At 69.8% G+C, this 112,863-nt stretch carries 103 protein-coding genes and 5 tRNA genes (1 of these 108 only partly in view); 59 read left to right on the plus strand and 49 right to left on the minus strand.

From position 1 onward, the window contains the following. Window positions 1–117: 117 nt before the first annotated feature. From EXE47_RS02475 to rnz, 3 genes are all read right to left on the minus strand, one after another. Window positions 118–750 (minus strand): RPA family protein, encoded by a 633-nt coding sequence (locus tag EXE47_RS02475; RefSeq protein WP_049932248.1) that lies wholly within the window; start codon window positions 748–750, stop codon window positions 118–120. Window position 751: 1 nt separating this feature from the next. Next, entirely contained in the window at window positions 752–1,678 is a 927-nt protein-coding gene (locus EXE47_RS02480; protein ID WP_049932247.1) for a replication factor A, read from the minus strand. Window positions 1,679–1,982: 304 nt separating this feature from the next. Then, window positions 1,983–2,915, minus strand: coding sequence for a ribonuclease Z (gene rnz / locus EXE47_RS02485; RefSeq protein WP_089308667.1), 933 nt, complete (start codon window positions 2,913–2,915; stop codon window positions 1,983–1,985). 117 nt (window positions 2,916–3,032) lie between these two features. Here rnz and EXE47_RS02490 point away from each other — a divergent pair, with 117 nt between their 5' ends. Then, complete coding sequence (locus tag EXE47_RS02490) at window positions 3,033–3,311, plus strand: hypothetical protein (RefSeq protein ID WP_049932243.1); 279 nt, start codon at window positions 3,033–3,035, stop codon at window positions 3,309–3,311. 196 nt (window positions 3,312–3,507) lie between these two features. Then, a complete protein-coding gene (locus EXE47_RS02495; RefSeq protein ID WP_089308668.1) occupies window positions 3,508–5,454 on the plus strand; it encodes an ABC transporter ATP-binding protein in 1,947 nt (648 codons plus the stop codon). 46 nt (window positions 5,455–5,500) lie between these two features. On the opposite strand, the gene EXE47_RS02500 is transcribed toward EXE47_RS02495, so the two are convergent. Beyond that, entirely contained in the window at window positions 5,501–5,812 is a 312-nt protein-coding gene (locus EXE47_RS02500) for a hypothetical protein (protein ID WP_137707979.1), read from the minus strand. Between the two features lie 176 nt (window positions 5,813–5,988). Here EXE47_RS02500 and EXE47_RS02505 point away from each other — a divergent pair, with 176 nt between their 5' ends. After that, window positions 5,989–6,768, plus strand: coding sequence for a creatininase family protein (locus EXE47_RS02505; RefSeq protein ID WP_086215299.1), 780 nt, complete (start codon window positions 5,989–5,991; stop codon window positions 6,766–6,768). A 20-nt stretch (window positions 6,769–6,788) separates the two neighbouring features. Here EXE47_RS02505 and EXE47_RS02510 read toward each other — a convergent pair whose 3' ends face one another. The 3 genes from EXE47_RS02510 to EXE47_RS02520 form a co-directional block, all read right to left on the minus strand. Continuing rightward, entirely contained in the window at window positions 6,789–7,187 is a 399-nt protein-coding gene (locus EXE47_RS02510; protein ID WP_089308671.1) for a DUF5790 family protein, read from the minus strand. A 124-nt stretch (window positions 7,188–7,311) separates the two neighbouring features. Next, window positions 7,312–7,539: a hypothetical protein gene (locus tag EXE47_RS02515; protein WP_089308672.1), complete on the minus strand. Its 228-nt coding sequence runs from the start codon at window positions 7,537–7,539 to the stop codon at window positions 7,312–7,314. Between the two features lie 64 nt (window positions 7,540–7,603). Continuing rightward, window positions 7,604–8,419 (minus strand): aldo/keto reductase, encoded by an 816-nt coding sequence (locus EXE47_RS02520; protein ID WP_089308673.1) that lies wholly within the window; start codon window positions 8,417–8,419, stop codon window positions 7,604–7,606. Window positions 8,420–8,617: 198 nt separating this feature from the next. Between EXE47_RS02520 and EXE47_RS02525 the strand changes: the two genes are divergently transcribed. After that, complete coding sequence (locus tag EXE47_RS02525; RefSeq protein WP_089308674.1) at window positions 8,618–10,294, plus strand: methyl-accepting chemotaxis protein; 1,677 nt, start codon at window positions 8,618–8,620, stop codon at window positions 10,292–10,294. Between the two features lies 1 nt (window position 10,295). Continuing rightward, window positions 10,296–11,045 (plus strand): bacteriorhodopsin, encoded by a 750-nt coding sequence (locus EXE47_RS02530; RefSeq protein ID WP_086215295.1) that lies wholly within the window; start codon window positions 10,296–10,298, stop codon window positions 11,043–11,045. Window positions 11,046–11,067: 22 nt separating this feature from the next. On the opposite strand, the gene EXE47_RS02535 is transcribed toward EXE47_RS02530, so the two are convergent. Both EXE47_RS02535 and EXE47_RS18630 read right to left on the minus strand, forming a co-directional pair. Then, the gene (locus EXE47_RS02535) at window positions 11,068–12,126 is read right to left on the minus strand and encodes an Lrp/AsnC family transcriptional regulator (RefSeq protein ID WP_137707980.1); all 1,059 of its coding nucleotides are present in this window, start codon (window positions 12,124–12,126) and stop codon (window positions 11,068–11,070) included. A 141-nt stretch (window positions 12,127–12,267) separates the two neighbouring features. Next, window positions 12,268–12,426 (minus strand): hypothetical protein, encoded by a 159-nt coding sequence (locus tag EXE47_RS18630; RefSeq protein WP_167373093.1) that lies wholly within the window; start codon window positions 12,424–12,426, stop codon window positions 12,268–12,270. 301 nt (window positions 12,427–12,727) lie between these two features. On the opposite strand from EXE47_RS18630, the gene EXE47_RS02540 reads away from it, so the two are divergent. Next, window positions 12,728–13,819 (plus strand): anthranilate phosphoribosyltransferase, encoded by a 1,092-nt coding sequence (locus EXE47_RS02540; protein WP_089308676.1) that lies wholly within the window; start codon window positions 12,728–12,730, stop codon window positions 13,817–13,819. A 17-nt stretch (window positions 13,820–13,836) separates the two neighbouring features. Here the strand turns inward: EXE47_RS02540 and EXE47_RS02545 are convergent, their stop codons facing one another. From EXE47_RS02545 to EXE47_RS02555, 3 genes are all read right to left on the minus strand, one after another. Further along, complete coding sequence (locus EXE47_RS02545) at window positions 13,837–14,676, minus strand: NAD+ synthase (protein WP_049932225.1); 840 nt, start codon at window positions 14,674–14,676, stop codon at window positions 13,837–13,839. 104 nt (window positions 14,677–14,780) lie between these two features. Next, window positions 14,781–15,428, minus strand: a complete 648-nt coding sequence (locus tag EXE47_RS02550; RefSeq protein ID WP_089308677.1) for an NUDIX hydrolase — start codon at window positions 15,426–15,428, stop codon at window positions 14,781–14,783. Then, the gene (locus EXE47_RS02555) at window positions 15,425–15,808 is read right to left on the minus strand and encodes a hypothetical protein (RefSeq protein WP_049932220.1); all 384 of its coding nucleotides are present in this window, start codon (window positions 15,806–15,808) and stop codon (window positions 15,425–15,427) included. Before EXE47_RS02555 ends, EXE47_RS02550 begins: the two co-directional genes overlap by 4 nt. A 165-nt stretch (window positions 15,809–15,973) precedes the next feature. On the opposite strand from EXE47_RS02555, the gene EXE47_RS02560 reads away from it, so the two are divergent. The 3 genes from EXE47_RS02560 (at window position 15,974) to EXE47_RS02570 (ending at window position 18,859) form a co-directional block, all read left to right on the plus strand. Beyond that, window positions 15,974–16,930 (plus strand): DUF5787 family protein, encoded by a 957-nt coding sequence (locus EXE47_RS02560; RefSeq protein WP_049932219.1) that lies wholly within the window; start codon window positions 15,974–15,976, stop codon window positions 16,928–16,930. Window positions 16,931–16,964: 34 nt separating this feature from the next. Continuing rightward, on the plus strand, window positions 16,965–17,372 hold the full coding sequence (locus EXE47_RS02565; protein ID WP_049932217.1) for a cyclic nucleotide-binding/CBS domain-containing protein: 408 nt from the start codon (window positions 16,965–16,967) through the stop codon (window positions 17,370–17,372). Between the two features lie 122 nt (window positions 17,373–17,494). Beyond that, on the plus strand, window positions 17,495–18,859 hold the full coding sequence (locus tag EXE47_RS02570) for an LLM class flavin-dependent oxidoreductase (RefSeq protein ID WP_089308678.1): 1,365 nt from the start codon (window positions 17,495–17,497) through the stop codon (window positions 18,857–18,859). 391 nt (window positions 18,860–19,250) lie between these two features. Here the strand turns inward: EXE47_RS02570 and EXE47_RS02575 are convergent, their stop codons facing one another. Further along, the gene (locus tag EXE47_RS02575) at window positions 19,251–19,724 is read right to left on the minus strand and encodes a deoxyuridine 5'-triphosphate nucleotidohydrolase (RefSeq protein ID WP_089308679.1); all 474 of its coding nucleotides are present in this window, start codon (window positions 19,722–19,724) and stop codon (window positions 19,251–19,253) included. Between the two features lie 275 nt (window positions 19,725–19,999). Here EXE47_RS02575 and EXE47_RS02580 point away from each other — a divergent pair, with 275 nt between their 5' ends. After that, window positions 20,000–21,985: an aconitate hydratase gene (locus EXE47_RS02580; RefSeq protein WP_049932208.1), complete on the plus strand. Its 1,986-nt coding sequence runs from the start codon at window positions 20,000–20,002 to the stop codon at window positions 21,983–21,985. A gap of 134 nt (window positions 21,986–22,119) precedes the next feature. Here the strand turns inward: EXE47_RS02580 and EXE47_RS02585 are convergent, their stop codons facing one another. The 8 genes from EXE47_RS02585 to EXE47_RS02620 all read right to left on the minus strand — a co-directional run bounded on the left by EXE47_RS02585 (window position 22,120) and on the right by EXE47_RS02620 (window position 31,643). Further along, complete coding sequence (locus EXE47_RS02585; protein WP_049932207.1) at window positions 22,120–22,773, minus strand: 30S ribosomal protein S7; 654 nt, start codon at window positions 22,771–22,773, stop codon at window positions 22,120–22,122. Continuing rightward, complete coding sequence (locus EXE47_RS02590) at window positions 22,770–23,198, minus strand: 30S ribosomal protein S12 (RefSeq protein ID WP_006111505.1); 429 nt, start codon at window positions 23,196–23,198, stop codon at window positions 22,770–22,772. The genes EXE47_RS02585 and EXE47_RS02590 overlap by 4 nt, the downstream gene beginning before the upstream one ends. Before the next feature lie 260 nt (window positions 23,199–23,458). Continuing rightward, on the minus strand, window positions 23,459–23,878 hold the full coding sequence (locus tag EXE47_RS02595; protein ID WP_049932204.1) for a NusA-like transcription termination signal-binding factor: 420 nt from the start codon (window positions 23,876–23,878) through the stop codon (window positions 23,459–23,461). After that, window positions 23,878–25,092 carry a DNA-directed RNA polymerase subunit A'' gene (rpoA2, locus tag EXE47_RS02600; protein ID WP_049932202.1) on the minus strand — a complete coding sequence of 405 codons (1,215 nt, stop codon included), beginning with the start codon at window positions 25,090–25,092 and terminating at the stop codon, window positions 23,878–23,880. The genes EXE47_RS02595 and rpoA2 overlap by 1 nt, the downstream gene beginning before the upstream one ends. Continuing rightward, complete coding sequence (locus tag EXE47_RS02605; protein ID WP_049932201.1) at window positions 25,085–28,012, minus strand: DNA-directed RNA polymerase subunit A'; 2,928 nt, start codon at window positions 28,010–28,012, stop codon at window positions 25,085–25,087. Before EXE47_RS02605 ends, rpoA2 begins: the two co-directional genes overlap by 8 nt. A 6-nt stretch (window positions 28,013–28,018) precedes the next feature. After that, on the minus strand, window positions 28,019–29,848 hold the full coding sequence (rpoB, locus tag EXE47_RS02610; protein WP_004599095.1) for a DNA-directed RNA polymerase subunit B: 1,830 nt from the start codon (window positions 29,846–29,848) through the stop codon (window positions 28,019–28,021). Between the two features lie 2 nt (window positions 29,849–29,850). Beyond that, a complete protein-coding gene (locus EXE47_RS02615) occupies window positions 29,851–31,416 on the minus strand; it encodes a DNA-directed RNA polymerase subunit B'' (protein WP_006111499.1) in 1,566 nt (521 codons plus the stop codon). Continuing rightward, entirely contained in the window at window positions 31,413–31,643 is a 231-nt protein-coding gene (locus EXE47_RS02620) for a DNA-directed RNA polymerase subunit H (RefSeq protein WP_004599097.1), read from the minus strand. The genes EXE47_RS02615 and EXE47_RS02620 overlap by 4 nt, the downstream gene beginning before the upstream one ends. Before the next feature lie 239 nt (window positions 31,644–31,882). Here EXE47_RS02620 and EXE47_RS02625 point away from each other — a divergent pair. Continuing rightward, a tRNA-Asp gene (locus EXE47_RS02625) sits at window positions 31,883–31,955 on the plus strand. Between the two features lie 30 nt (window positions 31,956–31,985). Next, window positions 31,986–32,058 (plus strand) — tRNA-Asp (locus EXE47_RS02630). Between the two features lie 212 nt (window positions 32,059–32,270). On the opposite strand, the gene EXE47_RS02635 is transcribed toward EXE47_RS02630, so the two are convergent. From EXE47_RS02635 to EXE47_RS02645, 3 genes are all read right to left on the minus strand, one after another. After that, the gene (locus EXE47_RS02635) at window positions 32,271–33,275 is read right to left on the minus strand and encodes a histone deacetylase (RefSeq protein ID WP_049932199.1); all 1,005 of its coding nucleotides are present in this window, start codon (window positions 33,273–33,275) and stop codon (window positions 32,271–32,273) included. Then, window positions 33,276–33,707 carry a histone family protein gene (locus EXE47_RS02640; RefSeq protein ID WP_049932198.1) on the minus strand — a complete coding sequence of 144 codons (432 nt, stop codon included), beginning with the start codon at window positions 33,705–33,707 and terminating at the stop codon, window positions 33,276–33,278. Window positions 33,708–33,796: 89 nt separating this feature from the next. Continuing rightward, window positions 33,797–35,287, minus strand: a complete 1,491-nt coding sequence (locus EXE47_RS02645) for a single-stranded DNA binding protein (protein WP_179231124.1) — start codon at window positions 35,285–35,287, stop codon at window positions 33,797–33,799. A gap of 246 nt (window positions 35,288–35,533) precedes the next feature. Between EXE47_RS02645 and EXE47_RS02650 the strand changes: the two genes are divergently transcribed. Next, window positions 35,534–35,606: transfer RNA gene (locus EXE47_RS02650), tRNA-Arg, on the plus strand. A 336-nt stretch (window positions 35,607–35,942) separates the two neighbouring features. Here EXE47_RS02650 and EXE47_RS02655 read toward each other — a convergent pair. Continuing rightward, a complete protein-coding gene (locus tag EXE47_RS02655; RefSeq protein WP_089308680.1) occupies window positions 35,943–37,778 on the minus strand; it encodes a sodium:proton antiporter in 1,836 nt (611 codons plus the stop codon). A 152-nt stretch (window positions 37,779–37,930) separates the two neighbouring features. On the opposite strand from EXE47_RS02655, the gene EXE47_RS18385 reads away from it, so the two are divergent. From EXE47_RS18385 to EXE47_RS02665, 3 genes are all read left to right on the plus strand, one after another. Beyond that, window positions 37,931–38,074: a hypothetical protein gene (locus tag EXE47_RS18385; RefSeq protein ID WP_158293586.1), complete on the plus strand. Its 144-nt coding sequence runs from the start codon at window positions 37,931–37,933 to the stop codon at window positions 38,072–38,074. Between the two features lie 194 nt (window positions 38,075–38,268). Then, window positions 38,269–38,517 (plus strand): hypothetical protein, encoded by a 249-nt coding sequence (locus tag EXE47_RS02660; protein ID WP_241897935.1) that lies wholly within the window; start codon window positions 38,269–38,271, stop codon window positions 38,515–38,517. 133 nt (window positions 38,518–38,650) lie between these two features. Next, complete coding sequence (locus EXE47_RS02665; protein WP_089308681.1) at window positions 38,651–39,331, plus strand: hypothetical protein; 681 nt, start codon at window positions 38,651–38,653, stop codon at window positions 39,329–39,331. 38 nt (window positions 39,332–39,369) lie between these two features. On the opposite strand, the gene azf is transcribed toward EXE47_RS02665, so the two are convergent. The 4 genes from azf to EXE47_RS02685 form a co-directional block, all read right to left on the minus strand. Then, window positions 39,370–40,263: an NAD-dependent glucose-6-phosphate dehydrogenase Azf gene (gene azf / locus EXE47_RS02670; protein ID WP_049932190.1), complete on the minus strand. Its 894-nt coding sequence runs from the start codon at window positions 40,261–40,263 to the stop codon at window positions 39,370–39,372. 119 nt (window positions 40,264–40,382) lie between these two features. Then, window positions 40,383–40,733, minus strand: coding sequence for a cell division protein SepF (sepF, locus tag EXE47_RS02675; protein ID WP_049932189.1), 351 nt, complete (start codon window positions 40,731–40,733; stop codon window positions 40,383–40,385). A 69-nt stretch (window positions 40,734–40,802) separates the two neighbouring features. Further along, a complete protein-coding gene (mutS, locus tag EXE47_RS02680; RefSeq protein WP_089308682.1) occupies window positions 40,803–43,613 on the minus strand; it encodes a DNA mismatch repair protein MutS in 2,811 nt (936 codons plus the stop codon). An 84-nt stretch (window positions 43,614–43,697) separates the two neighbouring features. Beyond that, entirely contained in the window at window positions 43,698–44,252 is a 555-nt protein-coding gene (locus tag EXE47_RS02685) for a hypothetical protein (protein ID WP_049932185.1), read from the minus strand. Between the two features lie 268 nt (window positions 44,253–44,520). Here EXE47_RS02685 and EXE47_RS02690 point away from each other — a divergent pair, with 268 nt between their 5' ends. After that, window positions 44,521–45,417 (plus strand): hypothetical protein, encoded by an 897-nt coding sequence (locus EXE47_RS02690; RefSeq protein ID WP_089308683.1) that lies wholly within the window; start codon window positions 44,521–44,523, stop codon window positions 45,415–45,417. Between the two features lie 86 nt (window positions 45,418–45,503). Here the strand turns inward: EXE47_RS02690 and EXE47_RS02695 are convergent, their stop codons facing one another. Then, entirely contained in the window at window positions 45,504–46,034 is a 531-nt protein-coding gene (locus tag EXE47_RS02695; RefSeq protein WP_049932183.1) for a hypothetical protein, read from the minus strand. Window positions 46,035–46,429: 395 nt separating this feature from the next. Here EXE47_RS02695 and EXE47_RS02700 point away from each other — a divergent pair, with 395 nt between their 5' ends. The 8 genes from EXE47_RS02700 (at window position 46,430) to EXE47_RS02735 (ending at window position 56,589) form a co-directional block, all read left to right on the plus strand. Next, entirely contained in the window at window positions 46,430–47,944 is a 1,515-nt protein-coding gene (locus EXE47_RS02700; protein WP_094495616.1) for a VWA domain-containing protein, read from the plus strand. Window positions 47,945–48,065: 121 nt separating this feature from the next. Beyond that, entirely contained in the window at window positions 48,066–49,391 is a 1,326-nt protein-coding gene (locus EXE47_RS02705; protein WP_094519582.1) for a choice-of-anchor W domain-containing protein, read from the plus strand. A 138-nt stretch (window positions 49,392–49,529) separates the two neighbouring features. Beyond that, window positions 49,530–51,236, plus strand: a complete 1,707-nt coding sequence (locus EXE47_RS02710; protein ID WP_137707981.1) for a SipW-dependent-type signal peptide-containing protein — start codon at window positions 49,530–49,532, stop codon at window positions 51,234–51,236. Window positions 51,237–51,436: 200 nt separating this feature from the next. After that, the gene (locus EXE47_RS02715; protein WP_089308688.1) at window positions 51,437–52,210 is read left to right on the plus strand and encodes a hypothetical protein; all 774 of its coding nucleotides are present in this window, start codon (window positions 51,437–51,439) and stop codon (window positions 52,208–52,210) included. Then, complete coding sequence (locus tag EXE47_RS02720) at window positions 52,207–53,316, plus strand: hypothetical protein (protein ID WP_137707982.1); 1,110 nt, start codon at window positions 52,207–52,209, stop codon at window positions 53,314–53,316. Before EXE47_RS02715 ends, EXE47_RS02720 begins: the two co-directional genes overlap by 4 nt. Then, a complete protein-coding gene (locus tag EXE47_RS02725; RefSeq protein WP_137707983.1) occupies window positions 53,316–54,431 on the plus strand; it encodes a signal peptidase I in 1,116 nt (371 codons plus the stop codon). The genes EXE47_RS02720 and EXE47_RS02725 overlap by 1 nt, the downstream gene beginning before the upstream one ends. After that, window positions 54,431–55,522: a hypothetical protein gene (locus tag EXE47_RS02730; protein WP_137707984.1), complete on the plus strand. Its 1,092-nt coding sequence runs from the start codon at window positions 54,431–54,433 to the stop codon at window positions 55,520–55,522. The genes EXE47_RS02725 and EXE47_RS02730 overlap by 1 nt, the downstream gene beginning before the upstream one ends. Window positions 55,523–55,791: 269 nt before the next feature. Further along, window positions 55,792–56,589 carry a ZIP family metal transporter gene (locus EXE47_RS02735; RefSeq protein ID WP_086216603.1) on the plus strand — a complete coding sequence of 266 codons (798 nt, stop codon included), beginning with the start codon at window positions 55,792–55,794 and terminating at the stop codon, window positions 56,587–56,589. A gap of 19 nt (window positions 56,590–56,608) precedes the next feature. Here the strand turns inward: EXE47_RS02735 and thiD are convergent, their stop codons facing one another. From thiD to EXE47_RS02760, 5 genes are all read right to left on the minus strand, one after another. Next, window positions 56,609–57,466, minus strand: coding sequence for a bifunctional hydroxymethylpyrimidine kinase/phosphomethylpyrimidine kinase (thiD, locus tag EXE47_RS02740; protein WP_049932170.1), 858 nt, complete (start codon window positions 57,464–57,466; stop codon window positions 56,609–56,611). Window positions 57,467–57,577: 111 nt separating this feature from the next. Next, complete coding sequence (locus tag EXE47_RS02745) at window positions 57,578–58,207, minus strand: DsbA family protein (RefSeq protein ID WP_137707985.1); 630 nt, start codon at window positions 58,205–58,207, stop codon at window positions 57,578–57,580. A 56-nt stretch (window positions 58,208–58,263) separates the two neighbouring features. Continuing rightward, entirely contained in the window at window positions 58,264–59,130 is an 867-nt protein-coding gene (locus EXE47_RS02750; protein WP_089308692.1) for a phosphatase PAP2 family protein, read from the minus strand. Further along, window positions 59,127–61,022, minus strand: coding sequence for an ABC transporter substrate-binding protein (locus EXE47_RS02755; protein ID WP_137707986.1), 1,896 nt, complete (start codon window positions 61,020–61,022; stop codon window positions 59,127–59,129). Before EXE47_RS02755 ends, EXE47_RS02750 begins: the two co-directional genes overlap by 4 nt. A 361-nt stretch (window positions 61,023–61,383) precedes the next feature. Then, window positions 61,384–61,686, minus strand: a complete 303-nt coding sequence (locus EXE47_RS02760; RefSeq protein WP_049932161.1) for a hypothetical protein — start codon at window positions 61,684–61,686, stop codon at window positions 61,384–61,386. 128 nt (window positions 61,687–61,814) lie between these two features. Between EXE47_RS02760 and EXE47_RS02765 the strand changes: the two genes are divergently transcribed. Together EXE47_RS02765 and EXE47_RS02770 are read left to right on the plus strand one after the other, a co-directional pair. Continuing rightward, a complete protein-coding gene (locus tag EXE47_RS02765; protein WP_049932159.1) occupies window positions 61,815–62,246 on the plus strand; it encodes an HIT domain-containing protein in 432 nt (143 codons plus the stop codon). An 81-nt stretch (window positions 62,247–62,327) separates the two neighbouring features. Then, window positions 62,328–63,122, plus strand: coding sequence for a cell division inhibitor (locus EXE47_RS02770; RefSeq protein WP_089308694.1), 795 nt, complete (start codon window positions 62,328–62,330; stop codon window positions 63,120–63,122). A gap of 27 nt (window positions 63,123–63,149) precedes the next feature. Here the strand turns inward: EXE47_RS02770 and EXE47_RS02775 are convergent, their stop codons facing one another. Next, window positions 63,150–63,671, minus strand: coding sequence for a hypothetical protein (locus EXE47_RS02775; RefSeq protein WP_089308695.1), 522 nt, complete (start codon window positions 63,669–63,671; stop codon window positions 63,150–63,152). A 163-nt stretch (window positions 63,672–63,834) separates the two neighbouring features. Here EXE47_RS02775 and EXE47_RS02780 point away from each other — a divergent pair, with 163 nt between their 5' ends. Then, window positions 63,835–64,845: a transcription initiation factor IIB family protein gene (locus tag EXE47_RS02780; protein WP_089308696.1), complete on the plus strand. Its 1,011-nt coding sequence runs from the start codon at window positions 63,835–63,837 to the stop codon at window positions 64,843–64,845. Between the two features lie 294 nt (window positions 64,846–65,139). Here the strand turns inward: EXE47_RS02780 and EXE47_RS02785 are convergent, their stop codons facing one another. Next, entirely contained in the window at window positions 65,140–65,988 is an 849-nt protein-coding gene (locus tag EXE47_RS02785) for a DUF6293 family protein (protein WP_049932841.1), read from the minus strand. A 162-nt stretch (window positions 65,989–66,150) separates the two neighbouring features. On the opposite strand from EXE47_RS02785, the gene EXE47_RS02790 reads away from it, so the two are divergent. From EXE47_RS02790 to EXE47_RS02815, 6 genes are all read left to right on the plus strand, one after another. Continuing rightward, window positions 66,151–67,806, plus strand: coding sequence for a GTPBP1 family GTP-binding protein (locus EXE47_RS02790; protein ID WP_089308697.1), 1,656 nt, complete (start codon window positions 66,151–66,153; stop codon window positions 67,804–67,806). Between the two features lie 247 nt (window positions 67,807–68,053). After that, a complete protein-coding gene (locus EXE47_RS02795) occupies window positions 68,054–69,697 on the plus strand; it encodes an ABC transporter substrate-binding protein (protein WP_049932843.1) in 1,644 nt (547 codons plus the stop codon). 204 nt (window positions 69,698–69,901) lie between these two features. Further along, on the plus strand, window positions 69,902–70,897 hold the full coding sequence (locus tag EXE47_RS02800; RefSeq protein ID WP_222104443.1) for an ABC transporter permease: 996 nt from the start codon (window positions 69,902–69,904) through the stop codon (window positions 70,895–70,897). Further along, window positions 70,897–71,883 (plus strand): ABC transporter permease, encoded by a 987-nt coding sequence (locus EXE47_RS02805; protein WP_049932845.1) that lies wholly within the window; start codon window positions 70,897–70,899, stop codon window positions 71,881–71,883. The genes EXE47_RS02800 and EXE47_RS02805 overlap by 1 nt, the downstream gene beginning before the upstream one ends. Before the next feature lies 1 nt (window position 71,884). Further along, window positions 71,885–73,006 (plus strand): ABC transporter ATP-binding protein, encoded by a 1,122-nt coding sequence (locus tag EXE47_RS02810; protein ID WP_089308698.1) that lies wholly within the window; start codon window positions 71,885–71,887, stop codon window positions 73,004–73,006. Next, window positions 73,003–74,367 carry an ABC transporter ATP-binding protein gene (locus EXE47_RS02815; RefSeq protein WP_049932847.1) on the plus strand — a complete coding sequence of 455 codons (1,365 nt, stop codon included), beginning with the start codon at window positions 73,003–73,005 and terminating at the stop codon, window positions 74,365–74,367. The genes EXE47_RS02810 and EXE47_RS02815 overlap by 4 nt, the downstream gene beginning before the upstream one ends. A 73-nt stretch (window positions 74,368–74,440) precedes the next feature. On the opposite strand, the gene EXE47_RS02820 is transcribed toward EXE47_RS02815, so the two are convergent. Together EXE47_RS02820 and EXE47_RS02825 are read right to left on the minus strand one after the other, a co-directional pair. Then, window positions 74,441–74,941 (minus strand): hypothetical protein, encoded by a 501-nt coding sequence (locus EXE47_RS02820; RefSeq protein WP_089308699.1) that lies wholly within the window; start codon window positions 74,939–74,941, stop codon window positions 74,441–74,443. A gap of 184 nt (window positions 74,942–75,125) precedes the next feature. Continuing rightward, on the minus strand, window positions 75,126–75,470 hold the full coding sequence (locus EXE47_RS02825) for a dihydroneopterin aldolase family protein (protein ID WP_049932849.1): 345 nt from the start codon (window positions 75,468–75,470) through the stop codon (window positions 75,126–75,128). A gap of 89 nt (window positions 75,471–75,559) precedes the next feature. On the opposite strand from EXE47_RS02825, the gene EXE47_RS02830 reads away from it, so the two are divergent. From EXE47_RS02830 to EXE47_RS02860, 8 genes are all read left to right on the plus strand, one after another. Continuing rightward, the gene (locus tag EXE47_RS02830) at window positions 75,560–76,876 is read left to right on the plus strand and encodes an amidohydrolase (protein ID WP_089308700.1); all 1,317 of its coding nucleotides are present in this window, start codon (window positions 75,560–75,562) and stop codon (window positions 76,874–76,876) included. A gap of 458 nt (window positions 76,877–77,334) precedes the next feature. Further along, complete coding sequence (locus tag EXE47_RS18390) at window positions 77,335–78,777, plus strand: DNA primase (protein WP_089308720.1); 1,443 nt, start codon at window positions 77,335–77,337, stop codon at window positions 78,775–78,777. Window positions 78,778–78,895: 118 nt separating this feature from the next. Then, on the plus strand, window positions 78,896–80,185 hold the full coding sequence (locus tag EXE47_RS02840; RefSeq protein ID WP_089308701.1) for an adenosylhomocysteinase: 1,290 nt from the start codon (window positions 78,896–78,898) through the stop codon (window positions 80,183–80,185). Between the two features lie 70 nt (window positions 80,186–80,255). Continuing rightward, entirely contained in the window at window positions 80,256–80,405 is a 150-nt protein-coding gene (locus EXE47_RS18635) for a hypothetical protein (protein ID WP_167373095.1), read from the plus strand. 89 nt (window positions 80,406–80,494) lie between these two features. Then, entirely contained in the window at window positions 80,495–81,253 is a 759-nt protein-coding gene (nucS, locus tag EXE47_RS02845; protein WP_089308702.1) for an endonuclease NucS, read from the plus strand. 128 nt (window positions 81,254–81,381) lie between these two features. Further along, window positions 81,382–81,912, plus strand: a complete 531-nt coding sequence (locus tag EXE47_RS02850) for a 50S ribosomal protein L16 (protein ID WP_004599151.1) — start codon at window positions 81,382–81,384, stop codon at window positions 81,910–81,912. 141 nt (window positions 81,913–82,053) lie between these two features. Continuing rightward, window positions 82,054–84,108, plus strand: a complete 2,055-nt coding sequence (locus EXE47_RS02855; protein WP_089308703.1) for a DEAD/DEAH box helicase — start codon at window positions 82,054–82,056, stop codon at window positions 84,106–84,108. A gap of 49 nt (window positions 84,109–84,157) precedes the next feature. After that, window positions 84,158–84,228: transfer RNA gene (locus EXE47_RS02860), tRNA-Pro, on the plus strand. A gap of 503 nt (window positions 84,229–84,731) precedes the next feature. On the opposite strand, the gene EXE47_RS02865 is transcribed toward EXE47_RS02860, so the two are convergent. Both EXE47_RS02865 and EXE47_RS02870 read right to left on the minus strand, forming a co-directional pair. Beyond that, the gene (locus tag EXE47_RS02865; protein WP_394338099.1) at window positions 84,732–85,880 is read right to left on the minus strand and encodes a DNA cytosine methyltransferase; all 1,149 of its coding nucleotides are present in this window, start codon (window positions 85,878–85,880) and stop codon (window positions 84,732–84,734) included. 129 nt (window positions 85,881–86,009) lie between these two features. Then, the gene (locus EXE47_RS02870; RefSeq protein WP_049932855.1) at window positions 86,010–86,618 is read right to left on the minus strand and encodes a carbonic anhydrase; all 609 of its coding nucleotides are present in this window, start codon (window positions 86,616–86,618) and stop codon (window positions 86,010–86,012) included. 218 nt (window positions 86,619–86,836) lie between these two features. On the opposite strand from EXE47_RS02870, the gene EXE47_RS02875 reads away from it, so the two are divergent. Further along, window positions 86,837–86,910, plus strand: a tRNA-Phe gene (locus EXE47_RS02875). A 41-nt stretch (window positions 86,911–86,951) separates the two neighbouring features. On the opposite strand, the gene EXE47_RS18640 is transcribed toward EXE47_RS02875, so the two are convergent. Beyond that, entirely contained in the window at window positions 86,952–87,122 is a 171-nt protein-coding gene (locus tag EXE47_RS18640) for a hypothetical protein (RefSeq protein ID WP_167373096.1), read from the minus strand. Window positions 87,123–87,182: 60 nt separating this feature from the next. Between EXE47_RS18640 and EXE47_RS02880 the strand changes: the two genes are divergently transcribed. Together EXE47_RS02880 and EXE47_RS02885 are read left to right on the plus strand one after the other, a co-directional pair. Continuing rightward, the gene (locus tag EXE47_RS02880) at window positions 87,183–87,920 is read left to right on the plus strand and encodes an HAD family hydrolase (protein ID WP_049932881.1); all 738 of its coding nucleotides are present in this window, start codon (window positions 87,183–87,185) and stop codon (window positions 87,918–87,920) included. Continuing rightward, window positions 87,917–88,912 carry a phosphotransferase family protein gene (locus EXE47_RS02885; protein ID WP_089308705.1) on the plus strand — a complete coding sequence of 332 codons (996 nt, stop codon included), beginning with the start codon at window positions 87,917–87,919 and terminating at the stop codon, window positions 88,910–88,912. Before EXE47_RS02880 ends, EXE47_RS02885 begins: the two co-directional genes overlap by 4 nt. 23 nt (window positions 88,913–88,935) lie before the next feature. On the opposite strand, the gene EXE47_RS02890 is transcribed toward EXE47_RS02885, so the two are convergent. Beyond that, on the minus strand, window positions 88,936–89,493 hold the full coding sequence (locus EXE47_RS02890) for a hypothetical protein (protein WP_241898000.1): 558 nt from the start codon (window positions 89,491–89,493) through the stop codon (window positions 88,936–88,938). A gap of 212 nt (window positions 89,494–89,705) precedes the next feature. Here EXE47_RS02890 and EXE47_RS02895 point away from each other — a divergent pair, with 212 nt between their 5' ends. After that, a complete protein-coding gene (locus EXE47_RS02895; RefSeq protein WP_004599158.1) occupies window positions 89,706–89,900 on the plus strand; it encodes a cold-shock protein in 195 nt (64 codons plus the stop codon). A 185-nt stretch (window positions 89,901–90,085) separates the two neighbouring features. Here the strand turns inward: EXE47_RS02895 and EXE47_RS02900 are convergent, their stop codons facing one another. Next, a complete protein-coding gene (locus EXE47_RS02900) occupies window positions 90,086–90,400 on the minus strand; it encodes a 2Fe-2S iron-sulfur cluster-binding protein (RefSeq protein ID WP_049932858.1) in 315 nt (104 codons plus the stop codon). Between the two features lie 161 nt (window positions 90,401–90,561). Here EXE47_RS02900 and EXE47_RS02905 point away from each other — a divergent pair, with 161 nt between their 5' ends. The 4 genes from EXE47_RS02905 to EXE47_RS02920 all read left to right on the plus strand — a co-directional run bounded on the left by EXE47_RS02905 (window position 90,562) and on the right by EXE47_RS02920 (window position 93,928). After that, a complete protein-coding gene (locus EXE47_RS02905) occupies window positions 90,562–91,674 on the plus strand; it encodes a hypothetical protein (protein ID WP_089308707.1) in 1,113 nt (370 codons plus the stop codon). Between the two features lie 86 nt (window positions 91,675–91,760). After that, window positions 91,761–92,144 (plus strand): DUF5611 family protein, encoded by a 384-nt coding sequence (locus EXE47_RS02910; protein ID WP_049932860.1) that lies wholly within the window; start codon window positions 91,761–91,763, stop codon window positions 92,142–92,144. A gap of 257 nt (window positions 92,145–92,401) precedes the next feature. Further along, window positions 92,402–92,860, plus strand: a complete 459-nt coding sequence (locus tag EXE47_RS02915; RefSeq protein ID WP_049932861.1) for a universal stress protein — start codon at window positions 92,402–92,404, stop codon at window positions 92,858–92,860. 90 nt (window positions 92,861–92,950) lie between these two features. Beyond that, window positions 92,951–93,928 carry an ROK family protein gene (locus EXE47_RS02920; protein ID WP_049932862.1) on the plus strand — a complete coding sequence of 326 codons (978 nt, stop codon included), beginning with the start codon at window positions 92,951–92,953 and terminating at the stop codon, window positions 93,926–93,928. A gap of 27 nt (window positions 93,929–93,955) precedes the next feature. On the opposite strand, the gene EXE47_RS02925 is transcribed toward EXE47_RS02920, so the two are convergent. Beyond that, the gene (locus EXE47_RS02925; protein ID WP_089308708.1) at window positions 93,956–94,966 is read right to left on the minus strand and encodes a PrsW family intramembrane metalloprotease; all 1,011 of its coding nucleotides are present in this window, start codon (window positions 94,964–94,966) and stop codon (window positions 93,956–93,958) included. A gap of 139 nt (window positions 94,967–95,105) precedes the next feature. On the opposite strand from EXE47_RS02925, the gene EXE47_RS02930 reads away from it, so the two are divergent. The 3 genes from EXE47_RS02930 to EXE47_RS02940 all read left to right on the plus strand — a co-directional run bounded on the left by EXE47_RS02930 (window position 95,106) and on the right by EXE47_RS02940 (window position 101,038). Next, a complete protein-coding gene (locus tag EXE47_RS02930) occupies window positions 95,106–95,498 on the plus strand; it encodes a hypothetical protein (RefSeq protein ID WP_089308709.1) in 393 nt (130 codons plus the stop codon). A 2-nt stretch (window positions 95,499–95,500) separates the two neighbouring features. Further along, a complete protein-coding gene (locus tag EXE47_RS02935; protein WP_089308710.1) occupies window positions 95,501–97,018 on the plus strand; it encodes a DUF402 domain-containing protein in 1,518 nt (505 codons plus the stop codon). Between the two features lie 183 nt (window positions 97,019–97,201). Then, the gene (locus EXE47_RS02940; RefSeq protein WP_089308721.1) at window positions 97,202–101,038 is read left to right on the plus strand and encodes a glycoside hydrolase family 97 catalytic domain-containing protein; all 3,837 of its coding nucleotides are present in this window, start codon (window positions 97,202–97,204) and stop codon (window positions 101,036–101,038) included. Between the two features lie 48 nt (window positions 101,039–101,086). Here EXE47_RS02940 and EXE47_RS02945 read toward each other — a convergent pair whose 3' ends face one another. The 3 genes from EXE47_RS02945 to EXE47_RS02955 form a co-directional block, all read right to left on the minus strand. Continuing rightward, a complete protein-coding gene (locus tag EXE47_RS02945; protein ID WP_049932866.1) occupies window positions 101,087–101,422 on the minus strand; it encodes a NifU family protein in 336 nt (111 codons plus the stop codon). Window positions 101,423–101,533: 111 nt separating this feature from the next. Beyond that, complete coding sequence (locus EXE47_RS02950) at window positions 101,534–101,872, minus strand: hypothetical protein (protein WP_049932867.1); 339 nt, start codon at window positions 101,870–101,872, stop codon at window positions 101,534–101,536. Window positions 101,873–101,977: 105 nt separating this feature from the next. Next, complete coding sequence (locus EXE47_RS02955) at window positions 101,978–102,592, minus strand: 2Fe-2S iron-sulfur cluster-binding protein (RefSeq protein WP_049932868.1); 615 nt, start codon at window positions 102,590–102,592, stop codon at window positions 101,978–101,980. A 145-nt stretch (window positions 102,593–102,737) separates the two neighbouring features. Between EXE47_RS02955 and EXE47_RS02960 the strand changes: the two genes are divergently transcribed. Both EXE47_RS02960 and EXE47_RS02965 read left to right on the plus strand, forming a co-directional pair. Next, window positions 102,738–103,220, plus strand: coding sequence for an RNA-binding protein (locus tag EXE47_RS02960; protein ID WP_049932869.1), 483 nt, complete (start codon window positions 102,738–102,740; stop codon window positions 103,218–103,220). Window positions 103,221–103,308: 88 nt separating this feature from the next. Continuing rightward, the gene (locus tag EXE47_RS02965; RefSeq protein WP_089308711.1) at window positions 103,309–104,169 is read left to right on the plus strand and encodes an endonuclease/exonuclease/phosphatase family protein; all 861 of its coding nucleotides are present in this window, start codon (window positions 103,309–103,311) and stop codon (window positions 104,167–104,169) included. An 8-nt stretch (window positions 104,170–104,177) separates the two neighbouring features. On the opposite strand, the gene EXE47_RS02970 is transcribed toward EXE47_RS02965, so the two are convergent. Beyond that, the gene (locus EXE47_RS02970) at window positions 104,178–104,951 is read right to left on the minus strand and encodes a DUF1028 domain-containing protein (RefSeq protein ID WP_089308712.1); all 774 of its coding nucleotides are present in this window, start codon (window positions 104,949–104,951) and stop codon (window positions 104,178–104,180) included. Window positions 104,952–105,406: 455 nt separating this feature from the next. On the opposite strand from EXE47_RS02970, the gene EXE47_RS02975 reads away from it, so the two are divergent. The 4 genes in view from EXE47_RS02975 to EXE47_RS02990 are tightly spaced (at most 1 nt apart) and all read left to right on the plus strand, a layout consistent with a single transcriptional unit that may run on beyond the window. Then, the gene (locus tag EXE47_RS02975; protein WP_049932872.1) at window positions 105,407–107,482 is read left to right on the plus strand and encodes a PrkA family serine protein kinase; all 2,076 of its coding nucleotides are present in this window, start codon (window positions 105,407–105,409) and stop codon (window positions 107,480–107,482) included. Between the two features lies 1 nt (window position 107,483). Beyond that, the gene (locus EXE47_RS02980) at window positions 107,484–109,886 is read left to right on the plus strand and encodes a kinase anchor protein (RefSeq protein ID WP_089308713.1); all 2,403 of its coding nucleotides are present in this window, start codon (window positions 107,484–107,486) and stop codon (window positions 109,884–109,886) included. Continuing rightward, the gene (locus tag EXE47_RS02985) at window positions 109,877–111,262 is read left to right on the plus strand and encodes a DUF444 family protein (RefSeq protein ID WP_089308714.1); all 1,386 of its coding nucleotides are present in this window, start codon (window positions 109,877–109,879) and stop codon (window positions 111,260–111,262) included. The genes EXE47_RS02980 and EXE47_RS02985 overlap by 10 nt, the downstream gene beginning before the upstream one ends. Then, a protein-coding gene (locus tag EXE47_RS02990) for a SpoVR family protein (RefSeq protein WP_137707987.1) crosses the window boundary here: on the plus strand, window positions 111,259–112,863 show its 5' portion. 465 nt of this gene lie beyond the right edge of the window; the window shows 1,605 of its 2,070 coding nt (coding positions 1–1,605); the start codon lies at window positions 111,259–111,261; the stop codon falls past the right edge of the window. The genes EXE47_RS02985 and EXE47_RS02990 overlap by 4 nt, the downstream gene beginning before the upstream one ends.

Raw genomic sequence — 112,863 nt, forward strand, 5'->3', positions numbered from 1 at the left:
AACGTGGGCGCGCGGATCACTTAATGGTTTGTCAGACAGTCGCAAGAAACGGCGAAAAGTGAGTCGTTACGGGGTGACGCGCCCGATCGGTTCGTCGAGGCGGTCGGCCGTCGCCGGTCAGGGCTCGGGCGTCCCGGCCGGGTCCGGCTCGTCGCCGGCGTCGCCGGCGAGCTCGTCGCCGCTCTCGTCGAGGTCCTCTAACGCCGACAGCGCGGCGGCCTTGTACGTCTCGGGGTCGAGGTCGTACTCCTCGCGGGCCATTCGCGCGTACTCGTTGCCCTCGTCGTCGAACGCGGCGACGCGCTCGACGGTACGGCGGGCGGTCTCCGCGACCCAGCGGTCGCGGGTGGCGGCGTCGACCTCGGTGATCGACTCGGGGCGGACGGACACTCGGACCGTGCCGTCGTCGGTCTCGTAGGTCCGGGGTTTCCCCACGACTGCGACGTAGGCCGGGGGCTCCAGGTCCCGGAGTTTGGAAGCGGCCTCGGGCTGGTACTGGCCGGCGTACACGAAGAACGTGCCCGTCGGGTCGACGATGCGACCGCGCCAGTACTCGCTGTCCTCGCCGACGTCCTCCTTCTCGGTGAGGGTGCCGACGAAGAACACGCGGTTCGAGGACTCGCCCGTCGGCAGCAGCGCGTAGACGGGGGCCCGCTCGTCGTCGGACTCGGTGAACGTGTAGCCGGCGTCGTTGAACTCGCTCGCGAACACGCGCCGGGCGACCTCTCGGGTGGGGGCTGACTGGCTCATTTCAAATCGACCTCGCTTCGATCAGCGCGCTTTCAACGTCGACGGTGCCGGGGTCCTCCATCTCGTCGACCAGGACGTACCGCCCGAAGGTCGGGCCGGTGACGCGGTAGTAGCGCCCGAGCACGTCCTCGCCCATCTCCTCGGCGACGACGGTAGTGTCGAGCGCGTCCATCGCCATGTCCTTGGCCTCCTCGAGGGTCATGCCGGTGAGATCCTCGGTGGCCTCGCGGTCGAAGATGACCTCGGTGACGGTCTCGCCGTCGTCGAGGACGCCCTTGATCCGCAGGTCGAACTCGCCCTCGACCTGACCGTGCTCGGAGCAGCGCCCGTTCTGGAGGACGCGCGTACAGTCCTCCTCGGGGCAGCGCTTGATCAGCCCGGAGCCGGACTGGATGTCGACCAGCGCGCCCTCGACGGTGTCGGCGTTGTCGCCGACCTCGATCGCTTCGTCGATCTCGGTGATACCGGTCGTCCGGTTGAGCTTCACCGAGTAGCTCCCCTCGTACTCGTCGGTGACGACGTTCGAGAGCTCGTACGCCTGTCCCTCCGTCAGCTCGGGGAGGTCGGAGGTCTCGAAGGCGACGAACTTGATCGTGCCCGACTCGTCGCCGAGGAGCCCGACCTGCGAGATGGAGTCGCTGCGGGGCTCCCACAGGTCGACCAGCTCGACGCGCAGGTCCACCCACTGCTCGTCCTCGTCGATGTCGTTGACGAGGACCTCCTCGCTGCCGCCGCGGCCGAGCTCGTCGCGCTCCATCCCGGCGTCTTCGAGGTAGCTGTTAGTGACGCTCCGGCTCGCCTCGTCGAGCGGCACGCGGTACTCGTCGACGAGCGTCGTCAGGCGCTCCTCGACGTCGTCGGGGTCGACGTCCGTGTGGTCCGAGAACTGTTCCGCTATCGCTTCCGCTTCCTGTCGCAGTTCGCTCATGGGGTGTCTCCGCCTCCGGTCTTGTTTCACTGGGAGGCGTACGGCCGTTGGTTCCTCACCGTATTAAAACGCCCGTGACCGCGGTGAAAGTGAACGTATCCGTCGAGAGCGCGCTTCTCTCCGGAGTTCTCCGGATCGGCGCCGGACCGACCGCGGATCAGATGCTCGGAAGACACCGGAGCGGCGGCGGCCGCGTCAGACGCGCGTCAGCCGTGCGCGGGCGCCGTTTCGAGTGGAACCGTCCCACGGGTTGCGGTAGCACGGAGGGGGACGAGCCGAACGGAGGAACGGGTGTTCGGGACCCTCACTCGTCGGCGTCGGGGAACGGCACCTCGATCAGGTCGCCGTCGTCGGGGAGCAGGCACTCGCCGTCGAACGCCTCGCGGGCGTCGCGGCGGATCGGGCGCGGGTCGGCGGCGTAGCGCGAGGAGATGTGGACCAAGGCGAGCCGCTTCGCGTCCGCGCGGTCGGCGATCGACCCCGCCTCGCCGCCGGTCGAGTGGGCCGTGTCGCGGGCGCGGTCGGCCATGTCGTCGGCGAAGGTGGCGTCGTGGATGAGCAGGTCGGCGTCCGCGGCCGCTTCGACCGTCGACTCGCGCGGGCGCGTGTCCGCGGTGTAGACAAGCTTCCGGCCCGGACGCGGCGGGCCGACGACCTGCTCCGGCTCAACGACCGTGCCGTCCTCGGCCTCGACCGGCTCGCCCCCGTGGAGGCGGCCGAACTTCGGCCCGACGGGGACGCCGAGCTCCTCCGCCTTCGGGCGGTCGAACCGGCCGGGGCGGTCGTCCTCCGCTAGGACGTACCCCTGCGAGACGGTGCGGTGTTCCGTCTCGAACGCGCGGATCTCGTACTCGTCGGTCTCGTGGGCGACCTCGCCGGGAGCGACCGGCTCGATCCGGATCGGGAAGGCGGGGTCGTGGCCGGCCGCGTGGACCAGGTCGCGGAGGTGCCCGCCGGTCCCCGGCGGGCAGTGGATCGTCAGCGGGTCGGTGCGGTCGTTGAACCCGAGCGTCTGGACGAGGCCGGGGATGCCGAGGACGTGGTCGCCGTGGAGGTGCGAGACGAACACGCGGTCGACGGCGAACCCGGTGCCGCTGCGCATCATCTCGCGCTGCGTGCCCTCGCCGCAGTCGAAGAGGAAGCGGTCGCCCTCGCGGTTGACGAAGACGGCGCTGGCCGCGCGCTCGACGGTGGGAACGGCGCCGCCCGTCCCGAGGAACGTGACGCGAAGAGACATGGCGACTCATCGGGTCGGCGGTTGTAAACCGGTGTCGATGCGGGGGAGGAGGGCGCCGGATCGGGCGGGCGGCCGATCGGTCGACACCCACATGAGTCCGGCCGCCCGAGAGCGACCATGCGAGAGCCGATCGCCGCCTTGGTCAGACAGGAGGGGTGGCGCGCGGAGGGCGCGGCCGCCCGCGTCCACTACGAGGGGGGCCGGGACCGGTACGCGGTGGAGTTTTACGCCGAGACGGGCCACGTCCTCTACTGGTCCGTCCCGACCGACGAAGACGAGGAGGGAACGGCGACGCCGGTCCCGCGGGACGGGGTGCCGGACCCGCTCCGGCGACGTGTGCGCGACGACCTCGACGAGGCCGGGATCGACACCGCCGTCGAGCGGCGCGAGCTCTGAGCCCGGCGCGCGGTCGGCGTGACCGAGGTCGCCGCGCGCGCCGGACTGACCGTCGGGTCGACCGCTGCGCCGACGCCGGTGACCGCGGTGGTTCCGGGAGAGATCACCCGATCGAACGGGTGTTACCGGCGTTTTCTGCCGACGTATTTCGGTTCGAAGGAAACCTATTTGCCCGCCTACCTGATACGAACTCGTGATGAGTGGCGTCGAATGGGAGGACGACGATCCCTTCGAGGAGCAGCGGGACAAGATAGAGAATCCGATGAAGCGGCTGTTCGTCGAGTACGGCCGCGACTACGTCCCGCAGGTGACCGTTGGGGTGTTCGCGAGCGTCTTCGCGCGGCTGCTCGACCTGCTCCCGCCGCTGATGCTCGGGATCGCCATCGACGCCGTGTTCTACGAGGACGCCCTGTTCAGCGAGCAGATCCCGCTCGTCGTCCTCCCCGACGCGTGGCTGCCGACGGGACAGACCGCGCAGTTCTGGTTCACCATCGCCGTCATCGGGGGCGCGTTCGGGATCGGGGCCGGGTTCCACTGGATCCGGAACTGGGGGTTCAACGCCTTCGCCCAGAACATCCAGCACGACGTCCGGACGGACACCTACGACAAGATGCAGCGGCTCAACATGGAGTTCTTCTCCGACAAGCAGACCGGGGAGATGATGTCGATCCTCTCGAACGACGTGAACCGGCTCGAACGGTTCCTCAACGACGGGATGAACTCCCTGTTCCGCCTGTCGGTGATGGTCGTCGGCATCGGCGTCCTCCTCTTCTGGATCAACTGGCAGCTCGCCTTAGTCGCGCTGCTGCCGGTGCCGATCATCGGCGGGTTCACCTACCTGTTCATCAGGATCATCCAGCCGAAGTACGCCGAGGTCCGCTCGTCGGTCGGGAAGATGAACTCCCGGCTGGAGAACAACCTCGGCGGCATCCAGGTGATCAAGTCGTCGAACACGGAGCCGTACGAGTCCGACCGCGTCGACGACGTGTCGATGGACTACTTCGACGCCAACTGGGACGCGATCACGACCCGGATCAAGTTCTTCCCGGGGCTCCGCGTGCTCGCCGGGGTCGGCTTCGTGGTGACGTTCATCATCGGCGGCCTCTGGGTGTTCCAGGAGACGCCGCCGGGACCGTTCACCGGCGAGCTCTCGGTGGGGATGTTCGTCGTCTTCATCCTCTACACCCAGCGGTTCATCTGGCCGATGGCGCAGTTCGGGCAGATCATCAACATGTACCAGCGCGCCCGCGCCTCCTCCGCGCGGATCTTCGGGCTGATGGACGAGCCGTCGCGGCTCGCCGAGGACCCGGGCGCGGAGGACCTGACGGTCGGCGACGGCGACGTGGTGTACGGCGACGTCTCCTTCGGCTACGACGACGAGACGATCGTCGAGGACGTCGACTTCGCCGTCGAGGGCGGCGAGACGCTCGCGCTGGTCGGCCCGACCGGCGCGGGGAAGTCGACCGTGCTCAAGCTGCTCCTCCGGATGTACGACGTCGACGAGGGGTCGATCGAGATCGACGGACAGGACGTCCGCGACGTGACGCTCAAGTCGCTCCGTCGCTCGATCGGCTACGTCGGGCAGTCCTCGTACCTGTTCTACGGGACGGTCCGCGAGAACATCACCTACGGTACCTTCGACGCCACCGACGAGGAGGTCCGCGAGGCCGCCGAGGCCGCCGAGGCGCACGAGTTCATCCAGAACCTCCCCGACGGCTACGACACCATGGTCGGCGAGCGCGGCGTGAAGCTCTCCGGCGGGCAGCGCCAGCGCGTCACCATCGCGCGGGCGGTGCTCAAGGACCCGGACATCCTCATCCTCGACGAGGCGACCTCGGACGTCGACACGGAGACGGAGATGCTGATCCAGCGCTCGCTCGACCGGCTCACCGAGGAGCGGACGACGTTCGCGATCGCCCACCGGCTCTCGACGATCAAGGACGCAGACACGATCCTCGTGTTGGAGGGCGGGCAGATCGCCGAGCGGGGGACGCACGACGAGCTGCTCGACAACGACGGGCTGTACGCGCACCTCTGGGGCGTTCAGGCGGGCGAGATCGACGAGCTCCCGCAGGAGTTCATCGACCGCGCGCAGGAGCGCACGGCGCGGATAGTCGAAGAGGCCGATACCGACGACGACTGATCGGGGCCGCGCGCCGAGCGGAACGGGGCGGGGCTCGACCGAAGAGTCACCGCGGAAGCCGCGTCCACTCGTCGGCGGCCGCCTCCGGGGACGCGTCGGCGTGCCCGAGCGCATCGAGAACGGCCTCGCGGACCTCCGACGGATCCCGAAACTGCGTCTCCTCGCGCCCTTCGAGCAGCCCGTCGAGCCGCGCCGTCCTCGCCGGCGTCTCCAACGTCGCGGCGCCGCACTGCTCTATCAGCTCCGCCGCGGTCACCGGATAGCGGTGTTCGCGGAGCGCCCGCTTCAGCGGGCCGAACGTCACGGCCGGAGCCGAGTCGTGTGCCCCCGTATTGTGATCCGCGTTGTCACCGCTCATGGAGCCGCGATCCGCGGGAAGCGTCATAATACCCCGGGAGCGGCCGCGGGGCGAGCGCCCATGTCTCGCGAGCGGTCGACCGCCCCTGCGCCGCGGCGACCACCAGACGCCGGCGGTGGCCACTCGGCATCGGCGATGACCGCCGGCTATACGACGCCGGCCACCGAGGCGTCGGTATGCGCCTCAGCGAGGTCACGTGGACCGACGTTCGCGACGCCGACGTCGACGTCGCGTTCCTCCCGGTCGGCAGCACGGAACAGCATGGGCCGCACGCCCCGCTCGGCACCGACGCGCTGAACGCCGTCGCGGTCGCGGAGGCGAGCGCGGACGCCTACGAGGAGACGGGAACGGACGACGAGGGGTCGGGCGGCGAGCCGGGAGCGGACCGCGGGGAGGTCGCGGTCGCGCCGCCGATCCCGGTCGGCGTCGCGGAGGAGCACCGCGCCTTCGACGGGACGATGTGGGTTTCCCCGGAGACGTTCCGGGCGTACGTCCGGGAGTCCGCGGAGTCGCTGGTCTCGCACGGGGTCGACCGCGTCGTGTTCGTCAACGGGCACGGGGGGAACGTCGAGGCGCTGGCGGAGGTCGCCCGCCGCTTCTCGCGCGACGACGCCCACGCGGGGTACGGGGTGGCGTTCACGTGGTTCGAGTCGGTCGGCGACCACGCGAGCGACATGGGTCACGCTGGCCCGCTGGAGACGGCGCTGCTGCGCGCGACGAATCCGGACTTGGTCCGCGAGGAGCGGGTCGACGATGCGAGCGCGGGCGCCGCCGACCGGTGGGGCGAGTGGGTGTCTGGGGTGAACCTCGCGCACGACTCTGCCGAGTTCACCGACAACGGCGTCGTCGGCGACCCGCGGGAGGGCGACGCCGAGCGGGGCGCGGTCCTGCTCGACCGCGCGAGCGCGGCGCTCGCGGCGCTGGCGGAAGCGGTCGCTGACCGGAAGTCGACGTAGGGCGCGGCCGGAGCGGAGGGTTACTCCTCGTCCGCCGCGTCCTGAAGCGCCCCGCGGATCGCGGGGACGGTGCCGGTGAGGGAGGCGACCTCGTCGGCGGCGCTCTCGATGTCGCCGACGAGCGATTCGAGCTCCTCGATCTCCGCTTTCAGGTCGGCGGCGTCCTCGAAGGCGTCGGCGCGCTCGCCGAGGACGTACGCCTTCTTCGCCGAGCGGACGCTGTCGACGGCGTCGCCGGCGTCGAGCGCGGATTTCAGTCCGTTGAGCGCGCCGAGGACGTTGTCCGCGTCCGTCTCCCACACCGCGTCCGGGTCCGGGAGTTCCTCGCGCGCCGCGGCGAGGTGCTCTTCGACCTCCGCGCGGGTCTCCGCGGCCGCCTCGCCGAACAGGTCGTCGTCATCGAACGTGGACTGGCCCATACCGGACCTGTCTCGCCCGCGCCTTTTAAAAACGCGCCCGAAAGCGGAAGTGAAACCGACGGAGAGGACGGGTCGAGTGCCGGATCGGGCGGGTCTCGCGTTCAGTTTCGGTCGGCCGGCGGGCTCAGATGCGAACGAGCAGCTCGACGGCGATCAGCGTCACGAGGAGGACGAGAAGGCCAGCGAGGACCGCGAGCGTCCGGAGCTGATCGAGCACCGCGTCCGTCCCGGGCGTCGCCGCGAGGAGGGCGGGACGGTCGCGGAGACCGGACTCGCCGTCCGCGTCCGAGTCGCCGCTCGGGGAGCCGCCGGCGGGAGGGCCGGCGTCGGTCCGCGAGTTCGGGTCCGGCACGGGCGGGGGTTCGATCCGAATCCTCGTTAAACCGACTATGAGGCCACAATACCGGTATTGAGCGTTACGGAGATCGGTCTCGGTTCCACGACGCCTCCTCGAAGTCGACGATCCGCTCGCGGCGGTCGAGCGCGTTGATCCGGGCGAGTTCCTCGTCCGTCAGGTCGATCTCGCGGGCCGCCCAGTTGTCCTCGACGTGGCCGAAGTCGGCCGCCTTCGGGATCGGCGCGACGCGCTCCTTCGAGAGCAGCCACGCGAGGCTCACCTGGGCCGGGGTCGCGTCGTGGGCCGCGGCTATCTCTCGGAGGGCGTCGACCTCGGCGACGCGGTTGCGCGCGATCGGCGAGTAGGCGACGAGCCAGTGGTCGTGTTCGACGGCGTACTCGCGGAGCCGCTCCTGTTGAAGCAGGGGGTGACACTCCACCTGGTGGGCGAACACGTCGTGGTCGAGGCGGTCGAGCGCCTCGTCGAGTTCGTCGGGCTCGAAGTTCGAGAGCCCGATCCGATCTATCACCCCGTCGTCGACGAGGTCGTCGAGCGCGGGCAGCGTCTCCGCGGGCTCGTAGGTGTTGATCGGCCAGTGGACGTACAGCAGGTCGATCGAGTCGACACCGAGCCGGTCGCGGCTGGCGCGGGCGGTCTCGACCGCGTCGTCGTACGAGAGGTTGTCCGTCGAGAGCTTCGTCGCGACGAACAGGTCCTCGCGGTCGCGGTCGCTCCGGTCGATCCCGTCGCCGACCGAGGCCTCGTTGTCGTACCCCTGGGCGGTGTCGACGTGGCGGTAGCCGGTCTCGATCGCGTGGGCGACGCCGGCCGCGCACTCCTCGCCGGCGGCCAGCTTGTACGTCCCGTATCCGAGTCTGTCGAAGGCGGTCACCATGCGCGTCCGTGCGGGCGGCGACGCCCTCAACGTACCGGTCCCGGCGGATCGGGGTGTCAGGCCCGGCGGCCTCGCGCACGTGCTCGCTTTCTGCTCGCCGAGCCGCCGGTACCGCCCGAGTCGACCGCGAGCAGAGTATCACTGGTAATATTCGGGGAGGAGTTATTATGACGATAGGATCTCTGCCGTTCGGTATACATGCAAGAGGGATCGGCCTCGGGCGTCCGATCGAGCTACGGTGCGAAGCTCGCTCTGTCGCTGATCGGGGTCATGGCGGTCTCAGTTTCGTACGGAGTCATCGTCTATCTACGCGCGGAGGGGACCGGCGCCGCGGGCGCCGAAGTGCGCTCCGGACTGGTCGGGATGACGCTGTTGACGGTGATCGGGCTCGCGCTCATCGGCGTCACCGTCGGCTCGAACACGGTCATCTCCCTGCGGCAACTGACTGACAAGGCCGAGCGGATGGCCGAGGGAGAGCTCGACGTGCGGCTCGACACCGGGCGAACCGACGAGATCGGGCGGCTGTTCCACGCGTTCGACGAGATGCGCGGTTCGCTGCGCTCGGAGATCTCCGACGCCGAAGCGGCCCGCGAGGAGGCGGAACGAGCGCGACGGGAGGCCGACACGCGCGCCGAGACGGTCGAACACAAGGCGACCGAGTACGAGTCCGCCATGCGCGCGCTCGCCGACGGCGACCTGACGCGCCGGGTCGACCCCGAGAGCGACAACGAGGCGATGGCGCGGGTGGGCGCCGCGTTCAACGAGATGGCCGACGAGCTGGAGGGGACGGTCGCGTCCGTCGCGACCGTCGCCGAGGACACCGCCGACGTGGCCGGGACCGTCGACGACCGCACGGAGGACCTGCGGGCGACGACAGGGACCGTGAGCGAGGCGGTCGAGGAGATCGCCGAGGGCGCGCGCACCCAGCGCGACGACCTGCGGGCGGCGACCGACGAGGCCGAGAACCTCGCGTCCTCGGCCGAGGAGGTCGCCTCCACCGTCACCGACGTGGCGGAGACCGCGGAACACGCGGCGGAGGTCGGCGACGAGGGTCGCGAGGCCGCCGAGGAGGCGCTCGCGGAGATGGACGCGGTCGAGGAGACGACCGCGGAGACGACCGCGGAGGTCGAGGCGCTCGCCGCGGAGGTCGAGGAGATCGGCGAGGTGGTCGACACCATCTCGGAGATCGCCGAGCAGACGAACCTGCTCGCGCTGAACGCCTCCATCGAGGCGGCCCGCTCCGGGGCCGACGGCGCCGGCTTCGCGGTCGTCGCCGAGGAGGTGAAGGCGCTGGCCGAGGAGACCCAGGAGTCGGCGAGCGAGATCGAGGCCCGGATCCGCTCCGTCCAGGAGCGCGCGGAGACGGGCGCCGACGCGATGGCGCGCACGGAACAGCGGATCTCGGCCGGCGTCGACACGGTCGAGACCTCGATCGACGCCCTCGAACGCCTCGCGGAGGCCTCCGAGCGCACCGACGCGAGCATGACCGAGATCACCCGGACGACGGAGACGCAGGCCGACTCCGTCGACGCGGTGGTCGGCCACGTCGAGGACGTCTCCGCGATCAGCGCGCAGACGGCCAGCGCGGCCGGCGACGTCACCGGTGCGGTCGACGAGCAGGAGCGGACCCTCGGGGCGGTCGAGACCGCGGCCGGGTCGCTATCCGACCGGGCGCTCGCGCTGCGCGACGCGGTCGACGACTTCGAGTTCGCGGCCGGCGACGGTCTCGGCGCCGCGGGCGACGGGACGAGCCGCGGCGCGGCGGCCGACGGCGCCACCGCCGTCCCCGACGGGGGAGGCGACGGCGACGGGAGCGAGTTTGACTTCTCGCGCGGCGGGGGCGACGACGCGCCCGCCGGGGAGGGGGTGAACTGAGATGCTCGTCGACACCACCGTCTGGGCGTGGATCGGCGCGCTCGCGATGGGCGCCGGAACGGTTCCCCCGCTGTGGGCGTGGCTCTCCGGATCGTCGGCGACCGACGAGTCGCACGGCGTCTACTACGGGACCCTCGCCGGCGTCACCGGCGTCGCGGCGCTCGCGTACCTCGCGATGGCGCTCGGCGTCGGCACGCTGTCGACGGCGGCCGGCGAGCTGGAGGTCGTCCGGTACGTCGACTGGCTCGTGACCACGCCGCTCATACTCCTCTACCTCGGGCTGCTCGCCCGCCCGTCCCGACGGGTGCTCACCGGGCTGATCGGCGTCGACGTGGTGGTCATCGCCGGCGGGGTCACCGCCGCCGCCACCGGCGGAGCGGTGTCGTGGGCCGCCTTCGCCGTCGGCGGAGCCGCGTACCTCGCGCTCGTCTACGGGCTGCTCGTCGCGCTCCCGCGGTCGGCATCGGCGGAGGGCGACCGGGTCCGCGCCGTCTTCGGCACGCTGCGGAACATCACCGTGGTGCTGTGGACGCTGTACCCGGTCGTGTGGCTGCTCGCGCCCACCGGCTTCGGCCTGCTGACATCCGCGACGGAGATGCTCGTGTTCGTCTACCTCGACATCGTCTCGAAGGTCGGCTTCGTCGTCATCGCGGTCGCGGGCGCGGACGCGCTCGACCGCCTCGGCGCCGATGAGTTCGCCGCCGCCGACTCGGCGGCAGAGGAGCGGACGGCCGCCCTCGGCGACGACTGAGCCGCGGAGATTTTTTCCTGCGTTACGCGTCGTCCGCGACGAGGTCCTCGTAGCGCGCGCCGGTCTGTTTCAGCGTCTCGGTCGAGTAGAGTCGCTCGTGGTCGAACGGGAGGTGGTCGGTCGCCAGCTCGTCGATCTTCGCGTCGACCGCCTCCGCCTCCCGACCGTGGATCATCGTGAACAGGTTGTACTCCCACTCCTGGTCGGGGCGACGCGGGCGGTGGTAACAGAGCGTGACGTACGGGAGGCTGCCGACCGCCTCGCCGCGCTCGTCGAGTTCCTCGTCCGGCACGTCCCAGACCACCATACAGTTGTTCGTGAAGCCGGTGACGACGTGGTTGACGACGCAACCGATCCGCTTGATACAGCCGTCAGCGAGGAGGCGCTCGACCGCCGCGAGCACGTCGTCGACGGGCGCGTCGATCTCGTTCGCCACGTCGGCGTAGGGGGTCACGGACAGCGGGAAGCCGTCCTGGATCGCCAAGAGGAGGTCCGCTTCGAGCGGGCTCAGGTCGCCGCGCGCGTCCTCGGAGATGCGGGTGGCGGAGACGTCGGTGTGGTCGAGCGACTCCCGCGCGAACCGGTCGGCGTTGACTACGGGGAACTCAAGGTCGATGTAGTAGTCCGTGAGCATCGGGAGCGCCAGCACCTCGCAGCCGGTTCGCTCCTCGATCTCCGCGAGGATCTCGTCGCGCTTCTCGCGGGAGCCCGCGGTGACGACGAACCACTGGTTCCACTCGTGGTCGCGGCGGTAGTTGTGGTTCACCTGCCGGTACCCGTTGATCACCTCGGCGACCTCGTCGAACCGGTCGTCCGGCGCGCGCACCGCCGCGAGCGTCGACGAGCCGATGACCGGCGGGTTGAGGACCGCGCCGAACCGGCGGAACACGCCGCGCTCGCGGAGGTCGCGGACGCGGTCGAGGAGGTCGTCGGCGTCGACCGCGACGCCCGTCTCGGCCGCGATCTCGCGGGCGACCCGCTCGAACGGACGGCGTTCGACGGGGAAGCCGCTCTGGTACTCGTCGATGAGGGCCGCGTCGACCGCGTCGAGGTCGGCCCGCCAGTCGGCGTCCAAACTCATTGGAAACGCTTGGGGCGGAGTGTACGTACGGGTTTCGGAGGGCGCCGATCGTCAGGGCGACACCACGTTCGGGGCGGAGCGTCGGTCGGGGTGGAGCGTCGGTCGTCGGCGGGGGGCCTCGCCGGGCGTCGCGACGGTGATTCAGTCGTCGGCGGGGGCCTCGCCGGGCGTCGGCGCGAACGCCCGGGCGCTCTTCTCCAACTGCGCCGTCGAGCAGCCGCCGACGGTCGCGGCCTGTTCGAGCGTCAGCGTGCGGGACCGATACAGCGTGAGCGCGGTGGCGACGGATTTGGACGTCATCGGGTACGATCGCTAACTATCTGGACAAGCATATAACTCTAACGCTATTTTGACTCTGATACGGCACACTTACAGAGCAAGTTTAGCGTTTATTCACATATATCCTTACAGAACAAGACATTCGTTCATTTGTACTGTGTGGGTGAGTACCACAGATCGGGCGAGAGCGGTCGCGCCGTCCCGGCTCATCGCTCGCGCGCGGTGTTGCCGCGTCGAGTCGGAGGGCGGAGGCGGTCCCTCTCGTTCCCGCGGTGCGGGAGTCGAACGGGGGACTTTTCGTGCGAGAAGCCTAACGGAGCGTATGGCTCAGGCGACTCAGGAGTTCGGCGACTGGCCCCTCAAGCGGCTGATGACCGAGGTCTGCGGCTCCGGCCACAAGTCGGCCGACGACCTGACGCGCGCGCAGGCGACCGAGGCGTTCGAGCGCATCCTCGCAGGCGAGCCCGACCCGACGACGCTCGGGGCGTTCTGGCTCTCGAACCGCTGGAAGCGGAACACGGCCGAGGAGCTCGGCGCGTACGTCGACGTGATGTGCGACCGCGTCGAGTACGCCGAACCCGACGCCGACCCCGTCGACTGCGGCGCGAACTACGACGGGAAGGGACGGACGGCGATCCTCGGCGTCGCGGCGGGCGCGGTCGCGGCCGCCGCGGGCACTCCCGTCGTCGTCCACTCGGGCGACCGCGTGCCCACGCAGAAGCAGGACGCGTACAAACACGTCCTCGACGAGCTCGGCGTCCACACGGAGCTGACCCCCGCCGACTCAGCCGACATGGTCGACGAGACCGGCTTCGGCTTCTACTACCAGCCCGCGTTCAACCCCGCCATCGACGACCTGTTCGACCGGCGCGACCAGATGGGCGTCCGGTCGTTCGTCAACACCGTCGAGACGCTGGCGAACCCCGCCGGCGCGTCCGTCCACCTCGGCTCCTTCTACCACCTCGCGTTCGCGAAGAAGGTGGTCGACACGTTCGTCGAAAGCGAGTTCCACGACCTCGACCGCGTCCTGATGTTCCAGGGCATGGAGGGGTACGACGACATACGCCCCGGCTACACCAAGGTCGCCGAGTGGGACGCGTCGGGCGACGACGGCGAGGGCAGCGAGGGCGCGTCCTTCGACGACTTCGAGATCGAGACCGCGGAGTACGGGATGGACCTCGAGGAAGACGACCTCGCGGTCGACGACGTCGCGACCGACTCCGCCGCGATCACCGAGGAGGTGCTGGCGGGCGAGCGAGACGGCGCCTTCGCGGACGCGGTCGCGGTCAACGCCGCGCTTCGGATCTACGCCGGCGGCGACGCCGACTCCATCGAGGAGGGCCTCGACGCCGCCCGCGAGGCCATCGACGACGGCTCCGCGCACGACGTGCTCGAAGCGGTGCGGGAGTTCTGAGGGGCGCGACGCGGGCGTTACAGTTCGCGGGCGGGCGCCGGGGGCATCGCCCGCTTGTGGGCGCTGCGCTCGTGGAGGTCGACCACGCGGTCGACGGCCTCTTCGGGCACGTCGAGTTCGCTGACCGTCGCCGACCGCGAGAGTCCGCCGTCGACGTGGACCGCGAGGATGGCGTCGACGGTGTCGTAGTCGAGCCCCATCTCCTCGGCGTCGGTCTGGCCCTCCCACATCCCCGCGGTCGGCTCCTGCATCACGAGGTCGCGGGGGACGCCGACGTGGGCGGCCAGCTGGCGCACCTGCTGTTTGTAGAGGTTGCCGATGGGATTACAGTCGACCGCCTGGTCGCCGTACTTCGTGTAGTAGCCGGTCATCGCCTCGGCGCGGTTCCCGGTGCCGAGGACGACCCGGTTCTCGGCGTTAGCGACGAAGTAGTTCAACACGGCGCGGGTGCGGACGTAGACGTTCCCGGCCGCCATCTGGTCCGTCGCGGCCTCCGGGACCGCGTCGAAGAAGGCCTCCGCGATCGGCTGGATCTCGATCACGTCGTACTCGACGCCGAGGTCGTGGGCGACGCGCTCCGCGTCGCTCATCACGTCCGCGTCGTTCACCGCCGAGGGCATCGTGAGGCCGTGGAGGCCGTCCTCGCCGAGCGCCTCGACCGCGAGGTGGGCGGTGAGCGTCGAGTCGATACCGCCCGAGAGGCCGAGGACCGCCCCCTCGGCGCCCGCGTCGTCGACGACGTCGCGGATGAACGAGACGATGCGCTCGCGGGTCGCCGCAAGTTCGTCGTCCGAGAGGCGGAGGTCGAGCGGGGGGTCGTCCGACAGCAACACCGACTGCTCCGATGCGTGGCTCATACGTCTATTGAGGGGCCGCAGCGATTAATACCTCCGCGTTGGCCCCGTGAACTGGACGCGTGTCGGGTTCTGTCCGGTCGCCGGCGGACGCCCGGAGGGGTCGCCTACAACAGCCCCTCGCGCTCGGCGAGCAGGAGCCCTTCGAGCGTCGCGTCGTTCGTCGGGGGCTCCCGGGCGATGTCCAGCGCCTCGTCGACCGGGACCGCTCGCGGCGCGAGGAACTCGTTGCTGTCGTGGTCGACGTCGACCGGCTCCAACCCCTCGGCGAACACGTAGCCGCGCTTGTGGCGCAACACGCCCGTCGAACACCACACCTCCTGGAGCAGCGACGTCGAGGACGGCGCAAAGCCGGTCTCCTCGGCGAGTTCGCGCGCACCGGCCTCGGTGTAGGACTCGCCGGACTCGACGATTCCGGCCGGGAGCTCCAGCTGCGTGTTCCGCACGGTGGGCCGGTACTGCTCGACGAACAGCACCCGGTCGTCGGCGACCGCGACGATCACCGTCGCGGGCGACAGCTCCGCCCAGTAGTACTTCTTCTCCGTGCCGTCGGGCTGCTCGACGCGGTCGTAACCGCCGACGAACCACCCCTCGTCGTACTCGACGACGACCTCCTCCACCGGCCACTCGGGCTCGCCCGGCAGCGAGTGGTTGCGCCCGTCGGAGAACGCGGGGAGCTCGCGGAGGTCGGCGGCCGGCGCGTCGGCGCCGGCGGGTCCCTCGTCCGCGCCGGGCGCCCCGTCTTCGTCCGTCACGGGCGGACCACCTCGGCGTGGTACACCTCGCCGCCGCGGCGCACCCGCACGCCGGTCTCGGTCGAGGCGTTCGGCACCTGTTGGGTGAGCGCGTCGACCTCGTCGAACGGGGTGTGGGTGAACCACTCCTTCATCCCGTACGGCCCGGCCTGGTAGCCGTCGGAGCGCCCGTCAGGGCTCTCTATCGCACCGATCAGGTACGGGTACCGGCGGTCGGAGACGTTGTTCACGTCGGCGGCGGTGCCGTTCGTCTCGATCGGTTCGACGGTGAGGTAGTAGGGGTCGCCGCTCCCGAGGTAGCTCGGGAGCGCGCCGAGCGCGAGCAGCGCAACGACGACGAGAACGATGGCGATGAGGAGGTTCCGGGTGACCCGGCGCATGGTCGCCGTAGGGTCCCGCGGGGAATACCGGTTTCGGACGACCGGACCGCGGTCGGCGGGACGCGACCGCGTGGGTGACGACTCGCGGTGACGCGACCGCGACAGCGGCGGCTCACGGCGAGAGGGCGGCGACGCGTTTTAGCCCGAGGCCGCCCTGTTCGCGGTATGGAGTACCGGTTCGAGCTGGCGTTGTGCGCCGCGCTCGAATCGCCTGACCGGGTCGTCGCCCGCCAGCTCGGGGCGGGCGTCGAGACGCCCGGCGCGCGCATCGTCGATGTCTGTCTGCTGTCGCCGGGACCCGGCTTCGACGACCGCGCCGCGATCAGCGCCGAGCGGATCCCCGGTCCGGCCGTCGAGGCCGCGGTCGGCCCGGGCGAGGCCGTCCCCGTCGCCGACGCCTTCGACCTCCCGCCGGACCGGGCCGCAGCCGTCGTCGACCGCGCGGTCGAGGTCGGCTACCTCGAACGCGAGCGGCGGAACGGCCGGGAGGTCGTCCGCGCGACCGCGCGCTACCCGGACGACTGGGTGGGCGAGCTCGTCGCCGTCGAGAACAAGCCCGACCTCGGGACGCCGGGCGACCTGGAGGCGCAGCTCCGGTACGACGCCGCGCTCGGACTCTTCGACGAGGTGGTCCTCGCCACCGCCTCGTACGTCACCCGCGCGCACCTCAACCGGATCCCGGACGCGGTCGGCGTCTGGCGGTTCGACCCGGAGACGGGCGAGCGCGAGGTCGTCCGCGAGCCGACGCCGCTCGACCCGGCGGCGCCGGGCGTCGAGATCCGCGACGAGCGGCCCTCCCGCACGGACGTGGCGCTCGTCGGCCCCGAGGCGAAGGCCCGCAAGCGGCGGCGGGTCGCCGAGCGCGCCTACGGGAAGGGGTGGCGCCCCGAGCCGCCGGCGTGCGCGCACGGCGAGGCGACCGCCGACGGGCGACCGCGCTGCGCGCACTTCGACCGCGTCGTCGACCCCGGCCGCGAGTGCGGAGGCGGGTGTCCCGCGTTCGAGGCGGCCGACCCGCCGGCGGCCGAGCGCGACGGCCTCCGCGACGAGCGGACGGCGTGGGTCGCGGCTCCCGAGGGGGACGGCCCGCGCCGTCAGTCCGGGCTCTCACGGTATCTGTGAGAACGCTTATACGGCGAGGGCGGGTCTCTCGGGTATGGACGAGATCGAAGACGTCTTCGTCGCGCGACTGATGTCGACGGACCTCCACACGGTGACGCCGGACACGTTGGTCGAGGACGCGGCCGCGGTGCTGCTCGAAAACGACATCAGCTCCGTGCTGGTCGTCGACGACGACGGCGACCTCGTCGGGATCCTCACCTCGACGGACTTCGTCGACATCGTCGCCAAGAGCCAACCGAAAGCCGAGACGACCGTCGAGCGGTACATGACGCGCGACCCGATCACCACCGGCGCGCAAGACGACGTGTCGGCGGTCGCCGCGACGATGCTGGAACGCGGGTTCCACCACGTCCCGGTCGTCGACGGGAGGACCCCCATCGGCATCATCACCACCTCCGACTTCGCCGCGTACGTCTCCTCGCCGGAGTCGGTCTCCGCGTAGGGCCCGCGGGTCGGCGTCCGGTCGGCGGTCGCTCCGCGCGTCTCCGTCGCGAGGCGTCCGCGACCGCGACAAGTGACGCCACTTCCTGTGGCCGTATTACCCCGGAACGCGTACGGTGGTCCGTGTCCGATCACCTACACCTCAACCTCTTCACCATGACCTCGGTGGAGCACGTCTCGCCCGGGTCGTGGCGGTACCCCGGCGACCGGTCGGCGGACTACGCCGACCGCGAGTACTGGACCGAGGTCGCGCGCACCGCCGAGCGCGGCGGCTTCGACGCGGTGTTCTTCGCCGACGTGCGCGGAATCTACGACGTGTACGGCGACGACCGCGAGACGGCCGTCGAGCGGGCGGTCCAGACGCCAGCGAACGACCCGCAGCTGGTCGTGCCCGCGATGGCGGAGGTCACGGACGACCTCGGCTTCGCGGTGACGCGCTCGACGACGTACACCCACCCCTACCAGCTGGCGCGGGAGTTCTCGACGCTCGATCACCTCACCGACGGCCGGGTGGCGATCAACGTCGTCACCTCGTACCTGGAGTCGGCCGCGGCGAACCTCGGCCTCGACGATCGGATGGACAAGGAGACGCGCTACGACCGCGCCGACGAGTTCCTCGACGTCTGCTACGAGCTGTGGGAGGAGTCGTGGGAAGACGACGCGGTCGAGGCCGACCGCGAGGCCGGGCGGTACAGCGACCCGGAGAAGGTCCACGCGATCGGTTACGAGGGCGATCACTTCTCTGTGCCGGGGCCGCACGGCTGCGAGCCGTCGCCTCAGCGCACCCCCGTCGTCTACCAGGCCGGCTCCTCCGACTACGGCCGGTCGTTCGCCGGGCGCAACGCCGAGGCCGTCTTCGCCAGCCAGCCGACCGAGGAGGGCGTCGTCGAGTACATGTCGGACGTGAAATCGCGCGCGGCCGACGCCGGGCGCGACCCCGAGAGCCTCCGCTTTTTCATCGGCGTGGTGCCGATCGTCGGCGAGACGCAGGCGCTCGCGGAGGCGAAGCACGCGGAGTACAAGCGGCACGTCGACGTCGAGGCGACGCTCGCGCTGCTGTCCGGCTTCCTCGACATGGACCTATCCGAACTCGACCCCGACCAGAAGGTCGAACACATCGAGACGGACGCGATCCAAGGGACGATGAACGCGTTCACGAAGGCGCAGCCGGACCGCGAGTGGACGGTCCGCGAAGTTGCGGAGTTCTGCGGGCTCGGCACCACCTCGCCGAAGATCGTCGGCACCCCGGAGGTGATCGCCGACGAGCTCCAGCGCTGGCACGAAGAGGTCGGCGTCCACGGGTTCAACGTCAAGGAGGTCGTCCGCCCGGACTCGCTCGTCGACTTCGTCGACCTCGTCGTCCCGGAGCTCCGCGAGCGCGGGCTCGTCCCCCCGGCCGACGCCGAGCCGCCGGGTGAGACGCTCCGCGAGCGACTCCTCGGCGAAGGACAGACGCGGCTCCGCGCCGACCACCCCGCCCGCCAGTAGCGGGAGAGAGTCCGCCGCCGAGTCGACGGGACCGGACCGCAGTCGGGCTGTTTCGGTTCCTGTTGGTCACGTGTTGTGAACATCTTGCCGCTAGCTAATACGATAACGCTGCCGCCCCCGGCACGCTTAAGTATCTACCTCCGCTTGTTTCAGGTGACGCTTCGCTTGGAGGGCCGAAGCGTCAGCGGGGACCTACTGAACGACACGCTCGTGCCACCTTTTCCCGGCACGGGCGTGCCGTTCGTTCCTTTGACTCCCGAGCTACGGGTGTTCCGTCCGTTTGCGACAACGGCGTGGTAGTGATGGAAGCGCTCGTCACCGACCGGTGCGCCCAGCGGCGTCGCACTCGCGCGCGGCGGTGGATGTGGCCGACGGGCGCCAACCGATCGTTTCAGAGGTTCTCTTGCTGGTACGCGCCGTCGTACGTCCCGTCGTGGTCGGCCTCTGCGAGCACCAGCTGCGCGATCCGCGCGCCCGGCTCGATCTCGATCGGGTGTCCCACGTCGAGGCGCCCCTCGCCGACCCCCTCGTAGCCCGCGTCCCACACCGCGGTGTCGAGGGTACAGGCGTTCCGCAGCAGCGTCGAGCGCGGGAGGACGAAGCCGATCCGCTCGTCCGGGATCCGCACCGGCTCGCCGTACCGGACGACGTAGCTCCCGCGTTCGAGCCGGTAACAGTCGCCCCGCGGCTCCAGCTCCCGGCGCTCGCCCACGCGCTTCCAGTCGCGCCCGAGCCGGCCCGGTTCCGCCTGTTCGAACAGCGCGTCGACGGTGAGGTCGACGCCGTTCGGCTGTCGCTGCGCGTCGTCGAGGTCGGCGCCGGCCGCGGAGAGCGCCGCCGCGACCGCGGCTCCCGAATCGAACATGCGCGTCCGGAACCGCGGCCGAGCCTAAACGGTGTCGACCGCGCCGCGGGTCGCTCGCGCGGAAAGCGGCAGCTCTCGCCGGAGGCGCGGAGACGGTGGTTTTCGGCCGTTTCAGGCGTTTAATGACCTAAAATACTCGGCACGGCTACGTATTTCACGGTGTATGGTACCACTGTGAGTTCACAGCGAACGTTGCCGCATCGGACGATCTAACACGGTCGATCTTCGGGAAACTCGCGGGTTTTATATCCACGGGAGAGCCAACTGCGGATGATATGGGACAAACGATTACAGAGAAGATCCTCGATGAGCATCTCGTCGAGGGCGAGCTGACGCCCGGCGAGGAGATCGGCATCGAGATAGACCAAGTGCTGACGCAGGACACCACGGGGACGATGGTGTGGCTCCAGTTCGAGGCCCTCGAAATGGACGAGGTCCAGACGGAGCTGGCCGCGCAGTACTGTGACCACCAGACGTACCAGTTCGACTTCAAGAACACTGACGACCACCGCTTCCTCCGCTCCGCGGCCGGCACGTACGGCGCGTACTTCTCGCGGCCCGGCAACGGTATCTGCCACCAAGTCCACAAGGAGAACTTCGCGGCGCCCGGCAAGACGCTGCTCGGCTCCGACTCGCACACGCCGACCCCCGGCGGGCTCGGCCAGCTCGCGATCGGCGCCGGCGGGCTCGACATCGCCGTCGCGATGGGCGGCGGCCCCTACTACGTCGAGATGCCGGAGGTCGTCAACGTCCACCTCGAGGGCGAGCTCCCCGAGTGGGCGACCGCGAAGGACATCGCGCTCCACCTGCTCGGCGAGCTGACCGTCAAGGGCGGCGTCGGCAAGATCTTCGAGTACACCGGCCCCGGCGCCGAGAAGCTCACGATCCCCGAGCGCACCACGATCACGAACCTCGGCACCGAGCTCGGCGCCACCTCCTCGATCTTCGCGACCGACGAGAAGACGAAGGACTGGCTCGCGCGCCAGGACCGCGAGGACGAGTTCGTCGACCTCCAGCCCGACGAGGACGCGGAGTACGCGGAGACGATCGAGGTCGACCTGACCGAGCTCGAGCCGCTCGTGGCCGCCCCCTCGATGCCCGACAACGTCGCCCCCGTCAGCGAGTACGAGGGCACCGACGTCGAGCAGGTCATCGTCGGCTCCTGTACCAACGGCGCCTACGAGGACATCCTCCCCAGCGCGAAGATGCTGGAGGACCGCGAGGTCGCCAAGCAGACCGAGATGATCGTCGCGCCCGGCTCGAAGCAGGCCTCCGAGATGCTGGCACGCGAGGGCTGGACCGCGGAGATGATGGCGGCCGGCGTCAACTTCTCCGAGGCGACCTGCGGCGCGTGTATCGGCATCGGTCACGTGCCCGCCTCCGACTCCGTCTCGCTGCGCACCTTCAACCGCAACTTCGAGGGCCGCTCGGGCATCGAGGACGACTCCGTCTTCCTCTGCTCGCCCGAGGTCGCCACCGCGGCGGCCATCACCGGCGAGATCGTCGACCCGCGTGACCTCGCGGACGAGCTCGGCGACCTCGAAGCGCCCGGTCTCGAAATGGGTACGAAGTACGGCCCCGGCATGGGAGAGGACGACTCCGACATCATCTCGCCCGACGAGGCGATCGACGACGGGCTCGTCAAGGGTCCGAACATCGGCGACGTGCCGCTGAAGGACGACATCGACGTGGACGGCGGCGAGGCCCTCCTCAAGATGGAGGACAACATCACCACCGACCACATCATCCCGGCGACGGCGGACATCCTGAAGTTCCGCTCGAACATCGAGAAGCTCTCCGAGTTCACGCTCTCGCGCGTCGACGACACGTTCGCCGACCGCGCGCTCGACGCCGACGGCGGCGTCCTCGTGGCCGGCGAGAACTACGGCCAGGGCTCCTCGCGCGAACACGCCGCGCTCTGTCCGATGTACCTCGGCATCGAGGCCGTCTTCGCGCAGAGCTTCGCCCGCATCCACAAGGCGAACCTGTTCAACTTCGGGATCGTCCCGCTGGCGATCGACGAGGAGACGTACGAGGAGATCGACCAGGGCGACGACCTCGAAATCGTCGACGACGTGCCCGCGGGCGTCCGCTCCGGGCAGGAGGAGTTCACCGTGAGCGTCAACGGCGAGTGGGAGTTCACCGCCGACCTCGACGCCTCCGAGCGCGAGCGCGACATCCTCGCGGCCGGCGGCAAGCTCTCGTGGGTCAAACAGCAGCACGCCGACGGCGGCTCCGGCGCGACGCCGGCCGACGACTGACGCCGCGACCGCGCGGCCGAACCCGACTTTCTTTTTTCGCTCCTCACCAGCGGCGGCGACGCGCCCGACGCGGCGAGATCGAGGCGGACCCGTCGGTGGGCGGTCGGAAAGAGATGTAGAAAACGCCGGCGGCGTCAGCGGGCCGCGGCGGCGACGCGTTCGCGCTCCTCCTTCTGCGAGATGGAGTAGGAGCCCTCGACGTCGTAGTCGGCGGCGGCGACGAGTTCGTTCGCGAGCGCCTCGGCGGCGGCGGTCGTCGACTTGTACGTCGCGCTCGCGACGGCGTCGGAGATGAAGAGCAACGCCTGATCGACGCGGCGCTGGGGCGCGACGTCGACCGCCTTCGGGACAGAGATGCCGCCGTACTTCAGGCGGACGGTCTCCTCGCGGGGCGCGGCGTTCTCGACGGCGCTCACGAGGATCTGGACCGGGTTCTCCTCGGTCCGGTCGTGAACGATGTCGAAGGCGTCGCGGACGATCCGCGTCGCCTGCTGTTTCTTCCCGGTGTTCTCCTCGGTCTGCATCAGGCGGTTGATCAGCCGCTCGACCAGGGAGATCTCCGACTTCTTGAACTGCTTCGACGCGTGGCGGCCCATCGTGTGTGCGATGGGCGTCACCGTCATGTACCGCTTCGTCGAGGGATCCTCGTAGGCGATCTCGGTGACGTCCCAGACGCCGAACAGCTTGGCGTTCTCGTTGGCGGCCTCGCTCGACGCGGGCGCGTCCGGGTCCGGCTCCTCGGCGGCGACGTCCTCCTCGGACGGCGCCTCGGTTTCCTCGCCGCTCATCTGACCGGCTTCTCCGCGTTGCCGCGAACCAGTTCGATCATCGACACGCCGTTGACCTTCTCGACTTTGTAGTTGACGCCGGAGAGGTCGCCCATCGCGCGACCCTTCGCGCCGCCGATCCCGGCGATCGTGACCTCGTCGTGCTCGTCGATGAACGAGATCGCGCCGTCACCGGGGCAGAACGCGGTGACCTGCTTCCCGTTTTTGATGAGCTGAACCCGGACGCACTTTCGGATCGCCGAGTTCGGCTGCTTTGCCTCGATGCCGACCTTTTCGAGGACGATGCCGCGCGCCTGCGGGGCACCCTCCAGGGGGTCGGACTTCGTCTTGAGCCCGCGCTCGCGCCGAGCGTACTCGGAGTCGGACCAGCGTCGCTTCTGCCGGTCCTTTTTGAGCTTACGGGCCGCGTACTTGCCGTTCGCCATCGTACGTCTACTTCCGAACGGAGCTACTTAAGCGTCGTCTTTCGCCGCCGCGAAACGCCCTCAGATCCGTCGAGAGGTACCGCTCGGGGAATCTGAGGGCGTTTCGCGGCGGAACGACGGGCGCAAAACAACGTTGAGGCGATAAGCCGCCAAGAGACGCGTTCGTTCTCCGGTCGAAGCCGGCGGAAGAGTGCGCGGGTTCGGGCGCCTTCGGCGCGCGAACCGGGGGACCCCGGACGACCGGCGGAGCGTCGCTCCCCTCAGGTCAGCTGTACGTCGTCGACATCGTAGTGACGCTCGGCGAGCCGGCGGGCGGTCTCGATGTTCGCACCCTCCGCGCCGATGGCGACGCCGCGGTCCGCCTCCGGAACCTCGACGTACGCCACGCGGTCGTTCTGCTCCGAGATGGTGACCGCGTTGACGGCCGCCGGCGCGAGCGTGCTCGCGACGAACGCCTCGGCGGTGTCGGCGTCCTCGACTAGTTCGATCGACTTGTCGAGCCGCCGCTCCGCCTCCGTGACGGTCTCGCCGGCCTGCCCGATCGCGGCCGCCATCTCGCCCGCGGGTACCACGAACACGAGCCGGTCGCCCTCCACGAGGCAGTCGGTCGGCGTGACGCCGGTCAGCTCGTCGAACCGACCGATGTAGCGCCGCGCCTCGTCGGAGAGCTCGACGCGCATTAGTCGTCGCTCACGACGCGCGACCCCATCCGGAGGTCGACGTCGCCGGTCCCCATCGAGATGGGCTTGCCGGCGATGACGTTCTCGATGACCCCGTCGAGGTCGTCGTACTCGCCGTGGATCGCGGCGTCGAGCAGGTGGTTCACCGTCACCTCGAACGCCGCGCGCGCGAGCACCGAGTCCTTGTTGCCGGAGATGCCGTGCCGGCCGATGGACTCGATCTCGCCGTTGTTCGTCATGATGTCGGCGACGAGCATGAGGTGGCGGACGTTCACGTCGTCGAGCCCCTGCTCTTCGAGCGTGTTCTTCGTCTCGTCGATGATCGTCTCGCGGGCCGCCTCGACGCCGAGGTTGCGGTAGATCTCGTGGATGTTGTTACACGTCGTCCGCGAGGCGTCGACGCCCTCGATGTCGAGGGTGTCGCCGAACGCCGACCCCTCGGTGTAGAGGACGAACTCCTCGTCGCCGTCGATCTCCTCTTTCCGGATGACGACGCGTTCGATCTCCTCGATTCCCTTGAACACGATCTCCCGGAGCCGCTCGACGAGCTGGAGCAGCTCGCGGTAGCTCGGCTCGTTGGGGCCGAACTCGATCACGGTGCCGGCCTGCCGGGCGTCGACGCCTAACGCGTCCTCGATCGTCTCGGCGATGATCCCCGCGATCTCCGTCGGGTCGGAGTGGGTGGGCCACCGCTCCAAGAGGGTGTCGTCGTTTAAGTCGATCCGGACCAGCATGTCCGCGACGTTGGTCGATACGTCGCCGAGCGCGAGGATGCGCGTCGCCTCGATCGACCAGACGACCTCGTGGGCCTTCTCGCGGTCCGTCGCGTACTCCCCGTCGAGGTGGACCGTCATCATCGGCGTGTCCGGCGTCTTCCGGGCGTCCACCAGCTCGATGAGTCGGGGGAGCCCCTGCGTGACGTCGATTTCTGCGACGCCAGCGTAGTGAAAAGTATTCATTGTCATCTGAGTACCGGGTTCACCAATCGATTGGGCAGAAACAGTGCCCACAGGGTCCAAGGGATCAACCCGCGTCTGCTCGTAGCGGTTCTCGACGCCCTCGGCGATGTCGGTCGCCTGCTCGATGGTGACCTCGCCGGCCTCCTCGGCCTTCCGGTCGATCGCCTCGTACACCTTCGTCCTGAGTCGGCGCGGGAGCTCGGTCGCCTCCACGACCGCCTCCATGTCGTCGGTGACGTTGTCGTACTCAGTCATCGGACTCCACCCCCGGCCCGCCGGCCTTGTTGAGCCCCGGCCCGGCGTGCTCCGAGAGGTTCGTCGGCGGCTCGCGCTCGCCGAGGAACCGCTCCTTCTCCTCGTCGGAGGCGAACTCCGCGTCGACCACGCGGTCGACGATCCCGTCGACGTCGATGCCGTCCTCCTCGCCGGAGGAGACCTTCACGGGCGAGGTGCCGTCCTCGCCGAACTCGAACTGGACGATCCGGCCCGAGGTGTCCCGGACCGTGCCGTCGTACTGCGCCTCCAGCTCGGAGAGCGCGTTGATGAGCCGACGCTGGAGGTAACCGGACTTGGAGGTCCGGACCGCCGTGTCGACGAGCCCCTCGCGGCCGCCCATCGCGTGGAAGAAGAACTCCTGCGGGGTGAGCCCGCCGCGGTAGGAGTTTTCCACGAAGCCGTGCGCCTCAGAGGAGAGGTCGTTCGGTCGGTAGTGCGAGAGCGTCCGGTCCTCGTAGCCGCGGTTGATCCGCTCGCCGCGGACCGCCTGCTGGCCGACCGACCCGGCCATCTGCGTCAGGTTCAGCATCGAACCGCGGGCGCCCGAGCGCGCCATCACGACCGCCGGGTTGTCGTCGCCGAAGTGCTGGTCGGCGATCTCCCCGGCCGAGTCGCGGGCCTTCCCGAGCGTCTGCATGATCTTCATCTCGAGCGTCTCGTCGACGCCGCGGCCCGGCAGCGACTCCAGCTCGTCGGCCTCGTACGTCGCGATGAGCTCCTGAACGCGGTCGTAGGCGCTCTCGATCGCTTCGTCGACCTGCTCTTCGGCCTCCGGCGGGATCGACTCGTCGTCGATCCCGATCGAGAACCCGAAGTTCATGATCGCGCGCATCGCCAGCGACGCGATCTCGTTGATGAACACGCGGGCGCGGGTCTCGCCGTACTCCTTCGTGAGCGTGTCGACGACCTCGCCGCCGAACGCGCCGACCGCGTCCTCGTCGATGGTCCCCTCTATCAGCTGTCCGTCCTCGATGACGACGCTGTCGCCGGCCGAGGAGGTAAAGGAGAGGTCGAGGTCGTCCGGGAGCAGCTCCGAGAACAGCGTCCGGCCGGTCCAGAACTCGCGGCCGTCGTCGTCGACGCCGTCCGCCTCGGGCAGTTCGTCCACGCGCGTGGCGCGGAGCAGGTCCAGCGCCTGCGTCTCCGTGAACTCGGGGTTCGAGTGGGTGAGCAGGTAGGTGCCGGAGATGTGGTCCTGGATCGCGCCGATGATGTTCCCGCCGAACCGGGGCGAGAGGATCTGCTCTTGGACGCGCATGAGGACGCGGGCCTCGGCGCGGGCCTCCTCGTTTTGGAGCGCGTGCATGTTCATCTCGTCGCCGTCGAAGTCGGCGTTGTACGGCGGGCAGACGACAGTGTTGAGCCGGAACGTCTTGTACGGCATCACCACGACCTCGTGGGCCATGATGGACATCCGGTGGAGCGACGGCTGTCGGTTGAAGATCACGATGTCGCCGTCCACGAGGTGGCGGTTCACCTCCCAGTCGGCCTCGACCTTCTCGGCGAGCTCCTCGCAGTTCTTCTCGGTCACCTTCAGCCGGCGGCCGTCGGGACGGCGCACGTAGTTCGCGCCGGGGTGGGCCTCGGGCCCGTTGCGTACGTACTGCCGCGCCTCCTCGACGTTGCGCTCGGTGACATTGAGCGTCTGGGTCATCTCCTTGGCGACCCGGTCCGGAACGCCGACCTCGTTCAGCGAGAGGGTCGGGTCCGGCGAGATGACGGTCCGGGCGGAGAAGTTGACGCGCTTTCCGGAGAGCGAGCCGCGGAAGCGGCCCTCCTTCCCCTTCAGCCGCTGACTGAGGGTCTTGAGGGGACGGCCGGAGCGGTGTCGCGCCGGCGGCGTCCCGCTGATCTCGTTGTCGACGAAGGTGGTGACGTGGTACTGGAGCAGCTCCCAGAGGTCCTCGATGATCAGCTGCGGAGCGCCGGCCTCGCGGTTCTCCATGAACCGCTGGTTGATCCGGATGATGTCGACCAGCTTGTGGGTGAGGTCGTCCTCGGAGCGCTGGCCGTTGTCGAGCGTGATCGAGGGACGAGTGGTCACCGGCGGGACCGGGAGCACTGTCAGGATCATCCACTCGGGGCGGGAGTGCTCGGAGTCGATGCCGAGGACCTCGAGGTCCTCGTCCGGAATGTCCTCGAACCAGTCGCGGATGTCCGAGGGCATCAGCTTGTTCATGTCCTCCTCAGTGAGGTCGACGTCCAGCGCCTTCTCGATGGCGCGGCGGTCCTCCTTGCGCGGGCGGAACTCGCCGGCCATGATCTCGTTGATCCGGTCGACGGCGATGTCCGTCTTCTCGGCGAGCTCCTGCGGCGAGGTGCCCGGGTCGTCCTCCTCCTCATCGGGCTGCATCGCGGCCGCGATTCGCTCGGAGTAGTCTCCGGAGAGCACGTCCTGAACCTCGTAGTAGGTGGTCGGCTTCTCGTGTTTGATGTCCGCCTGCGGCTCGCCGCAGAACGGGCACGTCGACGCCTTGCGGGCCTGCCGGACGGCGGCCTTCAGCACGTCGTGTTCGTCGTCGCCGAGCTCCTTCGCCCGCTCGTAGCGGTCGCGGAACTCGTCGCGCTGGGCGTCGTCCAGGGCGAGCCGACCGCACTCGCGGCACGTCGAGCGCAGCAGCCGCCGGATGAGCTTCGTGAAGCCCACGTGGATGACCGGCGCGGCCAGCTCGATGTGGCCGAAGTGGCCGTTACAGGAGCCGGAGTGCGAGCCGCAGGTCCGGCACTCCAGGCCGGGGTCGATGACCCCCAGTCGCGGGTCCATCAGCCCCATGTCGATCGGATAGCCGTCGTCGTCGTACGTGTCGGCCGTGATAACCTTCGTCGCGGACATGTCCCGGTACGTCTCCGGGTCCATGAGGCCGAAGTCGATCCCGCCGAGCACTTTCGGTGTTTGCATTGACATCTAAATCGCGTCCTCCAGTTCGAGTTTCGGTCGGATGCCGAGGGCGATCATCTCGTCGAGCAGCAGCTTGAACGCGTAGCTGACCTCCAGCTCGTGGATGTCGTCCTCGTCGCCCGTGACCGGGTCGTACACGCGGCGCTGCTCGCGGTCCTCGACGGCGACGAGCCCGGTCTCCGCTGAGACGTGGACCGTCTCGGCGTCAGAGGACTCCAGCAGCCGCTCGTTGAGCACCATCGACGCGCCGTGGCCGATGATCGTGTCGCGCTCCATCTCCCCGACGCGCAGCCCGCCCTCGCGGGCGCGCCCCTCGGTCGGCTGGCGCGTGAGCACCTGGACCGGCCCGCGCGAGCGGGCGTGGAGCTTGTTCGACACCATGTGGTACAGCTTGTGGTAGAAGATCGTCCCGACGAAGATCTCGGCGTCGATCTTCTCGCCGGTGACGCCGGAGTACATGACCTCCTTGCCGGAGGACTCGAAGCCGTACTCCTCCAGCTGACCGCGGAGCTCCTCCTCGTCTTCCCCCTGGAACGGCGTCCCGTCGACGCGCGAGCCGCGGAGCGAGCCGACCTTCCCGCCGAGCATCTCCAGCACGTGGCCGACCGTCATCCGCGACGGCAGCGCGTGCGGATTCATCACGAGGTCCGGGACGACCCCCTCCTCGGTGAACGGCATGTCCTCCTGGGGCGCGAGGTGGCCGACGACGCCCTTCTGTCCGTGTCGGGACGCGAACTTGTCGCCCAGTTCGGGGACGCGCTGGTCGCGCACCTTCACCTTCGAGAGCTTGGAGCCGTCCTCGCCTTCCATCAGCGTCACCGTGTCGACGACGCCCGATTCGCCCGAGCGCATCGTCACGGAGGTCTCGCGGCGCTTCTGCGGTGAGAGCCCGCCCATGTCGTCCGGCTCTTCGAGGAAGCGCGGCGGACTGGTCTTCCCGAGCAGGACGGACGACTCGTCGACCTTCGTCTCGGGGTTGACGAGGCCGTCCTCGTCGAGGTGGGTGTACGCGTCCTCGCCGCGCGCGCCGCGAACGTCCTGGTCCGGAATCTCGAAGCGGTCCTCCTGGCCGCCGGGGTACCGGCGCTCCTCGCCCTCGTAGGTCCGGAAGAAGTGCGAGCGGGTGAGCGCGCGGTCGACGGAGCCCTGGTTCATCACCAGCGCGTCCTCGATGTTGAAGCCCTCGTAGGACATCACGGCGACGACGAAGTTCTGCGCCGCCGGCCGCTTGTCGAAGCTGATCTGGTCGGACGTCTGCGTCTTCACCATCGCCAGCTGCGGGTAGTGCAGGAGGTGCTGACGCGTGTCCGGCCGGATGCGGTAGTTGGCCGAGGGGAGCCCGAGCGACTGCTTCATCATCCCCGCGCCCATGGTGATCCGCGGGCTCGCGTTGTGCTCGGGGTACGGAATCATCCCCGCGCCGATGCCGAAGACGAGCTGCGGGTCGATCTCGAGGTGCGTGTGGTCCTCGGTCACGTCCTCCTCGTCGACCGCGACGAGGATGTCCTCCTCCTCCTCCGCGTCGATGAACTCGACGTAGCCGCGCTCGACGAGGTCCTCGAACTCGACGTCGCCGCGTTCGAGGGCCTCGATCTCCTCGTCGCCGAGGAGCGGCTCGCCGTTCTCGACGACGATGAGCGGGCGTCGCGCCCGCCCCGCGTCGGCGTTGACGATGACCTCGCGGGTCCGGTCTTTCACCGAGACGTTCACCATCTCCGAGACGTCGCCGCGGCGGCGCGCCTCGCGTATCTGTTCGGCGAGCTCGTCCGGGTTCTCGTGGGTGCCGACGAGGCTCCCGTTGACGTACACCTTCGCTTCGCGTTCTGCTTGTGCCATGATCAGTCGTCCGCCGTCTGTCGTTCGACGCCCTCGATGCCGGGGATCCCCTCGACACCCATCGACGCCAGTTCTCGTTTCAGCCCCTGTTCGTCCTCAACCGTCTGCGAGAGCTCCATCGCCTGCGCGAAGTTCTTCACGAGCCCGCAGTTCGGCCCCTCCGGCGTCTCGGAGGGACAGATGCGACCCCACTGGGTCGCGTGGAGGTCCCGCGCCTCGAAGTGCGGCTGCGACCGCGACAGCGGCGAGCGCAGGCGCCGCAGGTGCGAGAGCACGCCCATGTAGTCGGTCCGGTCGACGAGCTGGGAGACGCCCGAGCGGCCGCCGACCCAGTTCCCCGTCGCGATCGGGTGTTCGAGGCGCTCGGTCAGCACGTCGGAGCGGACCACCGTGTTGACGGTGAGCTGCCGGTTCCGCATGTTCGCGCGCTCCAGCTGGTACTTCACGTCGCGCGCCAGCTTGTTGAGAGCGGTCCGGAACAGGTCGCGCATCAGGTCGCCGGAGACCTTCAGGCGCTTGTTCGCGTAGTGGTCCTTGTCGTCGGCCTCGCGGCGGTCGAGAGCGAGCTCGAAGCACGCCTCGGCCATCCGGCAGAGGTAGTACGCCTTGTTGATCCGCACGTCCTCCTCGTCGACGCCCTCCTCGTGGAGGTGCGGGAGGAGGTAGCGGTCGATGACGTAGTTCGCCCGCTTGAGCTGGTAGTTCTTCCCCTGACCGCTCGCGACGCGCTCGCCGAGGGTCTCGATTGCCTCCTCGGTCGTCTGGACCGAGGCCTCCTCTAAGTTCTCCAGCATGAACTTCACGATCTCGGGGTCGTCCGAGACGCGGTGGACGATCTCCTCGTCGGATTCGAGCCCGAGCGCGCGGACGAGCGTCACGAAGTCGATGGAGCCGGAGACGGAGGGGAACGACACTTCGAGCAGCCCCTCGCGGTTGCGTTCACAGAGCACTAAGGCGCGGTAGCCCCGGCGCTGGGAGAACGTCTTCGCGACCTGGATCTCGTCGCCGTACTTCGAGTCGTACTCGGCGAGGATCTTGTTCGGCGCCAGGTCCTCCGAGGTCATCAGCACGCGCTCGGAGCCGTTGACGATGAAGTAGCCGCCGGGGTCGACGGGGTCCTCGCCGATGTCGATGAGCTCCTCGTCGGAGAAGCCCGCCATGTTACACTTGTCCGAGCCGACCATGATCGGCATCCGACCGACCTTCGTCTCGGTCGTGTCGACGACCTGCTCCGGTTCGTCCTCGCCGCCGCGGACGATGGACATCTCCATGAACACGGGCGCCGAGTAGGTGATGTTGCGGAGGCGCGCCTCTTGGGGATAGAGCAGCTCCTCGGAGCCGTCGGCCTCGCGGACGCGCGGGGTGACCATCCGCACGTCGCCGAGCTCGACGTAGACGGGCTCCTGGCCCTCCTTGTCGCCGATGTCCGTCTCGATCGTCTCCTTCTCGTCGACGACTTCCTGCATGCCGCGGTCCAGGAAGTTGTTGAACGAGCGGAAGTGGTGTTCGGCGAGCCGTTCGTCGGAGAAGTATTCGCGTGAAACCACGCGTCGGTCTTGCCTGTTCATGAGACGACCAGTCGATACACGACCGCCTCGTCGGTCGTGCGGGAGTCGCGGACGATCTTCACCACGTCCCCGACCTCGGCCTCGTCGGGGAGCGCGGGATCCGTGCGTTTGATCTTCGGTAAGTTCGTTTTCTTCACGTCGTACTCCGCCAGGACCTCTTCGACCTCCTCGGGGTCGTCGAGGAGGACGTGGTCCGGGACGAGTTCGTGTTGGCTTACGTCTACCATGGGTGCTGGTGGTGGGGAGAAGCTATCACGAGATACTACAGGTAGGTATATGCGCCAGCGTCATAAGACTTACCAAGCGCCGCCGCGCGCGGCTCACGGGTCGCGGGGCGTTCGACACTCCCACACACGCGAGGTTGACACAAAAGGATATCGGAGGCAACCCCCCTGTCACCGGACCCCATCCTCGTCGGCGATGACAAGCCTTATTTGCCAGACAGGGATACGAACTGGTACGACAAGCCCGGATGGTGTAGTGGCCCATCATACGACCCTGTCACGGTCGTGACGCGGGTTCAAATCCCGCTCCGGGCGTCCCCGGTTTCGGGGCGCTGTCGCTTGGTTGCCCGGATGGTGTAGTGGCCCATCATACGACCCTGTCACGGTCGTGACGCGGGTTCAAATCCCGCTCCGGGCGTTTCTGCTGTCGCAATTGCGAGCGAGGAGCGGTAGCGACGAGCGAGTACCGCGACAGCAGAAACCGTCGAAGGGATTTGAGTCAGGGAGTGAAGCGAGCGTAGCGAGCGGAACGACCGGGGTTCAAATCCCGCTCCGGGCGTTTCTGTCGACGCCGACTACGAGCGAGGAGCGATAGCGACGAGCGAGTCCGGCGTCGACCCACCTTCCGGGCTACAGGTCCAGTTCCGCCCGCAGGTCGTCGACGAGGGACTCGGTCTTCGCGTCCGGGTCCTCGTCGGTGTCGACCGGGGGGCGCCCGTCGTACGTCTCGTGGACCATCGAGACCCCCTCGGCGAGCGTGTCGAGGCCGTATCCGCCCTCCAGCACGTACGCGTGGGCGGCGCCGGCGTCATCGGCGAGCGTCCGGATCCGGTCGGTCAACAGCGCGTACCCCTCCGAGGAGACGCGCATCCGCGAGATGGGGTCGTGGCGGTGCGCGTCGAACCCCGCCGAGACGATCAGCAGGTCGGGGTCGAACCGATCGATCGCAGGCCCGATCCCCTCGTCGACGGCGTAGAGGTAGTCGGCGTCGCCGGCACCGGCCGCCAGCGGGAGGTTCACGGTCGTCCCGTCGCCGTCTCCCTCGCCGGTCTCGTCGAGGTCTCCCGTGTCCGGGTAGAGGCCGTCCTCGTGGATCGACGCGTAGAGGACGTCGCCGCGGTCGTAGAAGATGTCCTGCGTGCCGTTCCCGTGGTGCACGTCCCAGTCGAAGATCGCGACGCGGTCAGCGAGGTCCTCGTCGAGGGCGGTCTGGGCCGCGACGGCGGCGTTGTTGAAGAAGCAGAACCCCATCGCGTCGTCGGTGACGGCGTGGTGGCCCGGCGGGCGGCCGATCGCGAACGGGGTCTGCCGCCCGGTCGAGCCGTCGAGCGCCGCGCGGGCGGCCCACTGGGCGAGCCCGGCCGAGGTGAGCGCCGCGTCCCACGTCCCGTCGCTGGCAACGGTGTCGGGGTCCCAGCTGCCGCCGCCGTCCGCGACGAACGACTCCAGTTCGTCGACGTAATCGGGGTCGTGAACGGCCGAGACGGCCGCCTTCGCCGCGGGATCGGCCTCGACGTACTCGACGCCGTGCCGCTTCGCGAGACCGCGGCGGATCGCGCGGAGTCGGTCGGGGTTCTCCGGGTGTCGCTCACCGGTGTCGTGGTCGAGACACCGCTCGCTGTAGCCAAACTGCATCTACTCGAACAACGCGAAGTACGTCTCGATGTCCTCGGCCTGTACGGTCCGTCGGTCCGCGTGCCGGGCCAGCGTCGCGGCCGCGCTCGCGACGTTGTCGGCGTAGTCTTCCAAAATGTCGGCCAGCGCGACGCGCGCGTCGACGCCGACCCGATAGCGGTCGTCGATCCGGAGTCGAGCGATCCGGTCGATGGGCGCGACCGGGAGCGTGAGATCCTCCCGGCCGACGACCTGCTCGACGCCGAAGTCCGCGGCCATCAGCGTCTTCCGGCCGTCCGCGGTCGCCTGCTCGGCCGCGTCGACGGCGAGCTCGGCGCCGTGCGATTGGATCCGTCGCGCGAGCTCCTCGGCGGCGTCCGCGCTGACGCGGAGTTCCCCCGCGTTCCGCCGGATGATCCCGTCGACCGGCGCGAACGGTAACTCGACACTCATACACACAGTCGCGTCCGTGTGTCGTATAACGCTTTCCGTTACCCGCTTTGCCGCCGGATCCGGACGGGCCGCCGCGGCGGTCGGGCGCGTCAGAAGACGTCGTCGGCGTCGATGGTCCCGTCGCGCTCCGGGCCGCGGACGGTTATCTCCTCGCCGAGCCGGAGGCTCGCGTCGGTGTCGACCGATTTCGTCTGCTGTCCGTCGTCGAGCACGACCGGGTCTCCGGTCTGGACGACCGTGCCGGTGAACTCGACGGCGCCGTCCGATCGCTCCGCCGCCGCGGTCGCCGCGCCGCCGCTCGCACCGCTCCCTTCCTCGTCGCCGGCCTCACCGGCGACGGCCTCGGCCGCCGCCTTCTTGCCGTCATCGGAGAAGGCACCGAGGCCGGTTTCGTTCGACCCGCGGCCGTCTCCGTCGCCCCCGGTGCTTCCGGCCCCGGACGCGCCGCCCGCGACGCCGGCCGCCGCGTCGCTCCCCTCGTCGAGGACGGAGACGGTCGAGCGCCAGTTCGCGGACGCCTCGAGGTCGTCCTGCCAGCCGTCCTGGATCTCGACGTCGGTGAAGACGACCCGGTCGGCCAGTTCGATCTCGCGGTCGGCCTTGTCGCCCCACAGCGCGACGCGGATCTCGCCGGTCTCGTCTTTGATCCGGACGTTGCGGACCTGTCCCTCGCTGCCGTCGTCGCGGTCGAACGTCCGCTTCGGGTCGGTCTCGATGACGCCGCCCCCGATGTCGACGGTCTGGCCGATCTCGAGGTCGGCGATGTCGGTGGTCTCCGGGACGTACTCGACGTCCTCGTCGACGCGCTCGACCGTGCCGCGGTCGCCGACGTGGAGCTCCAGGTCGCCGTCGCGCTCGCGGACGTAGCCGTCGCCGACCTCGACGACCTCGCCCGCCGCGAACTCCTCGGCGAGGTCGGCCTTCCCGTCCCAGAGCGTGACGCGCACGCGCCCCGTCTCGTCGCCGAGCGTGAGGTTGGCGACGCGTCCCTCGCTGCCGTCGTCGCGGTCGAACGTCCGGATCGAGTCGGTGTCTAACACCTGCCCCACGAGGTCCACGTCGGACGCCCCGAGCGTCAGGTCCTCGACGCGGTAGGTGTCGAGCACTTGGACGTCGACCTCGGCGTCCTCGTCCGGCTCGACCTTGTCCGCGCTCACTTCGAGGCCGCTGTACCCCTCCTTGGGACGGCCCATGACGCGGAGGACCTGCCCGACTTCGAGCTCCTCCTCGGCCGCCGCGGCCATGTCGTCCCACAGTGCGACCCGGACGGAGCCGGAGGCGTCGGCGACATCGACGTTACACACGCGACCCTCCTCCGCGTCCTCGTCGTCGCGCTCGAAGGTCCGGATCTCGCCGATGGCTGTCACCTTGCCGAGGAACTTCACCTCGTTCATCCCCGGTTCGATGTCGGCGATGGTGTCGGCCTCCTCGTCGCGCAGCTCGTGTGCGATGAGCATCGCGGCGGTCTCCTCGTCCGCGAGCCCGCCCATCTGCTCGACCTTGTCCTCGACGGCGGCCTCGAACTCCTCGAACTCGACGTCGGTGTCGAGGTCCTCGTACACCTCCTCTATGGCGCCCATACTCGTCCCTCCGTGGTCGACGGGTTCGCGCATAAGCGTTGCCGTTGGCCGGGGGTCGCGCCGGACACCCCCCGGTCGGCACGGGGACCGGAGCGGGTCGCGGTCGCGGCTCGAAAGCGTCTCATGGGCGTTCATGGGTCCCGTCGATACAAAAGGTGTTCATCCGGCACGGGGAGTATGCGGACCGCAGGCACGCGGCCGCCGGACCGTAACCGTCTTAAGTTCCACCGCGATACGTAGAGATGAGTCCTGGTAGGGTAGTGGACTATCCTCTTGGCTTGCGGAGCCAGGGACCGGAGTTCAAATCTCCGTCAGGACGTTTTCGGACAAACCAAACGGCGAGCGTAGCGAGCCGTGCGTGTGTCCGAAAACTCCGCGAAGATTTGAGCAGGAAAGTCGCAGCGGCCGAGCGAAGCGAGGCCGAACGTCTTTCCGAGTTCAAATCTCCGTCAGGACGCTCACTTTGCGGCTGCCTCACTTCGTTCGGCAGCGACTGCGTTCGGTCCCGACGTGCCCGACGCTTGTTTCACTCGCGTCGGACTCCGTCGAGACGTTTCGGCCACACCAAACGACGGGCGCAGTGGAGAGTATGTCGCCCCCGCGACTGGGGCTCAGAGCCGGTCACCCTCACTCCACGGGCGATCTGACCGAGCTGTTAATCGTGCGGGTGGAACCGCTCCATCGCTCGGCGGACCCCGTCGGTGGCGCCGATGAACGTCACGCTGTCGCCCATTTCGAGGACGCTGTCGGCCGAGGGAACGCGGTTCTCGCCGTCGCGGCTGATCACGGCGACGAAGGTGTCGTCCGGGATCCGCGCGTTGAGGTCGCGGATGCTCTTCCCCGCCAATTCGCGAGAGGTCACCTCAACCTCCTGAACGTCGTGGCTGTCGCCGAGCTCGTTCATCCAGTGGGTGAGCGCGGGGCGTTCTATCTCGTCGTCGATGGCCGCCGCGGTCGCCGTCGTGGCGTCGATGCCGGTGACGCCGATGCTGTCGAAGGCGTCGACGTTGTCCGGGTCGTTCACCCGTGAGTAGACGGACGCAACGTCGAACTTGGTGATGGCGAGCTGGCACGCGAGGAGATTGATGTCGTCGTCGGCCGTCGTCGTGATGAACCGCTTCGCGTCGTCGATGTCGGCGGCGCGAAGCGCCTCCGTGTCGCTTCCGTCCCCCTCGTAGACGGTGAACCCCTCTGCGCGCGCCCGTTCGGCGACGTCCGGGTCCGTCTCGACGACGACGACGTACTCGCCCCTGTTCTCCAGTCGCGTGGCGAGCGCCTGACCGACCCGGCCCCCGCCGATGATTATCGTGCGCATTGGTGACACTCCGAGAAACTCTCCGATCTGCCGCGCGAACCCCGCCTCGACGAGGACCGTCGCGAAGATGACCGCGAACACCGTGCCGACGAGCAGTTCGCCGGCGGCGATGCTGCCAGCGAGCTCCAACTCGATGGCGAACAGCGTCGCCACGCTCGCCGGGATGATCCCCCGCGGCCCGACGGTCGCGATGAACAGGCGCTCCGGGCGGGTGAACCGTTCGACGCCGAACGTCGCGAGGAACGCACCGAGGGGTCGCAAGACGAGCATGATGACGGCGACGATCGCGATCACGCCGACCCCGAGGCCGGCGATCGCCTCGACGTCGATCAGCGCGGCGAGCGAGATGAAGACGAAGGATAAGACGATCGTGGTGGTGTTCTCCGCGAACGTCTCTATCTCCTCGCGGTTGTCGATCCCGAGGTTCCCGAGGAGGATCCCGCTCGTCGCCGCCGCCGCGATGCCCGCCTCCGCGGCGACGGCCTCGGCGGCCGCGAACGAGCCGATCGCGGCCGACAGCACGAGGAACTGCGACGCCTGCACGTCGCGTTCGGGGACGATGTCGCTGTCCAGTAACAGGTAGATGATCCCCGTGGCGAGCAGCCCCGCGGCGACGCCGACGCCGAACCGCTGGAGGAAGGACAGCACCGTCGCGGGGACGCCGAGGTCATCGAGCAGCAGCGTCTCGAAGATGACGACCGCGACGATCGCGGCCGTCACGTCGTTGACGATCCCCTCCGTCTCCAGCGCGGTCGCGACGTGGTCCCGCACCCGGACCACGTTGAGGATCGGCGTGATGACGGTCGGGCCGGTCGCCACCAGCAGCGCGCCGATCAGCAGCGCGATCTCCCACGTGCCGTCCGTGAACGCGCGGACCGCCGCCGCGGTGCCGAGGAACATCACGACCGCGCTGATCGTCACCAGCCGGAGCGACACCGTCGACGCGCGGCGGATCCGGTCGATCCGGAGCGCGAACGCCCCCTCGAAGACGATGATCGCGACACTGAGTCCGACGATGATCTCCAGCCCCTCACCGAACGTCTCCAGCGTGACGAGGCCGAGCAGCTCGGGTCCGAGCACCACGCCGATTGCGAGGTAGAAGATGACGCTCGGCACCCGGAGCCGGTGAGCGAGCAGCTGGACCGCGAGCCCCGAGACGAGAATCACCGCGATCACTGGGAGTAGACTACTGGACACGTCGATCGACAGTACGACCCCCTACGTCGTTAGTGTACTGGTGGATCCGCCGACGCCGAGCGGAGTGGCGGAGACCGGCCACGACATTGGTTTCCACACACGGGAAACTATTAATCCGGTTCCGTCACACGGTGAACGTACGCCCGGTCGATCCCCACCGCCGGGTCGAATCCATGACCGTCCGCGACCCCATTCCGACGTTCGCCCCCCGCTGGAGCGTCCGGAAACGGGTCCGCGGGCCGGTCGCCGCTCTCCTCGGTGCCGTCGCCGCGTGACCCCGACGCGGGGGCGGCCCGCTCGCTGCCGACGCGAGCGACCGCTTCTACCGGACTGCTCTCGACACCGATCCGTCGCCCTCCGACCGCGCGGTGCGGTCTCCGGCGGCCGAACTGACGCCGACCGCGAGGCGCACGCCTCGCACCACCACCCCAATCCGACGATGACAGCAGATCGACCCCCCTCCAGACGCATGGTTCGCCCCGACCTGTACGCGTGCCCGCACCCGACCGAGTCCCTCCCGTCGCTCGGCGCGACGATCGCCTTGGCGGCGCTGCCGGCCGTGGTGGTCGGGGTCCTCGCGTTTCCGATCGCGGCCGCGGTCGCGCTGGCGGCCCTCGCCGGCGCGGTCGTCGGCGCGGCGCTCCACCGACGGTATCCGAGCGCGGTCGGCCGGACGCTCCGCCTCCCGGCCGACGACGCGAGCATCCGAGAGACCTGACCGACCCCGCTGACACACGAACCCTCCGCCTCCCACTGACGCACGAACCCTCCGCCTCCTGCTGACGCTCCGCCCTCCCCCGAGCCGCTCGCGGAACTCGACATTTATCACTCGCCGCCACCGACCGCGACGCGTGAGCGACCGCGACTCGGAGGCACGGAGCGACCGCGGGGACGCCGTCCATCGCGATCGCGTCGTCGCCGGCGCCACGCTGTTCAACGAGGGGCACCCCCTCGCGGCGCGTCACGTCTGGGAAGCGGCGGGGGCGTCGATCGATGACGGCGGCGGGGAAGACGCAGAGCGACCGGAGGACGCCGAGCGACTGCTTCGGGGGCTGACCGCGACCGCGACGGCGACGCACCGCGCGGCCGACGGCGACGAGCTGGGCGCTTCCGAGCGCGCGGCGGACGCCGTCACGGCGCTGACGGCGGACTCCGACTCGCTGGGGGTCGCGATGGCCCCCGTCCGGGAGTGGGCTGAGCGGCTCGCCGAGGCGCCAGAGGCGACGGGGCCGGCGACGCCGCCGCGGATCCGCGTCGACGGCGAGACGCCGACGTTCGGCGATCTGTCGCTCGGGGCGGTGGGTCTCGCGGTGCCGGCGCTCGCGGCGACGGGCGAGCCGGGCGACGCAGCGACGCTCGCGACCGCGGCCGAGTTCGCGTCCGCGGAGCGCGGGACCGGGCGGACCAAGTTCGCCGAACTGCTGCTCGCGTACCTGCGGACGCCGGACGCGCGGCCGCAGGTGGCCGCGCGACTGGGAGACCACGTGGAGCGAGAAGAGCGGAAGCGGCGGGACGTGGAGGACCTGTTCTAGCGGCGCGGTCCGGCGCGAGGGCGGCCGGCGGCGGCCGCTCAGGCGTCGTCGCTCGGCGCGTCCGGGTCAGCCGGGAAGTTGGGCTCAGCGGGCGCGTCGGCGGCGTCCGCGCCGGCGGCGTAGCGGCCGCCGTTCGTCTCGGTGTCGCGGTCCGGCTTGGGTTCGCCCTCGAAGGTGTAGTCGCCCGAGTTGTCCGCGGGGTCGTAGCCCAGCGCCTCGCGGGCTCGCTCGATGGAGTAGTAGCGCCGGTCGTTGTCCGAGATGCCGTACACGACCTCGTAGCCGTACGTCGCCCGGAGACAGCGGTCGAACAGGTGCGCGCAGTCGCGGTGCGAGAGCCACATCGCCTGCCCCCGCTCGTACTCGCGGGGCGGGTGGTCCTTGGTGAGGTTCCCGATGCGGACGCAGACGACGCTCATGTCGAACTCGTCGTGGTAGAAGCGGCCGAGCGACTCGCCGGCCGCCTTCGAGACGCCGTAGAGGTTGCCGGGGCGCGGGAGTTCGCTCCCGTCGAGCCGGTACTCGTCTTCGGGGCGGTACAGGTCGGGCGTCCGCTCGTCGGTCTCGTAGCCGCCGACGGCGTGGTTCGAGGAGGCGAACGCGAACTTCTCGACGCCGGCCTCGGCGGCGGCGCGCATCACGACCTGCGTCCCGTCGATGTTGTTCCGGAGGACGGAGTCCCACGGCGCCGTCTTCCGCGGGTCGCCGGCGAGGTGGATCACCGCGCCGACGTCGGCGATCGCCTCGCGGACGGCGCGCTCGTCGGTGATGTCGGCGACGTACCGGTCGGCGTCGGTGACCCCGTCGGGCACCTTCGCCGCCGGGAGCGGCTCGCGGTCGAGGAGCCGCCAGTCGTAGTCGTCGCCGATACCGCGGAGGATGGCCTGTCCCACCCGTCCGCCGGCGCCCGTCAGCAGTACCGGCTCGTCCATTCGACTCTACGTGGGCGGGAGAACGGCATATATGACACGGTTCGACCGGTACGCCCGAATGCCGGCCGCGAGGCCGGGGTCACGAGAGGAAACGGGGACGAGCGGTCGGGAGGGCGCGCCTATAGCTTCTGCCGCGAGACCTTGACGCCGGTGGGGGTGACGATGATCTGGTCGTCGCCCTTCTGGACGATGTCGCCGTCGACCTCCTGGACGACCTGCCGGAGCTCGTCGTAGACGTGTTCTATCGTCCGGTCCGACGTGGAGTGGCGGGTGATGTCGGCGATGACGAAGTCGCCGTCGTACACCGCGTCCTTGATCGGGATGACGTCGCTCTGGTCGGCGATCTCCGCGAAGTGTACCTGCGTGTCCGTTTCCGCGTGCGCGTCGGCGAAGTCGTCCGCGTCGAGTTCGACGTAGTCGTCGACGGAGCGGCTCCCACCCCCGCCGAGGATCTTGCTCATGATGCCCATACACACCACACGACGAGGTCGGACATTAGTTCTTACGTCAGACGCACCCCCCGGCGAGCGGACGCGGCCTCAGTCGAGTCGCTCCTGCCACTCCTGGACCCGCGAGAGCAGCTCCACCGGGGGCGTCTCCGCGACGTCGACGTCGCTCAGCTCCTCGATCACGGCGCGGGTCTCGGCGTCGAGCCGCTCGGCCGCCTCGGCGTCGGATCCGGTCGCTGCGGTCTTCGCAGCGCCGCCGGAGCCGCCGGATTCGACCGACGTGTCCGCGGAATTGCCTCCGTTCCGACGCGCGTTCGAGGGCTGGGCGTCCGCCCCCGTTTCCCCGTCGGCGTCGGACGCGTCCGAGAACGACCCGGACGAGAGGTCGAACACGACCTGCTGGGTGCCGCCTTCGCCGTCGCCGCCGGCGCCACTGCGGCTCCCGTTTCTCCCGGTCCGCGAGCCGCGGGCCTCGATCGCCTTCTCCTCGCGGAGCCGGTCGAGGACCCCGTCCGAGCGGGAGACGACGGGGTCCGGGACGCCGGCGAGGTCGGCGACGTGGACGCCGTACGAGCGGTTGGTCGGGCCGTCCCGGACGGTGCGGAGGAACGTCACCTCGCCGTCGCGCTCGTCGACGGCGACGTGGACGTTCTCGACGCGCGGAAGGTGGTCGGCGAGCGTCGTCAGCTCGTGGTAGTGGGTGGCGAAAAGGGTGCGCGCGCGGACCTCGTTGTGGAGGTACTCGGTCGCGGCCCACGCGATGGAGATGCCGTCGTAGGTGGCGGTGCCGCGGCCGACCTCGTCGAGGATGACCAGCGAGTCCTCGGTGGCCGAGTGGAGGATGTTCGACAGCTCCTGCATCTCCACCATGAACGTCGATCGACCCTGCGCCAGCTCGTCGAGCGCGCCGACACGCGTGTAGATGCCGTCGACGAGCCCCACCTCGGCGGCTCGCGCGGGGACGAACGAGCCCGCCTGCGCGAGCAGCTGGATCAGCGCAGCCTGCCGCATGTACGTCGACTTGCCGCTCATGTTCGGGCCGGTAACGATGAGGAAGCCGCGGTCGGCGTCGAGCCGCAGGTCGTTCGGGACGAAGTCGGTCGTCCCCTCGACGACGGGGTGGCGGCCGGCCTCCACGTCGAGCCGGCGCTCCGTCGTCAGCTCCGGGCGCGTCCAGTCGCGACGCGCGGCGTGGGTCGCGAGCGAGGCGAGCGCGTCGAGTTCGGCGATCGCGCGCCCGGCGTCCTGAAGCAGTTCCGCGCGCTCGGCGACGCGCTCGCGCAGTTCCTCGAACAGCTCGTACTCCAGCTCGCCGCGGGCCTCCTCGAGGCGGAGGACCTCCCGTTCCTTCTCCGCGAGCTCGTCGGTGACGAACCGCTTCGAGTTCTTCAGCGTCTTGATCTCGCGGTAGTGCTCGGGCACCTGATCGGCGACCGACTTGCCGACCTGAATGTAGTAGCCGTCCGTCTTGTTGCGGTCGACGGTGACGTGGCTGAGCCCGTGCTCTCGCTTCTCGCGCTCCGCGAGCCCGTCGAGCCACGAGTTCACGCCCTCGTGGCGGTCGATCAGGTCGTCGAGTTCGTCGTCGTAGCCGCGCTTCAGGAGTCCGCCGCTCGTCTTCGCCTTGGGCGGATCCTCGGCGAGGGCGTCGGCGAGCTCTTCCCGGAGCGCGGCCGCGCGGTCGCGGTCGACCCTACCGAGCACGGCGGCCGCGGGTGAGTCGGCGAGGGCGGTGTCGTCGAGCGCGTCCGCGAGGGCGGGCAGCAGCGCGAGCGTGTCGCGGATCGAGAGCAGTTCGCGCGCGCCCGCGCTCCCGCTCGTCGTGCGCGCCGCGAGCCGTTCGAGGTCGTACGCGTCGCCGAGCACCTCGCGGAGCCGGTCGCGCGCGAGCGCCGCGGACGCCAGCGCCTCGACCGCGTCGAGCCGGTCGTCGAGCGTCCGGCGATCGCGGCGCGGCCGGGTGAGCCACTCGCGGAGTAACCGCCCGCCGGCGGCCGTGAGTGTGTGGTCCACCGTGTCGAACAGCGAGCCGTCGGCGTCGCCCCGCATCGTCTCCGTGATCTCGAGGTTGCGCTGCGTGGTCGCGTCCACGTCGACGCGGTCGTCCGCGCCGTACGCCGTCAGGCGGGTCATCGAGGCCAACACGCCCGCCCCCGTCTCCTCGACGTACGAGAGGACCGCGCCCGCGGCGCGGACGGCGAGCGTCGAGTCGAGCCCGACGCTGTCGGTCGTCTCGCGGCCGAACTGCTCCCGTACCGCGTGCTCTGCGCGCCCGGTCGCGAACGCCTCCGCGTCGAAGGCGGTGACGCGTCCCGAGAGGTCCTCGCGGACCGCCCCGAGCAGGCCGTCGTCGTTCCGGACCTGCGGACCGGGCAGCACCTCGGCCGGGTCGAACCGGTACAGCTCCGCGCGCAGGTCGCCCCCGTCGTCGACGGTCGTGGCGAGGAACCGCCCCGTGGTCACGTCGGCGAACGCGAGGCCGTACGGCCCGTCGTCGGCGGGTCCGTCCGCCGCGCCGCGCCCGTCCTCCTCGCGGACGACCGCCGCGAGGTAGCGCGCGTCGTCGTCGCTCGTCTCCAACACCGTGCCCGGCGTGACGACGCGGACGATCTCGCGGGCGTGGTCGCCGCCCTCGGTCTCGTACTGGTCCGCGACCGCGACCCGGTAGCCGCGCTCGACCAAGGCGTTCACGTACGGCGTCAGCTCCGAGAGGGGCACGCCCGCCATCGGGTACGACGAGCCGTGGGAGGACTTCTGCGAGATCGACAGATCGAGCTCGTCGGCGACCAACTCCGCGTCGTCCGCAAAGAACTCGTAGAAGTCGCCGCACTGCATCGCGAGGACGTCCGCGTCCGTCTCCGCCTTGAGATCGAGGAACTCCCCGACGATCCCCGTTGCCATATGTCTCTACTCCCGCCGTGCGCGGCTAAAACCCTGCGGGTGTCCGTCCGGTCGGCCCGAGCCCCGCCGCGCGCCGGCGCGCCGTCATCCCAGCCGGTTCCGCTTCGTCGACGCCCGGTGAGCGATCCCGGACGCCCCGAACACGAGCGTGAAGAGCGCCGCGTACGCGTACCCGGAGACCGCGCCGAACGGGGCGGTCCCGGTCCACCCCGCCGTCGCCAGCAGTCCGCAGACGACCGCGAGCCCCGCGTAGTACTCGGCCCAGAGGATCTCGTTCTCCGAGACGATCTCCAGGTACACCTCCAGCTGTCGGCTCTCCTCGGTAAGCGACACCAGCCCCCGGTCCGACTCGTAGTCGATGAACCCGCTCGCCGCCAGCTTCGGCAGGTGCGACTGGTGGAGCGCGGTGTACACGCGCTTGCGCTGCTTGTACGTCACCGCCGGAATCTCGACGTCGTTCTCCCACGCGGCCAGCTGCTCGGCGATATCCCTGACGCGCGCCTCGGTGCCGTTGGTCTTCAGGTACTTGATCACGTTGCGACGCCGCCGATTGCTCAGCGCGGTGAACACCTCGTCGCGCGAGGGGCCCTCACCGTCGGTGTCCGACGACGCCGCTTGCTTGGCGAGTTGTGGTGTCATAGCTCATACATGCCGAATGAGAGTACGGTTATCATGGGAGGATATATCACTTCGCATTGTACCCACTAGAGCCGGTCCCCGGAAGATTCGCCCGAACAGAAGCGTACACACTCGCCGTACTTCGGGCGTTCTTGACGTCTCCGACACAGTTCATCACATCGATACAAGTGGATTTGTCCGGCGCTGTAACGATGTTGTGGGCCGGAGAGCCCGCGTCGGACGCGGTAGGCGGCGCATACATAGGTCGGTGCGTCGCGTTCGGACCAGCATGAACGTGTCACGAGACTCGGTCGTCGGTCGCCTCCGGCAGCCCGCGCGCGCCGTCGTCGGTCGCCTCCGGCAGCCGGAGTACACCGGTGCGAACCGGTGTCTCCCCTGTACGGCCGTCAACGTCGGCATCGCGGCGGCCGGGGCGGGAGCGGTGGCCGCGGTGGGCGCGCCGCTACTCGGGGCGGTCGGGTTCGGCGGCGCGCTCGGAGCCATCTGGCTCCGCGGGTACCTCGTTCCCGGGACGCCGGAACTCACGAAGCGCTACCTCCCGGAGCGGGCGCTCGCGCTGTTCGGCAAGGCGCCCGGCAACGCCGAGCCCCGCGGGCTGGGCGTCGGTGAGGTAGACCCCGAAACGTACCTCCTCGACGCGGGCGTCCTCGTCGAGACGCCCGCAGGCGACGACTTCGCGTTCGCCCCCGACTTCGCCGCGTCGTGGCGGGCGGCGGCCGAGGACGGGGCGGGAGCGACGCCCGACGAGGGGAGACGGACCGACCGCGACGACCTCGCGGCGCTCGCGGCGCTCACCGGACTCGACCGGCACGAACTCTCAATCGACTGGCGGGGCGGCGCGGGGTTCGCGTACGCCGGCGAGGAGCGGATCGGTCACTGGGAGTCGCGGCCGGCGTTCCGGGCCGACGTCGCGGCCGACCGCGTGCTGACGGGGCTCGACGGCGACTGGGCGGATCGCCCGCTCGCCGAGCGGAGCGCGGTCCTCGGCGCCCTCCGGCTGTTCGTCGCGGAGTGTCCGTCGTGCGCCGGGGACGTGGCGCTCGAAGAGCGCGTCGTCGAGTCCTGCTGTTCCAGCTACGACGTGGTCGCCGGTCGCTGTGCGGGCTGTGACGCGCGGGTGTTCGAACTGCGACTGCCGGCGTCGCTCGCGGCCGCGAGCGAGTAGGAAGCCGAGGGAGGTCGGACGAGTCGAGAGGAATGGACGGTCAGTTTTCGGGGAGTGGGTTTCCGGGAAGTCGCGTCGGAGAGGCCTCAGCGTAGCCGTAGCTGTCGCAATACCGAGAAGCGGTTGACCCACAACTGGGCGGCGCTGGCGGCGGCGAAGGCGCCGAGCGCGAGGCTGGTCCACAGCATGGGGTCGACCGCCGACACGAGCGGGACGTCAAGGAGCGCGGCGAGCACGACGAGCAGCGATCCCACCGCCAGCGCGCGGTACAGCTCCGACCACGTCGCGCCGCCGGGCGCGAGAATCTCCGTGTACAGGCGCACGTCGCGTGCGCGTCGAGAGAGTTCGAGCGTCTGCGACTCGCGGTCGTACGTTATCACGCCCGCCTCGGCCAGCTTCGGGAGGTGCGTCTGGACCAGCGACGTGTACACGCTCTCGCGACAGCGCTTCGGGGGCGGGGTCTCCCCCGTCTCGCGGCGCGCGACGAGCGTCGACAGCTCGTTGACCGAGACCGTCCCGCCGACGGAGCTGAGCTGTTCGATCGCGCGCCGTCGGCGCTCGTTCGCGAGGATGGCGTACACCTGTTCGGCCGGAAGCACGTCGTTTCGGAGTTTCATGGAGATGGGGGCCGGGCGGCCGCGCCCGGCGGCGCCCGAGTTCTGCTACTTCCTGCGTCTGACGGGGGTATATGTATGGGCTGGCTACCCGGGGGGACCGCCGATCGGGTGCGGGAGGTACGGGTCGCCTGCCGGGTTCGACCCGCCGAGTACGGTGTCCGTGCGGCGATCTGGGGTGTGGGTATGAATCTCATGCGGTCGCGATCCGCCACGGTAGGGGCGCCGGACCGCCCGTCGAACGCGACGTTTGACCGGTGGCGTGAAGGCTTCTACCGGCTGGAATCGGTCGTTCGACGGTGACGTGGGAGCGCGTAACTAGGTGGGTGTCCCTCGGAGGGGAAAGTAACCGATTCGGTCAGCCCAGCGCGGACAGGGGGCGAGTCGGAGGAGACACCATGAGCAAAGACACAAACGACAAAATCGGACTCTCGCGGCGCAAGGTGCTCGCGGGCCTCGGCGCGGTCGGCGTCGCGTCCGCGGGCGCGGGACTCGGTACCACGGCGTACTTCAACGACACCGAGTCGTTCGACGGGAACACCCTCACCGCGGGCGAGCTGGACCTGAAGCTGGACTACAAGTCGACGTACTTCGGCGGCCCCGGCCGTCTCGACGACATTCGGGCGATGGGGTACGCCGGCGGCGACGAAGAGTTCCTAGCGCAGGACCTCGGCGACGGACAGTACCTGATCGGGCAAGCGCCCAGCCCCGCAGCACTACAAGAGTGGGAGGATTTCGTTCAAGGCGAAGAGTTCCCGTTCTGTTCGCCTGAAGCAGATATTCACCTCGTCAACGGCGACGGGATCCCGGTGTTCACGCTCGACGACGTGAAGCCCGGCGACTCCGGCGAGGTCACGATCAGCATTCACATCTGTGACAACCCCGCGTACCTCTACCTCGCGGGCGAGCTAACCGAGAACTTAGAGAACGGCCAGTCCGAGCCCGAACTGGACGCTGAGGGAGAAGACACCGACGGCATCGGCGAGCTTGCCGACTTCATCGATGTCTGCGTCTGGTACGACGAGGACTGCGACAACGTGTACGAACCCACGGGCACAGGCCAGCAGCAGGAGCTGGAAGTCGCCTTAGTCAGCGACGTCTCCGGTTCGATGGGCGGCGCACCGCTCTCGGCGCTGAAGACGGCCGCGACCAGCTTCGTCGGCAACCTCTCGTCGCCCGACGAGGCCGCAGCGATCTCGTTCAATTCCGGCGCGTCGACCGACCAGGAGCTGACGACCAACTACCAAGCCGTTCAGAACGCGATCAACAACTACACCGCGGGCGGGGGCACCTCGATCGCCGCCGGTATCATCGAGGGCGAAGACGAGCTCCTCAACGGCACCATCGCCACGCCGGGCGCGTCGAAGGTGATGATCCTGCTGAGCGACGGGCAGTCTAATGAAACCGCCGCGACCGACGCCGCGACCGACGCCAAGAACAACGGGATCCGCATCTTCACTATCGCGCTCGGGAACGCCGACACCGGTCTGTTGGAGAGCGTCGCCAGCTCTTCCGACGACGCCTTCGTCGCACCCGACCCGGCCGACCTCGACACCGTCTACGCTGAGATCGCGCAGATCGTCCTCGCGGGTGAACAGAAGATCCTCTCGGGCACGATGAGCGAGGTCTTCGACGCGCTCGCCGACGGCGAGGCGCTCGACGGCAACCGCCAGGAGGAGGGTCGGCAGCCGTACCCCGGCGCGACCACCCAGTGCATCGGCTTCGAGTGGACGCTCCCGGCGGATGTCGGCAACGAGATCCAGACCGACTCCGTGAGCTTCGATCTCGCCGTCTACGCCGAGCAGTCGCGGCACAACGACGACCCGCAGGTGGCGTTCAACGGGACCGACGTGAACAGCACCAGCCCCGGTCCCGCCCCCAACGGCACCGATAACGTGAGCAATCCGAACTAGCTCCTCGGAGCGACGCGGCCCCGGACGACGAGACACGTCCGGTTCCCGGCTCGGCGCCTTCGGGCGGCCGACGCGGCGGTTCACGACCGCCGCCGGGAGTTCCCTTCGGGGATGATACACAATGAACGACGACAAAATCGGACTATCGCGGCGCAAGATGCTGGTCGGACTCGGTGCGGTCGGCGTGGCCTCCGCGGGCGCAGGCCTCGGCACCACGGCGTACTTCAACGACACCGAGACGTTCGAAGACAACACGCTGACGGCCGGCTCGCTCGACCTGCGCGTGCTGTACGAGGCCTCCTACGACAGCGACGGTGCGGTCGAGAACATGGCGGACAGCGCCATGGGTACGCAGGACGGCGACCCCGCCGGGATGTTCTACGACCTCGACGACGTGAAGCCCGGCGACTCCGGCGAAGTGAAGTTCTGCTTCGAGATCGTCGACAACCCCTCGTACATGTGGGCGTGCGGTGACCTCTCGCAGGCGGAGAACGGCATCAACGAACCCGAATCGGCCGTCGACAGCACGCCCGATCTCGGCGAACTCGGCGACTCGATTATGGCGAGTCTCGCCTACTGTGACGAGGACGGTGAACCCCTCGCGGACGGAGAGATCGTCTCCGGCTCGCTCGTCGATGTCATCGCGGCAATCTCCAACGGCGCGGCCCTCGACGGCGACGGGATGGCCGGCCTCGTTCCCGGCGAGCAGGCGGAGTACGCCGACGTGGTCGAGCCCGAGGAGGGCGAGGCGTTCATCACCGGCCCGTGCGTATGCCTCTCGTGGGAAATCCCGACGAGTGTCGGCAACGAGGTTCAGTCGGACTCGCTGACGATGGAGTTCGAGTTCCACGCGGTCCAGTCGCGCCACAACGACGGCACGGCGAACCCGTGTGAACCCTCTATCACGACTACGACCGGCGAGGGCTTCGCCAAGCAGCAGGAGTTCGCCACCGAACAGGAGACCTCGTTCGCTCGCGGCCGCTTCGGTGGTCAGAACACGTGGGAAGTCGCGGTCGGCCCCGACGTCGGGAGCGCCAGCACGGCCGACTACAGCTGGTCGTCCGGTAGCACGGTCCCGTTCAGCTACACCTACGACGGCAGCGCCAACGCCTCGTTCACCCTTGACGGCGTGAACGTGGCCAGCACGATTCCCGCCCCCAGCGGGAAGCTCGGCATCACGACGAAGGCCGACGAGGCAACCGTCGCCGTGACAGACCTCGGACTGGACCTAGACGGCACCCCGGTGTCGCTCAGCGGTCCCGACGCGATCTCCGCGTCGAACGACGACGACGGTTCCGACCGCGATGTCACCTACCTCGTGTTCGACACCGACGCCGCGGACGTCGCGAACGCATTCACCATCAGCGGTAACGTGACGGTCACGCTGCAGGGCGACTACGATCTGACAGCCGAGGAGGGAGTCGCCTTCGACATCAGCGTCGAATAAGACCGAAACGAGCGCGCGACTTCCGTCTGAAACGGGCGGGCGGAGCGTAGCGCACCCGACCGCGGCGGTCGCGGTCCTCCCACGTGGCGTACGACGGTTCGACTCCGTCGGTGGGACTCCCTTTGGGGATTCACAATCATGGCAGACAACGACAACATCGACTCCATCGGACTGTCGCGGCGGACCGTGCTGGCCGGCCTCGGCGCGGTCGGCGTGGCCTCGGCTGGCGCGGGTCTCGGTACCACGGCGTACTTCAACGACACCGAGTCGTTCGACGGGAACACCCTCACCGCGGGCCAGCTGGACCTGCTCGTCGACTGGCAACAGACCTACGACTTCGGCGAGGGCAACCAGTTCGTCAGCGCGCACCCGGACCACGACGGCGACGGCGAGCAGTCAATCGAGATCGACGGCGAGGTGTTCACGTACAGCGACTTCCCGGACGAGGACGACGAGGACAGCAACGGCGCGAACCTCCCGATCCTGGACTGCGAGACCATCCCGCCGCTGTCGGAGGCGGACTTCGGCACGGACCCCGTCACGGGCGAGGTGATGAAGACGCTGGTCCGGCTCACCGACGTGAAGCCCGGCGACTCCGGCGAGATCACCTTCTCGCTCCACCTCTGTGACAACCCCGGCTACATCTGGATGCAGGCGGACAACGTCGACGACGACGGCGGCACCGAAACCGAACCGGAACTGATCGTCGACCCGGATAACCTCGGCGACCTCGGCGACGCCATTGAGGCGAAGCTCTGGTACGACGAGGACTGCGACAACGTGTACGACGGCGCGGAGCCGGTCGACATCATGCTCACGCTGGACTTCTCGGGGTCGATGCTGTACGATCAGTTCGACGGCGTGGTGAGCGAGGACAACATCACGGTGGGCGGGACCACCTACGACGAGACCACGAAGATCGACCTCGTCGAGCTCGGCACCCGCCAGTTCGTCGACTACCTCGAGTCGCAGGGGTCGGACGTCCAAGTCGGCGTCACGTACTTCGACGGCGAGGGGAGCGGCGACACCGAGCCTAGGACCGGGCTCCTCCAGCCGCTGACGGCCGACCTCGACGATGTCGACGACGCGCTCGACGGGCTCCGGAAGAAGCTCGCGAACGTCGTCAGCGGGACGAACAACGACCCCGACATCGACGACAGCGACGCGGACCCGTTCTCGAACGCGAGCGGCATCGCGACGGGGACGTACATCGGCGAGGGCGTCAACGACGCGCAGGCCGAACTCGACGCGAACGGCCGCGGCGGCGTCGAGTTCCGGAACATCGTCCTCTCCGACGGGGAGTCGTTCAACGGGACCGGCAGCACCCAGTTCGCCGACCCCGTGGACGCAGCCGACGACGCCCGCGCGGCGTCGCCGAACCCCGCGACGAACGTGTACACCATCTCCGTCGGCAGCGCGAACGACGCGGTGCTGTCGTCGATGGCCGGCCCCGCGGGGGGGCCGGGCGGCGATCCGTCATTCTTCAACGACGTCGACGACCCGCTCGTCATTCCCTCGGTGTTCGGGAACCTCGCGGCACAGACTGGACAGGAGAAGATCATCATCGAGGGCTCGCTCGCGGACGTGCTCGACGAGCTCGAGAGCGGCGACGGAATCCCGCTCGATGGGAACCGCGCGACGCCGTACGGCGAGCTGGCCGACCCGGCCGACGACGAGAACCGCGACCCGTTCGCGGGCGACGGCGTGATGCACTGCGTCGCGCTCGAATGGGAGCTGCCGATCGGCGTGGGCAACGAGGTTCAGGGCGACGCGCTCGGCTTCGACCTCGGCTTCTACACCGAGCAGGCGCGCCACAACGACGGCGCGGGGGTTCAGTCGGCCTGAGAGCGCGTCTCGGACCGCGTCGCGGCGTCGGCGGGCGGGAACGAAGGTCTGTTGCCGATCGGCCGACCGCGGGCGGGTACGGCGTCCGTACCGCCCGGAACGGTCACCGGTCCGGGCGGGTAGGGCGCGCATACATACGAGCGTCGTGAGAGTAGGAAGGGTATCGACGATACGGCCGTTCGGAGCCGCGACGACACACAATGACACAGAAAGAATCGGGACTCACGCGGCGGGAGGCACTCGCGGGCGCCGGAGCCGTCGGCTTCGCGGCCCTCGGGGCCGCCTCCGGACGACCGACGGGAACGGACAACTGGGACGAGTACACGAACTACACGTACGCTCAGACGGACACGCCGTTCAATCTGCTCGTCGGGTGGCGGCGCACGGAGAACGGGACGCTCGTTGATTCGAGCGCGGTCGGCGCGGTCGACGACGTCGGAGCGGTCGGCGTCCGGCTCGTCGACGTGGGCAACGCGCTGCCGCACGATTACGGCACCGCGAGCGTCGGGCTCCGGCTCGAAGATCCGGAGGACACCGCCCGCGTGTGGCTGCGGATCGACCCGCACCTCGACGGCGCCGACGCCGCGAGCGCCGCGCTCGCGGAGCGCGTCACGCTCACGGTCCGGCAGGACACCGGGATATTCGGCATCGGTAGCTGCGGCGGCGCCGAAGGCGAGTTCGCGAGCGCCGGGGAGCTGATCGCCGACGAGACGTTCGCGGACATCGACGGCTCCGCGCTCGCGGACGGGATCGAACTGCGCCCCGGGCTCCTCGGCGACGGCTGCCTCGCCCCGGGCGAACAGCGCTGCCTGACCTTCGCGTGGGAGTTCGACAGCGAGGGCGGCAACGCCGGACAGGGCGGCGCGGTCGACTTCCTCGTGGAGTTCGCCGCCGACGAGTGCGGCGCCGAGGGGAACCCCTTCGACGGGAACGTAGCGGCCGGAGGCGGCGGCGGCGCCGGAGGCGACGCATGAGCCCCGACGACGGCGGGCGGCGCCCGAGCGGGCTGAGCCGACGACGGCTGCTCGCCGGGATCGGCGGCGTCGGCGCGGTCGGCATGGCGAGCGGCATGGGCACGGGCGCGTACCTCGCCGATCGGGAGACGTTCCCGGGCAATGTCTTCGGCGCCGGCGAGGTCGGACTGACGGTCGATGGGGACCCCACCGACGGGACCGTCTCGCTCGGCCCGCTGACCGTCGATCGGACGACGTTCGACGAGCGTTCCGGACCCGAGACGTTTGACGTGGGGGCGTCGGCGAACCCGGTACGGGTGTGGCTCGCGACCCCCTGTCCGGACGGCGATCGCCTCGGGAACGCCCTAGAGGTCGATGTCGTCGTCGACGGCGAATCCGTGACCGGCGGGTACCGCCCCCTCGCCGAGGTCGAGCGCGACCTCGCGACCGGGGTGCGGATCGACGCCCGGTGTCTCGGGCCCGACGACGACCCGGTCGCCGTCGAGGTGTTCCCGTACCTCCCGGCGGACTCGCCCGACGTGGGCGGCGCGGCGACCGACCTGACGTTCCGGGTGTACGCGGAGCAGTGCCGCCACGTCGCCGAGGCAGACGCGGCGAGGTCGAACCCCTTCGTAGAGACCGAGTGCGCGTCCGCGTGCGTCCCCTGCGAGGACGAGAACGGCGTCGCGGTCGGCTCGCTCACGCTCCGGTACCTCGGCGACGACCCGGCGACCGTGGTCGTCGTCGCCACCGGCGGCGGCGCGGGCGGTCGAGGCACCGCCGGGACGACCGTGTTCGACGGCGAGGTGACTCCGGACGGGACCTTCGTGGTCGACGGGACCGCCGCGCCGACCAACGGCGACCCGGGCTGGATCGGCCCCAACATCTACCTCGACGACGGCGGGACGGGCACCGACCCCGAGACCGACGCCGACGGTACTGGCGGAAACGGCGGCGGCAGCAGAAGAAGCGGAAATGGCGGCAACGGCGGCGGCCACGCGGGCGTCAACATCCACACGAGCTGTTCGGTTCCGCTCCGGGTCGGCGACGTCTACGGCGGGCTGTACGAGATCGCCGCGGCCGCGACCACGGGCGGTGAGCCGCTGTGCGGCACGGAGGAGAACTGATGACCAAACTACTCACATCACCACGGACGAAGCGCGCGGCGAACGTACTCGGGATCGTCCTGCTGATCGCCCTCGTCGCACCGTTCGCGGTGTACGCGGCGCCGGAGGTCGTCGGCGCGGACGAGAGCTTCGTCGTGCTCACGGCGAGCATGACGCCCGCCATCGCGCCGGGCGACGTGGTGATCGTCGCCGAGCGCGACCCGACTGCGATCGCCGAGGGCGACGTGATCACGTTCGTCCGCGGCACGAGCGACGTGCCGGTGACGCACCGCGTGATCGACGTGGTCGACGAGGCCGGCACGCTCGCGTTCGAGACGATGGGCGACGCCAACGAGGGGCCGGATCCGGGGCTCGTCCCCGCCGGGAGCCTCGTCGGCGCCGTGACGCTGACGATCCCGTACGTCGGGTACGTGATCCAGTTCGCGGGGACGCGAGTGGGGTTCGTCGCGCTGGTCCTGTTCCCGTTCGGGCTGCTCGCCGCGACGGAGATCTGGTCTATCGTCCGGGGCCGCGACGGATCTGAATCGCAACCCTCGATGACCGTCGATCCGGTCGACCCCGTCGACGAACCCGGCGACGGAGACGGGGCGACGGCCGGACTCGATCCGGTAGTCGGGCCCGACCCGGCGGCTGGACCCGGTCCCGCGGCCGAAATCGTGACGGCGCAGGCGACGGAGGAGGCGAGCGGTTCCGGGGGCGTCTCGGTCGACGCCGTCGGCGGCGCGGCGGCGGTGCTCGCCGCGTTCGCCCCGTACGCGGGGTACGTCGCGTTCGAGCTCCGGACCGCCGTCGCGATATCGGTCGCGATCGGCGTGTCGACGCTGCTGCTCGGGGCGCTCGCCGCGTGGGTGCCCGCCAGCGGTGTCTTGGACCGCAGCGGTGGAACGCCGGATCCGGCTGTCGAGACGGACGCAAGCGGACCGACGACAGACGCGATGCGTAACGGAGACTCCCCCGAGTCCGACGGGGGCGCGTCCGAGCCGAACGACACCGTCGACTCGGCGGCGGTCGCCGCCGGGGCGGAGACGACGGCGGCCGAGGACGGGGCCGAGCCGGCGTCGACGCCCGGGTCGACACCGGTCTCACGTCCCGAGGCCGCCGGGGAGGGCGACTGATGGCCGCGAACCGTGGGCTCGTCGCGCTCGTCGCGCTGGCGGTCCTCGTGTGGGGCGTCGCGTTCGCCGGAGGGGTCACGGTCGCCGTCCTCTCGGCGAGCGTCGACGTGACCGCGACGTTCGAAGCCCCGGACGAACTGAACCAGATCAACGAGACCTCGACCAACGGCAGCCAGACCAACGAGACCGCCGATGTCGATCTCACCGCGGTGGCCGTCGAGAACAGGACGAGCGACCCTGACGGAGACGGCGCCGGACTGGATCAGAATGTCTCGGCGCCCGTTGGGAGCAACGTCTCGGCGCCCGCTGGGAGTAACGTCTCGGCGCCCGCTGGGAGTAACGTCTCGGCGCCCGCTGGGAGTAACGTCTCGGCGCCCGCTGGGAGTAACGTCTCGGCGCCCGCTGGGAGTAACATCTCGGCGCCCACTGGCGGCAACGTCTCGGCGCCTACCGAAGAGAACGTCTCGGAACCCACCGCGGACACCAACGCCTCGGTCCCGGTAACCGACTCGGCGACAGCCGAAGCGGATCAGTCGGGGAACGAAACGGCAACCATGGAAAACGAGGATCGTCCGTCTGAAACGCCGGACTCCACGGATTCCGATACGTCTGACGCTGCGAACGAGAGCGCGTCGAGCCCGGCCGTGACATCATCAGACACGGACAGCAACGAGTCCGACCCGGCCGTGACATCCGCAGACACGGACAGCAACGAGTCCGACCCGGCCGTGACATCCTCGGGCACCGACGACACGTCGAACACCGACGACAGCACGTCTGACGCACAGAGTTCGGAGACCAACGCGAAGACTCTGACAGACGATGACGACACGTCGAACACCGACGACACGTCGAACACCGACGACACGTCGAACACCGACGACAGCACGTCTGACGCGCAGAGGTCGGAGACCGACGCGACGAGCCAGACGGACGATGACGACGCGTCGGAGCCGTCCGAACCGTCGCCGGAGCCGCCGGAGAACACGACCGAGCCGACGGCGAACGGATCGGCCAGCGCGGGGGACGCGACCGGCGCCGCCGCTTCGCCGAGCACGGTCGATGCCGTCGCGGCGGAGACCGACCGGTGACTTCGATTCGACCGCGGGGCGGATCGTGAACGTGGACGTACCGATTCGACCGCGACGGAGCGGAGTTCGAGGCGGCGGTCCGTCTTGTGCGCTCGGCACCAAGCTCGCAGTACTCCTGCTCCTCGTCGCGCTGTTTCTGTTGGTGCTTATTTCCGGTCTCGCTCGCGGCCTGGGGTGAACTCGGCTTCGCCTCGGAGGGGTAGGTAGTTCCCAGCGCGTGGGGGCGTCCCTCGGAGTTATGACCCGGAGCGGCGTACCGTCGCGTACGAATGGTCGCACTCGACGCCTACGCGTTCGTGTTCGTCGCCGGGTTGATCACGGCGCTGGCGACCGGAATCGGCGCGCTGCCGTTCTTCTTCTTCGAGACGATCAGCGACCGCGGGAACGTGGCGCTGTGGGGGTTCGCGTCGGGGATCATGCTCTCCGCGTCGCTGTTCGGACTGATCCAAGAGGGGCTCGCGGAGGGGACAGCGGTTGAGATCGGCGTCGGGATGCTCGCGGGCGTCGTCCTCGTCGTCATCGCGCACGAGGTCCTGGCGGACGCCGAGATTGATCCGCGGGAGTACGAGGAGGCCGACTTCAAGAAGCTGATCCTGATCCTCGGCGTGCTGACGGTCCACAGCTTTCCGGAGGGGATCGCGGTCGGCGTCTCCTTCGCCGACCTCGGGCTGGAGGGCGGGACCGCGCTGTTCGGCTTCACCGTCCCGCTGCTCGCCGTGTTCATGACCGTCGCCATCTCGATCCACAACGTCCCCGAGGGGACCGCCATCTCGATCCCGCTGCGGGCGATGGGCGTCTCGAAGTGGAAGATGGTGTGGTGGTCAGTGTTCTCAAGTCTCCCGCAGCCGATCGGCGCCGTGATCGCGTTCGCGTTCGTCCGGTACGCCCGCGAGTTTCTCCCGTACGGCTTCGGCTTCGCGGCGGGCGCGATGATCTACCTCGTCCTCTCGGAGTTCGTCCCCGAGGCGCTCGAAACGGGCGCCGACCTCCCGCGCGGCGGCAAACCGGTCCTCGTCGGCGGCGTCGCGCTCGGCGTCGCGCTTATGATCCCGCTCGCGTACCTGTGAGTTCCGGCGGCGGGGTCCGTCACTCCTCGCCCAACGCCGTGGGATTGACCGCGCCCGGGCCCTCTCCCACGTCGTAACCGCGTCGGACCGCTTCGGTCATCCCGGCGACCGCGGCGTCGACCGCGTCGCGGAGCGGCTCCCCTCTCGCCAGTCGCGCGGCGATCGCGCTCGACAGCGCGCAGCCGGAACCGTGCGTCGCCTCGGTGTCGATCCGCGGCGTCTCGAAGCGGTCGACGGTCGGCGCGACGCGTTCCGGGGCACTACCACCCGCGTCGTCGGCCCGGACGAGGGTGTCGACGACAGCGTCCCTCTCGGCGGATTCGCCGTCGAGGTGCCCGCCCTTCACCAGCGCCGCGTCGGCGCCGAGCGCGACGAGCTCGCGGCCCGCGCGCTCGGCATCGGCGGGGGTGTCGACCGGCGCGTCGGTCAGCACCGCGGCCTCGTCGGCGTTCGGCGTGACGAGCGTCGCGTCCGCGATCAGCCCCTCGTAGGCGTCCTCCGCGGCGGGCGAGAGCAGGCGATCCCCGGTCGCCGCGACCATCACGGGGTCGACGACGAGCGGGGCGTCCGTCTCCGCGACCAGTTCAGTCACTTGCTCGACGGTCTCGGCGGTCGCCAGCATCCCCGTCTTGATCGCCCCGACGGCGAAGTCGTCGGCGACCGCCGCGTACTGGCTCGCGACGTGATCGGCGGGGAGGGGGTGAACGTCCTCGACGCCGCGGGTGTTCTGCGCGGTCGTCGCCGTCACGACTGATGTGCCGAGGACGCCGTGCGCGCGCATCGCGGTCAGGTCCGCTTGGATCCCCGCCCCGCCGCCGCTGTCGCTGCCGGCGATCGTCAGCGCGACCGGCGGCTCGACCGGCTCGTACTCGGGCATAGTCGTGATACAACCTAGTGGTATTAATTAGTGGTGTTCTTCCCGCTCGGCCGAGCTACCGGGTTCCTCGGACGGCGAACGGTCGGTGCCTCACCGCGACGACGAACGGATTCAGGTCCCCTCGACGAGGCGTTCGAGCTGCTCGGGCGGGACGGCGCCGCGCGCCGCGTACCCGTCGTATGCGAAGGTCGGCACGCCGGTAATCCCCTCCCGCTGCGCCTCGGTGAACCGCTCGCGGACGGTCTCGCGGAGCGTCTCGTCGTCGAGGGCCGACCGCACCTCGTCGGCCTCGGCGCCCGCGTCGGCGGCGAGTTCGGCTAGGAGGTCGGCGTCGCCGATGTCCTCACCGTCCTCCCAGAGCGCGGCGAAGACCGCCTCGTCGAAGGCGAGCCACGTCTCGTAGTCGTGGTGTTCACGGAGGTAGTACGAGACGATCTGGGCGGGGAGCGAGTCGACATCCTCGGCGATGTCGAGGTCCATCTCCACGCCGTAGTCGTCGGCGAGCCGGCGGACGTTCTGTTTCGCCTGTTCGAAGTACTCGTCGTCTTTCCCGTCGTCGACGGAGTGGTCGATCGTCCCGTCCGGGCGGCGCTTCTGGCTCCGCAGGTCGAACGGGCGCCAGTCGATCGCGAGCTCCTCGTCGCGGTTCTCTTGATACTGTGAGAGGGACTGACGACCCAGATAACAGAACGGGCAGACGTAGTCCGAGTACACCGTGATGGTCTGTCGGTCGGCGCTCATGGACGGGCGTAACGCCCGGCGATACAAAACGGTGTGTTCGGCGGCGGTCGAGGGGGTCAGTCGCTCGCGTTCGGCTCCGACGGCGGCTGGTCGTCCTCCGGGCCGTCGCGCGGGACTCCGGGGTCGGACCGCGGTTCGACCAGCCGGTACGCGAGCGCCACCGAGCCGAACGCGAGCGCGAACCCGGCGACGACGTCGGTGAGCCAGTGGATGCCGAGGTACATCGTCGCGACCACGACCGACAGCGAGAGCGGGACCGCGACCGGCGTCCACCGGGGGTACTCCTCGTGGGTCAGCACCGCGAACGTCCCGACGGTGACCGACAGCGAGGTGTGAAGCGACGGGAAGACGTTCGAGTTCACGTTCACCTCGCTCGTCAGCGCCATCACGTCGGGCTGCGTGGTGAACAGCAGCGGCGTCACCATGTCGGGCATCACGTTCCGCGGGCCGTGGGCGAACACCGCCGTGTACAGCACCAGCCCGATCCCGTAGTTGAGCGCGTACGCGACGAGGACGCGGCTGAACGTCGTTTTCCGGGGGAGCGCGAGGTACGCGACCGGCGGGAACGCGAGCAGGAACGCGTAGCCGTACACGTACACCCACGAGAAGTAGGCGGTCAGCGCGGGGGTCGCGAACGTCGCCTGAACCCACGCGACGAAGCCGCCCTCCAGCCCGTAAATGAACGCCGTCGCCTGAAGGCCGAACAGCCTGGAGACGTCCAGTAGCGGGGGGCGCCCGACGGCGCTGGCGATCAGCACCGCGCAGACGACAGCGACGGCCCGACGCGCGTCCCAGAGCCGGTCGCGGAGCCCGCTCCACGTCTCGCGGAGCCGGGCGGGGCCGATCACCGCGACGCTCGCGACGACCAGCATCGCCACGACCCACGCCACGACCGACGTGAGGACCGAGAGGAACGGCGTCATCGCCCCCGCGAGAGCAGCCGCCCCTCGCCGTCGAACCGGTACCCGATTTCCCGGAGCGCCTCGCGGGCGGCCGCGACATCCAGCGACCCACCGTCGTCGAAGAACGGGTGGACTGGGTCGCTCCCGTCGGCCCACGCCACCGACTCCGGAACATCAGCCGAGGACGCCGCGAGCGGCGAGGTCGCCGCCCGCGCGTAGCCGTCGAAGGCGCCGTCGACGATCGCGGTCTTATCGATCAGCCGAGCGATCACCGCCCGGAACCGGGGGTTCGACAGCGGGCTCCGGCGCACGTTGTACCCGACGTGGTAGAACGCCGCCGACCGCCCGCTCACGAGCCGGGCGTCAGCCGAGCGACCGATCCGCGGGACCGACTCGGGCCCGAGGTTCGAGACGGTGGCGTCCGCGAGTCCCTCGGCGACCGACTCCACGGCCGAGATGTCCGACGGCAGGACCTCGATGCGGAGCCGGTCGAAGGCGGGCTTCCCGTGGTATCGGGACGGGACCCCCGCTCGCGGGTCAGCGGTCTCCCCGGACGCGTCCGCGTCGTCCTCGGGCGTCGACCGGACGAGGAAGTGGTCGGGGTTCCGCTCGAAGGCGACCGACTCCCCGGCGGTCGCCTCGACGAACCGGAGCGGCCCGCTCCCGACGGGGTCGGGGTTGTTCGAGACGATCGCCTCCGTGGTCTCGAAGTCGAACTCGAAGCCGGCGATCGTCGCCGCGCCGGTCCGCTCTGACCAAACGTGTTCCGGGAGGATCGGCACCCGGAGCGCCCTGGCGGCGACCGTCTCGTTCACGTCGGCCACGGTGAGTCGGACTGTCGACTCGTCGCGGGCGCGCGCCCCCTCGACGACGGAACTTCGGCCGCGGAACCGAGGGGTCGGAACCGGGGTCTCGACGTTCCCGAGGGAGGTGTCGCGGAGGAACGCGTAGGTGAACGCCACGTCGCTCGCCGTCACGGGCTCGCCGTCGTGCCACCGGGCCTCTCGGAGCGTGACGTCGAGCGTGGTCTCGTCGACCCGTTCCCAGCCGGTCGCCAGCCACGGGAAGAACTCGTCGCCGTCCGCGCGGACGAGGGGGTCGTACAACAGACCCGTGAACGTGCCGTGGTTCCGGTATTCGGCGGCGATCGGGTTCCAGTTCTCCGTGATCCGGTCGTCGGTCGTCACGAGCCGGAGGGCGTCCCCCGTCGCGTCGGCGGCGGCCGCGTCGGTCGTCGTCTCGACGCCGCCCGCCGACGCGTTCGTCGCGGAACCGCCGCCTCCCGAGCCGTCGGCGGCGACGTCGTCGAGTTCGAGGAGCCCGGTGACGGAGAGCGGCTGTCGGTCCTCCGTCCAGCCGTCGAACCGGCTCTCTTGGACGGCGGTGAGCGCATCGGGGAACGCGACGACGGAGAAGGGCTGAAGCTCACACACCGTCTCTTGGAGGGCGTCGACGGCGTCGTCGCGGTCGCGGCCGGCCGCCCGGCACTGCCGTTCGAGCAGGTCGTCGACGGCCATCTCCGTGAGGCCGAAGGGGTTCTGCCACCCCGACTCCGCGACGAACCGCGAATGGGTCAGCCCGTACAGCGCGTCGGGGTCGAACGGCTCCGTCTCCACGAACTGCCCGACGTAGAGGTCGAAGTTCTGGTTGATGAGCACCTTCCGCCAGAGGTCGGTCTGTCCGACGGTGTTGAGCCGGACATCGATGCCGACGGCGGTCAGGTGCTCTTCGAGCTGTCTGGCGATGCGGATCCCGTTGGGGTCGGCGTCCGCCGGCGTGGCGTTGATCTCGAGGGTTAGCTGCTCGGGGGGATCGCGGCCGGCGATGTTCTCCGTGCGACCGAGACAGCCGGCGCTGGCGGCCGCGAGGCCGAGCCCTGCGAGCGCCGCTCGTCGACTGATCGATCGCGTCATTCGGACGTTTCCACCTGTTTTCAGCCGCTCGGTATATCTCTTCTGTGCCGTCGTCGCGCCGAGAGCGGTCGCACCGACGCCGTCGGGCCGCCCGAGCGCCGAGGCGAGTCGCCTCAGATGGCGTTCGGCAGCGGGAGCGCCAGATCGGCGAGGAGCCCCGCGCGTGGGGGATAAGGGCGGGCGGAACCGCAACCCGAGCGCCGTGAAGTCAACGAGGAATCCGGTACCAAATCCGGCAACTGCGGCGAGGAGTCCGGCGACGGCGGCGGTCCGGTTCATGCGCCGCACCTGTACGTCTGAAAACAAACCGGGGCGTGTCGGACCGCGGCGCTATCGGTGGGAGCCTAGCGCCGGTCCCCCGTCACCACGTCTCGACGACGCCGTCGCGGACGTCCTCGGCGCACCCCTCGCAGTCGGGGTGACCCGACTCGAAGCAGGCCGGACGGCCCTCGGCGTCGACCGGGACGGTCCGTCGCTCCGCGTGGCGGCGGCAGACGATGCGCGCCGCGCCGGACTCGTCGGTCGGGAGGTCGAACCGCGCCGCGGCCGCCGCGTCGCCCTCGGGGTCGTCGCGCCCCTCGGCGTAGGCGCGTTTGGCCTCCTCGAACTGTTTGCCCGCCTTGCGGAGCTGCTGGCGGATCACGCGTTCGAGCCGGTCGTCCATACCCGCCGTTTCGGCGCGGCGGATATAGGTCCGTTGGCGGCGCGGGACGCGGGCGCCGCGACGGCGCAAATCTTGAGGGACAGCCGCCCCGGGAAACCTTGATGAGACGGCCGAGCGATCGCTCGGGTATGTCCGACGACTGTATCTTCTGTTCGATCGTCGCCGGCGACATCCCGGCGCGCACCGTCTACGAGACCGATTCCGTGCTGGCGTTCCTCGACGCGAACCCGCTGGCGCGCGGACATACGCTCGTGATCCCCAAGTCGCACGCGCACCACGTCGGCGACCTCGACGCCGACCTCGCGAGCGACCTGTTCGGCGCGGCCGCGTCGCTCACGCCGGAGATTCAAGCGGCCGTCGGCGCCGACGGGGCCAACGTCGGCGTCAACGACGGCGAGGCGGCCGGGCAGGAGGTCCCGCACGTCCACGTTCACGTCGTCCCGCGCTTCGAGGGCGACGGCGGCGCGGCGATCCACGCGGTCGCCGGCGGGCGGCCGGACCTCTCCGACGACGAACTCGACGCGGTCGCCGACGAGGTCGCGGCCGCGATAGACGGGTAACGACGGCGAGGGAAGTAGCGCCGGCGCGACCCGCCGCCCGAGTTCGCGATTCTTAAGAACACCCTCCGGCGAGGCCGGCGTATGAACGCGACGACGCTCGCGCTGGTCGGGGCGACCGGCGGCGCGGGGACAACGCGGACCGCTGTCGAGCTGGCGGCGATGGGTGCGCGCGACGGCGCCGACGTGGCCATCGTCGACGCCGCGTTCACGACGCAGGGACTCTCCGAGTACGTGAGCGGGCGCATCGACCCCGACCTCACGGCGCTCCTCACGGACGACTCGGACGCGGCGCTGTCGGCGGCGGCGTATCCGGTCATCGGGACCGGCGGGGACAGCGGGCGGACCGCGGACGGCGAGCGGGACGCGCCGGACCTCCCGGGACGGGTCGACGCGATACCCGCGCGAGCGCCGTTCGAGCGCGTCGCGCGTGCGAAGACGGCGGAGGCCGCCCGGAAGTTGGAGCGGCGGATCGGCGAGGCGGCGACGACGTACGACGCGGTGGTCGTCGACGCCGCGCCGGTCGGGTCGAACGAGGCCGTCGCGGCCGCGACGGCGGTCGACCGCGCGGTCGCGGTCAGGCCGGCGACGGTCCACGGGCGCGACGCGGCCCAGCGGCTCCGCGGCCGGATCGCCGACGTCGGCGGGAGCCTCGACGCGACGCTCGCGGTCGAGCGACCGGGGAGCGGTGACGGCGAGGAGGGCGACGGAGTCGTCCGCGTGCCGGCGACCGATCCCGAGGTGGCGGCCGCGCCGACCGCGGCTAGAGGGGATGACGCGTACGCGCGGGCGATCGCGACCGCGCACGAGGCGGCGTTCGACGCGACGCTCGACGTGGAGTTTCCGGAGCCGAGCCTCGTCGAGCGGTTCGCGCCCTGACGCGGAGCGGAAAGACGGGATCGGCGCTCAGCGGAGGCCGTCGGTGGAGCCGAGCGCGTCGCCGAGGGGGTCGTCGGCGCCGAGTCCGTCTCCCAGCGGCGCGGAGCCGGCGACCTGCGCGTCGACCGCCTCCGCGACGGGCTCGACCGGGTCGTGCGTCTCGACGTACGTCGCCAGCGCGAAGTCCGCCTCGTCGCCGCCGGTGAGCGCGACGGCCTCGCTGCGGGGGGTCCGGCCGGCGAGCCAGTCGCGGACGATGTCACGTGCGGTGGGTGAGAGCGGACAGACGCCCGCGACGCCGCAGCGGTGGAGCGCCTTCGCGGCCGTCATCGGGCTGACGCCCGCCTCACGCGCCGCGTCGCCGACGCTCCGGCCGGCGGTGTAGGCGTCGACGAGCGTGGCGGTCGCCTCTGGCGTACACGGGAGCGACTCGGCGTGGTCCGACAGGCGGTCGACGAGCGGCGTCTCCGTGTCGTCGGCGAGGGCGACTCCGCGATCGCGCTGGCGCGAGGTCACCTCGACCCCCGCCGCGATCTCCGACAGCGTCATGCGGATTCGTGTCTCGCACGAAATCTTAAAACCACCGTACCGCGGCGCGGTCGCCGCCGCGATCACCGACCGATAACCGGTCGGTTCGGCGGCGCCGATCCGGCCGATCGACCGCCGATTCGCCCGGGTTTAAGTAAGGCTTCGGGCCGGAGTTCGACGTGTGATGAGTGACGCACGCTCGACCCGCGTTCGTTCGCCCCGTACAGAGACCGACGACGTCGCGACGACGGACCGCTCGGCGACCGCCGACGGTGCCGCGACCGCGGACCGCACAGCGGCCGCCGAGGGGTCCGAGACCGCGTCCGCCGCCGAGACCGGAAACCGCGAGACGTGTCCGGAGTGCGGCGGCCGCACGCGCGTCGACGGCCCGGAGCGCGTCTGCGCCGACTGCGGGCTGGTCGTCGACGCCGACCGGATCGACCACGGCCCCGAGTGGCGGTCGTTCGACGACGAGGACACGGATCCGAAACGCACCGGCGCGCCCCTGACGCGGTCCCGCCACGACCGCGGGCTCTCGACGGAGATCGGCCGGTCGACCAAGGTGAAGGGGCGCAAGCGCCGCCGGCTCGCCCGGATGCGGACCCAGCACAACCGCGCGCAGATCTCGACGAAGCGCGACCGCAACAAGGTGTACGCGTACACCGAGATCCGGCGGCTCACCGGCGTCATGGGCCTGCCCGATAGCGTCCGCGACGCCGCCTGTGCGCTGTTCGACTCCGCGCAGGAGGAGAGCCTGCTCCGCGGGCGCTCGCTGGAGGGCTTCGCGGCCGCCTGCGTCTACGTCGCCTGCCGGACGGCCGACGTGTCCCGCACGGTCGGCGAGGTGTGCGCCGAGGCGAAGGCGACGGAGGACGAGCACCAGGCCGCCTTCGACGCGATGAACCGCGAACTCGGCCTGCCGATCGCGCCCAGCGGTCCCGCGGAGTACCTCCCGCGGTTCGCGAGCGACCTCGGCTGCGATCCCGCCGTCGAGCGTCGGGCGGGCGAGCTGGCCGAGCGCGCCGTCGAGGAAGGGATCGCCAACGGCCGAAACCCGGTCGGCGTCGCGGCCGCCTGTCTGTACACCGCGGCCCGGGAGCTCGACGCGGAGTGTACGCAGCAGGCGGCCGCGGACGTGGCCGGCGTGACGCCGGTGACCGTCCGGCGGACCTACGTCGACCTGACGGAGGAGTAAGTCGGAGAAGCGCCAACGGGGGACCCGTCGGCCGTGACGATCCGCCGGGCGGGCGCGGCGGCGTCAGCGGGGACCGGCCGCCCCGAGAGGGAGCTGGCGACCGGCGGCTGATAGCGGACAGGCGGTGTGGAGGGCAGGGAGGGCACCCCGACCGTCCGGCGGGCGTCACGCATCTGGATCGACGTGCGGGGGATAGTTCTACGTTAGCTATTGATAGTACGGATAGACCGAACAACGCGGTTGGGTCGGACGACTCGCGGTTTGCGTGTCGACCGTTTCGTCTGGGCCGCCCTGCTACCGCCCGTCGAGCTTGTGCTTGAACGCGAAGAAGACCCGGCGACCGGTCTCGGTGAGTCGGACCGTGTCGGAGCGCCCGATGTCCTCGAGATCGACGTAGCCGCGCTCCCGCAGCGGCGAGAGGACGTGCGTCTCTAAGGCGCGGTACTTCGCCGTCCGGCTCTCCCCCGCCTCGCGGAGGAACGACAGCTCGCGCTCGCGCGCCCACTCGATCAGGTTCCACTTGTCGGTGGTCAGGTTCCCCTCGGCGCGGTCGTGGAGCCGACCGAGCACCGCGACCTGGTCGGTCGTTGGGGCGTCCATGGGGTAGATCGGGAGGTCGACCGTGCGCTCGATGCCCGTCGTGAGCGGTTCCTCGCGCCGGTCGTGGCGGTGGCGCTCCGGCTCGACGCTGTAGGGCCGCGCGCCGACAATCATACAGGCGAGCGCGACGCCGACCGCGGCGATCCGCGGTCCGGTCGAGACGTTCCCGAAGAGCCGGTCGCCGTCCTCGGCGCTCGCCCGGTGGCGGGCGGCGACGGTCGTCGTCACGCCGAGCACGTCGTACACGTCCGCGTGGGCGACGGGGATCGCGCGGACCTCGGCGAACTCGGCGACCGCCGCCCACGCGTCGCGCTGGTAGGCCGTGAGCCCGTCGGGATCGATGCGGATGTCACCGGGGTCGACCGCCTGCGCGGCGTCGAAGTCAACGTCGCCGCGGGCGGCGTCGCGGTCCGGGGCGTCGACGAGGAGGTACGCGACGTCGGCGCCGTGGCGGCGGAGCGGTTCGACGATCCGGTCGCGCTCGTACCCGAGCGGGACCACGTGGACCCGGCGTTCGGAGACGCTGGGGACCGAGGTGTCCATACATCGGCTCCCGCCGGCGACCGCTTAAAGGGTGCGTCGGGGGTCGGCGGGCAAGCGTACGGTGGCGGCTCCCGGGCGCTCCCGACGCCTCGGTACCGATCACGTGACGTGAGGACTCATAGCACGAAAACCGTTAAGCCCGGCTGTCGCCTACAAGTCGGCATGAGCGCTGACCGGTCCGCCCTCCGGCGGGCCATCGAGCGCGGCGAGCGAGACGGCGGCGCGATCGAGTTCAAGGAGCGCCTGACGCGCGAGGTCCACCTCGCCGACGGGCGCATGGAGTCGCTCGTGGCTCAGCTCCGCCACCGTGTCCTCTCCGGCGACGGCGAGGCTACCTACGTACTCGGCGTGACCGACGACGGCGGGTTGGCCGGCGTCTCCCCCGACGCCTTCTCCGAGACCATGGACGTGCTCTCGCTTTTGGCCGACGAGGCCGACGCCCACATCGCCGACGCCGAGACGTGGAGCGCCGGCTCCGGCGGCGACGGCGACGAGGCGGGCCTCGTGGGGCTCGCCACGCTCCGCGACGGCGGCGTGTTCGAGGCCGACGAGGACCACCTCGTCGTCGGCACGGCGGGCCACGTCGACCACGGCAAGTCGACGCTGGTCGGGACGCTGGTCACCGGGCGCGCCGACGACGGGCAGGGCGGCACGCGGGGCTTCCTCGACGTCCAGCCCCACGAGGTCGAGCGCGGCCTCTCGGCCGACCTCTCGTACGCGGCGTACGGCTTCGCCGACGGCGCCGACGAGCCGGTCAGGATGGACAACCCCCACCGCAAGTCCGACCGTGCGGGAGTCGTCGAGGCCGCCGACCGGCTCGTCTCCTTCGTCGACACCGTCGGCCACGAGCCGTGGTTGCGGACGACGATCCGCGGGATCGTCGGCCAGAAACTGGACTACGGGCTCCTCGTGGTCGCCGCCGACGACGGCCCGACGAAGACCACCCGCGAACACCTCGGCATCCTCCTAGCGACCGAACTCCCGACGATCGTCGCGATCACGAAGGCGGACGCCGTGGGCGACGACCGGCTCGCCGCGGTCGAGCGCGAGGTCGAGTCGATGCTCCGGGACGCGGGCCAGACCCCGCTGCTGGTCGACCGGCACGGCGTCGACACCGCGGTCGCGGAGGTCGGCGACGGAGTCGTCCCCCTGCTGCGGACCAGCGCGGTGACGAAAGACGGGGTCGAGACGCTCGACCGGCTGTTCGAGCGCCTCCCGAAGCGCGCGACGCCGGACCGGGAGGCCTTCCGGATGTACGTCGACCGCAGCTACAAGGTGACGGGCGTGGGCGCCGTCGCGTCCGGCACGGTGAATTCGGGGACCGTCGAGACGGGCGACGAGCTCCTCCTCGGGCCCATGCCCGACGGCTCGTTCCGCGAGGTGGAGGTGCGGTCGATCGAGATGCACTACCACCGGGTCGACAAGGCGACGGCCGGGCGGATCGTCGGCATCGCGCTGAAGGGCGTCGACGAGGCGGAGATCGAACGCGGGATGGCGCTGGTCCCCCGAGACAGCGAGCCGGAACCGGTCCGCGAGTTCGACGCCGAGGTGATGGTGCTCAACCACCCGACGCGGATTCAGGAGGGGTACGAGCCGGTCGTCCACCTCGAAACCGTCTCCGAGGCGGCCGCGTTCTTCCCGGACGAGGGGCGACTGCTCCCGGGCGACACCGGCGAGGCGCGCGTCCGGTTCAAGTTCCGGCCGTACCTGATCGAGGAGGGACAGCGCTTCGTCTTCCGCGAGGGGTCGAGCAAAGGGGTCGGAACGGTGACTGGCACCGGAGACGCCGCGGAGGACGCGGCGCCGAGCGAGCGCTGACTCGCCGGTCGGGTGCCGCACTCAAACTGACTCGCCGGTCGCGTGCCGCACGCAAAATATCAGTATTTTGTCCGATTTTTATCCACTGATATATCAATAAATTTCGCATCATGGCAGCCGTTTCTCCCTGATTCGGACGGAGTTCGACGGAGTACGTATGGACAAAAGGACAACAAAGCGAACAGAGATGACCATACGACCACGCCAACCCAAAGTACTTATTAAATAGAAACAAGTGGACGACTGTATGCGTCGACAACACACACAACGCATTTCGCGACGGAAGGTCCTCGCCGGCGGAGCAGCCGGCACCTCCCTCCTGCTCGCCGGGTGTGCCGGTGGGGGGGACGGCGGCGACGGTTCGGACGGCTCAGACGGCGACGGCTCTGACGGCAGTGACGGTTCGGACGGCTCCGACGGCGGCAGCGCCCCGACCCTGTACTTCGCGCAGGCGAAAGGCCCGCTCGACATGGACCCCGTCGTCATGAACGACGTGCCGTCCGCGCAGATTGCCGGGCGGATTTTCGACGGGCTCTACGAGTACAGCGACGGCGTCAGTCTGGAGCCGAAGATCGCCGCGGACATGCCGACGGTCGAGCGCGACGGCACGCGCTTCATCGTCCCGATCCGCGAGGACGCCCAGTTCAAGAACGGCGATCCCGTCACCGCGGAAGATGTCGTTCACACGATGCTGGCGCCCGTCGAGGAACAGACCGAGAACGCATCAGAAGTCGACATGATCGATACCGGGGAGGTGATCGATGAGAAAACCGCACAGTTCGACCTCTCGTACCCGTACGGCGCGTTCACGATCGCCATGGCCCGGAACGTCGTCAACGCCTCCGTCCGACAGGAAGACACGGACGCGTACAACATGGGCCCGGTCACCTCCGGGCCGTTCCGGCTCGCCGAGTGGGAGCCGGAGAGCTACGCGACGCTGGAGCGGTGGGACGACTACTGGGACAGCGATAATCTCCCGGAGATCAGCACAGTCGAGTTCGAGCCGATAGTCGAACAGACGACGCGGGTCACCGAGCTGGAGACTGGGAACGTCGACATCGTCGAATCGATTCCGCCGCAGCTGTACGAGACGGTCGAAGGGAACCAGAACGCCACGCTGACAGAAGAGCCGGGGATTGGGTACTTCTATCTCGCGTTCAACTGCGGCGAGGGACCGACGAGCGACCCGCTCGTCCGCGAGGCGGTCGACTACTGCGTCTCGATGGACCAAGCAGTCGAGAACTTCGTCGAGCCGGCCGGCGTCCGCCAACATAGCCCCTACCCGGCCTCAATCTCTGAGGAGTGGGACTTCCCGACCGACGAGTGGTCGGACATTCAACACGATCAGGACCTGGAAGAGGCGCAGGCGCTGTTCGAGGAGGCTGGGGTCTCGATGGACTACAACTGGCGGATCATCGTGCCGCCGGACAACAAGCGCGAGCAGATCGGCATCTCCATCGGCGACGGGCTCCAGAATGCTGGCTTCCAGAATGTCGAAGTCCAGCGTCTCGACTGGGGGACGTTCCTCGACGCGTACGTCACTGGTAGCGAGGACGACTACAACATGTACACCCTTGGCTGGTCGGGCTCGCCGGACCCAGACACGTTCGCGTACAACCTGCTGAGCCAAGAAACGGAAGGCACGAACAACGGGACGTTCCACGACTACGACGAGGCCTCGCAGATGCTGACGCAGGCCCGCGAGTCGTCTGACCGCGAGGAGCGTCGCCAGCTCTACATCGACGCGACGACGACGCTGCTCGAAGGGCGCGTCCACATGCCGGCGTACAACCTGAACAACTCTTACGGCGTGCGCAACGTGGTGGAGGGCTTCAGCTCGCACCCGATCTCGTCGGAGGTCCAGCTGGACGGCGTCACTGTGAACCGATAACCGGCCCCGGAGGTTTGGGGATCGGACCCACGGAGCGGACCCGGGCGGTGCGCGCTCGGAGCGGGTTGGGCCGTAAGTGTGCCCTCTTGGGCGGTTGGCGGCGGGGTCGGCTGCCCGCTTGCGGCTCCAAATTGGCACGTCGGCGGGAGCGAAACAGATAAGCGACAGCAAAAACCGAGTCGAAGCAACAAGAGATCCACGACAGTGAGTTTACTTCGGTACACACTCCGGCGGTTCGCACAGGCGATACCCGTACTGATAGGTATCGTGACGATAACCTTCTTCCTAGCCAACCAGATTCCCGGCGATCCGGTCGAGATCATGTTGGGGCCAACGCCGGCACAGGAGCAGGTCGAGGCGATCCGGGCCCAGTACGGCCTCGACCGACCGATACACGTTCGGTACTTCACGTACCTCAGCGGCGTCGCAACGGGAGATCTAGGGCTTAGTATCTACTACGACCGCCCTGTCTTGGAGATGATCCTGCTCCGGCTCCCAGTGACGCTGCTGCTCATGCTATCAGCGTTCGCGTTCGCGATCGTCACCGCGATCCCGCTCGGCGTGATCTCGGCGAAGCGGCGCAATGAGCCGGCGGACCACGTCTCGCGGATCGTCTCGCTCATCGGCGTCTCGACGCCGTCGTTCTGGATCGGGCTGGTGTTGATCATCGTCTTCGCGTTCTACCTCGGATGGTTCCCCGCGCGAGGGCTCGTCCTCCCGTGGGCCGACCCGGCGGACGTGCGGGGGGCAGCGACGCGGATTGGGGTGTTACGCCAGACGGCGCATCACCTCTTCTTACCCATGATCGGGCTCGGAACGCTCCAGATGGCGCAGATCACCCGGATCGAGCGCTCGTCGATGGTCGATTCGCTCCAGGGCGAGTACGTGAAGCTCGCTCGGGCGTACGGCGTGCCCGAGTCGACGATCGTGCGCAAGCACGCGTTCCAAGTCGCGCAGCTCCCGGTGATCACCATCATTGGCCTGGGGCTCTCAACCGCGCTCGGCGGCGCCGTCCTCACGGAGACCGTCTTCGAGATTCAGGGGATGGGCCGGTTGATCATTACTGCGATCAACAATCAGGACTACCAGCTGATCATGGGCACGACGCTCGTGTTTGGGTTCGTCTACGTGATCGGCGTGATCGTCACGGACATCACGTACAGCTACCTCGACCCGCGGGTCACATACGGTGACGAGTAATGTCTGTCAACAGCGCAACTTCGGACGACGACACGCCGGACAACAGCGACGAGAGCGGTGGGCCAGACGAGGTCGAGGCCCGCGTCGGGCTCCGGTACACGCTGAAGCAGGTCAGACAGGACACGACGGCGCGGATCGGGACCTACATCGTCGGGTTCATGACGTTCGTCGCGATCTTTGCCGCGTTCGACTACTACGTTCTCGATTACGCCATCGCTGAGGCGGTGCTGTATAATCCGGAGACCGACCCACAGAACGTGCGGCGGCTGCTCCCGCCGGTCGGCATGGAGAACCAGTTTGGACAGGGCGTACTCGAACACCCGCTCGGCACCGACCACCGGGGCCGCGACCTGCTCTCCCGGACAATCTACGGGACGCGGATCGCCATGACGGTCGGGTTCCTCGCGACCGCCATCGGCCTCGGCGGCGGTACCGTCATCGGCGCGGTCTCCGGCTACTACGGCGGCTGGATCGACGACGTGCTCCAGCGCGTCACCGAGACTATCTACGCCATCCCGTTCCTCGTCTTAGTCATCGCGTTCATGACGGCGTTCGGCCGGGACCTCACGTTCGCGATGGTGGGCGTCGGGATCACCGCGATCCCCGTTTTCAACCGTCTCATCCGGTCCCGCGTGGTGTCCATCCGTGAGGAGGACTACGTCGAGGCCGCGCGGGCGGCCGGGGTGAAAGACCGGAACATCATCTTCCGGCACATCATCCCCAACAGCTTCGCCCCGGTGCTCGTCCAGGCGACACTTCAGGTCGGGGTAAGCATCCTCATCGTGGCCGGACTCTCGTTCCTCGGCTTCGGCGCGCAGCCGCCGACGCCATCGTGGGGGCAGATGCTGTCCGCCTCGCGGGGGTACATGCTCCCCGCGCCGACGTTCAGCATCTTCCCCGGTATCGCGATTCTGATCACCGTCATCGGCTTCAACATTCTCGGCGACGGCCTCCAAGACGCCCTCGATCCGCGGATCAACAACTGATATGAGCGAACCACTACTCAGCGTACGCGATCTCAAGACGCAGTTCTTCACCGAGGACGGGACGGTCCGCGCCGTCGACGGCATCTCCTTCGACGTTCACGAGGGGGAGATCGTCGGGCTCGTCGGCGAGTCGGGCGCGGGGAAGTCCGTCGCGACCTCCAGTATCCTCCGGCTGGTCGACAGCCCCGGCGAGATCGTCGGCGGCGAGATCAAGTTCAAAGGCGAGACGATCTTCGGCCTCGAAGAGGACGGCGGCGGCGAGTTGCGCCCGCGCGACGAGATGCTCACCGAAGAGGAGATGCGGAAACGGATCCGCGGCCGCGAGATCGCGATCATCTTCCAGGACCCGATGGAGTCGTTGAACCCCGTCTTCACCGTCGGAGGGCAGCTCCGAGAGTTCATCGAAATTAACCGCGACCTCGGCACCGACGAGGCGAAAGGGGAGGCGATCGACATTCTCCGGGAGGTCGGAATTCCGGCGCCGGAGTCGCGGTACGACGAGTATCCGCACCAGTTCTCTGGCGGGATGCGACAGCGCGTGCTGATCGCGATGGCGCTCGCCTGTCAGCCCGACCTGATCATCGCCGACGAGCCGACGACCGCGCTCGACGTCACGGTCGAAGGCGAGATCCTGGAGATGGTGAAGGACCTCCAAGAGAAGTACGATACTTCGTTCATCTGGGTTACCCACGATATGAGCGTCGTCGCGGAGATCTGCGACCGGGTGAACGTGATGTACCTCGGCGAGGTAATTGAGCAGGCGGAGGTGGACGATCTGTTCTACGACACGAAACACCCATACACGTCGGCGCTGCTCGACTCGATGCCGCGCCCCGACGAAACAGTCGACGAGCTCAGGCCGATCAAGGGAGTGATGCCAGAGGCGATCGACCCGCCCTCCGGCTGTCGGTTCCACTCGCGGTGTCCCGAGGCCCGAGAAGTGTGCCGTGAGGTCCACCCCGAGCCGCGGGAGATGAGCGGGGACGCCGAGGGGACGCACACGGCCGCGTGCGTGAAACACGACGCGTTCGACATCGGGTACGACACGAGTCCCCCGATCGACACGGAGGCGACCGGAGGGTTCTCCGCCGGGTTCACCGAGACCGGGGGTGAGGCGGAATGACCAAAGTCGGCCCGCCAGAGTCGGACCCCGAGGCGCTCCTCCAGGTGCGGAACCTCAAGAAGCACTTCGACAACGAGAGTGGACTCCTCGCGGGCGTCCAGCTCGACGACGAGTTCCCGTACGTCTCCCGGTCGACCTCCGATGTCCGCGCCGTCGACGGCGTGGACTTCGACATCAAGGAAGGGGAGACGCTGGGGCTCGTCGGCGAGTCCGGCTGCGGGAAGTCAACGCTGGCCCGTACCGTCCTCAGGCTGCTTGAACCCACCGAGGGAAGCGTCTACTTCCAGGGCAAGGACCTCGCATCGCTGTCCGGCGAGCCGCTGCGACGGATGCGGAAGAACATGCAGATGATCTTCCAAGACCCGCAGTCCTCTCTCGACCCCCGGATGAAGGTCGGGCCGATCGTCGAGGAGCCGATGAAGGCCCACGGCATGCTCGACGAGGAGGGGCGCGAGGCGCGCGCCAAGGAGCTGTTAGAGAAGGTCGGGCTCGACCCGCAACACTACAATCGGTACCCGCACGCGTTCTCCGGCGGGCAGCGCCAGCGCGTGAACCTCGCGCGGGCGCTGTCGGTGAACCCCGACTTCATCGTCTGCGACGAGCCCGTGTCGGCGCTCGACGTCTCGATCCAGGCGCAGGTGCTCAACACGATGGAGGAGCTACAAGAAGAGTTCGACCTCACGTACCTGTTCATCGCGCACGACCTGAGCGTCATCCGCCACATCTCCGACCGCGTGGCGGTGATGTACCTCGGGAACATCGTCGAGCTCGCCGACAAGGAGGAGCTGTTCGAGAACCCGCAGCACCCGTACACGCAGGCGCTCCTCGACGCGATTCCGGTCCCGGATCCGCGGAGCGGGGGGCGGACCGCCCTCCTGTCCGGCGACGTGCCGTCGCCGATCGACCCGCCCTCGGGCTGCCGGTTCCGGACCCGCTGTCCGAAGGTGATCCAGCCGGAAGAGTACGACATGAGCGACGGCGCCTGGCGGAACCTTGTCGAGTTCCAGCGAGCGGTCGAGCGCCGGGCGTTCGAGGAGACCGATCCGGATGTCCTCCGGTCGCGGTACTTCCAGGACGCGGTCCCGAGCGGCGACGCGGGCACCCTGCTCGACGAGGCGCTGGGCCACATCGAGCGCGACAAGTTCGAGGACGCCGAGCGGATCCTCGTCGAGCGGTTCGCGGACCAGAGCGTCTGCGCGACGGCCCGGCCGGCCTACGAGATCGAGTCGGAGATCGGCGACGGCCGCCACTACTCGGCGTGTCACTTGCGCCGCGACGAGGCGGTCGCGACCGCAGTAGACGAGGCCACGGTAGGCGGCGCGGCGCGGCCCGGAACGGAAGCGCCCGAAGCGGACGACTGACCGCCGACCCTTTTTAAAAATCACCTCGCCGCGCGGCGCCTCGGCGGCCCGCTCGCTGACGTCACCGGCGGCGTCAGCGGATCCGTATCTGCGTGGCGTCCTCGTGGCGCTCGTCGGCGCCGGGGACCGGCACGAACACGGAGATCGTGTGGTCGCCGCGATCGGCCCGGACCGATCGGTCGAGCCCGCCGTCGTCGGCGGTGCGGCGGAAGCGACCGTTCCACGTGGCCGTCGCCCGCTTCGTCTCGCCGGCGCGGAACGACAGCGAAGACTCCTCACCGCGAATGTAGCGTCGCTTGTCGGTGGCTTCCAAGACGCCGTCGACCGCCCACCCCCACGAGCGACGCGTCGTCGTCGGGACCTCGATTGGGACCGGCAGGCGGTTGCGGATGATGACCGTGATCGAGATGGGCTCGTCGGGCGCGTACTCGGCGGCGTCCGTGCTGACGCTCACCTCGAGCGCGCGCCGCGCCACCGCCCGCGGTACGACGCGGCCGAGGGCGGTCGAGAGGTAGTTCTTCGTCTCGTCGAAGCCGGTGCGATCCGTCCGACCGCCGTGGCGTCTGTCGACCATGGGCGTCTCTGAAAGCGGGGAATCGGAAGCGTCGGCCGCGTTCGGATTGCGGTAGGCGGGTCGCGATACTAAGCGTTCGGGTCGACGGCGATCGGGTCCGCGTCGGACAGAGTTGGCCCTGACTCTCCGGACCGCGACGGTCGGACCGGCCGAGTCGGCGCCCCCGGACCGTAACGACTCGCCGTCAGTCGTCGACCACGTCGACCAGTTCCATCAGCGGGTACCCGTCTTCCATCGCCATCCGCGTGTGAACCGTGACGCCCTCGTACGCGATCCGCATCTCCACGTCCATCAGCGAGCCGGTGAGCTCCGTGTAGCCGTTCTCGTGGTCGATCGCGTCGGCGACGCGGTCGTCGTGGATGTCGACGGTCACCGCCTCGCAGTGCGGTTGGTTCTCGATCGCCTCCGCCATCGCGGCCTCCATGCTCCGCGTGCTCGACGGGCTGACCGGCGTGCCGGCGAACTGGTGGTACAGCGAGCCGAACTTGATCCCGGCCTCGAAACACGCCTGCTGGGCGTCGGTTGCCATGCCCGCACTGCGGCGGCGCCGGCCTAAGAGGCTTCGGAGGGGCCCGGCGGAACCGAAGCCGTTTGGTTCGGGGAGCGGGATCGGTCCGTATGAACGCGCTTCGCGTGACGGGCGGCCGCGTCCTCCGCCCCGACGGCTCCGTGACCGAGGCCGACGTGACGATCGACCGCGACGCCGGGCGGATCGTCGAGGTGCGAGACGTGAGCGCGGACGGCGAGGCGCCGCCCGACGCCGACGAGACGCTCGACGCGTCGGGGTCGCTCGTGATTCCGGGGCTCGTCAACGCGCACACGCACGTCGCGATGACGCTGCTCCGCGGGTACGCAGACGACAAACCGCTCGACCCGTGGCTCCGCGAGGACATCTGGCCGGCGGAGGCCGAACTGACGCCGGACGACGTCGAGGCGGGCGCGGAGCTCGGCGCCCTGGAGATGATCCGGTCTGGGACGACCGCGTTCGCGGACATGTACTTCGCGATGGACCGGGTCGCGGACGCCGTCGACCGCGCGGGGCTGCGCGCGCGGCTCGGCCACGGGGTCGTGACGGTCGGCAAGGACGCGGCCGACGCCCGCGCGGACGTCGAGGAGAGCCTCGCGGTCGCCCGCGAACTTGACGGCGCGGCGGACAGCCGAATCCGCACGGCGTTCATGCCGCACTCGCTGACGACGGTCGGCGAGGAGTTCCTCCGCGAGGGGGTCGCGGAGGCGCGGGAGGCGGGCGTTCCGGTCCACCTCCACGCCAACGAGACGGCGGACGAGGTCGACCCGATCGTCGACGAGCGCGGGGAGCGACCGATCGCGTACGCCGAGGACCTCGGCGCGCTCGGCCCGGACGACTTCTTCGCGCACGGCGTTCACGTCGGCGGCGGCGAGATCGACCGGCTCGCCGAGTCGGGAACGGCGGTCGTCCACTGCCCGGCCTCGAACATGAAGCTCGCCAGCGGGATGGCCCCGGTTCAGCGGCTCCGCGAGGCCGGCGTGACCGTCGCGCTCGGCACCGACGGCGCGGCCTCGAACAACGACCTCGACGTGTTCGACGAGATGCGCGACGCCGCCATGCTCGGGAAGCTCGCCGCGGACGACGCGAGCGCGGTCCCTGCGGGGGCGGTCGTTGAGATGGCGACGGCCGGCGGCGCGGACGCCCTCGGACTCCCGGGTGGTCGGATCGAGGCGGGTGCGGCCGCCGACCTCGCCGTCGTCGACCTCGACGCGCCGCACCTGACGCCGGTCCACGACCCCGTCTCGCACCTCGCGTACGCGGCCCGCGGGAGCGACGTGCGCCACACGGTCTGTGACGGCGACATTCTCATGCGCGACCGAGAGGTGCTGACGCTGGACGCCGCGGCCGTACAGGAGCGCGCCGCGGCCGCCGCGAGCGACCTCGTCGACCGCGTGGATTCGGCGTAGCGGACGCACGGCTATTCATGTATAGAACTGCGGTGGCGCGTGCGACTCGCGCCCTGCGGGCGCTCGTCAGCACGCGCGAGGTCGCCGGCGCGTAGCGCCGGCTGCCGGGGAATCTTCGCTTCTCGCTGGAGTCGGCCGACCGGAGGGAGGCCGACGACGCTGGAGAGGCGTGAGGCTGCGGTGCCGGGCGGGGAGGGATTCAAAGGGGCAGCCACGGGGGCTTTGGGCGTGTTCTCTGCGGGAGCGACTCGGAATACGACCGGAGAAACGTGTCGCGCGCGAGCGACGACCGAGCCGAATCGGGGGCGAACTCTGGGGGATCACGACCGAGATACTCGCGTTAACGGCGATCAACCAAAACAGACGCAGCAGCGCCGTTAACCCGGATACAAACCGGATTAAACCGCGTTAAGCGACTTCGCTTTTTATACGGAAAGGGAGACTGGACCCGAGTGGACATGAGCGAACGCACGAGAGCGATCCTACTGGCCGCGGTCGTCGCGCTCGGCGCCGTGACGGGCGTCGCGGCGACGGGCGTCGCGGCCGCCGACGGCGGCCTCGAAGTGGCCGTCGACGACGCGGACGGCGAACCGACGGTCACGGTGACCGAGAACGACACCGCGGTCGAGAACGCGACGGTCGTCGTGAGCGTCGGCGACGATGACGACGAGAACGCGTCGTACGCGGGGACCGGCGAGTACGAGACCGACGCGAACGGCACGGTCGACCTTCCCGCCGCCGAGGAGGACGTCACCGTCGCGGTGACCGCCGCCGCGGGCGACGACACCGCCTCGACGACGGTCGACCTCGAAGCGCCCGACGGCCTCGAACTCGACGTGGAGAACGCCGAGAGCGAGCCCGTCGTCACAGTGACGAACGACGACGACCCGGTCGAGAACGCCTCGGTGAACGTCACGGCCGTCGACGAGAACGCCTCCTACGTCGGCGCGGGCGAGTACGAGACCGACGCGAACGGCACGGTGACGCTGCCGACCGCCGAGGAGGACGTGACGGTGAACGTCACGGCCGAATACGACAACGAGAGCGCCTCGGAGACGGTCGACATCGAGGCGCCCGACGGCCTCGAAGTGGCCGTCGACGACACCGACGGCGAGCCCGTCGTCACGGTCACCGACAACGGCACCGCGGTCGAGAACGCCTCGGTGACCGTCACGACCGTCGACGAGAACGCCACCTACGCCGGCGCGGGCGAGTACGAGACGGACGAAGACGGAACCGTCGGCCTCCCGGCCGCCGAGGAGAACGTCACAGTCGAGGTGACCGCCGCGTACGAGGGCGAGAGCGTCTCGACGACCGTCGACCTCACCGTCGGCGACGAGGACGAGGCCGAGGGGCAGCCGTTCGGCCAGCTCGTCCGGGAGTTCATCGAGGACATCGAGGACCGCGAGGGCGGCATCGGTGGCGCGGTCTCCGACTTCGTGACGGAGAACAACCCCGGTAACGCCCCGGACCACGCGGGCGGCCCCGGCGGTCCGGACGACGCGGACGATGGCGACGACGCCGAGAACGAGACCGACGCGCCCGGTAACGCGCCCGATCACGCCGGTCCCGACGGTGAGGATGACGACGAGCGCGGCCCGCCGTCCGACGCCGACCCTGACCGCGAGGAGGACGACGATGCCGAGGAGACCGAGGGTGACGCTGAAGACGACGACGCCGACGAAGAGGGCGAGGACGCCGACGAGGACGAAGAGGACGAGGAGAGCGCGGAAGACGAAGAGGACGAGGAGAGCGCGGAAGACGAGGCTGAAGACGACGCCGACGAGGAGGAAACGGAAGCCGACGAGGACGCTGACGAAGACGAAGCGGACGAGGAAGCCGACGATGACGACGGCGAGGGCGGACCGCCGGACCACGCGGGCGGCCCGGGCGGAAACTGACGACGCGGTCCGCAGTTCGGTTCGGTAACGCGGGCGACGGTCGCCGAGACCGACTCTCATTTTGCGGACGCACTCCGGTGTCGGCAGGGTTTAGTGCGCCGTGAGCGAACCGAGAGGTATGAGCGAAACCGCGTATCCGCCGGTGTCACAGCACCTCTCCGACGTCGATGCGGCCCGGGAAGAGGGCCGCCGGAAGATGGACTGGGCGCTCCAGCACATGCCGATATTGAACGCGCTGCGCGAGGAGTTCGTCGACGAGCAGCCGCTCGCGGGCGAGACCATCGCGATGGCGATGCACGTCGAGGCGAAGACGGCGAACCTCGTCGAACTGCTCGCCGAGGGCGGCGCCGAGGTCGCGATCACCGGGTGTAACCCCCTCTCGACGCACGACGACGTGTCGGCCACGCTCGACGACCACGAGTCGATCACCTCCTACGCCGTGCGGGGCGTCGACGACGACGAGTACTACGACGCGATGCACGCCTGCATCGCCCACGAGCCGACCGTCACCGTCGACGACGGGATGGACATGGTGAAACTCGTCCACGAGGAGTACCCCGACCTGATCGACTCCATCGTCGGCGGCGCCGAGGAGACGACCACGGGCGTCGACCGCCTGCGCGCGATGGACGCCGACGGCGAGCTCCACTACCCCGTCTTCGCCGTCAACGACACGCCGATGAAGCAGCTGTTCGACAACGTCCACGGCACGGGCGAGTCGTCGCTCGCGACCATCGCGATGACGACGAACCTCTCGTGGGCCGGGAAGAACGTCGTCGTCGGTGGCTACGGCCAGTGCGGGAAGGGCGTCGCCAAGAAGGCGTCCGGGCAGAACGCGAACGTCATCGTCTGCGAGGTCGACCCGCGGAAGGCGCTCGAAGCGCACATGGAGGGGTACGAGGTGCTCCCCATGGAGGAGGCCGCCGCGAAGGGCGACGTGTTCATCACGACGACGGGCAACCGCGACGTGATCACCCGCGAGCACTTCGCGGAGATGAGCGACGGCGTCCTGCTCGCGAACGCCGGCCACTTCGACGTGGAGGTGAACCTCGACGACCTCGACGACCTCGCCGTGGACCGCTACGAGGTCCGCGACGGCGTCGAGGGGTTCGAGATGCCCGACGGCCGCGTCCTCAACGTCATCGCGGAGGGCCGCCTCGTCAACCTCGCCGCGCCCATCGCCTTAGGCCACCCGGTCGAGGTGATGGACCAGAGCTTCGGCGTTCAGGCGGTCGTCGTCCGCGAGCTCGCCGCCAACGGCGACGCGTACGACGCCGGCGTCCACGACGTGCCCGACGAGCTCGATCGCGAGGTGGCGGACATCAAGCTCGCCGCCGAGGGCGTCGAGTACGACGACCTCAGCGACGAGCAGCGCGAGTACATGGGGAGCTGGGAACACGGGACCTGACCCGGCCGGACGGCGACCGCCGAGCCCGCCGGTTCGACCCGCTTTTGTGCCGCGCGACCGTACCGGACGTATGAATCTCACCGCGGTGTTACACTCCGGATTCGGTGTCTCGGTGTTGGCCGGAATCCTCGTCTCCGACACGACGCTTCGCGTCGCCGCGTTCGCGCTCGGCGCGGTCCTCTTCGTCGCCGGCATCGTCGTGTCGCGGCGCGGCGACTGAGACGAGCCGAACGGCGCGTCGCCTCGCCGAACGGTGACGACCGGCCCCGGCTCGCGTCCTTTTTCCCCCGCGACCGCTTACGAGAGCCAGTGACAGTCACGAGCGTCCACGACCCGAGCCACCGCGAGGCCCTCTGGGAGCTGGAGGACGCCTTCGAGCGCGGCGACCTGATCAGCGTCTTCGGCCGCTGTACGGTCAGCTACGAGGGGCGTGCGGCCTCGGACCTGGGCGCCGGCGACCGCCTGCTCGTGTTGAAGCCCGACGGCGCCGCCCTCGTCCACACCGACGAGGGGCGGCAACCCGTCAACTGGCAGCCGCCGGGGTCGGAACACCGCGCCGCGGTGCGCGAGGGACGGCTGCGCGTGCGCTCGACGCGGAGCAACCCCGACGAGACCCTGACCGTCCGCTTCGCGGCCGTCGACCAGCTCTCCGCGATGGCCGTGACCGGCGGCCGCGACCTCACGCTCCACGGGAGCGAGGAGGACCTCCGGACCCGAATCTTGGAGCGCCCCGATCTCGTCGAGCCCGGGTTCGATCCCCGCGAGACCGAACGCCCGTCCAGCGCCGGTCCAATGGACGTCTTCGGCGTCGACGCCGACGGCACGCCGGTCGTCGTCGAGCTGAAGCGCCGCCGGGTCGGTCCGGACGCCGTGGGACAGCTCGCGCGGTACGTCCGGGCGCTCCGCGAGGAGTTGGGGATCGAGGCGAACGACGGCGAGACCGACGACGCGGACTCGCCGGAGGTGCGCGGGATCTTAGTCGCCCCGTCGGTCACCGACCGCGCCGCGGAGCGGCTCGCGGAGCGCGGCTTCGACCACGTCGCGCTCGAACCGACGCCGGAGGAGTGAGCGGGCGGCGTGTCAACGCAGACCGCAATCCGGTGGATCGCCGGCGCTGACTCCCCGAGGAGCCGCGGCGGACGCCTCGCTATCGAAGGGTTTATCGCCGCAGCGCGGGCTACATCGGACAAGTAGCCATGTCTGACAAACCCGCCTCTATGTATCGGACGATCGACAAGCCGTCGTACACCCGCCGCGAGTACATCACGGGTATCCCCGGCTCGAAGATCGCCCAGCACAACATGGGCGACCTCTCCGCGGAGCCGGACGACTACCCCGTCCAGATCAGCCTCCGCGTCGAGGAGGAGCTTCAGGTTCGACACGGGTCGCTTGAGAGCGCGCGCCTCTCGGCGAACCGCCACCTGATCAAGGAGCTCGGCGAGGGCAACTACAAGATGACCCTCCGCAAGTTCCCCCACCAGGTCATCCGAGAGAACAAGCAGGCGACCGGCGCCGGCGCGGACCGCGTCTCCGACGGGATGCGCCAGGCGTTCGGCAAGCCCGTCGGCACCGCCGCGCGGCTTAACAAGGACGACGTCGTGTTCACCGCCTACTGCGACGTCGAGCAGGCCTCCGTCGTGAAGGAGGCGTTCCGCCGCGCGTACAACAAGCTCTCCCCGCCGTGCCGGATCACGGTCGACCGCGGCGAGAAGCTGCTCGTCTCGTAGACCCCTCGACCCCGACCCCGTCCGTGAGGCGGGTTTTTCTCCGCGCGTTCGCGTGACGTAGCCGCGGCGCCGCGTGTCTTCGAACCGGTTCCGATCCCCGAGCCGAACACCTGAAATACCTCGCTCGCGTACCGCACGGCAGTGTCACAGCAGCTGGCCGAGGTCGAGACGCTGTTCCTCCACGAGGCGCGGAGCGACTACACCGTCGTCGCGAACCGCGACGGCAAGCGCGTGCTCCGCGGGCGGCTCGAACTCAAGGAGACCTCCGCGGGCCCACGCCCGGGGAAGTTCCGGGTGATCCGCGACGGGGAGGACCACCCCCGCCAGCCGGACGAGTTCGTCGACCTCGCGCGGGCGGCGGGTCGGATCCGCATCTCCGAGCAGACCTCGCCGGAGAACCGGACGCGGCTGAAGGAGATGCTCGACGGCTACCAGCTGGAGGCGACGGCGGTCCGGACCTGCCGGCGCTGCGCGAGCGACGGGCGCTACGGGCCGATCACGAGCGAGGACGCCATCGACCACAACGGCGAGCTGATCTGTCGGGACTGCGCCCGCCGGGAGTTAGAGCGGGAGCTGTCGTACAAAGGGGAGTTCACGGGCGCGGCCGAGGAACGCCTCGAGGAGCTGCTGTACGAGTCGGGCGACCTCGACCGGATCGTGAGTCTCCTCCAGGGCGGACTCGACCCCGACCTCACGAAGTACGACGAGGTGTCGGCGAACGTCGACGACGTCTCGCCCGTCCGGACCGAAGACTTGGACCTCCATCCGGACCTCTCTTCGCACCTCCAAGGCCGCTTCGAGGATCTACTGCCGGTCCAGAGTCTCTCCGTGCGGAACGGCCTGCTCGACGGCGACGACCAGCTCGTGGTGAGCGCCACGGCGACGGGGAAGACGCTCGTCGGCGAGCTGACCGGGATCGACCGCGCGCTGAAGGGGGACGGGAAGCTGCTCTTCTTGGTCCCGCTCGTCGCGCTCGCCAACCAGAAGCACGAGGACTTCGAGGACCGCTACGGCGACCTGCTCGACGTCTCCATCCGGGTCGGCTCCTCGCGGGTGAACGACGACGGCAACCGCTTCGACCCGAACGCCGACGTGATCGTCGGCACCTACGAGGGGATCGACCACGCGCTCCGGACGGGCAAGGACCTCGGCGACGTGGGGACGGTCGTCATCGACGAGGTCCACACGCTGAAGGAGGGCGAGCGCGGCCACCGGCTCGACGGGCTCATCTCCCGGCTGAAGTACTACAGCGAGGACCGGATGGAGACCCGCGCGGGCTACGACGGGACGCAGTTCGTCTACCTCTCGGCGACCGTCGGGAACCCGGAGTGGCTCGCGGAGAAGCTCCGCGCGACGCTCATCGAGTACGAGGAGCGCCCGGTCCCCATCGAGCGCCACGTCACCTTCGCTGACAGCCGTGAGAAGGCCCAGATCGCCGACAAGCTCGTAAAACGCGAGTTCGACACGAAGTCGTCGAAGGGGTACCGCGGGCAGACGATCATCTTCACCAACTCGCGGCGGCGCTGTCACGAGATCAGCCGCAAGCTCCGGTACGACTCCGCGCCGTACCACGCCGGCCTCGACTACGGGCGCCGGAAGAAGGTCGAGCGCATGTTCGGGAATCAGGACCTCTCGGCGGTCGTCACCACCGCGGCGCTGGCGGCCGGCGTCGACTTCCCCGCCTCACAGGTGATCTTCGACTCGCTGGCGATGGGGATCGAGTGGCTCTCCGTCCAGGAGTTCTCGCAGATGCTCGGGCGCGCCGGACGCCCGGACTACCACGACCGCGGCCGAGTCTACCTCCTCGTCGAGCCGGACGGCGTCTACCACGGGTCGATGGACCGCACGGAGGACGAGGTGGCGTTCACCCTGCTGAAAGGCGAGATGGAGGACGTGGCGACGCACTACGACGAGACCGCGGCCGCCGAGGAGACGCTCGCGAACGTCGTCGTCGCCGGCAAGAAGGCGAAGCGCCTCAACGACCGGATGATCGGCGAGGTCCCCACCAAGCACGCGCTCGGGAAGCTGCTGGAGTGGAACTTCATCGACGGCTTCGAGCCGACGCCGCTCGGCCGCGGGGTGACGCGGCACTTCCTCGCGCCCGACGAGGCGTTCTTCATCCTCGACTCGGTCCGGAAGGGGACCGACCCGTACGACATCGTCGCCGACCTCGAACGGCGCGACGACGAGGAGTGACGACGCGCAACGAAACCCTTTAGCGGCTCTTCGGGGTACGTAGGAGTACGGGACCGTGGGTTAGTGGTATACTCCGAGCCTTGGGTGCTCGTGACCCCGGTTCGAATCCGGGCGGTCCCATTCTGCCGCTGCGAGCAACTCGCGAGCAGCGGCGGTGGAACGGATTCGAAGCAGGGAGTGGAGCGAGCAGCGCGAGCGGAACGACCGAGGTTCGAATCCGGGCGGTCCCATTCTGCTGTTGCGAACAATCCGTGAGCAGTGGCGACTATTTACAAATAAGAGGCGGTGGCGCGTGCCTGCGAGGCCGCCCCGCGGCCGAGCAGCACGCGCGAGGGAGTCAGTCACCGGAGCGAAGCGGAGGCGACTGACGAGGCTGGGGAGGTGTGAGGTGCGGTCGCGGTGCGGGGTGGGACTCAAAAGGGCAGCCGGGAGGCGGGCGCAGGTGACGCAAGCACCGCAGCGAGGGAGCGAACGGAGTGACGAGGAGCGCAGCGAGCGTGCGCCCGCCTCCCGGCTGGGACTTTGGAGGTGTTCACCACTGATCCACCGGCGCCTGTTTATAAATAGACCGCCAGGATTTTGAAATTCCGCACCGCACCACCGATCACTATTTAAAAACGATCTCAGGCCAAGTCAGTCAGCGACTGCTGTTCGTACACGTCGGGGTCGGCGGGGGGCGCGTCCCGGATCTCGGGGTAGTACTCCAGCAGCTGCGTCGCCAGCTCCTCGCCGAGCCGGACCGGGACGGCGTTGCCGATCTGTTTCATCACGTCGGTCTTCGTCCCCTCGAAGACGAACTCGTCGGGGAACGTCTGGAGGCGAGCCATCTCGCGGGGCGTGAGGTACCGGTCCTCACTGGGGTGGATGAAGACGTTCGTGCTCACCGTCAGCGACGGCTCCTCGGGGTCGAGCCGGCGGAGGTACGTCCCGTACCGCTTGACGATCTCCGGCTCGTGCGGGCAGGTGTCGGTGTCCTCGCAGTCGCACTTGTACTTCTTCGTCTTCAGCCGGTCGGGGAGGTCGCGGTAGTAACCGCCCGGGGGAACGTGACGGATGCGTTCGAGCGTCTTCTCGCCGGTGTCGGCGTACGTCATGTTCGGGAGGTCGTCGGTCGCGTCCGCGAGCGCCTCGCCGGCGGTGCGCCAGTGCCCCTCGGGCGTCGTCGGCTCAGGAAAGCGGATCGGCACGTCGCGATTGGTGCCCATGAAGAAGATCCGGCGGCGCTTCTGGGGGACGCCGTACTGTTCGGCCTCCAGCACTCGGTACTCGCACTTGTAGCCGTGCGCCGCGAACTCGTCGACGATGAGGTCTTTCACGTACCGGTCGTCACTGGTCTGGCGGTTGATCAGGTCGCGGACGTTCTCCATCAACACCAACTGTGGTTCGAGGACGGAGACGACCCGGAGGAACTCCTCGAACAGCGTGTTCCGGCGGTCCTTCTCCATCTCGTCGAGCTCGATCTGCTCGTTGTTGAGCCGGCTGAACCCCTGACAGGGCGGCCCGCCGATCACCACGTCGACGCCGTCAGGGTCGTAGCCCGCGCCCGCGGCCGCCTCGCGGATCGCCGGGGCGTCAAGTTCGCGCACGTCCCCTTCGAGGAACTCGGTGTCGGCGAAGTTCCGTCGGTACGTCTCCGCCGCGGGCTCCCACTGGTCGCTCCCGAGGGCCACGTCGAAGCCCGCCCGCTCGAATCCCAAGTCGAGGCCGCCGCAGCCGGAGAAGAAGCCGGCGACCACCGGCGCGTCAGCGTCGGCGTCAGCGCCCACCGGGATCACCTCGGCGATGCGGGGACACGCGTGCTCGATCCATTTCGTGCCTCGATTCGCCGCGGGCGCATAAAAGCGTCACACCTCAGGCCGGGACGGCAGGTTCGCTGGCGGCCGGCGCGTCGTCGTCCGGCGTCAGGCCCGCCGCTCGCTGATCTCCTCGGCGATCCGCTCGTCGGGGCGGCGGAGCTCGCCGGACTCGACCTCGTAGACGTAGCCGGAGACGGTGGTGTCGTCCGGGATGAACGCGGACTCGCGGAGGTACTCGACCTGCGCGGCGCAGGCCGCGTCGATGTCGTCGGTCATCTTCACCCAGTCGAGGAGGTCGGCGTCGCCGATCGTGAGCTCCGGCAGCGACGGGTCGAGGTCCGCGGCGTCGATGTCGCCCGTCTCGGCTTCGAGCCCCTCGCGGATCGCCTCGTCGGGCGCGCTCATCATCCCGCAGTCGGTGTGGTTGATAACGACGATCTCGTCGGTGTCGAAGAAGTTCGTCGTGAGCGCGGCCGACCGGATCACGTCGTCGGTCACCTTCCCGCCGGCGTTGCGGAACACCTGCGCGTCGCCGAGGTCGATGCCGAGCGCCTCCTCGATCGGGATTCGCTCGTCCATACAGGCGACGACGAGGAGGTTCTTATCGGTCGGGATCCCTTTCCGGCGGCGGCGCGCCCAGTCGTCGCGCTCGTCGACCGCGGCGTCGAGATGTTCGTGGTGCGCGTCGTGGTCGGCGTGGTCGTGCGATGGCATCGCTCGATCGGAGGGGTGGGAGAAAGGGGATCGTTGCGAAAACCGAGATCCCCGCCGTCGACGCGGATCGGCGGCGATATCGTCCGATATCGAGGACGCGTGGCAGATCGGTCGATCCGGATTCGACCGACGCGGGCGGGTCGAGGCGTCGACCGAGGCGGTCCGCCCGCGGCCTTTCGAAATCCTTTTGTCCCGAATCGGCATTGATGTGAGTGCGAGCCGCCTTAGCTCAGACTGGGAGAGCACTCGACTGAAGATCGAGCTGTCCCCCGTTCAAATCGGGGAGGCGGCATATTCTGAACCCGCGAGCGACAGCGAGCGGACGACCGCGGGTCACTCGTCGTCGACGAGGACGGTCGCGAGGCGGTCGCCGCAGTGCGGGCAGTTCAGCGTCTGCCAGGTGTCGGGATCCAGATCGCCGAACGGCTCGGACCGGCGCGCGTCCGCGGCGGCGACGCTCGCGCCGCAGGTCTCGCAGTCGTGGGTGTCGTCGGGATCGGTCATCGCCGGGCGTACGGGCGCCTCGGCGAAACCGACTTCGCCGCGCGGCGCCTCCGATCGTCCATGAGCCGGTTCGCGGCGGTGGCGTTCGACCTCGACGACACGCTGTGCCGCCACGACCACGACGTGGACGCCCTCTACCGCCGGGCGTTCGAGGAGGCGGGCGTGGAGCCGTTCGGCGAGCCGGAGGAGCTGTGGCCCCTCCTCGACGGCCCGCCGGACCCCGACGATCGCGTCGGCTACCTCGGCGCGGGGTTCGCGCGGTTGGCGGCGCAACACGGGAGAGACGTGGACCCCGTCGCGCTCGCGGCGGCGTTCGAGGCGGTCGCGGACGAGTCGCGGGTGGCGTACCTGCCGGGCGCGACCGAGGCGCTGGCGGCCGCGGCGGCGGCGGGTCCCGTGGGCGTGCTCACGAACGGTCCCGAGGACCGCCAGCGGGCGAAGATCGAGGCGCTCGGGTTGGACGATCTCGTCGACGCGATCGTGTACGCCGGGGACCTGCCCCGCCGGAAGCCGCACGCGGAACCGTTCGAGCGGCTGACCGCGGCGCTGTCGGTCGATGCCGAAGAGACGCTGTACGTCGGGAACTCGCTGTCGTACGACGTCGCGGGCGCGCACAACGCCGGGCTCCGGTCCGCGTGGCTCCGCGCGAGTCCCGACGACGCGCCCGGCGCGTACGGGCCGGACCACGTCGTCGACTCGTTAGCGGAGATCGCGGACCTGCTGGCCGAGGGGCGCGGAGCCGACGGCCGCGAGCCCGGAGGCGAAGCAGCGGCGACCGAGCCGGAGGAGAGTCGGTGAGCGACGCGGTCAGGGGTCGCGCCCTCGCCAAGGCGAGACCGGGGGCGACGGTCGCGAGCGTCGAACCGCTCGGGCGGGGGAACCGCAAGCGGACGGAGGTGGTGCGATTCGAGAGCGCCGCGCCGGTGGTCGTCCAACGCTCCGAAACGCCGGCCGCGACCCGGACCGAGGCGGCGCTGCTGACGGCGATCGGCGATCGGACGGACGTGCCAGTTCCCCGGCCGCTCGGCGAGGGCGTCGACGACGGGACGGGGTGGTTCGTGACGCGGCTGGTCGACGGCCGCGACCTCCACGAGGCGTTCGTCGACCTCGGTCCGGCGGACCGGCGGGGGGTCGCGCGGGCGTTCGGTCGGTGGCTCGCGGCGCTCCACGAGGCGTTTCGGTTCTCGGGGTGCGGGCGGCTCGCGGTCGACGGCGCGGCGGGCGGCGGAGCGATCGACGCGGAGTCGGTCCTCGGACGCGACGCGTCGCTGTCCGTCCGCGATCCGGTCGGCGCCGACGAGTGGCTCCGGGAGTTCGGGGAGCGACACGCCGACCGGCTCCCCGAGGAGTTCGACGGGCTCCGCGCTCGGCTTCGGGACGCGTTCCGGGAGTCGACCGCGTCCGACACCGATCCGCGGCTGTTCCCGTGGGACTTCCGCCCGGGGAACGCCCTCGTCGCGGACGGCGCGGTGACGGCCGTCCTCGACTGGGAGGCGCCGCTGGCCGCCCCGCGTGGCGTGTCGGTCGCGAAGACCGAACACCTCGTCGTCGACTGGTACGTGCCGGCGGCCGAGACCGGGCCGCTCAGGCGGGCGTTCCGCGACGGCTACGAGTCCGTCGCGCCGCTCCCGCGCGTCGAGCGTGCCCACCGCGCCGCGGCCGTCGCGAGCGCGGTCGTCGACGGCGAGGGCGTGGTGACGAACCCGCGCTACCCGCCGGTCGACCGCGACGCGGCGGTCGAGTTCCACCGACGGGCGCTTCGGCGCGCGCTGGACAACGGACCCGGATAGACCACTCCGAGACGAGGCGCCGGTCAGTACAGCGCCGTGGCCGCGAGGATGCCGGCGGTCTGGCCGAGGCCGACGAGCGCGATGCCCGCGACCGTCCCCGCCGCGGAGCCGGCGAACGCGGCGACGACCGCGCCCACGACCGAACACGCGGCCGCGGCGTGGTGGACGGTCGAGCGCGGGGCCGTCGCGTCGCGAAGCCCCGTGTAGACGAACGCCGGCGCGGGCAGGAGCATCCAGCCGTAGAAGGCGACGGCGAGGAGCGCGCCGGTCGGGAGCGCGGCCGCGAGCCCGGCCCCGTCGCGTGCGAGGAACCCGAGGACGCCCGCGAGCGTGACCGGGGTCCCCGCGAGGATCACCAGCTTCCACGCGCGGAGGACTCCCGTCGCCATGTCGCGCCACGAGGCGACGACGAAGGCGACGAGCAGGGCGCTCATGACGACGTGCGCGACGAACAGCGCGTGGAGGGAGACCGCACCGAGGACCGCCGCCGCGGCGACGCCCCACGCCGCGGGGACCAGCAGCGCGGGACCGTTCTCGCGGAGCGTGATGGCGGGGCCGTCCGCTTGGTACTCGTGTGACACGTTGGTCGCTTCCGCGCCGAGGAATATAAACGTCGGCGTCCGGTGGGGCGCCGAAGAACGACACGATCCGGTCTCGCTCGCGCCGCGAATCTGTTGTTCGGGCAGTGTTCGCTGATAAAGTTTCGGTTATTCGGAAACGATCGTCTAGAGAGAGTCGTGGTAACTGTACACTCGCAATCCTTATGACCCGACAGGGCCTCTCTCTATTCGCAATGGCGACCGGAAAGGTTGATTTCTTCAACGACACTGGCGGCTACGGATTTATCGAGACTGACGACGCGGACGACGACGTGTTCTTCCACATGGAAGACGTCGGCGGCCCGGACCTCGAAGAGGGTCAGGAGCTCGAGTTCGACATCGAGTCCTCCGAGAAGGGTCCCCGCGCGACGAACGTCGTTCGGCAGTAAGCCGATCCGAGAAGGTGGGTCGGTCCGGCTGACGCCGAACGCGACTCTGACACACGGTATCAAACGTTTTCGTCCGCGTCGCGGGCTCGCGTCCGCCGCGGTCGTATTTTACGCTCGACGAGCGCCCCGCTCGTCGCGTGCGCGCGTCGTACCCGGAGAAGAGATGAGAGCGACCGCGTCCGCGCTCAGATGTGTTGCCCGAAGAGCCCGCGGCCCTTCGTCACCTCGACGTCGCCCTCGACTTTCGTCTGACAGGAGAGGCGGACGTCGTGGTTCGGGTGGTGCGGCGGGAGCCAGAGACGGGCCTTCTCCTTCTTGCTCGGCTCGCTGACCTCGCCGTCGACCTGGACCGCACAGGAGCCGCACGACCCGGAACCGCGGCAGTTAAGCTGTTCCATCTTGCCGTTGTAGACGGAGAGACCGGCCTCTTTGAGCACGTCGCGCAGATTGGCGCCCTTCTCGCACTCGATTTCCTCGCCCTTGTAGGATACAGTAGGCATGTCGACTCACGGTACGCGAGCGATCCACAAAAGAGTCTGTGTCCGCGGGGCGCGGCGACCGGAACCGCGAGCGCCGACCGCGGCACGTCCAGAAATGCTCGTGTGCCGAGCGTCGGACGCCGACGGGGCGTTTTTTACCCTCGGCACCGCAGGGTGGCACAATGGGACTCAGGTGTCTGCTCGGACACGACTTCGGCGAACCCGAACTCCAGCGCGAGCGCGAGGAGGAGGGCGACGAGGTCGTCACGACCGTCAAGGAGGTGAAGACCTGCGCTCGCTGCGGCGAGACGCAGATCGTCAGCGAGAATACCGAGGTGACGACGATGGAGCAGCTGGCGGACGAGGCCGCCGCGAACGTTGGCGGCGAGACCGCCGGCGCGTCGGCCGCGGCGCCGACGCGCGACGACGCCCCGGACGCTGCCGAGGAGGGCGCCGGACCCGGCACGGCGTCGGGAGGGGTCGGTGCGGCCGACGCCGGGACGGCGGACGAGGGCGTGACCCTCGACGAGGAGCCCGGAGCGGGGAGCGACGACGCGGTGATCCTCGACGACGGGGCCGCGGCCGACGAGCCGGCGGGGCCGACCGGCGCCGCTCCGGCCGCGGACCGCGTCGACGCGGCGACGGGCGCGGCGGACGGTCCGAACGCGCCGGACGAGGCGGGCTCGCCGGACGGAGCAGATCCGGCGGACGAGGACACGGAGGTGTTGGGCGCGGGCGGCGAGTCGGCGTCCGCGCCGTCGCCCCCGGCCGAGACCGAGTCCGGTGCCCCCTCGGGCGACGAGGCGGACGCGGAGAGCGACGACGGCGTGATCCTCGACGAGGACGAGGAGCCGGCCGACGACCGGGAGCGGGGCGCGTGGCCGGAGGTCGACGAGGAGGACGCCGGCGCCGACGGAGCGACCGCGTGGCCCGATCACGGCGGCGAAGACGAGGGGTTCAGCGCGGAGGTCGGTGAGGGCGGTGACGCCGACGTCGAGTTCGGCGGCGGGCTCACCCCGGAGGCCGCGAACGGGCGGGAAGAGCAGGAATCGGCGACGGAGTACGTCGAGGCGCCCGACGACGGCGAGGGCGCCACGTTCGACGCCGGCGGCGAGGGCGGGACGGGGATCACCCGGGGCGAGAGCCCCGAGTTGGAGACGGTGGGCGACGACGCCCCGACGGAGTACTACTGTCCCGAGTGCGGGATGGTCCGGGCGGCGGACGGGAGTTCGATGCGCGCGGGAGACATCTGTCCGGAGTGTAAGCGCGGGTACGTCGACGAGCGTCCTCGGTAGGCGAAGCGGAAGCGGGCCGTTCGGGCCGAACCCGCCGAGCGGCCGTGACGAAACTGGTTTACGCCGGCCTGTCGAACGGTCGCGGCATGAAGGAGTACAAGATGCGCCGCGGCGAGCATCTGGACGACCGCATGCCGGACCTGAAGGGTTCGATCGAGGAGTACTTCGGCGAGGTCACCGGCACCGAGGAGTGGGAGGGGCACGAGCTGTACGTCGTCGCCGACCCCGACAACCCGGTGTTCGAGCGCATCGTCGCGGGCGCCGCCGAGTACGGGAGCAAGAAGGACAAGCTGGCGGTCCACTTCGAGGAGCGCCCCGCCGAGGACGTCATCGCGGAGGGGAACGCCGACGCCGCCGCGGACGCCGTCGACGCGAAAAACGACTTCCTCCTGGAGGCGACCGGGCGCGACGCGAAGTCGCGCCGCGACTCGCTGAAGCGCGAAGTCGAGGACGACGCCCCCGATTACTGAGCGGTTTCTGCGGCGACCGGTTCTCGTCCGTCGAGGAAAGCGCGGAGCCCGCTAGCGTCCCGCTCGCGCGACTGAACCCCGCGAGAGAGTTGTCACCGTCGTTGAAACGTCGTCGCCTCCTCACGGGAAGCGTCATCGCCCGACGAGAATCGGCTCCACTCGGCGGTGAGACTGTCAGGATCGATCTTGTGAATATTTATTCAGATTTGAGTTAAAACTCCGGCACTTTTAAGACGTACGGGGACGAAACGGTGTGTATGAGCATTGAGACGGTCGTGCTGGCGGTCGGATCGGAGGACGGGAAACGCGTCGAGCGGCTCGCCGAGGAGATCATCTCCGTCGCCGAGCCGGCGGACGCCGAGGTCGTGTTGACCCACGTGTTCGACAGGGAGGAGTTCGACGAGACCAGCGCGAAGCTCGGGTTTGAGCCGGAGAGCGAAAGCTCGACGCCCGACGCCATCGCGGAGCGACACACCACCACCCGGAAGCTCTCGGAGGCGCTCTCCGAGGCCGGCGTGCGACACTCCGTCCGGGGCGCGGTGGGAGACCTCGCGGACGAGGTCGTCGAGACGGCCGAGGGCCTCGAAGCCGACCGCGTCGTGGTCGGCGGACGGCACCGCTCGCCGACCGGGAAGGCCGTCTTCGGCAGCGTCGCGCAGGAGGTCATGCTCTCGGCGCCGTGCCCGGTCACCTTCGTCCGCGAGCCGGCGTCGTAACGCGGTTTCGCGGTACGGACCCCGTTTGTTATTCACGGTCGACCGCGCGAAGCGTCCCGCTTAAGTGAGACGGGTCCGCGCTTACACCCGATGTACTACGTGGGCGTCGACCTCGGGGCGACGAACGTCCGGGCGGCCGTCGGCGACGAGAGCGCGGCGGTCCTCGGCTCCGCGTCGCGGGGTACGCCGCGGGGACCGAACGGCATCGCCGTCACCGAGGCCGTGTTGGAGGTGGTCCGCGGGGCCTGTACGGACGCGGGAATCGCGCCGAGCGAGGCGGTCGCGGCCGGGATCGGCTCCATCGGTCCGCTCGATCTGGCGGAGGGGGTCGTCCAGGGGCCCGCGAACCTCCCGGACACGGTCGAGCGCATCCCGCTCGTCGGGCCGGTCGGTCGGTTGCTCGACACCGACGAGGTGTACCTCCACAACGACACCATCGCGGGCGTCATCGGCGAGCGGTTCCACTCCGAGCGCAACCCCGACGACATGGTGTATCTCACCATCTCCTCGGGGATCGGCGCGGGCGTCGCCGTCGACGGGAACGTCCTCTCGGGGTGGGACGGCAACGCCGGCGAGGTCGGCCACATGACCGTCGACCCGCACGGGTTCATGACCTGCGGCTGCGGGCTCGACGGCCACTGGGAGGGGTACTGCTCGGGCAACAACATCCCGAAGTACGCCCGGGAGCTCCACGAGGAGGACCCCATCGAGACGATCCTCCCGATCGAGGACCCCGACTTCTCCGCGGTCGACGTGTTCGAGGCGGCGGGCGAGGACACCTTCGCCGACCACGTGATCGACCAGGTCGCCCACTGGAACGCCATGGGGATCGCCAACATCATCCACGCGTACGCGCCGCTCGTCGTGAGCGTCGGCGGCGCGGTCGCGCTCAACAACCCCGACCGCGTCCTCGACCCGATCCGCGAGAAGCTCCCGGAGATGGTGTTCATCAACGTCCCGGAGGTTCGACTCACCGACCTCGGCGACGACGTCGTGGTGAAAGGCGCCCTCGCGAGCGCGCTGACGGGCGGGACCGGCGACCGGGCGCGCGTCGAGAACGCGCCCTGACCGAGCGCGGCGACGACGGCCCGCGGGCTACTGCTCGAACTCGTCGAGCTCCGGTTCCACGTCGGCGCCGACCGCGTCGCGCGTGTCGAGGTACGCGTCGCGGTACCGCCAGATCTTCCGGAGGAGGACGTACCCGAACGCGCCCTGGAAGACGATGACGAAGCCGAACAGCGCGAGGACCTGCGGGAGGCCGAAGAGTCCCGCGGCGACGCCGGTCACCGGACCGACGAGCGTGTTGTACAGCGCGTGGATCGCCGCCGCGAGGACGAGCCCCTTGACGATGATCGGGCCGCGCTTCCCGGGATTGAACTTCGCGAGCCCGAGGTAGTAGCCCGCGAACGCCGAGTAGACGACGTGTCCCGGTCCCGCGAGCGCCCGGAGCGCGGCGATGCCGTCGCCGGCGCCCAGCGCCGCGATGCCGACCGTCAGCTCCGCCATGTCGACGTTCTGGGCGATGTACACGAAGTTCTCGATGACGACGAAGCCGAGCCCCGCGATGGCGCCGTAGACGGCGCCGTCGATGACGGCGTCGAAGCGGGCGTCGGTGTACGCGTACAGCCGCACCGCGAGCAGCTTCACCGACTCCTCTATCGGGCCGACGACGACGAAGAAGAACACGACGATTCCGAGGAAGCCGAGCGGCCGGAAGTACGGCTGGAGCACGCTGTTCAGGATCGCCGCGAACGTCGCGGTGAGGATAGAGAGGAGGAACGTCGCCACGAGGAGCGACAGCGGCTCGCCGGTCGTCACGTCCGAGACGTACACGTACGCGGCCAGCCCCAGAGCGGGGATCACGGAGAGCCCGAGGAGGACCGCGATGGCCGGGTCGAAGAGGAGCCCGAGTCCGAACGAGCCGAGGATCGCCAAGAGTCCGACGAACGCGACGAGGACGACCCCGGCCTTCGCGGAGCGCGTGAGGAGCCAGTACAGCGCGACCGACAGCCCGTCGAGAGAGGTGCGCTCCTCCCACGTCGCGACGTCGTAGAGGTCGCGGTCGTCGTCGGCCCGAGACGCGATCGGGTCCTCGTCGCTTGGCATGGCCCCCGTTTCGCCCCCCGGTGACTTAACGGATTGGCGGAACCGGACGGGCGCGCTGAGGGCGGTGGGCGGGATGCGTCACCGACCGCGCTCGCTCCGCGGCCGACAGGATTGAAACCGCGGCGGACGAAGGTCGGGTATGCACTTCGATCCGCGGGTCCAGCGCGCCCTGAAGGAGGCCGGGCTGGACGCCGACGCCGTCGCCGACGCCTCGGACCGAGTCGCCGAACTCGTCGCCCGCGACGCCGACCGCCTCCGGGAGTTCTTCGACGGCGACGACCCGTACTACTCGGACATGGAGATGGCGCACAGCGCGGCGTCGAGACAGGAGCACGCGAGCGCCGACGTGGACCTGTTCACCCACGGGAGCGACCTCCGCGGGTACCTCTCGCTCGACGGGTGGGGCGTCCCGGTCGAGGGCGGGCGGGTCCTCCGCGAGGCCGACGACGGCGCCCCGGTCGTCGTCGAACTCTCGCTCGGCGACACGGTGAACGACCGCGTGCGGTTCGCGCGCGAGCGCGCGGAGCTGTGACGATGGCGCGAGCCCGCGTCCGCGGCATCTACGCGACGGCGCTCACCGCGCGCCTGCTCGACGCCGGCCACGAGGTGGTGGACGCCTCGCCGCCGATCCGCCGGCGGTTCGACGCCGAGTTCGGGACCGAGCCGCCGACCGTCCGGATCGGGACGAGCGCGGACCGGCAGGGGGTCGGCGCGCACGGCGACGCCGGCGCGCTCGGCGCGGTCCGAGATCTCCTGACCGACGCGGGCCGCGACGCGCTCGCGTGGCCCGACCCGACGCCGCCGGGGACCGTCCTCGACGGCGAGGTGACGGAGACGCTCGGCGGCGGCGCGGTCGTCGACCTCCGAGTCGGCGGCGGGCGAGTCGGCGGCGAGGGCGGCGACGTGACGGGCACGCCCGCCGCGGCCGTCGAGGGGTACCTCCCGTACGGGGCCGTCGACGCCCGGGTCGAGACGGGGGACGCGGTCCGGGTCCAGGTGCGCGAGTCGGCCGCGCCGTGGACGGACCGTCGCCCCGAACTCGCCGGGGAGTTGCGGGTCGGCGGCGACCTCGTCGCGCTCGAACCGGGGTCCGGGACGCGGGTCGACGCCCGGGACGACGAGGCCGCCCGAGAGCTGTCCGGGATGCTCGACCTGCTCGACCTCGAACCGCCGACGGGCTGGCGGGCGGTGTGGCAGCCCGCCGCCGTCGACGCCGACACGGAGGCGCTGACCGCGGGCCTCGACGCGGCCGTCGAGGCCGCCGAGGGGCTACGCGCGGCGACCGGAGCGGACGACGAGAGTGGAGTCGACGACGGGACCGGAGACGGGCTCGGCGTCGTCAGCGACCGGAGCCGGCTCCGCGACGCCCCGCTCGCCGCGCCGAACGCCGGCGTCTGGGTCTGGTTCGGCCGCGAGAGCCGGTCGGGACTCGACGACGCGCGGCGGACCGCGACCGCGACGATGCCCGGCCACCACCGCGTGAAGGCGGGGTCGGCGGACGCCTCGGCCGGCGTCGACCTCGCGGAGGCGCTCTGCGACCCCGCTCCCGACGCCGAGTTCCCGTTCGCGGTCGTGGCCGACGCGTTCGGCCCGCGCGAGGGCGACGCGCTCCGGATCGACCACGGGAAGCCCGACGGCCGGCTGATCACCCTCGGCGAGGGGACGGTGACGGGAGTCGACGCCGACGGGACCGTCACCGTCGAGCGCGAGATGACCGGCGGGGGGACCTACGACGGGCTCGGCGTCGACCGCGAGGCCGGCGACGTCGCCGAGACGAGCCTGAAGGAGGGGCGCTGGTGGTACCCGACGACGTACCGCGGCCGCGACGGGACGGTCCGCGGGACGTACGTCAACGTCTGTACGCCCGTCGAGGTGTTCCCCGACGCGGCCCGCTACGTGGACCTCCACGTCGACGTGATGAAACACCCCGACGGGACGGTCGAGCGCGTCGACGACGAGGAGCTGACCGAGTCGGTCGCGGCCGGCCACACCCCCGAGGCGCTGGCCGAAAAGGTGCGGAGCGTCGCGTCGGCGCTGGAGAACGCGCTGTAGAGGTGGATCGGCGGGCGGCGGTCCGGGCGCCGAGGCGCGTCGACTCGGTCGTTTCGAAATCCAATCACTTCGATTCGTTACAATAGCATTATTATTCATCGCATACACGCTGCGGACGGAATGCGTGAGAAACGATCACAGCAAACGTTTGACGGCGCGACGCGGCGGGGGTTCCTCGGGAGCGTGGGGGCGCTGGTCGCCGCCGCGGCCTACTCGCGAGACGTGTCGGCCGACGACGCCGCGCGAGTCGACAACGAGGCGGACGACCCGGTCCAGACGGTCGAGTCGCCCGACGGATCGATCGCGGTCACGGTCGACGTCACCGGCGGAGCCCCGACCTACGAGGTCGCTCGCGGCGGCGAAACGTACGTCGGACCGTCGACGGTCGGGTTCGACTTCCGGAATCAGCCGTCGTTCGGCGCGAGCGCCGACGGGGAGTCGGGCCCGGTGACGGTCACGGGCACCGAGCGCGAGTCGGCGACCGAGGAGTGGGAGCCGGTGTGGGGCGCGTACGAGGAGGTGTCCGCGGAGTACCGCGCCCTGAGCGTCGGGCTCGCCGACGCCGCCGGGGACGCGGACGGGTCGGGCGCCCCCGCGGCGGACGCGCGGACCGCGACCCTCCAAGTGCGCGCGTTCGACGACGGGGTCGGCCTCCGGGTCGTCCTCGGAGAGGGGTTCGCGAGCCACTCGGAGAAGGCGGTGATCGACTCGGAGAACACCGGCGTCGACTTCGCGGCCGACTACGACGCCTGGTGGATCCGCAACGAGGTAACCAACCCGCGGTTCGAGCAGGAGTACGCGGAGACGCCGCTGTCGGAGATACCGGCCGGGAGCCGCGAGACGCGGCCGACGGACACGCCGACCCGGACCGGCGCGCACACGCCGCTGACGGTGGACGCGGGCGACGCGTACCTCAGCGTCCACGAGGCGAACCTCGACGACTACGCGGCGGCGACGCTCGCGCCCCGCAGCGACGACGGGGGGACGGCCTTCGCGACCGAGCTCACGCCGCTGCCCGACGGGTCGAGGGCCTCGCTCGACCTCCCGGCGGCGACGCCGTGGCGGACGATACAGGTCGTCGACCGGCCGGGCGAGCTGATCGAGTCGGAGCTCGTCCCGCTGCTCGCCGACCCGCTCGACGAGTCGGCGCTGCCGACCGCGGGCGGCGAGCCGGACGCCGACTGGATCGAGCCCCGCAAGTACGTCGGCATCTGGTGGACGATGATCGCGGGGCAGGCGAACTGGGAGTACAAGTCGGACGACGAGATCGCCGGGAACGACCGAAATCCCGCCGCGTACGTCCACGGTGCGCGGACCGAGCGCATGAAGCGGTACATGCGCTTCGCGAGCGAGAACGGGATCGACAGCGTGCTCGTCGAGGGGTGGAACGAGGGGTGGGACACCTATCCCGGGGACGGCACCGGCTTCGGCTTCGGCGTCGACGACTCCTATCCGGACTTCGACGTGCCCGAGGTGACCGACTTCGGCGCGTCGCTGCCGGACCCCGTCGAGATGACGATCCACAACGAGACGGCCGGTAACATCCCGCAGTACGAGGCCGCGATCCTCGACGAGGACGTGTTCGCGGGGTACGAGGCCGAGGGGATCAACTCGATCAAGAACGGGTACGTCTCGGACCCGGGGCTCGGCATCGACGGCGACGGCGCCGAGCCGACCCACAACCAGCACAACCAGCTCGCGGTGAACCACCACCGGCTCGCGATCCGTGAGGCGGCCGCGAACCGTCAGCTGCTGGAGATCCACGAGGGGATCAAGCCGACCGGCGAGATCCGGACCTACCCGAACGTGGCGAACCGCGAGGTGGTGAAGGCCCAGGAGTACGACGGGTTCGGCCAGCTCGGATCGAACGTCGGCCGCGACCACCACGTCACGCTCCCGTTCACGCGGAACCTCGCCGGCCCGGTGAGCTTCCAGCCGGGTATCTTCGACGTGACCTTCGGCGACGACCGCGGCGACCAGGTCCAGACGACCCGCGCCAAGCAGCTCGCGATGTACCCGACGTACCTCAGCGGCCTCCAGATGGCCGCCGACCGGATCGAGGGGTACGTCGACGAGACGTTCGAGGTGGGCGAGGGGCTCCAAGCCGCGGCCGGCGAGCGCGACGGACTGGTGACCGACGACACGTGGCGGGACGCGTTCGGCACGAACCACGTCGCCGTCGACCCTAACCGCGCACCGAGCGGCTCGTCGGTGACGTACGTCGTGCGCGGCGTCGAGGAGCCGGGGACATACGACCTCCACCTCCGGTACGCGAGCGCGCCGGAGGAGAACGCGCAACGCGTGATCGACGCCGGCGGGCCGCGAGCGACGCTCCGCGTCGGCGACGCGAGCCGGACGATCGAACCCGACTTCACCGCCTACTGGGACGACTGGCGGGTGTTCACGACCGGGGTGGAACTCGACGCGGGCGACACCGAGATCGCGGTCGAGCTCGACTACGAGGACGGCGGAGACGGGTTCACCGGCGACGTGGGGGGATTTAACCTCAACGCGGTCGCCGTCACCGAGTCGGGCGAGCCCTCCCCGATCCCGGCCGAGTACGAGGGGTACGTTCCGGAGAACGAGAACTTCGACGCGAAGCCGGAGTTCTCCTTCGTCGAGTCCGTCCCGGCCGCCGGCTGGGACGAGACGCGCGTCGTCGGCGCCGCGATCGGCGACTACCTCGCGATCGCCCGCCGGCACGGCGACGAGTGGTACGTCGGCGTCATGACCGACGGGGCGGGCCGCGCGGTCAACGTGCCGCTCGACTTCCTCGCACCCGGTAAGTCCGGGGACGCGCCGGGGCACGGCAACGGTGGCGGAAAGGGGAAAGAGAAGGGGAAGAATAACCGGAACGGCGGCGGCCGCGACGGCCCGAAGTACGTCGCGGAGATCTACTCGGACGCGATCGGAGGAGGCGTCGACGCCGACCCGACCGGGGTCCGGATCGACGAGGCGATCGTCACCCCGAGCACGACGCTGCTCGCGTCGCTCGCGCCGAGCGGCGGAACTGCTGTCAGGTTCCGTCCGGCGCGGGGCCGCGAGATCGGTCGACTCCCGGAGTACGAGCCGCCGGAACAGGACATCTCGATCGAGATCGCGGAGGAGGCCGACCTCGACGAGACGTTCATCGCGGGGACGGGGTCGAACGACGCCGGGTTCGTGGGCGGCACGAACGTCGAGATCGTCGTCGACGGCGAGGTCGAGACGCTCGCCAACGTCCGGCTCCCGCCGAACGCGACGGACGAGACGGTCGAACTCGGCTACCGGATCACGGCGATCGGCACCTACGACGTCGCCGTTCGCGACCCGGAGACCGACGAGGAGCTCGCCGCGGAGACGGTTACCGTCGCTCCCGGCGACGTCGTCGCCGAGCTGACCGACCCGAAACGCGACGACGACGGACCCGGCGAGTACGTCTACCCGACGGACGGTGCGTTCCGAGACGGCGCGTTCGATCTGCGCTCATTCCGCGTCTTAGAGACCGAGAAAGAGTACCGGTTCGCATTCGAGGTTGAGAACCTCTACGACGCGTTCGGCGGCGACTTCTCGCCGCACTACTTCCTCGTCTACTTGCGCGATCCCGACGCGAACGGCGGCCGCACGAGCGCGCTGGACGATCTCGGGCTCACCGCCGAGTTCGGCGCGCCGTGGCAGTACCGGATCGACGCCAGCGGCTTCGCGAGAGGGATCACCGACGCCGACGGCGGAGACCTTGGCACGCCGGAGGTGGTCGTGAGCTTCGAGTCGAACACGGCCGTCATCTCGGTGCCGAAGTCCGCGGTCGGCGGCGACATCTCTGGCTGGGAGGTGGCGCCGGTCGTCGGCTCGGAGGACCGCGGCAGCTTGCGCGCGGTCGCCGAAGAGGCCGGGACCTTCGTCTTCGGCGGCGCGCGCGAGGGCGCGGCCGGGAACGCGCCGCGGGTCGTCGACCTCGTGACGCCGGACGGCGTCTCGCAGGCCGACGCGCTCGACTACGGCCCCGATTCGCTCGCGTCGGTGCCGTTCACGTCGCTATAAGAGAGGCGGCGGAATCGAGAGGCCTCGCGGCGGGACGGCCCGCCGCGTTCAGAAGTGGTTCGCGGAGTCGGTCTCGTGGCGGAGCTCGCCGCCGCGACCGCCCTCGACCGTCGAGGCGCCCTGATCGCCGGAGGAGGCGGTCCGCACCGTCACGTTGTCGACCTCGTCGAAGTCCATGATGAGGTCGCGGCGGATGTTGTCGGCGGTGATGTTCGAGATACCGCAGCCGGAGCAGGTGCCGCCGAGCTCGACGACGACCTCGCCGGTCTCGGGGTTCGCCTCGCGCACGACGCTCGTGCCGCCGTGCATCTGGATGATCGGCATCTGTCCGACCATCCACCGCTCGACCCGGTCCGCGAGGCTCTCGTCGCTCTCGTCGCTCATTACCCCCAATACATCGCCGACGGTATGGAAAGTTGCGGTTTAGGAGCAGCCGAGCGCGTCGAAAGGAACTGTGTCATCGTCGATGAGACGGAACGGCGGCAGCCGAGCGCGCTATCGCTCCCCGTCGTCGCCCGAGTCGGCCGCGTCGCCGGACTGGCTGGGGAGCCGCGTGGGGTCGGCCGGGTCGTCGCCGTTCAGCGAGTCGTCGCGTTCGAGCACGTACAGCAGCGGCCCGAGCGCGGTCAACACGAGGACTCCGGGTAGGGGCGCGTCGGGAACCGCGAGTAGCGTGACGAGGCTCGCACCGCCGGTGAGCACGACGAGCGCGGCCCACGCCGCCGGCGAGCCGAGGTCGACGCCGACGCGCGCGGCGTCGCGGTAGACGGCCGCGGCGATCAGCGCGACGACGACGCCTCCGCCGCCCCCGACGAGGGCCGTGGTGACGGACATACGGCTCGTTGGACCGAGACGCGAAAAAGGGTGTCGCGAGCGAGAAGGACTGGGAACGAGCGCGGAATCGAGAACGGGTGGGAGAGTCGAGACCAGGAAACGGGCCTACGGCGCCTCGCCGGTCTCGATGCTGAAGGAGTCGCGCGGGTACGCGACGCAGGTGAGCGTGTAGCCGTCGTCGATCTCGGCCTCTTCGAGCATCTGCTGGTTGTCGTGCTCGACGAAGTCCTCGGAGGGGCCGTCCGCGATCTGCCCGGCACAGGAGACGCACTGGCCCTGTCGGCAGGCGTACGGGAGGTCCCACCCCTCGTCTTCGCCCTGTTCGAGGATGGGCTCGTCGTTGGAGAGCTCGACCGTCTCGCCCTGCTTGACGAACTCGACCTCGTAGTACTCCACCTCGTCTTCGGGGATGTCACCGGGGCCGGAGCTGACGGTGCCGCCCTCTTCGAGCTCGCCCTCCCCGCCCTCGGCGCCGCCCGCCGGGATGGCGCCGCCGCCACCGCCGCCGCCGACCGCGCGGTTACCCGGTTCCGGGAACTCGGTCTCGGGGACCGACGACGCGCGGTGTTCGAGCACTTCGTCCGAGACGTCGGTCGTGGGTTCCCACCCCGTCCCCCGCACCGAGGTGACGAGGACGACGAGAAGCGTCGCGACCGCCGCGAGGACGATCGCGGGGGGATTCACGATCGCCACGAGCACGATCGCCAGTGGGTTGAGCATACGAATGGATATGGAGAGGTGGTTTAAGGCCGTTTTGATCGGTCCAACGAGTCGAGACCGTCGCCGCGGAGCGCCCGCCGCGGAGCGACCCCCGGACGAGGCGGGGAGCGGTCCATTTATCGGCCGAGCGGTCGACGGAACGCCCATGGAAGTGAAATCTCGGCACCACCTCCGGAGCGACGAGATCACGGCGATCCGCGAGGCGGTGGCCGACCACCTCGGGGTCGACATCGACGGCGAGGCGTTCGAGTTCGTGGAGTTCGTCGACGCCGGCTACGAGCTCGTCTTAGTCGACGGCGACCCCGCCGTCTTCTACGTCGACGACGACGAGCCCTTCCTCACGGTCCGGGGGGCGAACGACTTCGACCCGGAGACGGGCGTCGTGACGGTCGACGCAGGGGCGATCTCCTTCGTCTCCGACGGCGCCGACGTGATGCGCCCGGGGATCGTCGAGGCCGACGAGGCGATCCGCGCGGGCGACCTCGTCGTCATCGCCGAGGAGACCCACGGGAAGGTGCTGGCGGTGGGCCGCGCGATGGTCGACGGCGACGCGATGGTCGGCGACAGCGGCAAAGTCGTCGAGTCGATCCACCACGTCGGCGACGACCTGTACGAGTTCTCGGTGTGAGCGGTCGGGGAGCGGCGGCCTCGATTCGTTCCGCGACACGTCCCGCGCTCCGCGCATTTTAATCGCCTCGCCCGCGACCCCCGACGTAATGACCGCGATCCGGGTGCTGAGCTACAACGTCCGCTACGCCAACCGGGGCGACCACCACGACGCCTGGCACGACCGCCGAGACGCCGTCGCGCGCCTGGTCCGCTTTCACCGGCCCGACATCGCCGCGTTTCAGGAGCCGCTCCCCGGACAGCGCCGCGACCTCCGCGAGCGACTCCCGGAGTACGAGTTCGTCGGCCGGGGTCGCGCGACCGACGGCGAGGGCGAAGGGTGCCCGATCGGCGTCCGGGGCGACCGCTGGGAAGTCACTCGGAGCGGGACGTTCTGGCTCTCCGAGACCCCGGACTCGCCGTCGGTCGGGTGGGACGCGTCCCACCCGCGGATCGCGACGTGGGCCCGAGTGCGCGCCGTCGACGGCGACGCCGCGCTCCGCGTCGTCAACACGCACTTCGACCACGTGAGCGCGCGGGCGCGGCGCGAGTCCGCCCGCCTGCTGCGCGAGCGGCTCCCGGCGATCGCGACGGGCGACGAAGCCGACGCCGACGGGACGGCCCCGGTCGTTCTCGTCGGCGACCTCAACTGTACGCCCGGGTCGGAGCCGCACCGGATTCTCATCGGCGACGACGCCGGAACCGGGGGGACCGTCGACGGAGGAGCGGTCGACGGAGGGGCGACCGACGACGCGCCCGCGCTTCGCGACGCCGCCGTTGCCGCCGACCTCCGGCACGGCCCGGAGACGAGCCTCACCGACTTCGCCCGCCTCATCGACGGCCGCCGGATCGACCACGCGCTCGTCTCGCCGGAGCTTTCGATCGAGGCGTTCGCGACCCTCGCGGACCGCGACGACCGCGGGCGGTACCCCTCCGACCACCTGCCGATCCTCGCGCGGCTGTCGATGTAGCGGGCCCTCTACTCGTCGTCTGTTTCCGTCTCGTCGTCCGTTGCCTCGTCGGCCTCCCTACCGTCGTCCGTTGCCTCGTCGGCTTCTCTCTCGTCGTCGGTCTCCTCGTCCGCGTACTTCTCCAAGACGGTCTCGTAGCCGCGCTTGGCCGTCTCGTACGTCTCGCGGAGGTCCGCCACCGGCGTCTCGCTCGCGTCGACCCGGAGGTCGTTGTAGTACGGGTCGTCGGTCTCCTCCTCCGTGTTACACACGAGCAGCGCGGCGGACTGGACTTCGAGGTCCTCGCGCTTGTCGCCCCCCGCGGCGTGGCCCGCGGCGAGGGCGTCGATCAGCCGCTCGGCGAGGGGCGCGTCGCCGTGGGCGTCGGACTCGTAGGCGGCCGCGGTGTCCTCGACCACGTCCTCGCCCGTCAGGAGGTTGCCCGCGACGGTGTAGTTCTCTCCCTCCCGGTGGCCGTACCAGCCGTTACACTCGTCGCCGGAGAACGCGAACGTCCCGTCGGCATCGACGCCGTGGAGCTGGCGCTGAGCGCTCCCCTCGTCGGCGTTCAACAGCGCCTCCAGCGCGTCGTCGACCGCGAGCCCGTCGCCGAGGTACTCGATCCCCTTCCGTCCCAGTTCGATGTTGACGAGCGACTGGGTCGCCACCGCGCCGTCGGCCGAGGCGAAGGGACACAGCGTGCCGACGCCCGGCAGGCGGGTGGTCACCGCCACGCCGAACCGGGTCTGGTCGTCGCCGTCCTCGTCGGTGTACCGCTCGCGAACGCAGATGCTGAACGTCACAGGCGTACTGGGACGGCGCCCCGCAAAAGGGTGGGTGCCGGGGTCGATGGTTCCGGTTCTCAGCGACGGGCGCGCGGACAGCGCGCGTCTCGAACGGGGCCCAACCGGGCGCGCGCGAGGGATTCGAGAGAGCCGACGCTCGCCGCCGCCGTAGATCCCACGGGTCGCTGATAAAACCGGTCGAGGGACCGTCGGCGAACCGGTCGGATCCGGTGAGGGCGCAGGCGCCGGTCGCTGAGTGATGCGTGTCAACGGGCGACATACTTATCCGTGGCAATCCCTCTCACATATATAGCCTCGGATACGGGCGAGGCGACCACCGACACCGACGCGCGCCCCGACGACGCGCCGCTCGCGGCTCGACGAGCTGTTGATATGCGCACGAAGAGCGGCTGCTCCGGCCGTCGCGTCGGCCGTCGGCGACCCCGCCGCGCCCCCCGAGCGAACGTGATACGATGGCAGACCGACAAACGCTTGAACGGCTCAGCGAGGAGTACCGGACGGAGGTTCCCGACGACCTCAGAGCGGCGCGCTCGTTCGACTGGTACCTCGACGCGCTGTACGACGACCCCCGGATCGCGCGGAACGCGCACCAGCGCGTCGCGGACATGTTCGACCACTACGGGACGCACTACGACGAGGAGCGCGGCGTCGCCGAGTACGCGCTCGCCGCCGAGGACCCGCTCCACGACGGCGAGAACGTCTTCTACGGCCGCGAGGTCCACGAGGCGATCCACGAGTTCGTCAACAAGGTGAAGTCCGGGGCCCGCGGACTGGGTCCCGAAAAGCGGATCAAGCTCCTGTTGGGGCCGGTCGGCTCTGGGAAGTCGCACTTCGACTGGCTCGTGCGCCGCTACTTCGAGGCGTACACCCGGGAGGACGCGGGGCGGATGTACACCTTCCGGTGGGTCGATCTCTGTTCGGTGATCGACGACCAGGACCCGGACGACGACACGGTCCGCTCCCCGATGAGTCAGGACCCCCTCGTCCTCCTCCCGAAGCCGCAGCGGCAGGCGGTGATCGACGACCTGAACGAGCGGCTCGACGCGCCCTACACGCTTCGGAACGACCAACACCCGGACCCGGCCTCGGAGTTCTACCTGAACGAACTGCTCGCGCACTACGACGACGACCTCCAGCGCGTCCTCGACGAGCACGTCGAGGTCGTCCGGCTCGTCGCAGACGAGAACCGCCGGGAGTGTATCGAGACGTTCGAGCCGAAGGACAAGAAGAACCAGGACGAGACGGAGCTCACCGGCGACGTCAACTACGCCAAGCTCGCCGTCTACGGCGAGTCCGACCCGCGGGCGTTCGACTACGCCGGCGCGTTCTGTAACGCGAACCGCGGCCTGTTCTCCGGCGAGGAACTGCTCAAGCTCCAGCGGGAGTTCCTCTACGACTTCCTCCACGCCTCGCAGGAGTCGACGATCAAGCCGAAGAACAACCCGCGGATCGACATCGACCAAGTGATCGTCGGCCGGACGAACATGCCGGAGTACCGCGAGAAGACCGGCGACGAGAAGATGGAGGCGTTCAACGACCGCACCAAGCGGATCGACTACCCGTACGTGTTGGAGTACGAGAGCGAGGCGGAGATCTACCGGAAGATGCTCGCAAACGCCGACGTGCCCAACGTCCACGTCGAGCCGCACGCGCTGGAGATGGCCGGCCTCTTCGGCGTGCTCACCCGGTTGGAGGAGCCGACCGACGAGACGGTGAGCCTGTTGGAGAAGGCGAAGGCGTACAACGGCGAGCTCGAAGACGAGGAGATCGACCGGCGGAAGCTCCGGGAGGACGCCGCCGAGTCCGCCGACGTCGGCGAGGGGATGGACGGGATCTCCGCGCGGTTCGTCGGCGACGAGATCGCCGAGGCGATCATGGACGCGACCCACCGCGACCGCAGCCACCTCTCCCCGTTGTCCGTCTTCGATCACTTCGAGGCGAACCTCGGCGGGCACGGCTCGATCGCGGCCGACGACCTCGGCCGCTACGAGCGGCTCTTGGAGACCGTCCGCGAGGAGTACCGCGAGCGCGCGATCGAGGACGTGCGCCACGCGCTGGCGTACGACGTGGACGAGCTCCGGCGGCAGGGCGAGAAGTACATGGACCACGTGATGGCGTACATCGACGACGACACCGTCGACGACGAGCTGACCGGCCGGGAGACCGAGCCGGACGAGACGTTCCTGCGCGCGGTCGAGGAACAGCTCGACGTGCCCTCGGACCGCAAGGACGACTTCAGACAGGAGGTGTCGAACTGGATCTCGCGGCGCGCCCGCGAGGGGCGCGGCTTCGACCCGCAGGAGAACGACCGCCTCCGGCGCGCCCTCGAACGGAAGCTGTGGGAGGACAAGAAGCACAACATCAACTTCTCGGCGCTGGTGTCCGCGACCGACCTCGACGACGAGGACCGGAGCGCCTGGGTTTCGGCCTTGGTCGACCGCGGGTATTCGGAGGACGGCGCCGCAGAGGTGTTAGAGTACGCGGGCGCGGCGGTCGCGCGCTCGGAGATAGCGGACGGCGGGGACTGAGATGAGCGAACGCACTCGAACGGACGGCGAGGGGTTCGTCGCCGCGGCCGACGACGCCCTTCGGGGGGCGTACGACCCGCCGATGAGCCTCGAGTCCTACGTCGACCGCGTGTTGGAGAACCCGACCGCGGCCGCCTCCGGGGCGGGGTACGTCCTCGCGGCCGTCGAGTCGTACGGCACTCGTGAGGTCCGCGAGCGGGGCGAGACGCTCGACCGGTACCGGTTCTTCGACGACCCGGCGAACGACGGCGAACACGCCGTGTTGGGCAACACCCGCGCGCTCAACGCGTTCGTCGACGACCTCCGCGCGGCCGCGACGGGGCGCGGGAACGACGAGACGATCGTCTGGATCGACGGCCCGACCGCGACGGGGAAGTCGGAGTTCAAGCGGTGCCTGATAAACGGGCTCCGCGCGTTCTCGAAGACGGACGCCGGGCGCCGGTACACCGTCGAGTGGAACGTCACCGGCGCGGGCGTCGGGAGCGGGGGCGGGGCGGGCGCCGCGTCGCTCTCGTACGGCGACGGCGGCGACGCCGGGGAGTGGTACCGCAGCCCGGTCCAGACGCACCCGCTGTCGGTGTTCCCCGAGTCGGTCCGCGAGTCGGTCGCCGACGCGGCCGACGACGACGCGTATCCGATCGCCGCCGACGTGGGGCTCGACCCGTTCAGCCGCGAGGCGTACGACCACCTGGAGTCGACCTACCGCGAGCAGGGGCGCCGCGACCTCTTCTCGGCGATCACCGACCGCGACCACCTCCGCGTGACGAGCTACGTCGTCGACGTCGGGCGGGGGGTCGGCGTCCTCCACGCCGAGGACGACGGGACCCCCAAAGAGCGGCTCGTCGGCTCGTGGATGGGCGGCATGTTGCGCGAGCTCGACTCGCGCGGCCGGAAGAACCCGCAGGCGTTCAGCTACGACGGCGTCCTCTCGCAGGGGAACGGGGTCGCCACCGTCGTCGAGGACGCCAGCCAGCACGCGGACCTGCTCCGGCGGCTGCTCAACGTCCCCGACGAGCGGCGCGTGAAGCTCGACAAGGGGATCGGGATGGACTTAGACACCCAGCTGATCGTCATCTCGAACCCCGACCTCGACGCCGAGTTGGACCGGCACGCCGAGCGCGGCGACGCTGACCCGCTGAAGGCGCTGAAGCGCCGGCTCTCGAAACACGAGTTCCGGTACCTCACGAACCGCCGCTTGGAGGCGCGGCTGCTCCGGCGGGAGATCGCCGGGGCGACGGCGGTCGAGGACGGTAGCGTCGGCGCGAGCGGCGCGGCCGCCCCGGACGCCGGTGACGGCAGGGACCGCGACCCCGGAGCGGCGCCGCTGTCGGTCGCGGTGCGGGAGTCGGACGGGACGGTCGCCGAGCGCGAGATCGCGCCCCACGCAATCGGGGCGGCGGCGCTGTACGCGGTCGTCACGCGGCTCGACGCGGACGACCTGCCCGGCGACCTCGACCTGATCGAGACCGCCGAGCTGTACGAGACCGGCGAGGTCCGCCGCGGGGACGACGCGGTCACCGTTGCCGACGTGGACCTCGCCGAGGGGGACGGCCGAAACGGGATCCCCGTGACGTACGCGCGCGACGCGGTCGCGGACCTGCTCTCGTCGACCGCCGACCGGAGCCACCCGGAGCTTCCCGTCGAGCGAGTGATCACGCCGACGGACGTGCTCGACGCGCTCGCCGACGGGCTCGTCGACGCCCCCGTCTTCTCGCGGGCCGAGGCGGCGGAGTTCGACGGGCGGCGCGAGCCGGTCGCGACGCAGATCCGCGAGCGGCAGCGGGAGGACGTGATCGACGCGATTCTCGCCGCGGAGACCGTCTCGGCGGAGACCGTCGCCGAGTACGTCGAACACGTGTACGCGTGGGACGACGACGACCCGACGGAGCGCGGACGCGCGGACGAGGCGCCGGACCCGCTCGCGATGAAGGTGTTCGAGACGGAGACGCTCGGGCGGTTCGACGAGAGCGACTACCGCGGGACCGACCCGGGCCGGGCCGTCGAGAGCTTCCGGCGCGAGCGCGTGATCCGGGGGCTCACGCGGTACGCGTGGCGGAACCGCGGCGACGCGTTCAGCGTCGACGACGTGGAGCTCGCCGAGGTGCCGGAGCTGAAGGCCGTTATCGACGCGAACGACCTCGCCGACGTGAAGCGGCGGTTCCCCGACCTCGATCCGGCGGCGTGGGCCGACCCGCCGGCCGACACCGAGACGGAACGGGTGAAGGCGGAGACGATCGACCGCCTGTGCGACCGCGGCTACACGCCGGCGTCCGCGGAACTGACGAGCCGGGCGGTGATGGAGCAGGTCCGCAAGGAGTGGCCCGATATCGACGGTGAGCGGGCCGGCGACGCGGGTCCGAGCGACGGTGCCGGTCCCGACGGAGGTGGTGACCCGTGGGACTGACCGAGGACCGCGAGCGGTTCCGCGAGGTCGGCGAGACGCGCCGGGCGGACCTCGCAGAGTTCATCAGCCACGGCGACCTCGGCGGGTCCGGCGCGGACCGGATCCGGATCCCGATCAAGCTCGTCGACCTCCCCGCGTTCGAGTACGACCAGCGCTCCGCCGGCGGCGTGGGACAGGGCGGCGACGGCCAGCCGCAGCCCGGCCAGCCGGTCGACCCCGAGCCCGGCGACGGCGACGAGGCGGGCGACCCCGGCGAGGAGGGCGGCGACCACGAGTACTACGAGATGGACCCGGAGGAGTTCGCCCGCGAGCTCGACGAGGCGCTCGGGCTCGACCTCGAACCGAAGGGGAAGCAAGTGATCGAGGAGGTGGAGGGCGACTTCACCGACACCGCCCGCGCCGGCCCGCGGGGGACCCTCGACGTCGACGAGTTCTTCAAGCGGGGGTTAAAACGCCACCTCGCCACCGACTTCGACGAGGCGTACGTCCGGGAGGGCCTGTTCGTCGACGGGGGCGGCGTGGACGACGTCTTCGCGTGGGCGCGCGACCAGGGGACGCCCGTCTCCCGGGCGTGGATCGCCGACGCCGCCGCGACCGTCGCGGACGAGGCGGGCGAGCCGGTCGCCGCGCTCGACCGGTGGGAGAGCTTCGAAGCGCTCGACGACGGGGTGGACCACGAGCCCGTCACGCACCGGATCCGGCGCGAGGGGCTCGACAGCGTTCCGTTCCGCAGCGAGGACGAGCGGTTCCGTCACCCGGAGGTGATAGAGAAGCGCGAGCGCAACGTCGTGGTGATCAACGTCCGCGACGCCTCCGGCTCGATGCGCGAGACGAAACGCGAGCTCGTCGAGCGCGTGTTCACGCCGATGGACTGGTACCTGACCGGGAAGTACGACGCCGCCGAGTTCCGGTACGTCGTCCACGACGCGGAGGCGTGGGAGGTCGACCGCGAGGAGTTCTTCGGGATCCAGTCGGGCGGCGGAACCCGGATTTCGAGCGCCTACGAGCTCGTCGAGGAACTGCTGGAGGAGTACCCGTACAGCGAGTGGAACCGGTACGTGTTCGCCGCGGGCGACTCCGAGAACGCCGGTAGCGACACCACGAACAACGTGATCCCGCTGATGGAGTCGATCGACGCCAACCTCCACGCGTACGTTGAGACCCAGCCCGGCGACGGCGCGGCGAACGCCCGCCACGCCGACGAGGTCGAGTCCGCGTTCGGCGACGACGACGACGTGGCCGTCGCGCGCGTCTCGGAACCGGACGACGTCACGGACGCCATCTACGAGATCCTCAGCACGGAGTCTGACGGCGGCGGGAGCGCTCCCGCCGGAACGACCGCGGCGCGGCGGACCGACAGAGGTGAACGCAGATGAGAGACGACCGGATCGAGGCGAAGCGCGAGGCCGACGCCCTCGACGAGCCGGCCGAGGAGGCCCGCGAGCTGGCCGAGCGGCTCGGGTTGGAGCCGTACCCGGTGCGGTACTGGGTGGTCAACCACGACCAGATGAACGAGCTGATCGCCTACGGCGGCTTCCAGCGCCGGTACCCGCACTGGCGGTGGGGGATGAACTACGAGCGGCAGCGCAAGAAGGACCGCCACGGGCTCGGGAAGGCGTTCGAGATCGTCAACAACGACGACCCGGCCCACGCGTTCCTCCAAGAGTCGAACGCGGCGGCCGACCAGAAAGCGGTGATCACCCACGTCGAGGCGCACGCGGACTTCTTCGCGAACAACGAGTGGTTCGGGCTGTACGCCGACCGCGGCGAGGGCGGCCCGAACGCCGCGGCGCGGTTGGAGCGCAACGCCGACCGGATCGCGGCGATCGCGAAGCGGGCCGACGTCGACCGCGACGAAGTCGAACGCCTGATCGACGCCGTGAGCGCGCTGGAGGACACGATCGACCAGCACAGCCCGGTCGACGCCGCGCGGTCCGTCGAGGAGCCGGGGATCGCGGACGACGTGAGCGGCGACGGCGACGACGCGCTCGACGCGATAGAGGCCCGGATCGACGACCTCGACCTCTCCGAGGAGGTGCGCCGGGACGTGTTCGACGACGAGTGGCTCGAAGCGCGCGGGGAGGGCGTCGAGCCGGAGGAGCCCCGCCCGGACGTGCTCGCGTTCCTGCGCGACCACGGGAAGCGGTACGACCCGGATAGCGGGAAGGCGGTCGACCGCGAGCCGTGGGAGACGACCGTCGTCGACGCGATCCGCGAGGAGGCGTACTACTTCGCCGGGCAGAAGCAGACGAAGGTGATGAACGAGGGGTGGGCGACGTACTGGGAGTCGCTGATGATGGGCGGCGAGGGGTTCGCCGGCGAGGACGAGTTCCTCACGTACGCCGACCACATGTCCCGGGTGCTCGGCTCGCCCGGCCTCAACCCGTATAAGCTCGGCTTCGAGCTGTGGACGCACGTGGAGCTGCGCGCCGCGCGCCGAGAGGTGATCGACAAGCTGCTCCGGGTCGACGAGGTGACGCCGGAGAACTTCCACTCGCGGATCGACCTCGACGAGGTCGCGACCCTGCTCGAACCCCACCCGGCGGTCGCGGGCGCCGGCCCGGCGACGCTGGACGAACTCGCCGACCTCGCCGCCGACGGCGATCCGCGCGTCGACGCCGAGGCGGTCGACCGGGCGCTGTCCGCTCGGCGCGAAGACGGCGACGGCGCGTCGGCCGACGGCGAGGAGATTGACGTGGAGCGGTACCCGTGGAAGCTCCTCACGCGCGAGGGGCTCGCGGAGCGCCACTACGTCCTCTCGCGGCCGGAACACCGGGGCGCGCTCCGGAACGTCTCTCGGGAGACGCTCGAAGAGCAGGCGCGGTACCTGTTCGACGTGGACCGGTACGCGACGGTCGCCGAGGCGATCGCCGACGTCGACCGCGCGGCCGGCTGGGAGCGGATGTTCGAGGTCCGCGAGAGCCACAACGACGTGACGTTCATCGACGCGTTCCTCACCGACGAGTTCGTGCGCGAG

The sequence above is a fragment of the Halorubrum sp. GN12_10-3_MGM genome, from assembly GCF_005435235.1.
In the GTDB taxonomy this organism is placed as follows: Archaea; Halobacteriota; Halobacteria; order Halobacteriales; family Haloferacaceae; genus Halorubrum; species Halorubrum ezzemoulense.

Excerpts from the sequence above, each read along its gene's own strand:
- EXE47_RS02795 (WP_049932843.1), top strand. The coding sequence starts at position 68,054 with ATGCGTCGACAACACACACAACGCATTTCGCGACGGAAGGTCCTCGCC.
- EXE47_RS02585 (WP_049932207.1), bottom strand. The coding sequence starts at position 22,773 with ATGAGCGGCGAGGAAACCGAGGCGCCGTCCGAGGAGGACGTCGCCGCC.
- EXE47_RS02945 (WP_049932866.1), bottom strand. The coding sequence starts at position 101,422 with ATGAGCGACGAGAGCGACGAGAGCCTCGCGGACCGGGTCGAGCGGTGG.
- EXE47_RS02705 (WP_094519582.1), top strand. The coding sequence starts at position 48,066 with ATGAACGACGACAAAATCGGACTATCGCGGCGCAAGATGCTGGTCGGA.
- mutS (WP_089308682.1), bottom strand. The coding sequence starts at position 43,613 with ATGGCAACGGGGATCGTCGGGGAGTTCCTCGATCTCAAGGCGGAGACG.
- EXE47_RS02640 (WP_049932198.1), bottom strand. The coding sequence starts at position 33,707 with ATGAGTGTCGAGTTACCGTTCGCGCCGGTCGACGGGATCATCCGGCGG.
- EXE47_RS02850 (WP_004599151.1), top strand. The coding sequence starts at position 81,382 with ATGTCTGACAAACCCGCCTCTATGTATCGGACGATCGACAAGCCGTCG.
- EXE47_RS02775 (WP_089308695.1), bottom strand. The coding sequence starts at position 63,671 with ATGACGCTGTCGGAGATCGCGGCGGGGGTCGAGGTGACCTCGCGCCAG.
- EXE47_RS18635 (WP_167373095.1), top strand. The coding sequence starts at position 80,256 with ATGAATCTCACCGCGGTGTTACACTCCGGATTCGGTGTCTCGGTGTTG.
- rnz (WP_089308667.1), bottom strand. The coding sequence starts at position 2,915 with ATGTCTCTTCGCGTCACGTTCCTCGGGACGGGCGGCGCCGTTCCCACC.
- EXE47_RS18390 (WP_089308720.1), top strand. The coding sequence starts at position 77,335 with ATGAGCGAACGCACGAGAGCGATCCTACTGGCCGCGGTCGTCGCGCTC.
- EXE47_RS02605 (WP_049932201.1), bottom strand. The coding sequence starts at position 28,012 with ATGCAAACACCGAAAGTGCTCGGCGGGATCGACTTCGGCCTCATGGAC.
- EXE47_RS18640 (WP_167373096.1), bottom strand. The coding sequence starts at position 87,122 with ATGACCGATCCCGACGACACCCACGACTGCGAGACCTGCGGCGCGAGC.
- EXE47_RS02950 (WP_049932867.1), bottom strand. The coding sequence starts at position 101,872 with ATGTCCGTCACCACGGCCCTCGTCGGGGGCGGCGGAGGCGTCGTCGTC.
- azf (WP_049932190.1), bottom strand. The coding sequence starts at position 40,263 with ATGGACGAGCCGGTACTGCTGACGGGCGCCGGCGGACGGGTGGGACAG.
- EXE47_RS02780 (WP_089308696.1), top strand. The coding sequence starts at position 63,835 with ATGAGTGACGCACGCTCGACCCGCGTTCGTTCGCCCCGTACAGAGACC.
- EXE47_RS02955 (WP_049932868.1), bottom strand. The coding sequence starts at position 102,592 with ATGCTCAACCCACTGGCGATCGTGCTCGTGGCGATCGTGAATCCCCCC.
- EXE47_RS02490 (WP_049932243.1), top strand. The coding sequence starts at position 3,033 with ATGCGAGAGCCGATCGCCGCCTTGGTCAGACAGGAGGGGTGGCGCGCG.
- EXE47_RS02975 (WP_049932872.1), top strand. The coding sequence starts at position 105,407 with ATGGCAGACCGACAAACGCTTGAACGGCTCAGCGAGGAGTACCGGACG.
- EXE47_RS02525 (WP_089308674.1), top strand. The coding sequence starts at position 8,618 with ATGCAAGAGGGATCGGCCTCGGGCGTCCGATCGAGCTACGGTGCGAAG.
- EXE47_RS02535 (WP_137707980.1), bottom strand. The coding sequence starts at position 12,126 with ATGAGTTTGGACGCCGACTGGCGGGCCGACCTCGACGCGGTCGACGCG.
- EXE47_RS02825 (WP_049932849.1), bottom strand. The coding sequence starts at position 75,470 with ATGGCAACCGACGCCCAGCAGGCGTGTTTCGAGGCCGGGATCAAGTTC.
- EXE47_RS02935 (WP_089308710.1), top strand. The coding sequence starts at position 95,501 with ATGGCGCGAGCCCGCGTCCGCGGCATCTACGCGACGGCGCTCACCGCG.
- EXE47_RS02870 (WP_049932855.1), bottom strand. The coding sequence starts at position 86,618 with ATGCCATCGCACGACCACGCCGACCACGACGCGCACCACGAACATCTC.
- thiD (WP_049932170.1), bottom strand. The coding sequence starts at position 57,466 with ATGCCCGAGTACGAGCCGGTCGAGCCGCCGGTCGCGCTGACGATCGCC.
- EXE47_RS02510 (WP_089308671.1), bottom strand. The coding sequence starts at position 7,187 with ATGGGCCAGTCCACGTTCGATGACGACGACCTGTTCGGCGAGGCGGCC.
- EXE47_RS02820 (WP_089308699.1), bottom strand. The coding sequence starts at position 74,941 with ATGGTCGACAGACGCCACGGCGGTCGGACGGATCGCACCGGCTTCGAC.
- EXE47_RS02880 (WP_049932881.1), top strand. The coding sequence starts at position 87,183 with ATGAGCCGGTTCGCGGCGGTGGCGTTCGACCTCGACGACACGCTGTGC.
- rpoB (WP_004599095.1), bottom strand. The coding sequence starts at position 29,848 with ATGGCACAAGCAGAACGCGAAGCGAAGGTGTACGTCAACGGGAGCCTC.
- EXE47_RS02915 (WP_049932861.1), top strand. The coding sequence starts at position 92,402 with ATGAGCATTGAGACGGTCGTGCTGGCGGTCGGATCGGAGGACGGGAAA.
- EXE47_RS02505 (WP_086215299.1), top strand. The coding sequence starts at position 5,989 with ATGCGCCTCAGCGAGGTCACGTGGACCGACGTTCGCGACGCCGACGTC.
- EXE47_RS02840 (WP_089308701.1), top strand. The coding sequence starts at position 78,896 with ATGAGCGAAACCGCGTATCCGCCGGTGTCACAGCACCTCTCCGACGTC.
- EXE47_RS02495 (WP_089308668.1), top strand. The coding sequence starts at position 3,508 with ATGAGTGGCGTCGAATGGGAGGACGACGATCCCTTCGAGGAGCAGCGG.
- EXE47_RS02790 (WP_089308697.1), top strand. The coding sequence starts at position 66,151 with ATGAGCGCTGACCGGTCCGCCCTCCGGCGGGCCATCGAGCGCGGCGAG.
- EXE47_RS02575 (WP_089308679.1), bottom strand. The coding sequence starts at position 19,724 with ATGTTCGATTCGGGAGCCGCGGTCGCGGCGGCGCTCTCCGCGGCCGGC.
- EXE47_RS02580 (WP_049932208.1), top strand. The coding sequence starts at position 20,000 with ATGGGACAAACGATTACAGAGAAGATCCTCGATGAGCATCTCGTCGAG.
- EXE47_RS02725 (WP_137707983.1), top strand. The coding sequence starts at position 53,316 with ATGACCAAACTACTCACATCACCACGGACGAAGCGCGCGGCGAACGTA.
- EXE47_RS02545 (WP_049932225.1), bottom strand. The coding sequence starts at position 14,676 with ATGAGCCACGCATCGGAGCAGTCGGTGTTGCTGTCGGACGACCCCCCG.
- EXE47_RS02810 (WP_089308698.1), top strand. The coding sequence starts at position 71,885 with ATGAGCGAACCACTACTCAGCGTACGCGATCTCAAGACGCAGTTCTTC.
- EXE47_RS02695 (WP_049932183.1), bottom strand. The coding sequence starts at position 46,034 with ATGAAACTCCGAAACGACGTGCTTCCGGCCGAACAGGTGTACGCCATC.
- EXE47_RS02715 (WP_089308688.1), top strand. The coding sequence starts at position 51,437 with ATGACACAGAAAGAATCGGGACTCACGCGGCGGGAGGCACTCGCGGGC.
- EXE47_RS02565 (WP_049932217.1), top strand. The coding sequence starts at position 16,965 with ATGGACGAGATCGAAGACGTCTTCGTCGCGCGACTGATGTCGACGGAC.
- EXE47_RS02615 (WP_006111499.1), bottom strand. The coding sequence starts at position 31,416 with ATGAACAGGCAAGACCGACGCGTGGTTTCACGCGAATACTTCTCCGAC.
- EXE47_RS02760 (WP_049932161.1), bottom strand. The coding sequence starts at position 61,686 with ATGGACGACCGGCTCGAACGCGTGATCCGCCAGCAGCTCCGCAAGGCG.
- EXE47_RS02830 (WP_089308700.1), top strand. The coding sequence starts at position 75,560 with ATGAACGCGCTTCGCGTGACGGGCGGCCGCGTCCTCCGCCCCGACGGC.
- EXE47_RS02755 (WP_137707986.1), bottom strand. The coding sequence starts at position 61,022 with ATGACGCGATCGATCAGTCGACGAGCGGCGCTCGCAGGGCTCGGCCTC.
- EXE47_RS02785 (WP_049932841.1), bottom strand. The coding sequence starts at position 65,988 with ATGGACACCTCGGTCCCCAGCGTCTCCGAACGCCGGGTCCACGTGGTC.
- EXE47_RS02965 (WP_089308711.1), top strand. The coding sequence starts at position 103,309 with ATGACCGCGATCCGGGTGCTGAGCTACAACGTCCGCTACGCCAACCGG.
- EXE47_RS02660 (WP_241897935.1), top strand. The coding sequence starts at position 38,269 with ATGGTTCGCCCCGACCTGTACGCGTGCCCGCACCCGACCGAGTCCCTC.
- EXE47_RS02735 (WP_086216603.1), top strand. The coding sequence starts at position 55,792 with ATGGTCGCACTCGACGCCTACGCGTTCGTGTTCGTCGCCGGGTTGATC.
- EXE47_RS02770 (WP_089308694.1), top strand. The coding sequence starts at position 62,328 with ATGAACGCGACGACGCTCGCGCTGGTCGGGGCGACCGGCGGCGCGGGG.
- sepF (WP_049932189.1), bottom strand. The coding sequence starts at position 40,733 with ATGGGCATCATGAGCAAGATCCTCGGCGGGGGTGGGAGCCGCTCCGTC.
- EXE47_RS02520 (WP_089308673.1), bottom strand. The coding sequence starts at position 8,419 with ATGGTGACCGCCTTCGACAGACTCGGATACGGGACGTACAAGCTGGCC.
- EXE47_RS02690 (WP_089308683.1), top strand. The coding sequence starts at position 44,521 with ATGAACGTGTCACGAGACTCGGTCGTCGGTCGCCTCCGGCAGCCCGCG.
- EXE47_RS02900 (WP_049932858.1), bottom strand. The coding sequence starts at position 90,400 with ATGCCTACTGTATCCTACAAGGGCGAGGAAATCGAGTGCGAGAAGGGC.
- EXE47_RS02920 (WP_049932862.1), top strand. The coding sequence starts at position 92,951 with ATGTACTACGTGGGCGTCGACCTCGGGGCGACGAACGTCCGGGCGGCC.
- EXE47_RS02815 (WP_049932847.1), top strand. The coding sequence starts at position 73,003 with ATGACCAAAGTCGGCCCGCCAGAGTCGGACCCCGAGGCGCTCCTCCAG.
- EXE47_RS02925 (WP_089308708.1), bottom strand. The coding sequence starts at position 94,966 with ATGCCAAGCGACGAGGACCCGATCGCGTCTCGGGCCGACGACGACCGC.
- EXE47_RS02730 (WP_137707984.1), top strand. The coding sequence starts at position 54,431 with ATGGCCGCGAACCGTGGGCTCGTCGCGCTCGTCGCGCTGGCGGTCCTC.
- rpoA2 (WP_049932202.1), bottom strand. The coding sequence starts at position 25,092 with ATGACTGAGTACGACAACGTCACCGACGACATGGAGGCGGTCGTGGAG.
- EXE47_RS02720 (WP_137707982.1), top strand. The coding sequence starts at position 52,207 with ATGAGCCCCGACGACGGCGGGCGGCGCCCGAGCGGGCTGAGCCGACGA.
- EXE47_RS02980 (WP_089308713.1), top strand. The coding sequence starts at position 107,484 with ATGAGCGAACGCACTCGAACGGACGGCGAGGGGTTCGTCGCCGCGGCC.
- EXE47_RS02895 (WP_004599158.1), top strand. The coding sequence starts at position 89,706 with ATGGCGACCGGAAAGGTTGATTTCTTCAACGACACTGGCGGCTACGGA.
- EXE47_RS02595 (WP_049932204.1), bottom strand. The coding sequence starts at position 23,878 with ATGCGCGTCGAGCTCTCCGACGAGGCGCGGCGCTACATCGGTCGGTTC.
- EXE47_RS02910 (WP_049932860.1), top strand. The coding sequence starts at position 91,761 with ATGAAGGAGTACAAGATGCGCCGCGGCGAGCATCTGGACGACCGCATG.
- EXE47_RS02635 (WP_049932199.1), bottom strand. The coding sequence starts at position 33,275 with ATGCAGTTTGGCTACAGCGAGCGGTGTCTCGACCACGACACCGGTGAG.
- EXE47_RS02555 (WP_049932220.1), bottom strand. The coding sequence starts at position 15,808 with ATGCGCCGGGTCACCCGGAACCTCCTCATCGCCATCGTTCTCGTCGTC.
- EXE47_RS02500 (WP_137707979.1), bottom strand. The coding sequence starts at position 5,812 with ATGAGCGGTGACAACGCGGATCACAATACGGGGGCACACGACTCGGCT.
- EXE47_RS02620 (WP_004599097.1), bottom strand. The coding sequence starts at position 31,643 with ATGGTAGACGTAAGCCAACACGAACTCGTCCCGGACCACGTCCTCCTC.
- EXE47_RS18630 (WP_167373093.1), bottom strand. The coding sequence starts at position 12,426 with ATGACGTCCAAATCCGTCGCCACCGCGCTCACGCTGTATCGGTCCCGC.
- EXE47_RS02765 (WP_049932159.1), top strand. The coding sequence starts at position 61,815 with ATGTCCGACGACTGTATCTTCTGTTCGATCGTCGCCGGCGACATCCCG.
- EXE47_RS02590 (WP_006111505.1), bottom strand. The coding sequence starts at position 23,198 with ATGGCGAACGGCAAGTACGCGGCCCGTAAGCTCAAAAAGGACCGGCAG.
- EXE47_RS02930 (WP_089308709.1), top strand. The coding sequence starts at position 95,106 with ATGCACTTCGATCCGCGGGTCCAGCGCGCCCTGAAGGAGGCCGGGCTG.
- EXE47_RS02645 (WP_179231124.1), bottom strand. The coding sequence starts at position 35,287 with ATGGGCGCCATAGAGGAGGTGTACGAGGACCTCGACACCGACGTCGAG.
- EXE47_RS02960 (WP_049932869.1), top strand. The coding sequence starts at position 102,738 with ATGGAAGTGAAATCTCGGCACCACCTCCGGAGCGACGAGATCACGGCG.
- EXE47_RS02745 (WP_137707985.1), bottom strand. The coding sequence starts at position 58,207 with ATGAGCGCCGACCGACAGACCATCACGGTGTACTCGGACTACGTCTGC.
- EXE47_RS02750 (WP_089308692.1), bottom strand. The coding sequence starts at position 59,130 with ATGACGCCGTTCCTCTCGGTCCTCACGTCGGTCGTGGCGTGGGTCGTG.
- EXE47_RS02480 (WP_049932247.1), bottom strand. The coding sequence starts at position 1,678 with ATGAGCGAACTGCGACAGGAAGCGGAAGCGATAGCGGAACAGTTCTCG.
- EXE47_RS02475 (WP_049932248.1), bottom strand. The coding sequence starts at position 750 with ATGAGCCAGTCAGCCCCCACCCGAGAGGTCGCCCGGCGCGTGTTCGCG.
- EXE47_RS02530 (WP_086215295.1), top strand. The coding sequence starts at position 10,296 with ATGCTCGTCGACACCACCGTCTGGGCGTGGATCGGCGCGCTCGCGATG.
- EXE47_RS02805 (WP_049932845.1), top strand. The coding sequence starts at position 70,897 with ATGTCTGTCAACAGCGCAACTTCGGACGACGACACGCCGGACAACAGC.
- EXE47_RS02905 (WP_089308707.1), top strand. The coding sequence starts at position 90,562 with ATGGGACTCAGGTGTCTGCTCGGACACGACTTCGGCGAACCCGAACTC.
- EXE47_RS02710 (WP_137707981.1), top strand. The coding sequence starts at position 49,530 with ATGGCAGACAACGACAACATCGACTCCATCGGACTGTCGCGGCGGACC.
- EXE47_RS02560 (WP_049932219.1), top strand. The coding sequence starts at position 15,974 with ATGGAGTACCGGTTCGAGCTGGCGTTGTGCGCCGCGCTCGAATCGCCT.
- EXE47_RS02685 (WP_049932185.1), bottom strand. The coding sequence starts at position 44,252 with ATGACACCACAACTCGCCAAGCAAGCGGCGTCGTCGGACACCGACGGT.
- EXE47_RS02540 (WP_089308676.1), top strand. The coding sequence starts at position 12,728 with ATGGCTCAGGCGACTCAGGAGTTCGGCGACTGGCCCCTCAAGCGGCTG.
- EXE47_RS02700 (WP_094495616.1), top strand. The coding sequence starts at position 46,430 with ATGAGCAAAGACACAAACGACAAAATCGGACTCTCGCGGCGCAAGGTG.